This window comes from Vibrio sp. 2304 (assembly GCF_033339475.1).
Taxonomy (GTDB): Bacteria; Pseudomonadota; Gammaproteobacteria; order Enterobacterales; family Vibrionaceae; genus Vibrio; species Vibrio alginolyticus.
The window spans coordinates 1-115,343 of the sequence record NZ_JAWOUQ010000004.1; the positions used below are offsets into that span (position 1 = coordinate 1).

Consider the following 115,343-nt stretch of genomic DNA (forward strand, 5'->3'; position numbering starts at 1 on the left):
GTGAGTTTAAAAGCGAGGGAGTAATCGCGCTGAGTTCTTTTAGTTGTTGATTTCATAACACTCTCCAATTTTGGGGGGTGGAAAGTGTCAACCTTATTTAGGACGGCACAGATGGTTAAAAGAAAGCCCAGCAGTTTGCTGGGCTTTTTGTTTGTAGAAAAACAATAATGTTTAAGCGTTTTCGTTTAAGTAGTTTAATACGACTTCGTGGTGATCTTTGGTTTTGAACTTGTTGAACACATGTTCGATCACGCCTTCTTCATTGATCAGAAAGCTAATGCGGTGAAGACCGTCGTATACTTTGCCCATGAATTTCTTTTCGCCCCAAACGCCGAACTGGTCTGCAACGGCATGATTTTCATCTGAAAGCAGAGTGAAGTTTAAATCATCGCGCTCGATGAACTTGCCTAGGCGCTTTACAGGGTCGATGCTTACGCCGAGTACCACCACGTTATGTGCATCGAGTTCAGCTTTGATGTCACGAAGGCCTTTTGCTTGTGTAGTACAACCCGGCGTCATCGCCTTAGGGTAAAAGTAGAAAAGTACTTTCTTGCCTTTAAAGTCTTCAAGAGAAACGGTATTTCCGTCTTGGTCGAGCAAAGAGAAGGCTGGCGCTGGCGAGCCTGCTGTCAGCGTATTCATTTTGATTTCCTTTACTTTATAGTGTGTTTTTAATGAAATTCAGAGAACCTTGTACGTTGAGCGACTTACAAAGTTCATCGAAGTCTTCTTGTAACTGCATCAAATTAAAATCCGCGCTTACAGATGCAGTAATCGCAATATGAAACTGGTCAGAATCGAGTTGAATTTTCGACTTGCTGATGGTTTGCGCGCTAAGAGAGTCTAAACCAATCTGCTGATCAGCGAAGAACTTAGTAAATTTTTCAGTTAACCCAGGGCGGTCTTCAGACTCAATAAACACTTCCATGGTGTAGCTGTTATCGAGTAGTTCGTGCGCCGCTGTGCGTTTCATGATCGTAATAAGGTCATGTTCTTGGCCAAGCAGGGGCAATTGCGTTTCAACTCGAGTCACGCTGCTGGCGTTCCCAGTCAGGAGCATGATCAGCGTAAATTCGCTGCCAAAGATAGCGATACGGCTATCGACTATGTTACAACCAGCTTGAGTAACGAGCTGTACGACTTGGTTACAAATGCCTGGACGGTCCGTTCCAACTGCTGTAAGTACCAGATGTTGCTTCATAAATGAGCTTCTTGTCCTTTCTTCAATAGAGAGATGTTAGCACAGATATTGCGAAGAAATATCGAGCCAGTTCTTTTTTAGTCCATAAAAAAGCAGTCGGAGCTTGAGGGGAGTGGTGGGAAATAAACAGTAAATGCAGGCTATAGGATAAACAAAACGTTTGCATGATGTGCTTGCCTATTGTCTGGCCGTTTTATTCACTTAGATCTGACTTGGCTAACAAGACCAAAGAGTATATTTTCCTTGCTTGTGCTCTTCAGTATTTTCCAAATCACTGATAGATTCTAAAGTCACTCGAAAGCCCAACACGATTATCAATATTGCCGTTAATCAAACCAAATAGAGCAATTAAGTTGCTAGACCTCTAACAACTGATAATTATTCATTCATTTGTACTTTGTAAGCGAGTTTACGCTCTTGTGTTTTTCAATCGCATTACAGTACCATGCAGAAAGAGTTAAATGAGGGAGATAAACATGTTTTCAGGAAGTATCGTAGCGCTGATTACGCCATTCAAAGCAGATGGCGAAGTAGACTTTGACGGTCTGCAAAAGCTAGTAGAGTACCACGTTGAAGCGGGTACAGACGGTATTGTGGCAGTAGGCACAACAGGTGAGTCAGCGACACTGACCATTGAAGAGCATGTGAAGGTCGTTAATAAAACTGTTGAGTTTGCCGACGGTCGCATCCCTGTGATTGCTGGCACGGGTGCAAATGCAACCCATGAGGCAGTAACATTTAGCAAATTACTGGCTGATTCTGGTATTGCTGGCTTCCTGAGTGTGACACCGTATTACAACAAACCAACTCAAGAGGGTTTGTTTTTACATTACAAGGCAATTGCCGAAGCGAGTGATGTGCCTCTAATTTTGTACAACGTACCAGGCCGTACTGCTGTTGATATGCAGCCAGAAACAGTGGCACGCTTGTCAAAGCTTGATAATATCGTGGCTCTAAAAGATGCAACGGGCGATTTGGAACGAATTGCAATTCATCGTGAACTTTGTGGCGAAGATTTTATCTTACTAAGTGGCGATGATGCGACAGGGCTGGATTTTGTGAAACTTGGCGGCAATGGTGTTATCTCAGTAACGAACAATATTGCAGCTAAAGACATGGCAGACATGTTCCATTTGGCAAGTGAAGGTAAGTACGAAGAAGCAGAAGCGATTAACCAACGCTTGATGACTCTACACAAAAACCTTTTCATCGAAGCAAGCCCTATCCCAGTAAAATGGGCAGCGCAAAAGCTTGGTTTGATTGAAGAAGGTGGTTTGCGTCTTCCTTTAACTACGCTTTCTGAAAAATCGCAGCCGATCGTCGAGCAGGCGCTAACAGACGCCCATATTTATTAAGATTGAGTTACTAGGATTGAAGTTCATACTGGGGGCCAAAGCGCCCTCGGTGTTTTAGGAGTATAGATGAAGCTTTCAAGCCAGTTAGTGTTAAGTTCATTAGCTGTATTCGTATTGACTGCCTGTTCAGGTGGTGCCAATCAACGTCGTCAAGCAAAAGATGACTTCGAGTATTTGAACTCCCCCAATTTGGGTGAGTGGAATGTCCCACAGGGTGCACAGCCTCAGTTTTACCCTAACTACGAGATCCCTCAGGGTAACTACGCTGGTGGTGTCGGTAAAGATGTCGACATTCGTCCACCTCAACAAGTCCTAGAGCTTATTCCCGGTGCACGTCTAGACCGCAGTAGTGATGGTGAAGTGACACTTTGGCTACTTCGTAAAGATGAACTAGATAAAGTTTGGCAAACGGTGCAAAACATGGTCGCGGCTAACGAGATTCCAGTTGAAAGCCAAACAGACTCTCGCATCGAGACAGGATGGGTGACTTGGGATTCGCCAGATGAAGAGCTAGAAATTGGCAGCCGATATGAAATCGTACGCGCTGAAGCAAATGGTCGACACGGCTTTAAGGTTAGCCTTATTGACTGGCGTGAAGGCAATCAAGTGAAAGAAGTAACGGCGACCAACCGTGAGCGCTACAATGTGTTCATGACGAACTTGGTCACCGCTCGCTACGATCAAGAAGTGCGTGAAGAAGCACAGCGTAAAGCGCAAGAGTTGGTTAAACAGATCCCAATCACAATGGGTAAAGACCGCAGCGGACTTCCTGTGATTATCGCGCGTGCGCAATACAACATGCTTTGGCAGCGTCTGCCTAATATTCTACCTAAGATGGGCTTTAAGATTGAAGAGCGTAGCCAGTCTCAGGGCACAATCACTGCGAAATATGCGTCTCCGGATGATGAATTCTGGAACGATATCGGCGTTAAACCAGTGGAGTTAGCCGCTGGTAAGTACACATTCTTACTTGGTGATTTAGGCAACCGTACGTCTATCAATATCACCGACTCCTCTGGCAAGCCAGTAGAAGAAGAGTTTTTGAAATCACTAGCGCCTGTATTGGCTGCAACAGTGAAGCAGTAAACAAAGTGAGCTTAACGCGGCGTGTTTACTTAATGATAGAAAAGGGACCTAGTGGTCCCTTTTTTGATGTTTAGATTAAATGTGTCGAGATGAAGCTGGTGAGTAACTAACGAGGCTCGTTTTTGTTTTTATCTTCTTCAGCGTAGCGCTGTTTATCCAATGTGTTCAGCTTATCTAAATCGTTCTTACGGCTTTTATCCATCTGACCAAACTTCATTTTTGCGGTGTATTTGAGTGCGGCAATATTACCAATGACCACGCTCAACACTACAATAATAATGACCCAAGGATTGGTTAGTATTTCTATCATAGAGCCTCCGGCGGCGTGATATTGTGAATAAATTTGGCAACGACGTTATCCAAATTATTCAGTATGACGTCAATCCCTGCAATGTTGTTGGTCTGATTTTGTTTAATCAACTGGCTGCTGAGTACATCAAGCGTCAACTGCTTGAGACATTGCTGCCCGACAGCGCGGTGACTAATGTGCCAAGGCTCAATCGAAACGCCACCTAAATCGTGCTGATAAGGAAAGAAGAAACCGAACCGACCAAGGTTGGCTTTTAACCATTGGTAGAACGCCTGCTGGTGGCCTTCAAGATACTCCCAAGGTTCCAACTTGAGTTTTGTGTCAGCAGGCAATAAATTGCGCGCATAGACATCAAAATCACACCCCCAATGATGACGACTTCCTCCGGGCAATGCCGACCAGCGCAAAATGGCCATCAATTTCTCTTCGTCATTTAACTCTGCTTTATTCAAAGGGCGTGAGTTGATGTCGAGAATTGGCAACTCACCAGAAAACTTCCCGTTCCAGATGGCTTTTTGGCGATTAAAGTCACGAAAACCACTGGCGATTTCCATTTTGAAACCTGCTTCTGTTGCCGCTTCAATCATCTTTAGCAGATCGTCAGCCACTTCAGGGTGGAGTAGAAACGCTTTTTGCCCCACTAGTGTGGATTGAAGATGAGAATCAGTGATTCCGGTGAGTTGCTCTGGTGTCATTGTGTTCTCGCTGATTACTTCGCCAATAGGTGTTTCAACGTGTTTTCGTACATGTCCGTCAACTTTTCAAGATCGTCGACTTTCACACACTCGTTCACTTTATGAATCGTAGCGTTAACAGGGCCTAACTCTACGACTTGACCTCCCATTCGAGCAATAAAACGACCATCAGACGTACCGCCAGTTGTAAGTAGCGCTGGCTTCGTATCATTGACTTCGGCCACAGCAGCTACAACCGCGTCTAGCAGTGCGCCCGTATCGGTCAGGAATGGGGCTCCGTTGAATGTCCATTTTAGGTCGTAGTCCAGCTCATGCTTGTCCAATGTTTCGGTAACACGCTGAACAATTGCGTCATTGTTAAGCTCAGTACTAAAACGTAGGTTGAACTGAACATGGAACTCGCCAGGAATAACGTTAGACGCACCAGTGCCAGCCGATACATTCGGGATCTGGAAACTAGTCGGTGGGAAGTAATCATTCCCTTTGTCCCATTCTGTCGTCGCGAGTTCATGAATCGCGAGTAGAGACTCGTGCACTGGATTGCTGGCTAGGTGAGGGTAGGCCACGTGACCTTGTGTTCCTTTTACCGTTAAATCACCAGTGATGGATCCACGGCGTCCATTTTTCACTACATCGCCAACCACGTCGGTGCTGGATGGTTCACCAACAATACACATATCGATGTTCTCACCACGTTCCATCAACGTTTCTACAACGCGAACTGTACCGTTGATAAATGGCCCTTCTTCATCCGACGTAATTAAGAAGCCAATTGAGCCTTTGTGGTCTGGGTTTTCTTCAATGAAGCGTTCGACAGCAACGACCATAGCAGCTAGCGACCCTTTCATGTCAGCTGCGCCGCGGCCATGCAAGTAACCATCAATAATGGTCGGTTCAAACGGATGTGTATTCCAGTGTTCCAATTTGCCAGCTGGTACCACATCGGTGTGGCCAGCAAACGCAAATAGCGGTGCTTCTGAACCACGTCGAGCCCAGAAGTTCGTGGTGTCTTCAAATACCATCACTTCAATTTCAAACCCGAGTGCTTTTAAGCGCTCGATCATCAAATCCTGACAACCTGCGTCTTCCGGCGTTACGGACTGTCTACTGATCAGATCTTTAGCAAGTGCCAATACTGGACTGTCTGTCATCCTTGAGTATTCCTTTATTTAAGAGTTGAAAATGCTAGCGTATTGATCAGCTTTAAAACCGATATGAAGTTGATCATTCACTTTTAAAATTGGGCGTTTAATCATCGCAGGGTTTTCTACCAAAAGAGCGATGGCGTTTTCCTCGTTAAGTGTGTCTTTCTGCTCTTGCGCTAATTGGCGGTAGGTTGTGCCACGTTTATTGAGCACCTGTTCCCAACCTAAAGCGCGACAAAATTCACTTACCATTTCTGCATCAATGCCTTGCTTACGGTAGTCATGGAAGTCGTAAGCAATATCCTCGGCTTCTAACCATTTCTTGGCTTTTTTGATCGTATCGCAGTTGGGAATACCAAACATGGTAATCGACATAGTGTTTCCTTTTTCTTTGTTCTATTTTTCACTGGCGCGGTTAAGACGCACTTAAGTGATTTGGGCTGTTAAAGCATCCTATCAAGAAGCAATCAAACTGACAAAATGCGGTGGAAAATATTTTCAGATAGATTGAGATAACTAATGCCACATAACTTATTTACGATGAATGCGCTATAAATCGAATAAAAAATCGTCTAAATCAAATGGAAAAGTCGAGTTATTGATCAAACGCAACACCTCGCTGAGCAAAAACGAAATAATGAATCAGCACAATTTTAGGAGGTGTCAATGGAATTGAGTCCTGTTTTTGCAAGGCGGCTATATTTGGCCTTGTTGGTGGAAAACCTAGAAAGGCCGAATGTGCCAAAGTTGATCGAAAAAACGGGGTGGCCTCGTCGTACTATTCAAGATGTACTCAAGGCGTTACCTGGGATCGGCATTGAACTCATATTCGTTCAAGATGGCCGACGTCATAATGACGGCTATTATCAACTTTCAGATTGGGGGCCTTTTGATAGCCAATGGGTTCTAGAGCGGGAGAGAGATATCGCTAGCAGCCTTGGATTTCGTGCATAAGCCAGCAATTGCTGGCTTTTTTCATATTCAGGCCTCATCCATTGCAGCGGTAGGCGGAACCCAGTACGCTAAATGAAGTGATAAAATCTTGTGGGGAAACCATAAAAACGGTGTCCGCATCGATAGCCGCTGCATTGTTTTTTAAATCGTTCATCGCGCCTTGCATCATCGCGTCATTAGTCATGAAAATGTAGTTATACCAATGGCCTTCACTTCCAGTAACTTCGCCTTTGTATTCGCATCGCTCAGGGTCGAATTGCGCGTCAATGCGAATATGAACATCTTGACTTTGAGCATGAGTAAGATGAGAAGGCATCGTGCAACCCGTTAGAAGCACGACAAAAAGTCCAAGTAACAGGCGTTTCATTAGCTATTTCCCCAATACTATGTAAGCAGCAAAGCCAATCCAGCTCAGGACAAGTAGTGTCCAAGGCAGTTTGCTTGATGAATGGTTTGGCGCATCGTCGGTGATATTGTCTTGTTCGATAATCTCTTCATGCTGACGTTGTTTTTCACGTTGCTGTTTTTTCTTCGCTTTATCGGCTTGGCGGTTGCGCTCTTTTTGTTGTTTCTTATATTGCGCGATGCCTTTTTCGATACCTTGAGCGATGAGCTTGGTTTGCTCTTTGGTTTGGCCGGGCTTTTGCGTGGATTTAGCAATTCTCATCGCTTCGGCTTGAGTTTCTTGAGAAGGCGCTGGGGTAGCTGGAGTTCTTTTTTTCATGTTTCTCATCAACGTCGCTGTAAATCTTTGTTTAGTTTACCTGTGTAAGGTGCTGAAATGAACTTCAGTTCTCATCTTTGTTGGCTTGCAACTCTGAAACGATAGGTTAAAGTGACGTTTTTATCACATAAAGAAGAAGATGTTGTGCGCTATTCGTTTGACCAATATGACGCTCATGGATTTTTAAAGGCGCCGATCATTTTATGGGTGGGATGGATGTTTCTTGTGCGTTCATGGGTGGTGTTTGCCATGGCTGGTGTAAGTCGTGATAGTGGCAGCAAGCTACTCGCTATTGTTTACCCAGATTCAAGTACGTTGTATTTAGGTTTGGCGATGGGCATTCCAAGTTTGCTTCTTATGTGGTTAATGGGGCTTCGTCATCCCGACAGAGGATGGGTAAACAGAATTACTCGCTATGGTCGCGAGATCACTTTGATCTTGTGCGGTATTCAACTTGCTCAGACCATGTATCATGTGTACCTAGAACATGGAGTGTTTAATTGGGCAAACGCCCTTACCATTACCTTATTAGCTTGGTTTATGATCTATCTTCTAAATGGAAGATGGGTAAAAGACTGTTTTCATGTGCCACAATTGGCGCGCGATGAACAGCAGCATTCAAAGAATTAAAAACAATAACTTCCCACTCTGGGGCAAAGTAATAGAGGAAACCTCAATGTCACAAGCTCAAACGGCGATCGTGCCAGAAGCCGGGCCATTTGCACTGTACACTCAACTCAAAGTGAACCAAAACCGTGAAAACGTATTAGAAAAACTGAAAGCACTGCCAAAGTTGGTGGAAGAGTTAAACATTACCCAGCCGGGTGCAGCGCTGACGCTTTCTATCGCATTCACAAAATCGTTTTGGGAACACCTTAATGTAGACGCGCCAGAAGAGCTTATTGATTTTACTCAACTTGGCGAAGGTGACATCGTTGCTCCAGCAACAGACGTAGATGTACTGATTCACTGTCACTCGACTCGTCACGACTTGCATTTTTACGTGTTGCGTAAGTTCCTAGAAGAGACGGCACAAGATGTCACCATTGTGGACGAAACATATGGGTACCGTTACCTTGATGCTCGTGATATGACAGACTTCATTGATGGCACAGAAAACCCGAAAGGGGAGGCTCGCGCTGATGTGGCTCTAGTAAAAGAGGGCCCATTTGCTGGAGGCAGTTATGTTATGGCTCAGCGCTTTGAACATAACCTTGCCGCTTGGAATCGATTGAATGTCAAAGCGCAAGAAAAAGTGATTGGTCGTACCAAGCCAGACTCTATCGAGCTAGAAGACGTTCCTGCTGCATCACACGTTGGTCGAGTTGATATCAAAGAAGAAGGTAAAGGTTTGAAGATTGTTCGCCACAGCTTACCATACGGGACGGTAACAGGGCCTCATGGCCTGCTGTTTATTTCTTACTGCAATACACTTCATAACATTAAAGTGATGCTAGAAAGTATGTACGGCGTGACAGATGGTAAAACAGACCAAATGCTTCGTTTCACAACAGCGGTAACTGGTGCGTACTTCTTCGCTCCTTCACAAGAAATGCTCGCAGAGCTAGCCATCAAGTAAGTTCTCAGACTTTATTTCTTAAGCCCTCCAATTGGAGGGCTTTTGTTTTCTATTTCTATTCCAATCTCTTTTCAAAAAACACTAAACTTTTCTGTTACTTGGTCGATAAGTACTCAAAGCCTTAATTTTAGGACTCTTTATTCGTGGCGATCACCGTTAATACCAATGTTGCAGCACTTGTCGCACAGCGTCATTTGACCAGTGCAACTGACATGCTGAACCAATCCATGGAGCGTTTGTCTTCAGGGAAACGTATTAACAGCGCAAAAGATGACGCGGCGGGTCTGCAAATCTCCAACCGTCTACAATCGCAAATGCGTGGTTTGGATGTCGCGGTACGTAACGCGAATGACGGCATTTCTATAATGCAAACCGCCGAAGGGGCGATGAATGAAGTGACTAACATTATGCAACGTATGCGTGATTTGTCGCTTCAATCAGCTAACGGTTCAAACAGCAAAGCGGAGCGCACTGCACTGCAAGAAGAAGTCTCTGCTTTAAATGATGAGTTAAGTCGTATTGCAGAAACGACCTCCTTTGGCGGACGTAAATTGCTGAATGGCACATTCGGTACATCGTCTTTTCAAATCGGTGCAACGGCTGGTGAAGCGGTACAAATTGGCCTGCGGACCATGCAGCCGGAATCTTTAGGTAGCTTTTCAATGAGCTCATATCAAAGAGTCAGTTCAGATTGGACGGTTCAAAACGGAAATAATGAAATTGTTATCAGCTACCGTGATAACAATTTTGAAGAGCAGGAGATCCGTATTGAAGCTAAAGCTGGCGACGATATAGAAGAACTCGCGACTTACATTAATGGGCAAACCGATAAAGTGAAAGCGTCTGTTAATGAAGAGGGGCAACTGCAGTTACTCATGTCCCACAAGGACGCCATAAAATACCCTGGACCAACCTTCAGTGGTGGCCTGGCTGATGAGTTAGAACTTGGCAAGTATGTCACCGTAAATAGAACGGTAGATAGTATTGATATTAGCACGGTCGGTGGCGCTCAGATGGCGGTCGGCATTTTAGATGATGCTTTGAAAACGGTAGATGGCAGTCGTGCGGAGTTAGGCGCGTATCAAAACCGCTTTAATCACGCGATCAATAATCTCGATAACATCCACGAAAACTTAGCCGCTTCCAACAGTCGTATCCAAGACACTGACTATGCCAAAGAAACTACGCAAATGGTGAAGCAGCAGATTTTACAACAGGTCAGTACTTCTATTCTGGCGCAAGCAAAACAAGCGCCAAACCTAGCATTGACCTTGCTTGGCTGATGAACGGCCTTGCCCGAATTTAACGCAAAACCTGCCTGTATCGACAATTCGAAAAGAAGCTTTAGCGAAAAATGAAAGTTTTTTTGCTTTTTTATCCGCTTTGTCACGATTACCCCTCCAAACGAATTATTTTCAAAAAAATCTAAATTTTCTCTAAAGAAAACAGGGCATGCGCCGTTAATAAAAGTAACTTTGAGAGAACTACTTGGTTTTCCGAGACGTCGGAAACCGCTACACCGGAAAATCAATTGGAGAAATCACCATGGCAGTGAATGTAAACACTAACGTATCAGCGATGACCGCTCAGCGTTACCTAAACAACGCAAACTCAGCTCAACAAACTTCTATGGAGCGTTTGTCTTCGGGTTTCAAAATCAACAGCGCAAAAGATGACGCTGCGGGTCTGCAAATCTCGAACCGTTTGAACGTACAAAGCCGTGGTTTGGATGTAGCGGTTCGCAACGCGAACGACGGTATCTCGATTGCACAAACTGCTGAAGGTGCAATGAATGAGACCACTAATATTCTTCAACGTATGCGTGACTTGTCTCTGCAATCAGCAAACGGTTCAAACTCGAAAGCAGAACGTGTGGCGATTCAAGAAGAAGTGACCGCGCTAAACGACGAACTAAACCGTATCGCAGAAACCACTTCTTTCGGTGGTAACAAGCTACTAAACGGCACACACGGTGCGAAATCGTTCCAAATCGGTGCGGATAACGGTGAAGCAGTGATGCTTGAGCTAAAAGACATGCGCTCAGACAACAAAATGATGGGCGGTGTGAGCTACCAAGCTGAAAGTGGTAAAGGTAAAGACTGGAACGTTGCTGAAGGTAAGAACGACCTAAAAATCAACCTAACGGACAGCTACGGCCAAGAGCAAGAAATCAACATCAGCGCAAAAGCGGGTGACGATATCGAAGAGCTTGCGACTTACATTAACGGTCAAACTGACCTAGTGAAAGCCTCAGTAGACCAAGACGGTAAACTGCAAATCTTTGCTGGCAACAACAAAGTCGAAGGCGAAGTCGAGTTTTCAGGCGGCCTATCTGGTGAGCTAGGTTTGGGCGAAGGTAAAAAAGTAACGGTAGATACTATCGACGTAACCTCAGTTGGTGGCGCACAAGAATCTGTTGCTATCATCGATGCAGCACTGAAATACGTAGACAGCCACCGCGCAGAGCTAGGTGCATTCCAGAACCGTTTCAACCACGCAATCAGCAACTTGGACAACATTAACGAGAACGTGAATGCGTCGAAGAGCCGTATCAAAGATACAGATTTCGCGAAAGAAACGACGGCAATGACCAAGTCACAAATTCTATCGCAAGCGTCAAGCTCAATCCTTGCGCAAGCGAAACAAGCGCCAAACTCAGCGCTAAGTCTGCTAGGTTAATTTCAAACCTAAGACGAGAACCTCATTGGCTCGTGGTGAGAGATGAGCGAGTAAACCCAGCTTCGGCTGGGTTTTTTTCTGTCTTTTGGGGCCCCAGGATTTCTGCGAATCACGACATTAGAGCTTCATCACATTTCAGTAAGCCAAAGAAAATAATCGCAAAAAATTGAAAATTTCTTCTAAAGGATATTCATCGGTCGCCGTTAAAGGGACTGAGAGAAATGAGATGTACCTAAGTGAGGTGAGAGACACGACGGTACATTCACTAAAGCCTTAAGGAGATCAATTATGGCGATTAACGTTAATACTAACGTTTCTGCGATGACTGCACAGCGTTACCTAAACCAGGCAGCTGACGGTCAACAAAAATCAATGGAGCGTTTGTCTTCGGGTTATAAAATCAATAGCGCGAAAGACGATGCTGCAGGTCTACAGATTTCAAACCGCTTGAATGCACAAAGCCGTGGCCTAGACATGGCAGTGAAAAACGCAAACGACGGTATTTCTATTGCACAGGTTGCTGAAGGTGCAATGAATGAATCTACCAACATCCTACAACGTATGCGTGATCTTTCGCTTCAATCTGCGAACGGTTCTAACTCAAAAGCAGAGCGTGTAGCGATCCAAGAAGAAGTAACAGCGCTAAACGACGAGCTAAACCGTATTGCTGAAACTACCTCTTTCGGTGGTAACAAGCTTCTAAACGGTACTTACGGTACTCAATCTTTCCAAATCGGTGCGGACTCAGGTGAAGCAGTGATGCTTTCTATGGGTAACCTACGCTCAGACACTTCAGCAATGGGTGGTAAGAGCTACGCAGCAGAAGAGGGTAAAGACGCATCTTGGACTGTTGGTGAGAAAACAGAGTTCAAAATGAGCTACACCAACAAGCAGGGTGAAGAGAAAGAGCTATCAATCAGCGCTAAGCAAGGCGATGATATTGAGCAGCTAGCGACATACATCAACGGTCAAAACGATGATGTAAAAGCCTCTGTTGGCGAAGATGGCAAACTACAAGTATTTGCTTCTTCTCAAAAAGTTGAAGGTGATGTTGAGTTTTCTGGCAACCTAGCAGACGAGATCGGCTTTGGTGGCCCGAAAGACGTAACAGTGAAAGACATCGATGTAACCACAGTAGCTGGCTCTCAAGAAGCAGTAGCGGTTATCGACGGTGCTCTTAAGTCCGTAGACAGCCAACGAGCTTCACTCGGTGCTTTCCAAAACCGCTTCAACCACGCAATCAGCAACCTAGACAACATTAACGAGAACGTTAACGCGTCTAAAAGCCGTATTAAAGATACTGATTACGCGAAGGAAACCACTGCGATGACTAAGTCGCAAATTCTTCAGCAAGCAAGTACTTCAATCCTGGCTCAAGCGAAGCAGTCTCCATCTGCAGCGCTAAGCTTGTTGGGCTAAGTGGTAAACCCAGCCTGAGGTCAACACCTTAGTGCTGGGGCACCAAAGCGATAGATTCTATCGTTAGCCCATAAGGTGGAAGGGAGATTGTAATGGATATATCCTCCTACGCATCGAACATCCAGCCTTACGGCACGCCAAATGGCACAAAGTTTGCAAGTAAAAATGGCAATGATATAGGCACGTCTAGCCCAGCAAATTCAAATGGTGAGATTTCGCCGCAAAAAGCGAAAAACACCGAATACGACTTCTCTGTTCAAGCTGCGATCGAGATGGCTGAAAGCCGTCAAGAACTGAACAAAGAAGAACGTGAAAAATTGGTCGCACAAATGAATGAATTTGTAACGTCCATAAACAAAGGAGTCGCATTTCGAGTGGATGAAGAATCCGGACGAGATGTGGTGACGATTTATGAAGCCAATACCGGTGACGTGATTCGTCAAATTCCTGATGAAGAAATGCTAGTGGTATTGCGTCGCCTAGCTGAGCACACAGCCAACAGCGGGTTGTTGACTGAAAAAGTGTAAGTCGTTTTTAGAGGTGATTTGATGAGTTTAGGCCCTTTGGGGATGTCTGGCGGCATGGATATTAATTCCATGGTCAGCAAAATTGTGGATGCCGAACGCGTACCAAAGCAGCAACGCATCGACAACGAACGCACGACAATTAATGCCAGTATCAGTGCTTACGGACGACTCAGAGAATCATTGGATACGATGAAAAATCTCATGGCGAACTTTCGTCAGGAGAAAGCATTTGCCGTTCGCACTGTCGAAACGACCGATGACAATATCGTATCTGCCACGGCAACCACAGATGCTATCGCTGGCAAATATGCTATCGATGTGTTGCAGCTTGCTCAGAGCCATAAAGTCGCTTCTGACGTATTGCCAGAAGACGCAAAATTTGGCCCTGGTAAGCTGCAGATTTCGCTTGGTGATGAGCGTTTTAATATCGATGTTCGTTCCCGATCTAAGCTCATCGATGTCGTACGTGGCATCAATGGCGCTAAAGATAACCCTGGCGTTCGTGCATCTCTTATTAACGACGTCGAAGGTCCACGCCTTATCCTTGCTTCTAACCTCTCTGGTAAGGATCATCAAATCAGAGTCAGTGTGGAGGCAGAAAAAGGCAACCCTCTTAAATATTTCGAATACCAAACACTTGAAGACCGCGTCAACGCGCTTGAAGAAGCTCGTTCAGCGGCGGAAGATGTCTTAGGTCCTCTTAAATTTCCGGAACAACCAGCAGAAGAGCTGGATGCAAACGGCAATCCTCTACCTCCAGAAGAGCAAAAAGCGGCAGACGATGTACAAGATGATGCATCGCAAGCGCCAATCTCTGCGGCGGGTGCAGAAGCAGCCAAAGCTGGTCAAGAAGCCATTGATGAAGCCAACCGACGCGCGAGTTTACGCCCTGAAGACAGAATTCCAGGGTGGACAGAAACTGCGTCAGGTACTTTGTTGGACTCTTATGAAGAACCAGAGCTCGAACTCGACGAAAAGGCAATAGAGAAGGCACCAGATGTACCAGGCTGGAATAATGCCGCATCGGGCACCCTAACCGATTCTTACGTTACGACGAAAGAGGCTAAGCAGCTTCTCGAGCAAGAAAAAGCGGAAATCGAGCAAAAAATTGCGAGTGAAAAGCAAGCGTTAGACGAAAAAGTGGCACGTGGTGAACTGTCCGAAGCGCAAGCTAAGCAAATTCATCGCGCTAAACTTGATCCTCAAGAACGTGAGCGTCTGGAAAAAATTGATGAAGCAGAAGCGAAAATCGCAAAGGCACAATCTGCTTTTGAAGAATACCTTGGGATGACAGAAGTACAAGCAGGGCAAGATTCAGAAGTTCTGCTTGATGGCGTGGCAAAGCTATCTAGCCACAACAATGTGATTGAAGATGCGATCGAAGGTGTTGATTTAACACTAAAAGGCAAATCAGAACCGAATAAACCGCCTGCTGAAATTGGTGTCGAGTACGACCGTCAAAGTGTACGCAACGATATCGAAAACTTTGTGGCAGCGTATAACTCGTTTTATCAAACCTCCCAAGCGTTGGCGAGTGTGGATCCGGTAACTGGTCAAAAAGGGCCGTTGTCAGGTGACAGCACCGTACGCAGTGCAGATTCACGATTAAAATCGGTTTTTTCTACTCGAATCGATAAAGCACCTGAAAACCTAAAGTCCTTAACAGAATTTGGCATTACGACCACACGTCAAGGCACACTAGAAATCAACTATGACATGCTAGACCGCCAGTTGAACAATAACTTCAACGAGTTAGAAAAGTTCTTCGGTGGCAACACAGGTTTTGCTAAACGAGTAGAAGATGCGATTCACGGTATCACAGGTATTACAGGCAGTATTCGTACTCGAGAAAAAAGTCTCACAGAACAAAATTACCGTTTGAGTGACGATCAAGCGGCATTAGATCGCCGCATGGAAAGCCTAGAGAAGCGTACTCATGCGAAGTTTACCGCGATGCAAGATGCGACCGGTAAAATGCAGGGCCAGTTGGGCGCTTTGATGAGTGCGTTGGGTTAATAAATGCAAAAAGAACTCATGGAAATTAGTGATATAGATCAACTAATTACGCAAGAATTAGAAAAAATTGATTTTAATGCTGAAGAAATTCTTCGCTTGGTCGATATCAGGGAACGGTTATTGCAAAACCTGTTACCAATTATTCATCAAAATCCTTTGGTTAAGCAGGATGCAGAGTGGCAAGCATTGCTAACTCGTACCAAAAGAATTGTCGAGCTGATGCTATCGGAAACGTCAAAGGTCGGAAAAGAGCTCCATAAGTTTCGTTATGGCCAGCGTTCACTTCAGCAGTACAAAAAATTTATTTAAAAGAGGATTACTATGCGCGGTTCTTTGCAAGCATACAAAAAGGTATCAGTCGACAGCCAGCTTAGCGCGGCTTCTCCGCACAAAGTCATTCAAATGCTTATGGCTGGTGCGATTGAGCGCCTTATTCAAGGTAAAGCAGCCATGCAAGCAGGCAATATTCCAGCAAAAGGTGAGCGCTTAGGTAAAGCGTTAGACATCATTATCGCGCTACGCAGCTGTCTATCTATGGATGACGGTGGTGATATTGCTTCAAACTTAGATTCACTGTATGAGTTTATGATCACGCAAATTTCTGCTGCTAACCATCAAAATGAGCCTCAGCTGATCGACGACGTTATCGATATTATCCGTGAGATCAAGTCCGCTTGGGACCAAATCCCAACAGAGTTTCATAATCTTACCGCTGCTGAAGTTGGTATTTAATAGTCAAAACAATGCGTTAAGATACTAGACGAATATATTTGTCAATTGCGCAACGAGTTGTGTAGCAAAGTTTCTATCAAGCTCACACCTCTCCATTGCTTGGTTGCCTTATTTTTATATTCAAATAAAATAGAAGCCATTAGTAGCCCTAATGGCTTTTTTGTTGCTGATTTTCCTATTTTGTCTATCGTAAATTGAGTGTGGTGGTTCTGCCTTCTTTAGCACCCAATTGCGCAAATCAAGGTTTGGCCGCAACGCACCTAAAATAAAGGCAATCATTCTTACTTATGCATGGTTTGGCAAAGCTGCTTGTAATTGATGATGACGCATCAAGTCGTTTAAATTTAAGCAATATATTGGAATTTGTTGGAGAAAATTGCGAAGCGGTCAGTTCTGATCAGCTCAGCGATGTTGATTGGTCTAGCGTATGGTCGTGCTGTATTGTTGGTAATATTCCAGCAGGTCAAGCGGCGAGTACGGTTATCTCTCATTTAAACAGCGCTTACCACATCCCTCTTCTAGTCATGGGCCGTTTTCCTTTGCCTGTTGATGATCTTCCAAATTTTGTTGGTGAACTAGAGCTGCCGCTTAATTACCCACAGCTTAGTGAAGCGTTACGCCACTGCAAAGATTTTCTGGGGCGAAAAGGAGTGAATGTTGTTGCTAGTGCACGCAAAAACACGCTTTTTCGCAGCTTAGTTGGTCAAAGTAGAGGTATTCAAGAAGTTCGACACCTGATTGAGCAAGTATCAAACACGGAAGCAAACGTGTTGATCTTAGGTGAGTCCGGTACGGGTAAAGAAGTTGTTGCGCGTAACATCCACTATCACTCTTCATACCGCGATGGCGCATTTGTACCTATTAACTGTGGTGCAATACCGCCTGAGCTCCTAGAAAGCGAATTATTTGGTCACGAAAAAGGCGCGTTTACTGGTGCGTTAACTGCCCGTAAAGGTCGATTTGAGCTCGCAGATGGTGGCACTATCTTTCTTGATGAGATTGGCGATATGCCAATGTCGATGCAAGTAAAGTTGCTTCGTGTATTGCAAGAACGCTGCTTTGAACGTGTAGGTGGCAATAGTACCATCAAGGTAAATGTTCGAGTTGTGGCGGCGACACACCGTAATCTAGAAAATATGATTGAAGAAGGCACGTTCCGAGAAGACTTGTTCTATCGTCTGAACGTGTTTCCAATTGAGATGCCAGCGCTGAAAGAGCGCAAACAAGATATACCATTGCTGCTGCAAGAACTGATGACACGTTTAGAGGCGGAAGGCGGACAACCTATCTGCTTTACACCTCGTGCAATCAACTCACTGATGGAGCATAACTGGCCGGGCAACGTACGCGAGTTGGCTAATCTTGTTGAGCGAATGATTATTCTGTATCCAAATAGCTTGGTGGATGTAAACCATCTACCAACCAAATATCGCTACAGTGACATCCCAGAGTTCCAACCAGAGAGCAATCCATTTGTTTCGGTGGAAGAGCAAGAGCGTGATGTATTCCAAGATATCTTCTCTGAAGATTTTAGCTTTGAAGATCAAGACGACCTTGATCACAGCATGAACGCCCCGCAAGCGCTGCCACCGGAAGGGGTTAATTTGAAAGAGCTGCTGGCTGATTTAGAAGTTAATATGATCAGCCAAGCATTAGAAGCGCAGGGTGGCGTTGTTGCAAGAGCGGCCGACATGCTGGGTATGCGACGTACTACGCTGGTGGAAAAAATGCGTAAGTACAACTTACAGCGCTAGGTAAAGTGAAGTTTTAAGACGATATCTGAATAATCACTTGGGCTGGTTAACATCGCTTTTCTGGCATCCAAAACCGTTATCTCTGAGTGTCAACTTATTGTCGATGGCTTAACGTCCTGATAAATATAAAAAAATAGCTTGGTACGCTAATTGCTTACCAAGCTATTTTAGTTTTAGCGGCGATATTTCGACAGGCAGTAATGGATAACAACACCAATCAATCCCATTTAGATTCCGTAGAGAATCAGGTTGAGCGCTACAAACAGGTGCTCGATGTGATGCCTGCTGGAGTGATTTTGCTCGATACGTACGGAGTAGTGCGTGAAGCAAATCCAGAAGCGCACCGAATTCTTGAGATTCCACTGGTTAACGAAAAATGGTTCAACGTTATCCAGGCGGTGTTTGACCCACGTGAAGATGATGGCCATGAAGTTTCCCTGCGGAATGGCCGTAAAGTTCGACTCGCCATCTCGGCGTCCACAACAGGTCAATTGATCCTGATTACCGATTTAACCGAAACCCGTTTACTTCAAGCTCGTGTCAGTGATTTACAGCGCTTATCGTCGTTAGGACGTATGGTTGCGTCGCTTGCTCACCAAGTAAGAACGCCGCTGTCGAGCGCTATGTTATATGCATCCAATTTGGGAGCGCCAAATCTTCCTCCAGCGACAAAAGATCGCTTCCAAACCAAATTAATGGATCGACTGCACGATTTGGAAAAGCAGGTTAATGATATGCTGCTTTTTGCTAAAGGTGGTGATAATAAAGTCATTAAGCCATTCACGATTGCCCAGTTGGTAGCGGAATATCAGCCGATGGTCGAAACCGCGCTAAAAAACAACAGTATTGATTACTGCCTAGAAGTGGAAGAAGAACAAACTGAGCTACTAGGCAATGCGAACGCCATTGCATCCGCATTAAGTAATCTGGTCATGAATGCGATTCAAATGTCTGGTAAAGAATCGCAAGTCGATATTTTTTTCCGCCCGGTAAATGGTGAGTTACGCATTTCTGTGCAAGACAGCGGACCGGGAGTGCCCGAAGAACTGCAAGCCAAAATCATGGAGCCATTTTTTACCACACGTTCTCAAGGAACTGGATTAGGGTTGGCAGTTGTTCAAATGGTTTGCCGTGCCCATGACGGTCGATTGGAACTTATTTCAGAGCAGGGTGATGGAGCCTGCTTCACCATGTGCATTCCGCTAGAGCGAGTGCAAACAGAAGCGCAATAAGCGGCTTTTGGTAATAACAATTTCTGGAGAATCATAATGGCGCAAAGCAAAGTGCTGATCGTAGAAGACGATGAAGGTCTTCGTGAAGCCCTAGTCGATACTCTGGCTCTGGCAGGGTATGAGTGGTTGGAAGCGGACTGTGCTGAAGATGCACTGTTAAAGCTGAAATCGAATACGGTTGATATCGTCGTTTCTGATGTGCAAATGGCGGGTATGGGTGGCTTAGCTCTGCTCAAAAGCATCAAGCAGAATTGGCCTAACTTACCAGTATTGCTAATGACGGCGTACGCCAATATTGAAGATGCCGTGTCGGCAATGAAAGACGGCGCGATTGACTACATGGCGAAACCATTTGCACCAGAAGTGTTGCTAAATATGGTCAGTCGTTATGCACCGATAAAAAGTGATGACAACGGTGACGCTATCGTTGCTGATGAGAAAAGTCTGAGCTTACTCGCGTTGGCCGATAAAGTGGCGCGTACAGATGCGAATGTTATGGTGCTAGGTCCGAGTGGCTCAGGTAAAGAAGTGATGTCGCGTTATATTCACAACGCGTCAAATCGTAAAAATGGTCCTTTTGTCGCAATTAACTGTGCCGCGATTCCTGACAATATGCTCGAAGCAACACTGTTTGGCTATGAAAAGGGCGCATTTACTGGTGCTGTTCAGGCATGCCCAGGAAAGTTTGAACAAGCGCAAGGTGGCACAATCTTGCTTGATGAAATCAGCGAAATGGATTTGAACCTGCAAGCGAAGTTGTTGCGTGTTTTGCAAGAGCGAGAAGTAGAGCGCCTTGGCAGTCGCAAAAGCATCAAGTTAGATGTTCGTGTGTTAGCGACGAGTAACCGTGATCTTAAGCAATACGTGTCAGAAGGAAACTTCAGAGAGGACTTATATTACCGCCTGAATGTATTCCCAATTGCGTGGCCTGCACTTAAAGAACGTAAAGGCGATATTGCACCGCTTGCCAAGCATCTTGCTGAGCGTCATTGCAGCAAAATGGGCATGCCAGTGCCTCAATTCTCGACCGTTGCGTTAGAAAAACTATTGCAATACCCTTGGCCGGGTAATGTTCGTGAATTGGATAACGTGGTTCAACGAGCGCTGATATTAAGTGAAAATGGCGACATCGATGCAGAGCACATTTTGCTTGAGGGCGTAGATTGGCAAGATGCCAATAGCTTGCAACACGTGGTGCAAAATGCAGATATGGTCGTGCCCAATGTTAAGCCAGTTGCTCAAGCTGAGAGTGTCAGCCGCCCAGTAACTGGTGGAGAAGGCTTAGGCAGCGAGCTGCGCGATCAAGAATACGCCATTATTTTGGAGACTTTGGTTGAGTGTAATGGTCGACGCAAAGAAATGGCGGAGAAACTGGGTATAAGCCCTCGAACCTTGCGCTATAAGCTTGCCAAAATGCGTGATGCTGGTATAGATATCCCGAATTAACACAGACAACGGCCATAAGACAAAAAGTGTAAGTAAATTGATTACTAATGTCTTATGGCACGTTAATTGCTGTGTCAATAATCAGTTTTGTTAATAGTCAATCTTTTGGCTTAGAGGTGCTAATGAAAATTGATGGTATTCAGGCAGAAATGCGCGCCATGATGGTAGAAGCAACCAATACGGCTCCTACTGCAAGTGGGGCGAAAGTTGGAGCAGATTTTAACGATCTCCTAACTAAAGCCATCAATAACGTGAACACACTTCAAAAAGCATCTGGTGATTTACAAACCCGTTTTGATCGTGGTGATGCCGATGTATCCCTTTCTGACGTTATGATCGCTCGTAACAAGTCTAGTGTCGCTTTTGATGCGACGGTTCAAATTCGCAATAAACTCGTTGAGGCATATAAAGACCTCATGAACATGCCAGTGTAATTTAGGTAATAAGTGTGGCAGACAAGTCTACAGATTTAACCGTCACTGAAGGCGGCTCAGATGGTGCACTGGTAGCAAGTTCCGATGTGGATGTGGAGAGTCAAAATCCAGATCTAGAGGAGCGCAGTGCGTCAAAATTCGATATGGCAGTGGGCGACCTCGATTTACTTCGTCAGGTTGTGCTTGTGCTGTCGATATCCATCTGTGTTGCATTGATCGTGATGCTGTTCTTTTGGGTCAAAGAACCGGAGATGCGCCCACTTGGTGCGTACGAGACCGAAGAATTGATCCCCGTTCTGGATTATCTGGACCAGCAGAAAATCAATTATAAGCTTGATGGCAATACTGTTTCTGTTGAATCGAGTGAGTACAACTCGATCAAACTTGGCATGGTTCGTTCCGGCGTTAACCAAGCTACAGAAGCAGGCGATGATATTTTGCTGCAAGACATGGGTTTTGGTGTTTCACAACGTCTCGAGCAAGAGCGTCTCAAACTCAGTCGAGAGCGCCAATTGGCTCAAGCGATTGAAGAAATGAAGCAAGTTCGCAAAGCACGAGTGTTATTGGCACTGCCAAAGCACAGCGTGTTTGTGCGTCATAACCAAGAAGCGTCTGCGTCGGTATTTTTGACATTGTCGACAGGCACGAACCTTAAGCAACAAGAAGTCGATTCTATTGTCGACATGGTAGCGAGTGCCGTGCCGGGAATGAAAACTTCTCGAATTACCGTCACAGATCAGCATGGCCGCTTACTCAGCTCAGGCTCCCAAGATCCTGCTTCTGCGGCGCGACGCAAAGAACAAGAATTAGAACGCAGCCAAGAGCAAGCGCTGCGCGAAAAAATTGATTCCGTACTATTACCCATTTTAGGTTATGGCAACTATACGGCGCAGGTTGATATCCAAATGGACTTCAGTGCGGTTGAACAAACCCGCAAACGCTTTGATCCAAATACCCCTGCGACCCGCAGTGAGTACGCACTCGAAGATTACAATAACGGTAACATGGTAGCGGGTATTCCGGGTGCGTTGAGTAATCAGCCTCCAGCGGATGCCTCTATTCCGCAAGATGTGGCTCAAATGAAAGATGGTTCTGTCATGGGGCAGGGGTCAGTTCGTAAAGAGTCCACGCGTAACTTTGAGCTAGATACCACCATCAGCCACGAGCGAAAGCAGACCGGGACGGTGGCTCGTCAGACCGTTTCTGTTGCGATTAAAGACCGTCGTCAAGTTAATCCTGATACGGGTGAAGTGACTTATACCCCAATGTCTGAATCTGAAATCAATGCCATTCGCCAAGTATTAATTGGTACCGTTGGCTTTGATCAAGGCCGTGGCGATTTGCTGAATGTATTGAGTGTAAAGTTTGCTGAGCCAGAGGCTGAGCAGCTAGAAGAACCACCAATTTGGGAGCACCCTAACTTCAGTGATTGGGTTCGTTGGTTCGCAAGTGCATTAGTGATTATTGTGGTTGTGTTGGTTCTGGTTCGCCCAGCAATGAAGAAATTGCTTAACCCTACCAGCGATGATGAAGACGAAATGTACGGACCAGACGGCTTGCCGATTGGTGCGGATGGTGAAACTAGCTTGATTGGCAGTGACATCGAAAGCAGCGAACTGTTCGAGTTTGGCTCAAGTATTGATTTGCCAAACCTTCATAAAGATGAAGATGTATTGAAAGCGGTTCGCGCTCTGGTTGCGAATGAACCTGAACTGGCTGCTCAAGTAGTGAAAAACTGGATGAATGACAATGGCTAACGATATCGTACCTCAAGATGATAACGCTGCGGGAATGCCAGTAGAGCTGGATGTTTCAACCATTACTGGCGAAGAAAAAGCGGCAATTTTGCTACTGAGCCTTAATGAACAAGATGCAGCTGGCATTATCCGTCACCTAGAACCAAAACAGGTTCAGCGTGTTGGTAGTGCGATGGCTCGCGCGAAGGATCTCAGCCAAGACAAGGTATCTGCTGTTCATCGTGCGTTTTTGGAGGATATCCAGAAATACACCAACATTGGTATGGGCAGCGAAGACTTTATGCGTAATGCACTGGTTGCCGCTCTTGGTGAAGACAAAGCCAACAACTTAGTTGACCAGATCCTACTTGGTACGGGCTCAAAAGGCTTGGATTCTTTGAAATGGATGGACCCACGCCAAGTGGCGAGCATTATTGTCAATGAACACCCACAGATTCAAACTATCGTATTGTCTTATTTAGAAGCAGACCAATCTGCAGAGATTTTGTCTCAGTTCCCTGAGCGCGTGCGTTTGGATCTGATGATGCGTATTGCCAACCTTGAAGAAGTTCAGCCATCAGCATTGGCAGAGCTGAACGAAATCATGGAGAAACAGTTCGCGGGTCAAGCGGGTGCACAAGCAGCCAAAATTGGCGGCCTGAAAGCAGCAGCGGAGATCATGAACTACCTAGACAACAACGTCGAAGGTTTGTTGATGGAACAAATTCGCGATCAGGACGAAGACATGGCGACGCAAATCCAAGACCTAATGTTTGTCTTCGAAAACTTAGTCGAGGTGGACGACCAAGGTATTCAGAAGTTGCTGCGTGACGTACCACAAGACGTGTTGCAAAAAGCACTCAAAGGTGCAGATGACTCGTTACGTGAGAAAGTCTTTAAGAACATGTCTAAACGTGCTGCTGATATGATGCGTGATGACATAGAAGCGATGCCGCCAGTACGAGTGGCAGATGTAGAAGCCGCTCAGAAAGAAATCTTAGCAATTGCTCGTCGAATGGCGGATGCTGGTGAGCTCATGTTGTCTGGCGGTGCTGACGAATTCTTATAATTTCTATTGCTTCGCAATTATCCTATTGCGGAGCACCCTCACTTCTTAATCGAACACACAATAGGTAACCCATGGCTGGCGATAGAAAACGTGGATTTATCCGTCCTGATGAAGATGATTCGATGATCGAACCTCAACGTTGGGGGCTGCCTGATTATGGCGAGCCTAAAGCCAAACAAGCAAAACAAACCGCGTTCAACTATGACCCGGGATGGGTGCCGAATTTTGATGAGCCTGAAGAAGAGCAGCCACTTGCGCTAACCGAAGAACAAATTGAACTGATTAAGCAAGGTGCTTATCAAGAAGGCTTACATCAAGGTCAGGAAGCTGGCTTTAAGCAAGGTTACGACAAAGGTAAAGAAGAAGGGTTGCAAGCCGGCCATGCTGAAGGTCTCGAGCTCGGAAAAGCTGAAGGGGTAACTGCAGGGCAAGAATACATTCAGCAGCAAGTTGAAACTTTTATGAACTTGGCCAATCAGTTTGCTCAACCTTTGGAGTTGATGAATGCTCAGGTTGAAAAGCAGCTGGTGGATATGGTGCTCTGTTTAGTTAAAGAAGTGGTGCACGTTGAAGTACAAACCAACCCTCAAATTATTTTAGATACAGTGAAACAGTCGGTTGAAGCGCTACCAATATCAGGCCACCCTATTACCTTGCACCTGAATCCAGAAGATGTCGCGATTATTCGTTCAGCTTATGGTGAAGAAGACCTTAATTGTCGCAACTGGACGTTAGTTGCTGAGCCATCGCTAAATCGAGGTGACGTCCAGATTGAAGCCGGTGAATCAAGCATTAATTATCGCATGGAAGAACGCGTCAAAAGCGTATTGCACAGCTTTTGTGGCGCAAACCGTCATCAAGAGGGTGAGTAATCCATGCAAGCACTCGCTGACCGCTTAAAAAGCTACAAAGTTGAAGGCCTTACGACGCGCCCTGTCGCCTCTGGCAAACTGGTGCGTGTGGTTGGGTTAACGTTGGAAGCAACCGGCTGTCGCGCACCAATTGGCAGTTTATGCTTAGTGGAAACCATGTCAGGTCAGATGGAAGCCGAGGTTGTCGGCTTTTCAGGTGACAACCTATTTTTAATGCCAAGCGAACAAATTACGGGCATTTTACCTGGCGCGAGAGTCACCCCTTTAACCAGTGACGCTGGTTTGCCTGTCGGCATGGAGTTACTTGGGCGCGTTATAGACGGGGTTGGGAATCCACTTGATGGACTTGGCCCTTTGTATACCGATCACCGTGCCTCTTTTAATGCCGAACCAATCAACCCATTGGCTCGAAAGCCAATTTCTGAACCGCTCGATGTTGGCCTAAAAGCTATCAATGGTTTGTTGACGGTCGGTAAAGGTCAGCGTATCGGTCTGTTTGCAGGTTCTGGTGTGGGTAAATCGGTCACGCTTGGCATGATGACGCGAGGTACCACCGCACAGGTTGTGGTCGTCGGCCTGATAGGTGAGCGTGGACGTGAAGTTAAAGAATTCATCGAAGAGATCTTGGGTGAGGACGGTCGTCGCCGCTCAGTGGTGGTCGCGGCGCCTGCCGATGCTTCACCTCTAATGCGCTTAAAGGGGTGCCAAACGGCATTAACGATTGCTGAATACTTCCGGGACCAAGGGTTAGATGTTCTGCTATTGATGGACTCGTTGACTCGTTTTGCACAAGCACAGCGTGAAATCGCACTTTCTGTTGGTGAGCCGCCAGCGACGAAAGGCTACCCGCCTTCTGTATTTGCCAAGCTGCCAGCGCTGGTTGAGCGAGCGGGTAATGGAAGTGCCGAACAAGGCTCGATTACGGCGTTCTTTACCGTGTTGACCGAAGGGGATGATTTGCAAGATCCGATAGCGGACGCATCGCGAGCCATTCTTGATGGCCATATTGTACTTTCTCGTGAAATGGCGGATGCAGGCCATTATCCGGCGATTGATGTCGAGAAGTCGGTGAGCCGTGTTATGCCGCAAATCACGACCGAAGAGCACGTTCTGATGTCAAAAGCGGTGCGACAGGTCTTGTCTATTTGTCGCAAGAATCAAGATTTGGTCTCGATTGGAGCGTACAAACCGGGTACCGATCCTGCTATTGATGGCGCATTTACTTTGAAACCGAAGTTAGACGAATACTTGCAGCAGAGCATGAAAGAATCGGTGCCATACGATATGTGCGTCAATATGCTTAGAAACATTTTGGGTGGGTGATAGCGCGTGAATAATGCGATGGAGTTTCTACTTGAGCAAACTAAGGATCGTGAAGACCAAGCTGTGCTTGCACTGAACAAAGCGCGTTCTGAACTCGAAGATTATTACCGTCAGGTTGAACAAATTGAAAAGTATCGGCTTGATTATTGCCAGCAGCTCGTCGACCGTGGTCAGGCGGGCCTAACGGCAAGTCAATATGGACACTTAAATCGATTCCTTACCCAGCTAGATGAAACTTTATCTAAGCAAAAGCAAGCAGAAAGTCATTTCAAAGAGCAGGTTGAAAACTGTAAAGAATATTGGTTAACCGTGCGTAAAGAACGCAAATCCTATGAGTGGATGATAGACAAACGCGAAAAAGAGAAACAACTTGCTGAAGCTAAGCGCGAACAAAAGCAAATGGACGAGTTTTCCACCTTACTTTACAGTCGAAAACCACATCGTTTCTAAAGGTTATCGGTTCGATATTGCATTACGGTGTTGCAGCTGACTACATCTCTACCGATTCAAGTAAGGTAACTTTGATTGAGTCTTGTTCAATTAACTCAAACACCTTCGGTCGAATCTCGCGAACCCACCACTCGTTGTATGTTTTTTCGTAGAGAGCCTGGCGTGCTTGTTCATTGTCGAACTCTCTAAGCCAAACAAAATAGTCATGTCCATCATCACCAGTGTGGACGTAAGTATTCAGTACACGCATGCCTTGTGAGCGTTGATAGGGCAACAGTTCTTCCTTCATCCAACTTAGCCACTGTTCTGTTTTGCCTGCTCTGATTCTATATTGGCGTAATTCTGTGATCTTCAAAGTGATTCCTTAATTGTTAAGCCAAGTGTCTGTTTACGCTTATCGTTTTTCAAAGTCAATCAAGTAGCTGTACATCATGTTAGGAACCAGGTTATCGGATAGTACTGTTGATGTTTGTTCCATAAACATGCCATCTATTAGCTTGCCGAGAATTGGCTCAATATTGTGGTGTGATTTTTGCATTTTAGCTGTCAGTATCGGGTCTTTTTGACCTTTGTTTGCCGCCAGTATTGCTGCCTGTCAGCGATACGCTCAGAGCCACGAGAACGAGAGTTTCTAAATGAGTGTGAATTTGTCCCATGTATCTGCGACTACCAAGACGCCAGTTTCTGATGTGTCCGCTAAAGCGTCCGCAGAGAGCACTGAAAGCAAGGGATTTTTAGAAACGTTAACCGATGCGTTTGCTGGTAAACAAAAGCCCGAAAAAGTAGCAACAGAATCGACAGTGGTTGAAGAAAAAGAAAGAGCGGATGTAGGCAGTACTTCTTCTGCTAACGTCTCGGACGAATGGTTGGCGCAAGAAAGCCAAGAATCCGTCAGTGACAGGACCCATGATTTTGATGAAATATCAGCAAACAAACCGAATGCAACCTTAAGTGAAGAAGTAAGTTTACAAAAGGCGAGTAACAGCACACCTTTGGAGCATGATGTTGAAGCTACTGAAAAAGTGAAATCAACATCAATTGATACGAGTAACCCATCAAATACAATGGACGTAAAAAGCACGATGGGCGAAGGACAGCAGCTTCTTGGTCGAATTGAACAAGCGAATCAAACCCTGAATGCGAGTAATGCATCCATCGATAGTGGCAAAGTTTTGCCTCAGAGAGCGAATTTAGTGCACTCGTTCCACGAGCAAGCAACCGTTTCGACACACCGTGATGAGCTGGCTTTGAATGAAACGCCATCAGTTCATTCGCTTGAACAAGCACAGATGATCCCAGGACAAGACTTAGAGCCAATTTTAGATAAGAATGGTCAACCTATCGATGTCGACAAACTCTCGTCTGAGTTTGCTGCTTGGCAAGAGCTAGCGAAACAAGCCAGCCATCCGACGACTAAGAGCGCAGTCAGTGGTGAAGTAGCTAATGAGCTGTCGCCGTTGTTAACAGACGTTGATGGTTCCAACATCGACGCGCTTCCACGAGTCTCCTTGGATGAACTTGAAGTTATAGATACCAAGTTGGCGCAAGGAAAACCACTGACTCAGCAAGAAGCTCAGATCATTGAAGGGTTGAAACAAGGAAGGATCACGGCGGATATTCCTGAGCAAGACCTTGCCCAATTTGTTGCGCTCCCTAATGACATTAAACAGATTCTCGCAGAGCAACAAGTACAACATAATTTAACTCGCCAGGCTGGAGCTATGGCAGTGTCTCAGCAAATCCAGCATGCAGCGGCTCAAGCCCTCCAGTCTCAAGCTGCTCATAGTGGAGATAAAGTCGCATTATCTCCAACGCCCGATATGTTGATAGCCGCCCAAGTGCCGACGTCGCTTCAAGGTGTGAAAGACGGAGAGATTAGCCAGAAAGTGATGAACGCAGCATTGGCGACTGGTGCGCTAAAGGCGACTGCGGATAGACAAGATAAGCCGGACCTCCAACACGGCTTCGCTGGACAGCTTCAGGCTATGGCAGGTCAGCAAGGAATTAATGTGCAGCAACAAGCGCGTATTGATGCTGCACAACAAGCTCAGCTTCCGTTGCAACTAACTAAAGAGCTAGCCAACGAGCAAGTTGCGGAAAAAGTGCAAATGATGATGTCGAAGAATCTGAAAAATCTCGATATTCGTCTTGATCCACCAGAGTTAGGTCGTATGCAAATTCGTATGACCATGAATAATGACGTTGCCAATGTACATTTTACAGTGAACAACCCGCAAGCTCGTGACATTATTGAACAGACGCTCCCTCGTTTGAGAGAAATGCTAGCACAACAAGGTATGCAGCTGGCTGATTCTTCCGTCCAGCAACAAAACAGCGGGCAACAGCAAGGTAGGTATACTGCTGAACAACATGGTCAAAGCGCGCAAAGTGGCGGTTTTTCTGGACAGTCCGAAGAGGGTTTTGAATCTGATGTCAATCTGGATTTGAATGTCGCTTCAAAGCGTGATGGAATTAGTTTTTACGCATAAAAGGCCGTTTAACGGCAATGGAATATGGTTACCAAGCAACTCACTAAAACGTCTTGGTAACTCAAAAGAACAATAAGAGACAAGAATGGCAGAAGAACAGTTACAAGGGGCCGATGCGCCGAAAGGAAAAAGCAAGTTACTTATCATCATCATCGCTGTTGTAGTATTACTACTTGGTGGCGGGGCAGCGGCATTTTTTCTAATGGGCTCTGATGAACCTGCTCAGGCTGAATCGTCTCAACAGGCTCAAGTGAAGGCATCGGATGCTGCGCCCATCGCGTATGTGAATCTTCCTCAGGCATTTGTATTTAACGTTACTGGGGATAGCCGCGATAGGTTGGTTCAAATTAAAGCGCAGTTAATGGTTCGCGGTGCAGAAAATGAAGAGTTGGCGCGGTATCATTCGCCACTGATTGAAAGCTCTATGCTATCAACGTTTGCTTCCGCGACGGTTGATCAATTGCGCTCTCCTACAGGACGAGTGGAATTGCGCGATCGTGCTTCCGAAGATATCAAAGCAGCGCTGAATGCTGCGGTCGGTAAGCCAGTGATTGAAAAAGTACTGTTTACAGATTTTGTTATTCAATAGGTAAAACGTGACCGATCTATTAAGCCAAGACGAAATTGATGCGCTATTGCATGGGGTTGACGATGTTGATGACGTCGATGAACCGATAGAAAACGACACTGAGGGTGCCGTCAATTTTGATTTCTCGTCGCAAGACAGAATCGTACGTGGTCGAATGCCGACGCTCGAACTTATCAACGAGCGCTTTGCACGGCACATGCGTATTAGTCTGTTTAATATGCTGCGTAAAACGGCAGAGGTGTCGATCAATGGCGTGCAGATGATGAAGTTTGGTGAATACCAGAACACATTGTACGTGCCAACCAGTTTGAACATGGTGCGTTTTCGTCCGTTAAAAGGCACTGCGTTGATCACCATGGAGGCTCGTTTAGTCTTTATTCTGGTAGAAAACTTCTTTGGCGGTGATGGTCGATTCCACGCCAAAATCGAAGGCCGCGAATTTACCCCAACGGAACGCCGCATCATTCAGTTGTTACTGAAAATTGTATTTGAAGATTATAAAGAAGCGTGGTCGCCAGTGATGGGGGTAGAGTTCGAATATCTCGACTCTGAAGTAAACCCAAGCATGGCAAACATTGTCAGCCCGACAGAAGTGATTGTCGTGAGTTCATTCCATATAGAAGTTGACGGCGGTGGCGGCGATTTTCATGTCGTTATGCCTTACTCCATGGTTGAGCCTATCCGTGAACTATTGGATGCAGGTGTTCAGTCCGACAAGATGGAAACGGACGTTCGCTGGAGCTCAGCACTACGTGAAGAGATCATGGATTGTCCGGTTAACTTCCGTGTGAACTTGCTCGAAAAAGACATTTCTTTGCGTGATCTCATGGAGCTGCAACCGGGCGATATCATCCCGATTGAAATGCCAGAACATGCGACGATGTTTGTAGAAGACCTACCGACCTATCGCGTAAAAATGGGTCGTTCGGAAGATAAATTAGCGGTGCAAATTTCTGAGGAAATTGAGCGCCCACATGTCGTCAAAACAGATTTAGCTTTCTTAGGTAAAGACATCATGTCCGAGCTTGAGAGTGAAGACGATATAGACCATTAAGATACCTTATTAAACAGACATGCTATGGCATGAGTAAGGCGTAACACAGGATAGAAAAATGGAACCAAGTGACGATCAAAAGCTAGCAGACGAATGGGCAGCCGCTCTTGGCGAAGACCCGTCTGCCCCTTCTGTAGACGTAGATGAAGTATTGGCTGCGCCACTGGAAGAGCTAAAAGACACTTCAAGCCCAATTAGCGAAGATGAGCGTCGTAAACTCGACACTATTATGGATATCCCGGTGACGATTTCGATGGAAGTCGGTCGTTCTCAAATTAGCATTCGGAACCTGTTGCAGCTTAACCAAGGTTCGGTTGTTGAATTGGATCGTCTAGCCGGTGAGTCGCTCGACGTATTGGTTAACGGTACTTTGATTGCTCACGGCGAAGTCGTGGTCGTCAACGATAAGTTTGGTATCCGTTTGACGGATGTGATCAGCCAAACTGAACGAATTAAGAAGCTGCGTTAAGATGAGTCGTTCAATCAAAATGCGATTGAAGCAAATCACTGGAGCACTGAGCTTAATGCTAAGTGCTCCTTATGCATTTGCTGCCGCACCAAATAATCTGGATCTTGCGACGACACTTGGCTCGCTTGTGCTTGTAATCGGCGTGATTCTTTTGCTGGCTTGGTTGCTGAAACGTATGCAAGTTCCAGCGATGGGACAACAAAAGGGCTTGCGTATAGTGAGTCAGTTGCCAGTGGGTACAAAAGAAAGAATCGCAGTAGTTCAAGTGGGTGAAGAACAGTTTTTGGTTGGGATTACTAGCCAATCGATCCAAACTTTAGCCAAGTTAGATAAGCCACTGAAAGAGGAAGAGTTGGCGACCAATGCTTTTGCGACTCAATTTAGCCAGCTGATCAAAAAACATGACAAAGGGTAATCCAATTCGTTTGCTCCTGAGTACGTTGTTACTTTTTGTCGGCGTGCTGTTTTCTTCATTTACCTTTGCTGAAGCAGAGGGGTCAGCGCTGCCAGATAACTTAGCCGATGGAAGTGGTGTTACAGTTCAGGCTATGCAAAGTGATACTGGTGCTAGCCGTGCTATGTCCGTTTCTAGTGGCGGTGGTATTCCAGCATTCACCATGACCACGAACCCTGATGGCAGTGAAGACTACTCGGTTACACTACAAATTTTAGCGTTAATGACCATGCTTGGCTTCTTGCCTGCCATGGTGATTCTGATGACCTCGTTCACTCGAATTGTGGTGGTGATGTCGATATTGCGTCAGGCAATGGGTTTGCAACAAACGCCTTCTAATCAGGTTATTATTGGTATTGCGCTGTTTTTGACCTTTTTTGTTATGTCTCCTGTCCTGAACGAAATCAACGACAAAGCTGTTCAGCCTTATTTGAACGAGCAAGTTACGGCGCGAGAAGCGTTTGATGCAGCACAAGCGCCAATGAAAGCATTTATGCTTAAGCAGACCCGAATCAAAGATTTGGAGACGTTCGTAACCATGTCAGGAGAGCAAGTCGAGAATCCAGAAGATGTGTCGATGGCGGTGTTGATTCCGGCTTTTATCACCTCAGAGCTAAAAACTGCATTCCAAATTGGCTTTATGCTCTTCTTACCGTTTTTGATTATTGACCTTGTAGTCGCTTCGGTACTGATGGCAATGGGTATGATGATGTTGTCACCAATGATTGTTTCGTTGCCGTTCAAGTTGATGTTGTTCGTATTGGTCGATGGTTGGAACTTGATACTCTCGACACTTGCGGGCAGCTTTGCCCTTTAGATAAGCGCAGATAGAGGATAAGACATGACACCAGAAATGTTTGTCGAGCTTTTCCGTGAAGCACTTTGGATGGTGCTTATCATGGTCTGCGCTATTATCATCCCAAGCTTGCTTATCGGCCTTGTAGTCGCGATCTTTCAAGCTGCGACATCCATCAACGAACAAACATTGAGCTTCTTACCGCGTTTGATTGTCACGCTTTTGGCCCTGATGCTGTTTGGGCATTGGATGACGCAAATGTTGATGGAATATTTCTATGGCTTGATTGAACGCTTACCTCAGGTGCTTTATTAGAGGCGCCTATGGAGTACCCCACTAGCGTTGTCTTAGATTGGATCGCAAACTACTTCTGGCCCTATGTTCGTATCTCATCCATGTTGATGGTGATGACAGTAACCGGGGCCCGATTTGTTTCGCCAAGAATCCGCCTTTACCTCGGTTTAGCCATCACTTTCGCTGTCATGCCAGCCATCCCCGCCGTACCTCAGGACATTGAGCTACTCTCGTTTCGTGGCTTCATGACCATTGCCGAGCAAATGATCATCGGCATAGCGATGGGTATGGTTACTCAATTTATGATTCAAACCTTTGTCCTGCTGGGTCAAATATTGGGTATGCAATCAAGTTTGGGCTTTGCTTCTATGGTTGATCCTGCAAATGGTCAGAACACGCCATTGCTTGGTCAGTTATTCATGTTCTTAACGACAATGTTTTTTCTTGCCACCGATGGACACTTAAAAATGCTGCAATTGGTGGTGTTCAGTTTTAAAACTTTGCCGATTGGCTCCGGCTCGCTCAACGCGGTTGATTTCCGTGAAATGGCAGGCTGGCTTGGTATTATGTTCCAAACGGCATTGAGTATGTCTCTATCCGGCATTATTGCACTACTGACCATTAACTTGTCGTTTGGTGTAATGACCCGTGCCGCACCACAGCTGAATATCTTCTCGCTTGGTTTTGCTTTTGCTTTGATGGTGGGTCTATTACTTTGTTGGTACATACTGGCTGGTCTATACAGTCATTATGAAATGTTCTGGACAGTGGGTGAGGCGCAGATTTGTCGGCTTATTCGCTTGGAGTGCTAAGATTTGGCAGAATCAGACGGTCAGGAACGCACCGAAGAAGCCACGCCCCGACGGTTACAACAAGCCAGAGAAAAGGGGCAGGTCGCTCGATCTAAAGAGCTCGCATCAGCATCTGTGCTGATCGTTGGCGCCATTTCATTGATGTGGTTTGGCGAGGCGTTAGCACGTTCATTGTTTTCCATCATGAGCCGTTTATTTGATCTTCAACGAGAAGAGATTTTCGATACTGCAAAACTGTTTGATATCGCTTTGGGCGCGATGAGTGATTTGTTGTTCCCACTATTTTTGGTGTTAGCGACATTGTTTACCGCCGCCATGATTGGAGCAGCAGGTGTGGGAGGAATCAGTTTTTCTGCCCAAGCGGCCATGCCCAAGCTGTCGAAAATGAATCCGCTTAGCGGTTTAAAGCGAATGGTTGGCATGCAAAGCTGGGTAGAGTTGATCAAATCAATCCTTAAAGTGGTTCTGGTCACTGGTGTCGCCATCTATTTGATCCAAGCATCGCAGGCCGATCTGATTCAATTGAGTATGGATGTGTATCCGCAAAACATCTTCCATGCTTTAGATATTTTGCTGAACTTTATTTTGCTGATCAGTTGCTCGCTATTGATTGTGGTTGCCATCGATATTCCATTTCAAATTTGGCAGCACGCCGATCAGTTAAAAATGACCAAGCAAGAAGTCAAAGACGAATACAAAGAGACTGAAGGTAAGCCGGAAGTGAAAGGCCGTATTCGTATGTTGCAAAGGGAAGCGGCTCAACGTCGAATGATGGCGGATGTTCCTCAAGCTGATGTTATTGTTACTAACCCAGAGCACTTCTCGGTAGCGCTTCGTTATAAACAGAAGACAGACCGTGCGCCAGTCGTGATCGCTAAAGGTACTGACCACATGGCGATGAAGATTCGAGAAGTCGCCCGCGAACACGACATTACGATTGTGCCCGCACCACCTTTGGCTCGTGCGTTGTACCACACGACAGAGCTCGAGCAAGAGATCCCCGATGGGTTATTTACTGCCGTCGCTCAGGTTTTGGCATTTGTATTCCAATTGAAGCAATACCGAAAACGAGGTGGACAGCGTCCCAAAATTCAAGATTATGATTTGCCAATCCCACCCGAACACCGCCATTGATACGAAAAGCGGTAAAGCCTTAAAAAAGCTCGTTTGATCAAAAGCTAAGCTCTATTTGAGTGTTTAGTCATTATTTTGGCGCTAATTATGGTACATAGATTGCTTAAAACGCTTTAATTATCAACCCTACCTAAACTTTTAGGCTAAAGCGGTCGCGTATTAATAGTAAGAGCTTACGTGACGCTTCAATCGATTGAGATCTCTCGCAGTATGAAGTTAAGCCTGCCGTTTGCAGATAAATTGCCACGAATCCCTCAACGTGAAATGCCAGCTATTGGTGCTCCGGTGATGGTTTTGGCCACCCTAGCGATGGTGGTACTGCCGATTCCAGCATTTTTGCTGGATATGTTCTTCACCTTTAACATCGCGCTGTCGATGGTGGTGTTGTTAGTGACCGTTTACACACGTCGCCCTTTGGACTTCGCTGCTTTTCCAACGGTATTGCTGATCGCCACGTTGCTCCGCTTGGCTTTGAACGTTGCCTCGACTCGTGTCGTCTTACTGCATGGTCATGAAGGCGGTAATGCGGCAGGTAACGTAATTGAGGCGTTCGGTAACGTCGTTATTGGTGGTAACTACGCGGTCGGCCTAGTGGTTTTCCTCATCTTAATGATCATCAACTTTATGGTGGTGACCAAAGGTGCGGGTCGTATCTCTGAGGTAAGTGCTCGCTTTACGCTTGATGCGTTGCCGGGTAAGCAAATGGCGATTGATGCGGACTTGAATGCCGGATTGATAGACCAAGAGCAGGCAAGAGTTCGTCGTTTTGAAGTGACCAAAGAAGCGGATTTCTATGGCTCGATGGATGGTGCCTCGAAGTTCGTAAAAGGGGACGCGATTGCCGGTATTTTGATTCTGTTTATCAACATCGTCGGCGGTCTGTCGATCGGTATGGCGCAGTATGGATTGGGTTTCGGTGAAGCGATTGAAATCTATACCTTACTGACAATCGGTGATGGTTTGGTCGCACAAATCCCATCGCTATTGCTGTCGATTGCAGCGGCAATGATGGTGACGCGCCAAAACACCGATGAAGACATGGGTGAACAGCTGGTCTTCCAGATGTTCGACAACCCAAAAGCGCTGATGATTACTGCGGCTATTCTTGGTGTGATGGGCATCGTACCGGGCATGCCACACTTTGCGTTTTTGAGCCTTGCAGTCGCGGCCGGTGCAGCGGCATATTTCATCGACAAACGGCAGAAGCAGAAAGCGAAAGAGCCCGCTTTACCAGCAACAGCAGACGAAGGTGCAGAACCTTCCTCACAGCGCGAACTGTCTTGGGATGACGTCCAGCCAGTCGATATTATTGGCTTGGAAGTCGGTTATCGCTTAATCCCTTTGGTGGACAGAGACCAAGGTGGGGAACTGTTAGAGCGCGTAAAAGGCGTGCGTAAAAAGTTATCGCAAGATTTTGGGTTCCTAATTCCAGCGGTTCATATTCGTGACAATCTTGAGCTGACCCCAAACAGTTACCGAATTACATTGATGGGAGTTGCGGTGGGCGAAGCAGAGATTCGTCCGGATCAAGAGCTAGCGATTAACCCAGGTCAGGTGTATGGCATGATTGATGGTGAGCCAACCATTGACCCTGCTTTTGGACTGGAAGCCGTATGGATCCGAGAAGATCAGCGAGAGCACGCGCAGGCTCTGGGTTATACGGTTGTTGATTCATCAACGGTATTAGCGACGCACCTAAGCCAGCTATTGACCAACAACGCATCACAGCTAATTGGCCATGAAGAAGTAGAGAATTTATTAGAAATGTTGGGACGCAGCGCGCCTAAGTTGGTCGAGAACTTTGTTCCTGACCAATTACCATTAGGTGTGGTGGTGAAAGTCCTACAAAACTTGTTAAACGAGGCCATTCCAATCCGCGATATTCGCACGATTGTTCAAACTTTGGCTGAGTACTCAAGTAAGAGTCAAGAAGCTGACATATTGACGGCAGCAGTTCGAATTAGTCTTAAACGCCTAATTGTTCAAGAAATCAATGGTATAGAGCCTGAGCTACCAGTGATTACTTTGATACCCGAACTGGAACAAATATTGCATCAAACTATGCAAGCATCAGGAGGCGAATCCGCGGGGATTGAACCGGGACTCGCTGAGCGATTGCAGTCTTCACTAAGCCAAGCGACACAGGAACAAGAACTGAAAGGCGAACCTGCCGTTCTGCTTACTTCCGGTGTATTACGCTCGACATTGGCAAAATTTGTGAAGAACACAATACCTAATCTCCGGGTACTGTCTTACCAAGAAATACCGGATGAAAAACAGATCAGAATTGTGCAAGCCGTGGGTAACTGATCTCACGCATCATTAATGGATTCATAGTTTGAAAATAAAGCGATTTTTTGCCAAAGACATGAGAACGGCGCTGCTCCAAGTGAAAGAGGAGTTAGGCGCGGAAGCGGTGATCATGTCAAACAAGAAAGTGGCTGGTGGAGTAGCGATTGTTGCGGCGATAGATAGTGAATCTAATCCGTCTCAAGCAAGCGCAGCGTCACAGCAAAATCGCGGTGCTTCTCAATCGAATCGCTATAACGAACATCGTCAAATGTCATCGTCTTCTGCTGATCGTTACCAAGATCGTCATTTAGATGAAGATAAAATTAGCCTGAACAGTAATAACAGTAACAATGAAAAAACAGGCTCAATGACGCAGCGATTCGCTAATATGCTTAAGCAATATAGCGGTGGTGCAGCAGATGCTGACGATCACGTAGCGGAAAATGAAGATTCGCTCTCTGCTTTGCTGCAACGCCAAAATAAGCATCGCGACGGCTACAACCAAGAAAAGCCAGCGCCATATCAACCAGATTCACCTTTGGCGAAGCTAATCGCACAGGACAATCGATTTGAACGTCCGACGCCCAAGCTGGACCCGACGCGCTATGACCGACGTCGCCCAAGTGATGAGCGTGACGAATCGGCCGATGAGCTAGAAAGCATGCGCGAAGAGATGACGTCAATTCGTCGTCTGTTGGAGCACCAAGTTTCTGGCCTGATGTGGCAAGAAGTAGAACGCCGTGAGCCGCTAAGAGCAATGCTGATTAAGCGCTTAGAGCGAATGGGCGTTTCTCCGGAGTTAGCAGACCAGATGGCCTGTTATATTCCGGAAGATACAAAGCCAGCGCGAGCGTGGAAAGCGTTATTGTCGCTGGTGGCGGATCAAATCAATATTCCTAAACAGGACATTTTAAAACGTGGTGGCGTAGTCGCATTGTTGGGTCCGACGGGGGTTGGGAAAACAACAACCGTAGCGAAACTCGCAGCACGCGCAGCCATGGAATACGGTGCCGACAATGTGGCCCTTGTGACAACAGATACATATCGCATAGGTGCACATGAGCAGCTCTCAATTTATGGAAGAATCATGGGTTGTCCCGTAAGAGTTGCTAAAGATTCTAACGAGTTAGCCGATGTTATATATCAGCTAAGAAACAGAAGACTGATTTTGGTCGATACGGCAGGGATGGGGCAACGAGATGTGAGGCTTTCCGAGCAGCTCGACACTCTAATGCAAGAGAGCGGAGAAGTGATTCACAGCTACCTTGTTTTGCCGGCTACCGCACAACGTCGTGTTCTACAAGAAACGCTGGATCACTTCCGACGTATACCACTTTCGGGTTGTATTATGACGAAGCTTGATGAGTCATTAAGCCTAGGCGAATTCATCAGTGTAGTGATTCAAAACGCAATGCCAGTAGCTTACATCGCTAATGGTCAGCGCGTACCAGAAGACATTGTGATAGCGCAACCAAAATATATGCTTGCGAAAGCAAATGAACTGTTAGAGAAGTCGACAGAGAACGAACCTCACTTTTGGAACAGTGACAGTGAAGGACTCTAAGGCGGCGGACTACTATGACTGAGAATATGATACACGATCAAGCAAGCGGCCTCCGTCGCTTAACACAACCATCGTTGACCAAAGTGATTGCTGTTACTGGCGGCAAAGGTGGTGTGGGGAAATCAAACGTAACACTGGGTCTGGCGATTTGTATGGCTCGCCAAGGCAAGAAGGTGATGGTTCTCGACGCTGATTTAGGTCTGGCCAATGTGGACGTGATGCTCGGAATTCGTGCAAAACGTAATCTAGGACATGTCTTAGCGGGTGAATGTGAGCTAAAAGATGCGATTGTCGAAGGGCCTTATGGTATAAAGATAATTCCTGCAACTTCTGGCACACAGAGCATGACAGAGCTTTCTCACGCTCAGCATGCCGGACTCATCCGAGCATTTGGTAGTCTTGAAGACGAAATGGATGTCCTGCTGATTGATACCGCTGCTGGTATCTCTGACATGGTAATCAGTTTTTCGCGAGCAGCTCAAGATGTGGTTGTAGTTGTGTGTGATGAACCGACGTCAATCACAGATGCCTATGCATTAATCAAGCTGTTGAGTAAAGAACACCAAGTTCAACGCTTTAAAGTTGTAGCAAATATGGTCAGAAGCTACCGTGAAGGGCGAGAATTGTTTGCAAAGTTGACACTAGTCACAGAGCGATTCTTGAATGTTAGCCTTGAACTCGTAGCATGTATTCCATTAGATGATAAAGTACGACAGGCTGTAAAAAGACAAAAAATTGTCGTTGATGCGTTCCCACGCTCGCCTGCCGCTTTAGCTATCAGCTCACTAGCAAACAAAGCGTTGACGTGGCCACTACCGAAAACACCAAGTGGACACTTGGAATTTTTTGTGGAAAGGTTGCTAAATCGTACCGAATTCGCAGAGGACCCTTTTGGTGAATAAAGCGATAACCTATGACCAACATGGCAAATTTAATAGCCAGCAGGCGTTCATTGAACGTTATTCAGTGTTGGTTAAGCGCATTGCTCACCACCTACTAGGCCGTTTACCGCCGAGTGTTCAGGTAGAGGATTTAATTCAGGCCGGCATGATCGGTCTTATCGAAGCTCAGCAGAATTATGATGGTTCTAAAGGTGCGAGCTTTGAAACTTATGCAGGTATCCGTATTCGTGGCGCAATGTTAGATGACATGCGTAAAGGCGATTGGGTACCGCGTTCTGTTCATAAAAATAATCGAGAGATTAACCAAGCGATTGCGGAGCTGGAAGGCGAATTAAATCGAGATCCTACTGATTCTGAAGTAGCCACGCATCTCGGTATGACACTGGATCAATATCATAGTGCTCTTACCGATATCAACTGCTCAAAATTAGTCGGTATTGAAGATTTAGGCGTTTCTGATGATGTGATTTCACCGGCGGATGAAACCGATGACAGCAACCCATTCAAAGGGGTAGTTGATGAATCATTTCGAAAAGCACTGGTTGAATCAATAAAACAGCTTCCAGAGCGTGAAGCTTTGGTTCTTTCGCTTTATTATGATGAAGAACTCAATTTGAAAGAAATTGGCGATGTGTTAGGCGTAAGCGAATCTCGCGTAAGTCAAATACTGAGTCAAGCGATGCAACGTTTACGTACCAAGCTCAGTGCGTGGACACAAAATGACTAAAAACACTGATTTTACGATTCAGTGGAGGCAATTTTGAATAAAAACATGAAGATCCTTATTGTTGATGATTTCTCAACAATGCGCCGTATTGTTAAAAACCTGCTTCGTGACTTGGGTTTCAATAACACTCAAGAAGCGGACGATGGTTTAACCGCATTACCAATGCTGAAAAAAGGTGACTTCGATTTTGTTGTAACTGACTGGAACATGCCAGGTATGCAAGGCATCGATTTGCTTAAACACATCCGCGCGGATGCAGAACTTAAGCATCTGCCAGTTCTAATGATCACGGCTGAAGCGAAGCGTGAGCAGATCATTGAAGCTGCTCAAGCAGGTGTAAACGGCTACATTGTTAAGCCATTTACTGCTGCAACATTAAAAGAAAAATTAGATAAAATTTTCGAGCGTTTATAACTCTCTCTTTCTCTTTGTTATTCGAGTCATTCATACCAATTATTAAATACCTATTAAATGACTCGTTTAGCGTTTTCAAAGTGATAAGAAGAACTAAACGTAAAAGGGTCTATTCAGAATGATCTCACTAGAGCAGGCGAAGTCACTCGTTCAAATGCTAGAAAACGGGGAACAAGACCAAGCCAATATGCTTGTTGCCTCGATCTACGAAGGTGCCGATAACCCAATGCTGCAAGAAATTGGAGCGTTAACTCGAGACCTTCACGAATCACTCAAGCAGTTCAGTCTCGATCAGCGCATGACCGAAATTGCGAAAGACGAAATCCCTAACGCTAGGGATCGTCTCAATTATGTGATCGAGAAGACAGAGCTTGCAGCCAACAAAACAATGGATGCGGTCGACTGCTGCCTTCCTATCGCTGATAACCTGCATGATTGCCTTCTAAAAGTTCGTCCTCAATGGAATGAACTCATGCACGGGCGCATAGAATTAAGCGAATTTAAAGCACTGTGTCACCGAATCGACGGGCTATTAGTGCAAGTCGAAGGTGACAGCACTGAATTGCGCGGCCAATTGACCGAAATTCTCATGGCGCAAGACTTCCAAGACCTAACTGGCCAAATCATTCGCCGCGTAATTACGTTGGTTAATGAAGTTGAAGGCCGCTTAGTGGAAATCCTAACCGTATTCTCTGGAAATAAACTTGAAGAACATATTCAAGTTTTGTCAGAACCGGCAGATAAAAAGAATACACAAACAAGCGAAGCCGAAGGCCCGATTCTTCATCCAGAACTGAGAGAAGATGCGGTTTCATCGCAGGACGAAGTCGATGACTTGTTGTCCAGTCTTGGATTTTAAAGGTAACGTATGAGCTACGATTTAGACGAAGATATTCTTCAGGACTTTCTCATTGAGGCTGGGGAAATTCTCGAGCTGCTTTCTGAGCAGTTGGTTGAATTGGAAAATAACCCAGAAGACAAAGACTTACTTAATGCTATTTTCCGCGGGTTTCATACCGTAAAAGGCGGTGCCGGCTTCCTTTCATTGGCAGAGCTAGTCGATACTTGTCATGGTGCGGAGAACGTGTTCGACGTTTTACGAAACGGTCAACGCACGGTAACGCAAAACTTAATGGATACGATGCTAAAAGCTTTGGATACGGTTAATACCCAGTTCCAGGCTGTTCAAGATCGTGAGCCGTTAGAAGCTGCGGACCCTGAGCTTCTTGAAGAACTTCATCGTCTATGCAAACCTGAGTCAGAAGATGAAGTAGCGGCAACCGTAGTTGAAGAACCAGTGGCTACTCCAGAACCTATTATTCCCGAGCCTATCATCGAAGAACCGGCTGCACCGTCAGCACCATCAAGTGTCGGCTCTGTTGATGAAATTACCCAAGACGAATTCGAAAAGCTACTGGATGAGCTTCATGGTAAAGGTTCAGCGCCAGGCGCCTCAATGTCTGCGACATCTACAACGCCATCTGAACCGCCTCAATCGAGTGCACCATCAGTTGAAAGTGGTGATATCACTGATGATGAGTTTGAACGTTTACTCGATGAACTGCACGGTGTAGGAAAAAGTCCTTCTACGGCAGAGGCTGCTGCATCTGCATCCGTACCAGTAGAGCCACCTAAAGCGGCAGAGCCTTCCGCTCCAGTGTCATCTTCATCAAATCAAGACAGTGACTTAATGACGGACGAAGAGTTCGAAAAGTTACTCGATGAGCTACATGGTTCAGGTAAAGGTCCAACGCTAGAAGAATTGGACATGGCAACGAAGCCAGCGTCAGCAAACGTAGAGCAAAGCCCTGCGAAACCTGAGCCTGTTGCTAAGCCAGCACCCGTTCAAGCAGCGCCAGCACCAAAGCCAGAATCTAAACCAGTCGCGGTAAAAGAAGAAGCCAAAGCACCAGCGGTTAAAAAACCTCAGGCTGAAGCAACCGTTCGTGTTGACACCTCGACGCTTGATACCATCATGAACATGGTGGGTGAGCTCGTATTGGTGCGTAACCGTCTACTAAGCCTTGGTTTGAATAGCGACAACGAAGAGATGTCCAAAGCGGTCGCTAACCTTGATGTGGTAACTGCGGATCTACAAGGCGCGGTAATGAAAACGCGTATGCAGCCAATTAAGAAAGTGTTTGGCCGTTTCCCGCGCGTTGTCCGTGACTTGGCTCGTAACCTAAATAAAGACATCGTGCTAGAAATGCGCGGTGAAGAAACCGATCTCGATAAAAACCTTGTAGAAGCATTGGCCGATCCGTTGATTCACTTGGTGCGTAACTCGGTTGATCACGGTATTGAAATGCCAGACGCACGCGCGAAGGCCGGCAAATCACGTACAGGTAAAGTGATTTTGTCAGCATCGCAAGAAGGGGACCATATTGAACTATCCATCGTAGATGATGGTGGCGGTATGGACCCGAACAAACTGCGTGGCATCGCGGTGAAGCGTGGCATGATGGATGAAGATGCGGCGGCACGTTTAACAGATAAAGAGTGCTTCAACCTTATCTTCGCACCTGGCTTCTCAAGTAAAGATAAAATTTCTGACATCTCTGGTCGTGGTGTGGGTATGGACGTGGTTAAGACGGCGATCAATACCTTAAACGGTTCAATCGATATCGATTCTGAGCTAGGCAAGGGCACTAAGATTACGATCAAAGTACCACTAACGTTAGCGATTTTACCGACTCTGATGGTTGGTGTTGGCGGTCATCCTTTTGCTCTACCACTGGCTTCGGTGAGTGAAATTTTCCACTTGGATCTTAGTCGTACAAACGTGGTAGATGGTCAGCTGACGATTATTGTGCGTGAGAAATCTATCCCACTATTTTACTTACAAAACTGGTTGGCATCCAAATCGCAAAACGTCCAAGAGCGTACTGGTCACGGTCACGTGGTGATTGTACAGATTGGTAACCAGCGCGTTGGTTTTGTTGTGGATACGCTTATTGGTCAAGAAGAAGTGGTTATTAAGCCACTCGATAATCTATTACAGGGCACTCCAGGTATGGCTGGTGCGACAATTACTAGCGATGGCCATATTGCATTAATTCTAGATGTGCCTGATTTACTTAAGCGATATGCTGCGGCTTCACGCCTTTAAGCAAAGCTGACGTTATTAAAAGGAATAAGATGGCGATTAAAGTACTAGTCGTTGATGATTCGAGTTTTTTCCGACGTCGCGTGAGCGAAATCATCAACTCAGAATCGCGCCTAGAAGTGATTGACGTTGCGGTAAATGGTAGAGAGGCGGTTGAGAAAGCCAAATCTCTCAAACCTGACGTCATCACGATGGATATTGAAATGCCAGTGATGGATGGCATTACAGCTGTACGTGAAATTATGGCCGCTGCTCCAACGCCAATTCTAATGTTTTCGTCCCTGACCCACGACGGGGCGAAAGCTACGCTTGATGCGCTAGATGCGGGCGCATTGGACTTCTTACCGAAAAAGTTTGAGGACATTGCGCGTAACCGTGAAGAAGCGGTGTCATTACTTCAACAGCGTGTGATTCAGATTGCCTCGAAGCGCGCTTTCATGCGTCGACCTATCGCTCGCCCAACAGCGAGTACCAGCACGACTACTCGATCATTAGGTTCAAGAACGGCTTCACCTGTGACTCCAACACCAACTCGACCTGCTGCGACAAAGTACCGTGCTTCTGGTAAGAAGTATCAACTGACGGCAATTGGCACATCAACAGGTGGCCCCGTTGCTCTACAAAAAATTCTGACGCGTTTGCCGATGAACTATCCGCATCCGATTGTATTGATTCAACACATGCCAGCAACGTTTACTGCTGCGTTTGCCAGCCGTTTGAACACCTTGTGTAAGATTCAAGTGAAAGAAGCACAAGATGGCGATGTGTTACAGCCCGGTGTGGCATACCTTGCACCAGGTGGGAAACAAATGATGGTGGATGGACGAGCGGGCGCTGCTCGTCTTCGCATTATTGATGGCGGCGACCGCATGAACTACAAACCATGTGTGGATGTGACTTTTGGTTCTGCCGCAAAAGTATATGGCGACAAAGTGCTCTCTTTAGTGTTGACAGGCATGGGTGCAGACGGTCGTGAGGGCGCTCGCATGTTGAAGTCTGCAGGCTCAACAATTTGGGCACAAGATGAAGAAAGTTGTGTTGTTTATGGCATGCCCCAAGCGGTTGCTAAAGCAGGCATTTCTTCAGAAGATTTACCGCTTGACCGCATTGCTGAACGCATGTTGGTGGAAGTTGGCCTAGCTTAGGATTCATCATGATTGTTTGGAGTGTAGCTAACCAGAAAGGAGGCGTGGGTAAAACCACCTCAACAGTGACATTGGCGGGCTTATTGAGCCAGAAAGGCCATCGAGTATTGATGGTTGATACTGATCCTCACGCCTCACTGACTACTTATCTCGGTTATGATCCTGATGCAGTAACTTCGAGCCTATTTGATTTATTCCAGTTGAAGACGTTTTCTCGTGAGACGGTTAAACCGTTGATTTTAGAAACAGAGCTGGAAGGAATGGATATCATTCCCGCGCATATGTCCCTTGCCACGCTTGATCGCGTAATGGGTAATCGCAGTGGTATGGGATTAATCTTAAAACGGGCGCTGCAAACTGTCTCACAAGACTATGACTATGTGTTGATTGATTGTCCGCCAATCCTTGGCGTGATGATGGTGAACGCGTTGGCAGCCAGTGACCGAATTTTGATTCCTGTTCAAACAGAGTTTTTGGCGATGAAAGGTCTAGAGCGCATGATGCGTACGCTAACCATTATGCAAAAATCTCGCCCGGGCGGTTTCAAAGTGACTATCGTCCCAACCATGTACGATAAGCGCACGAAAGCGTCATTGCAGACATTGATGCAACTGAAAAAAGATTACCCAAATCAAGTGTGGACCTCAGCGGTGCCTATTGATACCAAGTTCCGCGATGCCAGTTTAAAGCACTTGCCAGCGTCGCATTTTGCATCTGGTAGTCGTGGTGTGTTTGCCTATAAACAGCTACTGATTTATCTGGAGAGGTTGGCGTTCGATGAGCAGTAATGATGTGCTGTCCAGTGAACAAGCACTTGATGACTACTTTAATGCATTACTGGATGATGAAACTGAAATAACGACTCTTGAGGAAGACCTTGACCTGTTGGCTCAAGAGGTATCATCTGCAGAGCCAGAGCCAGAGCCAGAGCCAGAGCCAGAGCCAGAGCCAGAGCCAGAGCCAGAGCCAGAGCCAGAGCCAGAGCTAGAATTACAGCTACAATACTCGGAGCCAGAAACGTACCAGTTTCAAGAAACATATCCGCCAGAGTTGGAAGCTCCAAACCTGGAAGATGTTCAAAGGCTATTAAGTCAGCTTGAAGCAAGCAACCCAGTGGCTGAGTTGGATATTGATAGTATTCTTGAACAAAATACGATTGATATTGCAGCAGAGATAAAAGCGGCTGAGCCTGAGGTACAAACCTTTAGTGAGGTGCCTGAGCTTCAGGGTGTTGAGGAAATACAGGACTGGGTGATTGATGAGCCAGTTTTTGAGGAAGCGCAACCAGAGGTGGATGAACCTCACGCAGTGATCGAACAAAGTATCAATATAGAATCGAACGTCGATACTGAACTCGAAACACAAGCAGATTCCGATATACCAACGGTCTGGGAAAGCACGAAGCGAAGTGAGGACTTCCAAGTTCTTTACTTTGATGTGAATGGTGTCACGTTTGCTGTACCTCTTGATGAGTTAGGTGGTATTCATCGCATTAGCGAGCTTAACCATTTGATAGGAAAACCCGCCTGGTATTTGGGGCTACAAACAAATCGCGAGCAGCAGTTTGATGTCGTCGATACCGCGAAATGGGTGATGGCAGATAAGCTTCGTGATGATAGCTATAAAGATAACTACCAATATGTCGTCATGCTTGGTGAGAGCATGTGGGGGTTGGCCAGTAACCAATTAATGGGGACTGAAACGCTTAATATCGACAAGGTTCGCTGGCGTGAGCAGGCGGGTAAACGCCCTTGGCTAGCGGGCATGGTAAAAGAAAAAATGTGTGCCTTAATTCATGTCCAGGCGCTCATTGACATGCTAAACGCCGGTTTAGATGTCAAATCACTGAATTAGATTTAAGTCGGGAACGACATTAACGAGGATTAACTATGTCTCAAGCTTTTGAAGTAGAAGTGAAGAAAGATGCATCGAATGACGAAGTTCTTCAGTGGGTGACGTTCCAGCTAGAAGAAGAAACGTACGGCATCAACGTAATGCAAGTTCGTGAAGTACTTCGTTATACTGAAATTGCCCCTGTTCCAGGTGCACCAGATTATGTACTTGGTATCATCAACCTACGCGGTAATGTAGTTACTGTTATCGATACACGTTCACGTTTTGGCCTGATGGAAGGCGAAGTCACTGACAACACTCGTATTATTGTGATCGAGTCTGAGCGTCAAGTGATTGGTATCTTAGTAGATAGCGTGGCAGAAGTCGTTTATCTGCGTTCTTCTGAAATTGATACGACGCCTTCTGTTGGTACCGACGAGAGTGCGAAGTTCATCCAGGGTGTGAGCAACCGTGACGGCAAGCTTCTTATCCTTGTGGATTTGAACAAGCTGCTAACAGATGACGAGTGGGACGAGATGGCTCACCTTTAATGGCTGAATGATGATGGCTGAAGAGACTCTTTTATCTGCTCCATTCCTTGCGGGTGGCGTCGCTTTTATTGTGTTAGTTTTGGTTGTTTTGCAACTGCGGATTCGCTCTGGGTTACAAAAGCAGTTAGACCAACAACGAGCTCAATCTCGACACGCAGATAAAGAAGTGCAAAAGTTGAGTAAGCAGTTACTCGAAGTGCGCTCGGTTGTCGTTGGTCTTGGGCAAAAAGTGACGGAGCAACAGGACATTATTCAGCACTTAAACGAGAGAATTCGCGAACTCGAACACGCTGATACTGATGGTCGCTTGTACAGTCGCGCTTCTAAAATGGTACAGCTTGGCGCTGATATCAACGAGCTGATTGAAGAGTGCGAACTACCAAAAGCCGAAGCTGAGTTGATGCTTTCACTGCAGAAGAAACTGGCGGGGAAAGAGAAGATTCCACCATTAAGTGGTCAGCCATCAGATGACGCAGAATATCCAGCGCGTGGACGTCGTCGACGCTAAAGGTTTTAAAGCGATAAAAAGAGGCGATAAGCCTCTTTTTTTGTGTTCGGTTACTAATTATCTTTTTGCAATACAGCCCTAGGTTACCTTGAGCTCTCTTCATTCTTAGCACTCGCTCCCCAAGTTAAAATGAGAGCTTATAACTACTTATAGTTAATTTTATTAAAGTGTGACGATTAATTAACAAAAATACATGAACTTACATACATCCCAGCCCTCTTATCCTGTTTTGTCATAACTAAGCTGTGCTAATATAGCGCTTCGTTCATTTTTTAGTTGAAGCTCTATGTTAGAAGTATCTAACCTGACAGCGATCCGTGATGAAAGGGTTCTGTTTGAAAACCTGCAGTTTGAAATTAAGCCTGGTGAATTGGTCCAGATCGAAGGGCGTAATGGTACTGGTAAAACTACATTGCTACGGATTGTGACAGGGTTAGGTGATAGAGAAGAAGGTGTCATTAAATGGAAAGGCGAAGAGGTTGAAAAATCTCGTGATGTTTTCCATCAAGATCTGCTTTTCTTAGGACATCAAACAGGAGTGAAACGAGAGCTTACCGCATTAGAAAACTTACGTTTTTATCAATCTATTCAAAATAATCGCTCTTCAGACGAAGAAATCTTCATCGCTTTGACTCAAGTAGGATTAGCTGGCCGAGAAGATGTGCCTGTAGCACAACTTTCCGCAGGTCAGCAACGACGAGTCGCATTGGCAAGGTTATGGCTCAGTAAGCAAATTTTATGGATTTTAGATGAGCCGTTGACTGCCATTGATAAGCAAGGTGTCAAGGTGCTTGAATCTTTGTTCGCAAGCCATGCTGATAATGGTGGTATTGTTGTGTTGACGACGCATCAAGATATGTTTGCGGACAGCCCGAAACTTAGAAAAATAAAGCTGGGTGACTGATATGATTTCCTCGATGACCACCATCATTCGTCGTGAGCTCCTAATCGCATTTCGCCGTCAGGCAGACATTCTGAACCCGCTGTGGTTCTTTATTATTGTCATTACTCTCTTTCCTCTGAGTATTGGACCAGAACCTAATTTGTTAGCACGTATTGCAGCGGGCATCGTTTGGGTTGCCGCATTGCTGTCCGCCTTATTATCATTAGAGCGTCTATTTCGTGATGATTTTCAAGACGGTGCACTAGAACAAATGATGCTAATGCCGATTCCATTGCAACTTGTAGTGGTTTCAAAGGTCATAGCACATTGGTTGTTAACAGGGTTACCTCTGATTTTAATTAGCCCATTATTGGCGGTTTTACTTTCGCTCGACTTCAATACTTGGCTATCGGTTGTATTAACCTTGATGATCGGTACACCAACACTAAGTTTTATTGGCGCCATTGGTGTGGCGTTGACTGTTGGGTTGCAAAAGGGTGGCGTTCTTTTGAGTTTGCTTATTCTTCCGCTCTACATCCCAATTTTGATTTTCGCAACATCGGCAATTGATGCTGCCGCACTCGGTATGGCGTATAACGGTCAACTAGCGATTTTAGGTGCGATGCTAATGGGGGCGATGACATTAACGCCTTTTGCCATCAGTGCCGCATTACGAGTTAGTGTTAACTAACTCAATAAAGTGCCAATGAAGCGGCGCTTGATCAAAGAATTATTATTAAAGCACTGCTACGGTCTCAACCCTTTAGACAGTGTCCCTGAAGTAAGAGTGAGAACAAAACATGTGGAAATGGCTACATCCTTATGCCAAGCCAGAAGCAGCTTATCGTTTGAGTGGTAAGTTTCTGCCTTGGTTTTCTGTATTGGCCCTCGTATGCTTATCGGTTGGTACGGTTTGGGGGCTTGCATTTGCGCCTTCAGATTACCAACAAGGTGACAGTTTCCGAATTATCTACATTCATGTCCCATCAGCTATTTGGTCTATGGGCGTTTATATGTCGATGGCGATTGCTGCATTTATTGGCCTAGTATGGCAAGTTCGCCTATCTGATATGGCGGCACTTGCGATGGCTCCGATTGGTGCAGTATTTACTTTTATTGCTCTACTTACAGGTGCTGTTTGGGGCAAGCCTATGTGGGGCACTTGGTGGGTATGGGATGCCCGTCTTACATCTGAATTGATTCTTCTATTTCTCTACCTTGGTGTGATTGCGCTTTACCATGCGTTTGACGATCAAAAAACCGCCGCAAAAGCTGCTGGTATTTTAGCGATCGTAGGCGTAGTAAACCTACCTATCATTCACTTTTCCGTGGAATGGTGGAACACGCTTCATCAAGGTGCGACGATCACGAAATTTGAACAACCTTCTATTTCATCCGACATGCTTTGGCCGTTATTGCTGAACATCTTTGGCTTTGCGTTTTTCTTTGGTGCCGTGACGATGGTCCGTTTTCGTAACGAAATCATCAGTAAAGAAAGTCACCGCCCTTGGGTGCGCAAACTCGCAACAGAACAAACTCAGTGAGGTAACTGATTATGCATTTTGAATCTCTGAGCGACTTTTTTGCCATGGGTGGCTACGCATCATACGTATGGAGTGCGTTTGGTATTACTTTCTTATCCATGCTGATTCTTCTGATCACTAGCCTTCGCCGCGGTGATGCATTATTGAAAGAAGTGAAAGCAAAAATTGACCGTCAAGCTCGTATCGACGCAGCGAAGAACATGGAGAACACCTTATGAACCCGAGACGTAAAAAGAGGCTAGGTATTGTACTAGCGATCTTTATCGGTATTAGTGCCACCATTGGTTTGATACTTTATGCGCTTAACCAAAATATGGACCTTTTCTACACTCCAACGGAATTGGTTAATGGTAAGCCAGATGGCACCAAGCCAGAAGTAGGCCAGCGTCTGCGTATCGGTGGAATGGTGGTTGTGGGCTCAGTTCGTCGAGATCCTAATTCTTTGAAAGTGAGTTTTGACCTGCACGATGTCGGTCCGAAAGTGACGATTACCTATGACGGTATTCTTCCTGACTTGTTCCGTGAAGGGCAGGGTATTGTTGCTCAAGGTGTACTGAAAGATGCCACGACAGTTGAGGCATTTGAGGTCCTAGCGAAGCACGATGAAGAATACATGCCACCAGAAATTGCAGAAGCGATGAAGAAAACGCATGAACCGCTTCAATACAGCACCGAACAGAAACAAGGAAGCGGCCAATGATTGCTGAAATCGGTCACTTTGCTCTCATTCTTTCGCTTGCAATGGCAGTGTTGTTGAGCGTATTGCCATTGTGGGGAGCATCGAATAATAACACCATGCTCATGAACACAGCGCGACCGCTATCTTGGTCTATGTTCCTGATGCTGTTGTTCTCTTTCGCCATTTTATGTTGGGGATTTTATACCAACGACTTCACGTTACAGTATGTAGCGAGCAACTCGAATAGTCAGCTTCCTTGGTACTACCGTTTAACCGCAGTATGGGGTGCGCACGAAGGTTCACTTTTGCTATGGGTTTTAATCCAAGCTGCTTGGACTGTCGCTGTAGCGACGTTTAGTCGTGGTATGCCGCAAGAGTCGGTTGCACGTGTACTTGCTGTTATGGGCATGATCTCAGTGGGTTTCCTACTGTTTATCATCCTGACGTCGAACCCATTCCTACGTACGTTACCGTTCTTCCCGGTTGACGGACGTGACTTGAACCCTCTGCTTCAAGACCCTGGTTTGATTGTTCACCCGCCAATGCTTTACATGGGCTATGTTGGTTTCTCGGTTGCATTCTCTTTTGCGATCGCATCCCTAATGACCGGACGCCTTGATACGGCTTGGGCTCGTTGGTCTCGTCCTTGGACAACCGCAGCATGGGTATTTTTAACACTTGGTATCGCACTAGGTTCTTGGTGGGCTTACTACGAACTTGGCTGGGGTGGCTGGTGGTTCTGGGACCCAGTAGAAAACGCATCATTCATGCCTTGGTTAGCGGGTACCGCATTAATGCACTCTCTTGCCGTGACAGAAAAACGCGGCACATTTAAAGCGTGGACGGTACTATTGGCAATCTCTGCATTTTCGTTGAGTTTGTTGGGCACCTTCTTAGTCCGTTCCGGTATTTTAGTATCGGTGCACGCGTTCGCGTCTGACCCGTCGCGCGGTATGTTTATTCTAGGCTTCCTCGTTTTCGTTATCGGCGGCTCTTTATTGCTGTTTGCCGTAAAAGGGGCAGCAGTGCGTGTACGAGGTAACTTCGACTTAGTCTCACGTGAAAATGCGCTCTTAGCCAACAACGTATTACTTATCGCCGCTCTTGTTGTGGTGTTAGTGGGGACACTGTTGCCGCTCGTACACAAGCAGCTTGGTTTGGGGTCGGTCTCTATCGGTGCGCCATTCTTTGACATGCTATTTGCGTGGTTAATGATGCCATTTGCTTTTCTGCTTGGTATTGGTCCTCTTATTCGCTGGAAGCGAGACAATTTATCTAAACTTGTGAAACCAATGCTCGTTTCAGGTGTGCTTGCTTTCGCCTTGGCCGCGCTATGCGTGTACCTGTTTGCCGATTTCTTCTCAACCATGGCTTACATTGGTTGGGTGATGGCGATTTGGATTATTGCGATGCATGGCTTTGAACTGTACGAGCGCGCAACGCACCGTCATAGCTTTAGTGAAGGTGTTCGCAAGCTGCAACGTAGCCACTGGGCAATGATGTTGGGTCATGTTGGTCTGGCGGTATCTGTTATCGGTATTGCGATGGTACAGAACTACAGCATCGAGCGTGATGTACGTTTAGCACCTGGCGAACACTTCCAAATTCAAGGCTATGATTTCTACTTCTCAGGCTTGCGTGATAAAGATGGTCCAAACTACGATGGCTACATCGCAGACTTTGAGATCACACACGATGGCAAATACGTGAATACGCTTCACGCAGAGAAGCGCTTCTACCGTACGGCTAAGTCTATGATGACTGAAGCAGCCATTGACCGCGGTATTAGCCGCGACCTATACATTGCAATGGGTGAACGTTTAGACGACAACCGATCTTGGGCTGTTCGTATTTACTATAAACCGTTCGTTCGTTGGATTTGGGCTGGCTCTTTGATTATGGCATTAGGCGGCGCACTAGCGATTTCTGATAAACGCTACCGCTTCCGTAAATCGCCGAAGAAAAACGCGAAGTCAAAAGAGCAGGAGGCATAACATGAATAAGAAAATCTTATTTATTCCGCTTGTCGCTTTCATGATTCTAGCGGGCATTTTCGCAACCCAATTAATGCGTAACCAAGAGGGCGATGATCCAACTAAATTGGAGTCGGTTTTGGTTGGCAAGCCAGTTCCTGAATTTCATTTAGAAGACCTGGCTGAGCCTGGAAAACAGTACGACCAATCAATTTTTAAAGGTGAACCGTTGCTCTTGAACGTTTGGGCAACGTGGTGCCCAACGTGTTATGCAGAGCATAAATACCTAAACGAATTGGCGGGTAAGGGCGTTAAGATCATCGGTATGAATTACAAAGATGATCGTAATAAAGCAATAGGTTGGCTGAATGATCTCGGCAACCCGTACTTGATCAGCCTATTTGATGGCAGTGGTATGCTTGGCCTTGACCTTGGCGTTTATGGTGCTCCAGAAACATTCATTATTGATGCAAATGGTGTGATTCGCTATCGCCATGTAGGGGATGTAAACCCACGTAATTGGTCAGAAACACTGGAGCCGCTTTACAACAAATTGGTTGAGGAGGCGAAGCAATGAGAAAGCTAATTCTTGCCGTTTTTGCTGCGATGACATTATCTCTTGCTGCTCATGCGGCCATTGAAGTGTACGAGTTTGATAATTTGGAACAAGAACAGCAGTTCAAAGAGTTAAGCCATACGCTCCGTTGCCCTAAATGTCAGAACAACACGATCTCGGATTCTAACGCTGAACTTGCTCAGGACTTACGCCATAAGGTGTACGAAATGACCAAAGAAGGTAAGTCCAAAGATGAGATTGTTGATTACATGATCGCCCGTTACGGTAACTTCGTGACTTACAACCCACCATTTACGGTCGCGACTGCGATTTTGTGGCTAGGGCCACTCGCTGTAGTACTGGGTGGTTTTGGTTTGATTGTGCTGCGTAGCCGTAAATCTAAAGTTAAGGCAAAAGCGAGCAGTGACGAGCAATGGGATGAGCAAAAAGAAGCTCGTTTAAAAGCATTGCTTGAAGAAGAGAACAACGGAGATAAGAAGTAATGACACTATTTTGGATTTCCACCGTTGTTCTCACGCTTATTGCTTGTGCGCTGGTGGCTTTGCCGCTGCTTAAACAAAAAGCGAACAATGATGATGTGTTACGCGATGAGCTTAACAAGGCATTTTATAAAGACCGACTATCTGAGCTTGCAGAAGAAACTGACGAAGGTCTAGTTGAAAGTGAAGACGAACTGATTTCTGATCTAAAGCAATCACTGCTTGACGATATCCCTGGTGATAAAGCGCAAAAAGAAACCAAGGTTTCTCCAATCGCGGTTTTAGTTCCATCGGTAATTCTGACGGTGGTGCTGAGCTATGGTTTGTATTATAAATTTGGCGCGTCAGACGATATTGTTCAATGGCAAGAAGTGTCTGCAAATCTACCTGAGTTATCGAAAAAGCTGATGTCGGCTTCTTCTGAGCCGCTGAGTGACGATGAAATGGCGGATTTGACCCTTGCCCTTCGAACTCGCTTACATTACCAGCCGGAAGACTCGACAGGTTGGTTACTGCTAGGTCGTATTGCGTTAGCAAATCGTGATGTCACCACAGCTATCGATGCGATGGAAAAATCGTACCGCCTAGAGCCAAAAGACCCAGATGTGATGTTGGGTTATGCACAAGCTCTGATGCTGTCTCAAGAGGAAATGGATCAAGCGACGGCTCGCTCATTACTCGGCAAGCTGATGCAGCAAGACTATGTCGATCTGCGTGTGTTTTCTTTGTTAGCGTTCGATGCGTTTGAGCGTCAAGACTTCCCGGCTGCCATCAAGTACTGGGGAGTCATGCAGCAAATGATTGGTCCAGAAGATAGTCGCTACGAGATGTTGTCACGCAGTATTGAGAGTGCTCGTAAGCAAATGGGCGAAGCGGTTTCACCGGATAAGAGTGTAGCTGTGACAATTAATGTGGCACCAAATGCTCAGTTGGATCCAAACGCAGTTCTGATTGTGTCAGTACATCGTTCAGATGGCTCCCCAATGCCTGTGGCTGCTGCTCGTTATCCGCTAGGTACTTTCCCTCGCACAGTCGTATTAGATGATGGCAATGCCATGATGCAAGGGCAAAAGTTATCTACACTCGATAAGCTCATCGTCCGTGTGCGTGTAGATTCTGACGGTAACGTAGCAACGCGTGATCAAGATTGGCACGGAGAAAGTGACGTCGTTGAATTTGGCGCACCAGTAGAAGTGACCATTGATCAGCAGTATTAATTGTTAACATCTGTCTCTGAAACATGACAACGAGGTAGAGTCAGTTGCCTTTAGTGGTATGACTCTAAACGATCGAGTAGAATACCGAAGGCCAGCGATTGCTGGCCTTTATTTATTCCCATATCTGAGTCATCTTTACTATGTATCCTGCTCAACATACGTACTATGGTTAATCGGGGTGACTTAGGTACATTAATAGTCGTTATGGAAAATAAAATGTATAACAAGGGTAAATCTACCTTCTTGTTGCTGTTAGCCGTTGGACTGGTTGGCTGTTCAAGTGCGCCGGATGAAGCAGTAACAGGACAAGAAACAAATCAAACGACTTCTGATGTGTATGACCCGTTGGAAGGCTTTAACCGAACCATGTGGGAACTCAACTACGAATATTTAGATCCGTATTTGGTTCGTCCTGTATCACTTGCGTATGTAGAATACACGCCAGTTCCTATTCGTTCTGGTATTGCTAACTTCTTATCGAACTTAGATGAGCCAGCAAGCATGGTTAATAACTTAATCATGGGTAATGGTACGAAAGCCGTGGACCACTTTAACCGTTTTTGGATTAACTCGACGTTCGGTATTTTCGGTTTATTCGATATTGCAAGTGCCGCGGGTATTACGAAGTACGACGAGAAAGCGTTCAGTGATGTAGTAGGCCACTATGGTGTTGGAAATGGTCCTTACTTCATGGTTCCAGGTTATGGTCCGTATACCTTACGTGAAGTGACAGATACCGTAGATAGTACGTATTTACCCCTCTCTTATCTCAACTTCTGGGCGAGTTTGGGTAAGTGGGCGTTTGAAGGAATGGAGAAGCGTGCTTTATTAGTACCGCAAGAAGCGCAGCTAGACTCGTCGCCGGATCCATATATTCTAACTCGCGATGTTTATATCCAGCGTCAAAACTTTAAAGCAGAAGTTGAAACGGTAGAAGAAGTTAACATCGAAGAAGAAGAGTATTTAGATGAATATCTAGAAGAGTTTTAAGCGTTGTTCTTCACAATAGAGAAATGAAAAAAGGCTTAGCTGATGCTAAGCCTTTTTTGTATTTTGCAGCTTGGTTAGAAACGGTAGTTTGCTTGAACACCGATTAGCCAAACATTACCCGTAGTTTCGCCTACGAATTGGCCACCGACTTGTTCTGCAGTGTCGTCTGACTTGTAACCACGAGACTCAACGATTGGTGCGTCTTTCGCAAAAATATAGGTGAAGCCAGCGTCTAGGCTGAAGTCTTTCGTCCAATCGTACGTTGCGCCAATACTTAGCCAAGTGCGGTCAGTTTCTGGAATAGTGATCGTACGGTTTTTGTCGCTTACCGCTGAAGTATCGTATGCAATACCAGTGCGTAGCGCTAGCTTAGGATCAAGCTGGTAAGTAGCACCAACAGCAAAGCGATAGTTGTCTTCCCAGTTTTCTACTTTAACCATATGCGTGCCAGCAGTATCTAGACGTGCTTCCAATTTCTCGAAAGAGCTCCAATCCGTCCAGTTAACGCTTGCGTGTAATGCAAGTTGGTCTGTTACTTGGTGGAAGCTTGCCAACTCAGCCGTTGCAGGCAGGTTTAGATACATGTAGCCGTTGTCGCGTTCAGAAGTGCCGAAGCCAAAACCAAGACCTTCAGCATGGCCTTCAAGCTTCAGTTCAACTTCAGATTTGTACGCGAAGCCGATACGGTTATTTTCATTGATCTGCCATGCTGTACCAACTTGCCAGCCCCAAGCGGTATCGTCACCTTCCATGTATTTTAGAGCGGTACCTTGAGGAACACTGATTGGTTGATTAGTTTCAGGATTTAACCCTACAACGTTATTCTTAGGAGCTGCTGCGCCAAAGCTGCCTTCGCCGATGATGTAACGGATACCACCACCAACGCTGATTGATTCATTGACTTTGTAAGCTGCGTTTAAGTTCGCTTCCATTGTCGTTACGCTTGCTTCGTTACCGAAGTGCGATGCACCAAAGCCTTTACCTAAATCGGTTTCCATGCCGTAGTTGGTGCCAAATGCCAAACCAATCGCGAATTTCTCATTATATTGGTGTGATAGGTAGAAGTTTGGAATGATTGCATCATGTGCGAAGTCATCTGAAGATGCAGAAGAAGTGCTACCGTGGAAGTTTACATCACCTTCAATATCAATATTTGGGTTCACATAGATTGCACCAACGGACACTTGAGTGCCTTCCAAATAAGTTAGCATTGCTGGGTTACGCCATTGTGCACTTGCGTTGTCAGCCATTGCAGCTTCACCAGCATATGCTCGACCTAGGCCTGTTGCAGAATATTCAGCAAGTTGGAAACCTGCTGCGTTAGCCATGCCCGTTGTGCCAAGTAGGCTTAATGCCACTGCTGTTGATAGAAGAGTCTTGTTGGTTTTCATTCGAATGTTCGCTGATTTGTTTATAACGTGGGACGAAAGTTTAAAGGTAGAGTTTTTACTTTAGAAATGAAAATCCAGCGTAAGTGGTCTTTTGAAATATTATCCTTTCAAATGTTATTTTTGCGGTTTAATAATCTAACTGTGAAAGGCTTGTAAACGGAATTCAGCGAACAGCTGTGCGTCCTAATTGTGAGATTTAGATACACGTGTTCACTCAAATTGAGTGAGCAATAAATCGCAGATATGAAAAAAGGCTGGAAATCCAGCCTTTTATATAAAGTATTTTTCTACTAACTAACAGCGAAGCGTTTAGAAGCTACGGCTGTATTGTAAGCCGAATAGAATTGCATCAGCATGAGTTGTTGCTGTTACACCGGTAGAAAGACCAGGAGCTAATTGAGTATTCTCATTAACTTTTACATCTTCACCTAACAAGTACGTGAAGCCAAAATCGATGTTTGAGCTATTATCAATATGGTAAGAGAAACCTGTGGAGAACCACTGGCGATCTGAGTCTGGTACCGAGATAGACGTTACTTTATCTTGAGCGCTTGTGTCGTACATGTAACCAGCACGAAGTGTCCAGTTGTTGTTTAGGTAGTAAGTACCACCAATTGCGTAGTGCCAGCCATCTTGCCATTGATAGTCTTTCGAGTAACCACCTTTAAGTAAACCCTGATTTAGGTTCTCAAAATCAATTTGGTCGAAATCTTTCCAACCGATGTATTGGATGCTGTAGTGTACAGCAAACTTAGTGTCTTGGATTTTGTGGAAACCAGAAAACTCGGCCATATCTGGTAGAGGTAGCGTGATTTCCTGACCTTTGTCGTCTTTTGCCGTAAATTCAGGGCTGTAACGATACGCTAGACCAAAACGGTTGTTTTCATCTAGTTCGTACACAGTACCTACGTTAAAACCAACAGCCCAACCATCAGCTTTATCTACGTCCAGAATTTTTTGACCGCCAACCCTTGGGACTGAAGAGCTAGTTGTACGCTTCATTGTGCCTTGGCCGTAGATTAAATCTAAACCAGCACCAAAGCTCCATTGTTCGTTTAAACGGTAAGAACCCGCCAATCCAAAGTTGAAGCTTTTTACATCCGTAAGACCACCGTACTCTGTTGCGGTGTAGTTATCTGAAAATTCAGTTTTAGTGCCGAAATTAGAGTATGCGTTTACGCCCCATGCAAACTTGTCATTTACTGGAACGATTAGGTGAATGTTTGGAGCTATTGACGTATCACCCACATCATCAGTATCAGCAACACTTACAGTATTGGAGCCCAAAGGAGTATTAACGTTATATTTCGCATCTTTCACTTCAATCATTGAAGTAATGCTTTCGAAACCTAGCGACAGTTCCATTTTATCAAACAGAGCCATTGCTGCTGGGTTACGAGCCATTACTGCTGCATTATCTGCGATTACTGCATCACCAGCAAATGCACGGCCGATGCCAGTTGCTGATTGAGCGTTGATTTGGAAACCCGCTGCCATCGATTGACCTGAGGCAAAAGCTACCGTTACTGCTAGGAGAGTCTTTTTAAACAGACGCGTGTTCTGAGTCATTTGTTTTTCCTTATTAGATTCGTCTCTTTGGACGATAAATTGAGCTTTTGCTCAGTGGCGCAGATAGTAGTATCAATAATTGCTTGGACAAATCCGACCATTGGATAAAATTGAATAAAAATTGCAGAAATGATGTCTAAAAGACGGGAAATTGCACTTAAAATGCATAATTTAGAGTTTAAGCTCTAAATGGTATAGCGATGGTGAATGTTTTGCGTTCTATTTATACAAAAATGCCGCTAAATAAGATCATTTAGCGGCATTTAACCTTTTGAAGGCTGGAAATCGTCGAAGTTGTTACATCGGCTTAATCATTGATGCAAGAGTCGTAGCGATAGCATCAATATTTTCACCTTCTTCCCCGACTAAAATCAGGCTTGAACTCCCGACGGGCTGAACGATTCCGGTCATGCCATCCTTATTAAAGTCGGTACTTTGTTCGCTTGGAATACCAGTAATAAATAACGTTACTTTACCTTTTGGACCTTGGAACACCATATGCACCGCATTGGATTCACCAAAACCGCAGTGGTTTAGGTAGTAAACGTGATATGGAAAGTTTTCACTAAACTGGTAATGAAATGGCGACATTTTCGCATTAATTTGCGAGCTCGGTACATCCTCATCAAGATGACGAACAAACGGTTCTTCATGAATAACGTGTTTCATCGCGGTATCTGCTAAACTGGCTTGTGCTGGAGACACCAAAACATTTCCCCAGTTTACTTGACCAACTAATAACCCTGCGGTGAACGCAATAGAAGCAGCAAGTGCCATTGCTTTGCGGACAAAGTTTGGTCTTACGACCTTCTCTTCATCAAGTGCACTCGACGTCTGGCTAAATAAAATCTTATCTGCGAGATCTTCGGGTACATCCACATTCATGGCTTGTTTAATTTTTACATCGAGATCCAAAACGTCATCAACAAACTTATTGTTGGCGTCGCTACCAGCTAAAGCTTGCAGAATCTCTTCATCCTTTTGTTTTGGATCCGACAAAATACGACGACGAAATTCTAAATCATCCATTCTTTTGTCCTCTCTTGGTATCTTGAGAATCCAACATCTCTTTAAGTTGATTACGAGCGCGAAATAGTCGAGTCATCACTGTGTTTTTATTTAAATCAAGAATGTCGCCAATTTCTTCTCCACTGAAACCACCGACAACTTGGAGAAATAAAGGCTCACGATATTCAACATCGAGCTTCATGATCTGTGCCTGCAGCCATTCTTGCTGATGATGTGAGTCATCGCTGACTTTAGCATCATTGCCGTAATCATCGATATCAACTAAATCAAATTGTTTACGTTCGAAGCGGCGCGCATTTTCTCGTCTCAATATTGTGATGAGCCAAGACTTGGCAGCTTTTTCGTCTTGGAGGCTATCGAGTGACTTCCAAGCTCTAAGACAGGTTTCCTGAACTAGATCTTCCGCGACCGCTTTATCTTTGCACAACCAATATGCGTAGCGGTACAAGTCACGATGATACCCTCGGACGAGCGCTTCGTATTTTCTTTGCTTGTCCATATCAGAGTTGACCGGACTGTTGGAATTTTTCTTTCCAAACATTTTTAATATGGCCACAGGAGCCTCCATCCTCGCTCTGTGAGTTTCTTATTTGTTCTGAGCATGACTTTACTTGCTTCATCGCTTAGCGGTTTTGGTTGCAGGATTTGTCATGCAACCCCTTTGACACAATAAGCCATGTGGTTACCTAAAAGTGTATACGCAAATGTCAGATATCATCGAACACGAATTGATATATATTGTTAACAATATCATCATTAGTAATCAATGGCTTGGATAAGTTCACTCGATGGAGCATTAAAAGGGACTTCTGATGGTGGATTCTTGAATTGTTTTGAATCAATAATCGCTCTAGGTGAGCTTAAAACTCGTAAAATCACTATAAAATTGATCTATTTCAAAATATCAAGCAGTGAAGGGGTTATAGTACACCTTGTCATCTCGTTAGTCATTGCGACTAACATGTTGAGCAAGATGACACTTCCTTTTGAAGGCTGACTTTACTTTCTCCTAATCAGGAAACTGATTACTTTTCAATTGGCGTAAGTTAATTGTTTTATAGATATTCCGACCACACAGTTATGTGTGGTTTTTTTTTTGCTTCGATTTTACTTTCCGTATACCTCTTACCGTTTTAACTCTCTATAGTTAACCATTAGTAATCGCATAAGAATCAAAGAAGTAGAGTAATTGAACTACTTGCTTCACGTTTATTTAAACGCACGTTTGATAAATTTAACAAATTCATTACAATGCATCAGGTCAGACCTCTTGTATTTAAGGAGAAACAATGGGCAAGCAGGAAGTAAAAACACGCAATGGTGAGCGTGTCGCTATTGTCGCGGGGCTTCGAACTCCCTTTGCTCGTCAAAGCACGGAATTTAGCCAAGTGCCAGCGGTCGATTTAGGGAAAATGGTAGTAAGCGAAATGCTTGCTCGAACAGATATTGATCCGAAGTTAATCGAACAAGTGGTATTTGGACAAGTAGTACAAATGCCTGAAGCGCCAAACATCGCACGAGAAATCGTGTTAGGCACCGGTATGAACATCCATACTGATGCTTATAGTGTGACTCGAGCGTGTGCGACGAGTTTTCAAGCGGCGGTTAATGTCGCAGAAAGCATCATGGCGGGAACCATCGATATTGGTATTGCTGGCGGTGCAGACTCTTCTTCCGTCCTGCCTATTGGCGTATCAAAGAAATTGGCCGCTAATCTGCTTGCTCTTAGTAAGACAAAAACAATGGGTCAGAAGCTTAGTATCCTCAAAAACTTGAGCTTTAAAGACCTGATGCCAGTGCCACCAGCAGTAGCAGAGTACTCTACGGGTTTATCCATGGGACAAACTGCAGAGCAAATGGCTAAAACACATGGTATTTCTCGCGCAGAACAGGATGCGCTTGCACATCGTTCTCATACGCTGGCTTCTCAGGCTTGGAAAGAAGGAAAAATCCAAGATGAAGTGATGACGGCTTTCCCTGAACCATACAAAAAATGGATTTCGGAAGACAACAATATCCGTCATGACTCAACGGTTGAGGGATACGCGAAATTGCGACCTGCGTTTGATCGTCAGTATGGCAGTGTTACGGCAGCGAACAGTACGCCATTGACTGATGGTGGTGCGGCAGTGATGTTGATGCGAGAAGGTAAAGCGAAAGAGCTCGGAATGGAGATCCTTGGTTACATCCGAGGTTATGCATTCTCTGCTATCGGCGTGGAAAAGGACATGCTGATGGGGCCGACTTATGCCACAGCGAAAGTGCTTGAAAATACAGGCTTGGAACTGTCAGACCTGACGTTGATCGACATGCACGAGGCCTTTGCTGCTCAAGCATTGGCGAATGTGAAGATGTTTGCTTCCGATAAGTTTGCTCAAGAAAACCTTGGTCGCTCAAAAGCGATTGGTGAAATTGACATGGATAAGTTCAACGTGCTTGGCGGATCAATTGCTTATGGTCACCCATTTGCTGCGACTGGTGCGCGTATGATGACGCAAACCCTACGAGAACTAAAACGCCGTGGCGGTGGTATTGCATTGAATACCGCATGTGCTGCTGGTGGTCTTGGTGCGGCAATGATTCTGGAGGTTGAGTAATGAGCGAGCAAAAAGCATTTAGTCTAAAGGTTGATGAGCAAAATATTGCTTGGTTAGCAATTGATGTTCCTAATGAAAAAATGAATACGCTGCAGGCGGCTTTTGCTGACGAAATGAAAGAAATTTTTGCTCAGCTAAAAGACTCCAGTGGTATTAAAGGGATGATCATCCACTCCCTAAAACCGGACAATTTTGTTGCGGGCGCAGATGTTCGAATGCTAGAAGCATGCACCACAGCAAGTGAAGCGGAAGACTTAGCAAGGCAAGGTCAGGATTTATTCCAGCAGCTATCGGACTTACCGTATCCTGTCGTTGCGGCTATTCATGGCCCATGTTTGGGCGGTGGTTTAGAACTGGCTCTTGCATGTGATTATCGTGTTTGTACGGATTCTGACAAAACGCGTTTAGGTCTGCCAGAAGTACAACTTGGTTTATTGCCAGGTTCTGGTGGTACTCAGCGTCTGCCACGTTTGATTGGCCTGTTACCATCTTTGGACTTGATCCTGACGGGTAAACAACTTCGTGCGAAGAAAGCTAAAAAACTGGGCGTTGTGGACGCCTGTGTGCCGGACACCATTTTGCTCGACGTAGCAAAACAGTTTATCGACAAAGGTAAAAACAAGGGTACGAAAAAGCTATCGACGAAAGAAAAGGTGATGTCTGGTAGCGGGCTAGGGCGCAAGTTTGTATTTGAGCAAGCTGCGAAGAAAACGAATCAAAAAACCCGTGGTAACTATCCAGCAACGGTTGCAATTCTAGAAGTTATTCAACATGGCTTAGAGAAAGGCTTCGCTAAAGGCCAAGAACTTGAAGCGAAGCGCTTCGGTGAGCTTGTAATGAGCTCAGAGTCAAAAGCGCTCCGTTCGATCTTCTTTGCCACAACAGAAATGAAGAAAGAAAATGGCACGGATGCGAAACCAGCACCAGTTCATAAAGTTGGTGTGCTTGGTGGTGGTCTGATGGGCGCCGGAATCAGCCATGTGTCTGTTGCAAAAGCAAAAGTACCTGTTCGCATCAAAGACGTTAGCAACGATGGCGTTTTAAACGCGCTCAACTACAACTACAAGTTATTTGAGAAACAGCGCAAACGTCGCATTCTATCCAAGGCCGACCTGCAAGCGAAAATGCTGCAACTGTCTGGTGGTGTCGACTTTACCAGTTTTAATCATATTGATGTCGTAATTGAAGCCGTTTTTGAAGACCTAGATCTTAAGCAAAAAATGGTGGCGGACATTGAAGCGAACGCTAAGACAGAAACTATCTTTGCGACCAATACTTCTTCGTTGCCTATCCACAAAATTGCAGAAAAAGCAGAGCGTCCAGAAAACGTAGTTGGTTTGCATTACTTCAGCCCAGTAGAAAAAATGCCTTTGGTGGAAGTGATTCCGCATGAAACGACGTCAGATGAAACCGTTTCAACAGTTGTTGCACTTGCTAAGAAGCAAGGTAAAACCCCGATCGTAGTGAAAGACAAAGCGGGCTTTTACGTGAACCGCATTCTTGCGCCATACATGAACGAAGCGGCGCATATTCTGCTGGCTAACGAACCGATCGAAAAGATTGATACGGCGTTGCTTGACTTTGGTTTCCCTGTCGGCCCGATTACCTTACTGGATGAAGTCGGTGTCGACATTGGCGCGAAAATTATGCCGATTCTGGTTAATGAGTTAGGTGACCGATTCAAAGGCCCGGATGTGTTTGATATCTTGTTAAATGATGGACGTAAAGGACGCAAGAGTGGTAAGGGCTTTTACACTTACAAGGGCAAGAAGAAAGATGTCGACAAATCAGTTTACAAACTGCTTAAGCTCGACCCTGAATCTAAGCTAAGCGATAACGATATTGCGTTGCGCTGTGTGCTGCCAATGTTGAATGAAGCGGTACGTTGTTTGGATGATGGCATCATTCGCTCGCCACGTGACGGTGATATTGGCGCGATATTTGGTATTGGTTTCCCACCGTTCTTGGGTGGTCCGTTCCGTTACATGGACCAATTTGGCATTAAAGAGCTCGTAGAGAAAATGAATGAGTTTGCATCGAAGTATGGCGATCGTTACGCGCCATGTGATGGTTTGCTTACTCGAGCTGGTGAAGGGACAACGTTCTATTAAACGTTGCTTCGGTAGAGAAAAAGGCTTGCCAGTGGCAAGCCTTTTTCATAAAGAAGAAATGGTTACTTCTTCTTGTCTTTCTTATCTTTATTGTGGCCTTTACCAGGGTTGTCGTCCCCATGAACGCTGCTATTACCTTTTTTGTCTTTATCATTCCACTGTTTTGAAGAGCAATCATCTGATTTGATGGATACATTGTCTCCGCTAAGGCGCACACAGTCGTCACTTAGTTCGAAACCATCGCCTTTGACTGAGATTTCAGCGTGAGCAGATGCCAATGGCAGTATAAGAGCCACAAGTAAAAGTGCTTTTTTCATGATTACCTCATTAAGTTATTTTTAGTGCGGTAATTAGAGCATAAGCCGCAATGGCGCAATTTCAATTTTCTGCCAATTATGGTGCCGATTCAATCTATGAGACCGACAACCTCATGGGTTTGTAGGTTCATTCTAGTAATCGACAATTTTATTTCTGCGCAACTAGCTCACCCCAAGCCGCAATCTTTTGGCCGAAGTTGGAACTCTTCAATCGATCCTATTTCTTGTCCTAGATGGATGCGCGGAGCCTCCGAATGCGCTTGACCTTGAGAGTGCATGATCAAACGATTTGCAGTACGAGGTTTCAATTCGTTCACAACGAAGCGAATCATGTCTGCGCGCGTCAGCTTCTTCAACTCCGCCAGTACCTTGTCACGTTGGTTAAACTCAGTGTCTTTATTTCCTATCGCAACCCAAAGACGTTGAGCCCGACCTCGAAGTGTGGTGTCCGGCGTTGCTATTTGGTTCCACAAGCCGCGCTTACTGCTGTGCCATTGGTAATCGTTTAACTCTAACAACACCATATAAAAGGCATTTAAAAACTCATCGATTGAGGTAACCAGCTCGGCAGGTGCTGCATTAGGTGACTGCACATACAGTACAATACCAGGGTGACGATTTAGCGGCATATTGCCAGTGCCTACCATGTAACCTAATTGCTGCTTGGTACGGATTTCGTGGAAAAACGTTGCCGACATAAGGTGATTGGCCAATGAGTATAGCGCGATACTACGAGGCTCAATATCCTCGCACTGGTGGTAAATAACGACCGCGGAATCTTGCTGGTTACAATGCACCTCACGTTGAAAACTGCCATTTTTACCTAGCATAATGAGCGGACGAAGTGCCTCTTCATAACGTTGCTCGTTAACTCTTAGAGCATCCTTCAAGGTCGTAGCCATGTCATGGGCTTGCTGGCGTTGCCAGTCTCCGTAAACAAACATTTCAACGTGCAGTTCTGCAAGAATGGATTCTACGAATACCGAGAGTTCATCGACTTCGATTTCTTCTAGCGCTTCGACTAAGGTTGCGAAAGGCGGGTTATTGGGTTGAAGTAACCCAGTAAGTGCGTTAAACAGCTGCGAAATAGGGCGATCTTGTGAAGCATTTCTCCAGTTTCGTAACAGTTGTTGTTTGATGGTTTCAAAGCGAGCAGGGCTGAAATCTCGAGAAGCAAAACGGTGCAGAATCATTTCTAGCAACTGAGGCAGCTTTTGACTGAACCCTGAGAGGGTTAAGGTCACGCCACCTTGGTGAGCGTACATGTTGTAACCCATCCCTGCGATTTCTGCTTGATAGGTTTCTTTTGCTAGCGAATCGAGGAACATCTCTACACATAAGCGCGTTTTGACGATGTTCTTTGGTGATGCAACGGCATGAGAGCTGTCGATAGCGACATAAACGACACCTTTTGGCACGCGAAATTCGTCATCTTGCAAATGCCACAGCCGAAACCCTTCGAGATCCTCAATCAACTCTGGCAGTGAATCACCCTTTTCGAGTGGCATGGGGTCGAGGTCGTAGCAAATATAAGGGTTCTTTTCCGGTAAGACGAATTGCCAGCTTGGGTCGATTTGTTGATAGAAACGACGTTGGTCTTCACTAAAAGGTGTGACGGAGTACGGGGTAAAGTACCATTCGGCAGTACGGTTGTATTCCAGGCCTTTAGCAATCAAAGTGACGCGTACATTATCGATGGTTAAGTATCGCAGCAATGAACGCTGTAACTCCTCATCGTAGCCCGCCATTTTGTAGTCACCATAAACCGTGTCTTCCGGTTGATAGTGCTGCATGTTGATCACCAGATGGCTGACGAGATCCATTGGGCGCGATGGCTCTTGGAAGCGAAAAGCCGATTCTAATACCGCTTGTTTTTCGAGATAGCGCCATTCATCTAACCCGTCTTGTTTGATCATCGAGAGGTATTGAAAAACTGCTTGAACGATATCATCAACATGATCTAAGCCGTTTGGCGTCAGGGTGCAGCTTACGGTAAAGTCTCGGTAGTTACTGCCACTCGCGCCGCCGCCCGCTGAGAGAGAAGTAATCCAGCCTTTTTCTTTGAGTTGAAGCATCAAACTGCCTTCTCCTTCATAACCCAACAGGTGAGCAAAGTAGGAGAGTGGCTTCACGCTATAATGCGCATCCATTCCCGGCATGGGGAATGTGAGAATCAGTTTACGGAACTCTTTGAGCGGCTCGACTTGAACCAAAATGCCCGTGCTTTCCTCAGTGCCTATCGGTACATCAATCGATTTTCCACGAAGGTGGTGATTTGGGATGTCGGCAAACATGGTTTCTACCCAAGCTTGCTGTTCATCGAGCGACTGTGGCCCAAAGAGCGTCAACGTCATGAGATCGGCAGAGTATTGAGAGTGGTGAAACTCGACAATTTCGTCGCGGATGGACTTACCCTCTCGGTCACCTAATGTATCTAGGTTGCCGACTGAGAACTTAGAGAAAGGGTGCTCTGGATTGATGACTTCTTTATTGACTTGATACAGGCGGCGAGAATCGTCATTAAGTTTGAGTTTGTATTCGGAGTCGACAGCCTGGCGCTCTTTGTCTAAAGCTTCTTCGTTAAACAATGGTGCGGTAAAGAATTGGCTAAATCGATCTAAGGCATTTTCAAAGGCATTCGGAGTAACATCAAAAAAGAAACAAGTGTGCTCAGTACCCGTCCAAGCGTTATTTGTTCCTCCATGCTGGCTAATATAACTTTGAAACTCGCCCACTTTAGGGTATTTTTCCGTACCCAAAAAAAGCATGTGTTCTAAATAGTGTGCCAGACCTTGGCGATCGTTTGGGTCGTCGAAGTGTCCAACGTTCACTGCCAGAGCAGCTGCCGACTGTTGAGCTGTATCGGAATGAATCAGCAGTACACGCAGATCATTGCTCAAGGTAATGTAGCGGTATTGATTTGAATCGTTAGGACTTAGATGCACGATGCGTCTCCAGATTTCGCATTACAGTAATTTAGGCTCCCCTCGCGGGGGGCGCAAAGTTTGCGTTTCGACAAATACTGCTTGCCGTATTTTTGTTATTCGTAGACTTCTGCACAGGCCCATCGCGTTTGCGTATGGGGAAGAACTGTTTGAGTGAATGCTCTGAACTCATTGCACAGTTAAATAGTGTGATGAACTGAGTACATTCTTTTAATAGATTGTTAAGAAAGTCGCTATCTTTAACAAGCGAATTGGTATAATGAACAGATAATTATATCAGTATTTTTGTTTCGTCATTGTTAAAGTTAGCCCCGTCTATCTAATAAAGATAGCAGTCAACCTTTTGGTAGCGTTAGCTATCCCTAGGAAATAACATGAAAATATTCATCATGCGTCACGGTGAAGCCGAGCATTTTGCAGATTCAGACGCAGCACGACAATTGACCCCAAGAGGCAGAGTCGAATCAGAAGCGGTTGCGAGAGCCTGTAAAGAACAGGGTTTTGCGCAATTCGATAAAGTGTTGGTGAGTCCGTACATTAGAGCTCAACAAACTTGGCAAGAGATCAGTGCGTATTTCTCTGCAAAAAGCATTGAAACTTGTGAAGATATTACACCTTATGGCCAGTCCGAGCATGTTTTCGATTTCGCAAGTGCGTTAATCGAAGTCGAACAATTGGACTCGCTTTTGTTCGTATCGCATTTGCCTTTGGTCGGTTATCTGACTTCAGAGTTTGTAAAAGACATGACACCACCGATGTTTCCTACATCAGGCCTAGTGTGCATTGAATATGATTTACAAACACAAAATGGTGAAGTGCTATGGCATATTACGCCATAAGTGTCTAAACCAAAATAAGCGTTTGCAAATTAGAGACCGAATAAGAAAGGCAGGATATCCCTGCCTTTTCGTTTCATCGTGTCTACGGTAAGCCTGTTACTTTTCAGGAATTGAAAGCAACACTAACAACGCACCATCACCACCAAATTCTAGTGGCGCTTGGTGAAAAGCCATTACGTCAGGATGCTGTGCTAACCAAAGTGGGGCTTTCTGTTTCAGGATGTGTTTCCCAATACCATGTTGCACACACGCACAATGAATCTCGTTTTTGATGCAATAGGCTATCATCGCACCAAGCTCGCGTTTTGCTTCTTGCTGTGTCATGCCGTGCATATCGAGGAACACGTCCGGTACATACACGCCACGACGTAGACGTTTGACTTCATAAGTGGAGACGTCGTCACGTGCATAACGAGTTGGACCTTCATCGTTTAATAGAGGGACAAACTCGTCTGAAAAGTAAAATTCAGAGTCACTCGCTTCACGGTTGGAGCGCTTGATTTCTTTTTGCTTAGTATTTTTTTTTGGTTGCTGGATTATGGTATCCTGTCGCAACTTTTTTACGCCCTGTACTGCTTCCTGAAACAAGGCGAAATCGTCATCGTTCTCGGTGTCTTTTTTGCTCATTAGGTAAACAATTTCATTAATAAACTTTATTGGCAGTATTGTAGCGCTTTTCGGAGGCAATTTTGGATAAGATTTTTGTAGAAGAAGCGGTATCGGAGCTGCATACCCTTCAAGATATGATTCGTTGGACAGTAAGCCGCTTTAATGCAGCGAACCTGTTTTACGGTCATGGTACTGATAATGCGTGGGATGAAGCAGTTCAGCTTATCCTGCCAACCTTATACTTGCCGATTGATGTGCCTCCGCACGTATTGAACTCTCGCCTAACGACAAGCGAGCGTCTGCGTATTGTTGAGCGCGTAGTAAAACGCATCAACGAGCGTACGCCAACAGCATACCTAACAAACAAAGCATGGTTCTGCGGTCTTGAGTTCTTCGTTGATGAGCGTGTACTTGTACCACGTTCTCCTATCGGCGAATTGATTCAAGCGGAATTCCAACCTTGGTTGGTGGAAGAGCCTACGCGCATCATGGACCTATGTACGGGTTCTGGTTGTATCGCGATTGCTTGTGCGCACGCTTTCCCTGAAGCAGAAGTGGATGCGATCGACATCTCTACAGATGCTCTACAAGTGGCTGAGCAAAACGTACAAGATCACGGTATGGAGCAGCAAGTGTTCCCAATTCGCTCTGATTTGTTCCGTGATCTTCCAAAAGAGAAATACAATCTAATCGTGTCCAACCCACCATATGTGGATGAAGAAGACATGAACAGCCTGCCAGATGAGTTCACGCATGAGCCTGAGCTTGGTTTAGCTGCGGGTACGGATGGTCTAAAACTTGTGCGTCGTATTCTTGCTAACGCGCCAGATTATCTAACAGATAACGGCATTCTTATTTGTGAAGTCGGCAACTCAATGATTCATATGATGGAACAGTACCCAGAGATTCCATTTACTTGGATTGAGTTCGAGAACGGCGGTCATGGCGTATTTATGCTAACGCGTGACCAGCTGGTTGAGTGTGCAGAAGAGTTTAAATTGTACAAAGACTAATAGAGTCTTGCACTAAACATCAAAACACCGAGCTTTATGCTCGGTGTTTTTTTTATGCATACCTCGCCGATATTAACTCTTTACATCAAAACGTAATAAAGCCACTATGAATCCACGAAGAATTGGAAAGCAGCTATGCTCTGTTTTGAGAGAGCGTGGCGATAAAAACTTGAGGAAGTAATGGCAGGAAACAGTATCGGACAACATTTCCGAGTGACGACATTCGGGGAAAGTCACGGTATCGCACTGGGATGTATCGTAGACGGATGTCCTCCGGGGTTGGAAATTACAGAAGCAGATCTACAAATCGATCTCGACCGCCGTCGTCCAGGCACATCACGTTACACCACACAACGTCGTGAACCGGATGAAGTTAAAATTCTTTCTGGCGTTTTTGAAGGCAAAACCACGGGCACATCGATCGGTTTGCTAATTGAAAACACCGATCAGCGCTCAAAAGACTACTCTGACATCAAAGATAAGTTCAGACCGGGTCATGCTGATTACACTTACCACCAAAAATATGGCATCCGCGACTATCGCGGTGGCGGCCGTTCTTCAGCTCGTGAAACCGCAATGCGTGTGGCGGCTGGTGCAATCGCGAAGAAATACTTAAAAGATGAGTTTGGTGTTGAGATTCGTGCTTACTTGTCACAAATGGGTGATGTATCTATCGACAAGGTAGATTGGAGCGAAATCGAGAACAATGCATTCTTCTGCCCTGATGCTGACAAAGTAGAAGCATTTGACCAACTTATCCGTGACCTGAAAAAAGAAGGCGACTCTATTGGCGCAAAAATCCAGGTTGTGGCAACTAACGTGCCTGTTGGTCTCGGGGAACCCGTATTTGACCGTCTGGATGCAGACATCGCGCACGCACTAATGAGCATAAACGCGGTGAAAGGCGTGGAAATCGGAGACGGTTTCGACGTGGTAAACCAAAAAGGCAGTCAGCACCGTGATACGCTTGCTCCTGAAGGTTTTGGTAGTAATCATGCGGGTGGCATTCTTGGCGGTATCTCGACTGGTCAAGACATTGTCGCTAACATTGCGCTTAAGCCAACATCAAGTATCACTGTGCCGGGTGAGACCATCACAAAAGAAGGTGAACCAACTCAGTTGATCACCAAAGGTCGTCATGACCCATGTGTGGGTATTCGTGCTGTGCCTATCGCAGAAGCGATGCTGGCAATTGTGGTGATGGATCATTTACTACGCCACCGTGGTCAAAACCATGGCGTACAAACCGAGACTCCAAAGATTTAAGAGCTTTGTGTCATTCCAGCGAGCTATAGCGAGACTAGGAATCTAATTTCAGCACGATGAAAAGAGAAAGAAACATCTCTGACAACAGAGTGCTCGGATAATAGATCCTGAATCATGCTCCTTCGTCGCTGTTCAGGATGACTGAATATAAAATTATGCCACTCACTGAATCGCGGGTGGCACAATTTTATCAGGTAACCTTTTTTGTTTAAGTAGTTTTTGCTTAATGAATCGAGCCTTCGGTTTCCAAATGGAAAGAAGGCAGACGCCACTTAAAGCGCACTGCAGCCATACGCAGCATGTAACCAGTAACCAGTGTAATGATCGTGGCAGTGACATCGGGAACATTAAATTCTAATAGCGCTAAGTACATTCCTGATGCGATAAGAGCGACAGAAGCGTAAAGCTCTTCATGCAGTACCAATGGTGTTTGGCGACAGATTAAGTCACGAAGTAGCCCACCGAATACACCAGTTACTAACGCTGAAACCATACAAATACCAGGGTGCAAGCCCATGCCCATCGCAATTTTTGTTCCGATGATACTAAACACGATTAAACCTAGTGCATCGAGGCGAATGAACAGACCTTTCAGCTTAATAACCCATTTCGCTAAACCTGTTGTTAGCACACCTGCAACACACGTAATTGCAAGGAACTCTGGGTTTTTTACCCAACCAAGAGGGTAGTGGCCTAATAGAATGTCACGTACGGTGCCACCACCAATGGCCGTTGCGCTGGCCACCAACATAACACCAAACCAGTCCATCTTTCTTCTACCAGCACTTAACGCACCTGTCATGGCTTCAGCCGTGATACCAATGATATACAACACACTTAGCAACATAGGGAAACACTCAACGTAAAAAGTCACTACGTTCTACGAGAATCAGCGTAGGCGAAGTAACAACACTTACAAACGGTTCTATCTCTCTTAAAAAGTGATTAAAACCAGCAACATGCTTGTAATCAAACGGCTTAAAAATAGCGGTTTGAACGGCATCAAAATAAGGCGAGAGTGTAGTGGTAAATAAGTACGCTGACGAATGAGAAATTGTATGGAGAAAGCGACCTTCAGATAAATTCAACTAATAACCAAAAATGTGGGGGTGCCTTTACCTCATAACTAAAAACAGCGACAATATGCAGCGCATGTCAAACTGAAGTACAAACTCGACGATGACCCACGAATACCAAGACTTAATCACCATTTTTAATGACACCTTTTTAGAACAATTTAATACGAAATTAGAGTTAGGTGGTGATGAGCCTATTTATCTTCCTGCTGATGATGAACACCCTCATCATCGGATTATTTTTGCTCGGGGTTTTTACGCCTCTGCTTTACACGAGATCTCGCATTGGTGTGTGGCTGGTCCAGAGCGTCGTTTGCTGGAAGATTTTGGTTATTGGTATGAACCTGATGGGCGAACAGCAGAAGTTCAAGCGGAGTTTGAGAAAGTTGAAGTGCGACCTCAAGCTTATGAATGGATTCTGGCACAAAGCGCTGGCTTCCCTTTTACGGTGAGTTGTGACAATCTACACGGCGATTTTGAACCAGATAGGCTCGGCTTTATGAAAAAAGTGCATAAAGAAGTGCTAGGTATTTTGGACGTTGGCTTGCCTTTGCGAGTGAAAATGCTTTCTGATGCCCTGCGCGCATTTTATCAAACTAAGCCACTGGAAGCGTCGGACTTTTGCGTTAAATAACCACTAATAACCTCAGAGATACACCATGATTATTGAATTTGAAGAAAAACTACTGGAACTGATTGATGCTCGAATTGAAACAGCATCTGACGATGAATTGTTTGCTGGTGGTTATTTACGTGGTCACATCTCTTTATCCGCGGCGTCTTGTGAAGAAGAAGGGATTAGCGATATTGCTGAGCTGAAGTCACGCATTGAGAGCAGCTTAGAAGATTCGCGTACCGAGTTAAGCCCGGCCGATCGCGTGATTGTCAGTGATTTGTGGCAAGAGCTCCAGGCTCAGGCTTAATCCCTAAGCAGCGTTCTCCCTTTATTTAATCCTAGTCATTTACTACTTCGAAAAATTCGAACCTCTCAATAAAATTTTTGTGGTTGTAGCGAAACTGTTCAACTTTTATTCTGATCAGCATAAAACGTGAACAAAGGATTACAACCATGAAAATTGTCGCATTTGGTGCATCTACCAGCTCTACCTCAATCAACAAACTACTTGCTACATACGCAGCAAATCAAGTCGAAGGCGCTCAAGTGAATGTTCTAGACTTAAACGATTATCAAGCGCCAATGTTTAGCGAGGACAAAGAGAAAGAAATAGGTCAAGCTGAAGGGGCTGTCGCGTTTTTACGTGACTTGGCGGAGGCTGACGCTCTCGTTGTTTCCTTCGCAGAGCATAACGGTTCGTACCCAGCGGCCTATAAAAACTTGTTCGATTGGGCGACGCGCATTGAGCGTAATGTATTTCAAAACAAACCTGTCGTTTATTTAGCAACTTCCCCAGGTCCCGGTGGTGCACAAAGTGTTCTTGAGGCGGCGACAGGTTCTGCTCAATTTTTTGGCGCGGATGTAAAGGCATCGTTATCTGTGCCGAGCTTCTACGAAAATTTTGACGTGGAATCGGGTAAGGTTGTAAACCCAGAAGTGGCAGAGCAAGTGAAACAGGCAGTTGCTCTGCTGAAGTAATCTCAGTACGAGCAACTTAGTGAGTTAGCGATTCCCGACACGTATCTGTGTCGGGAATTAAAACGAGAGAATACTCTTACAGCTCGGTAATGGCTTTGCCTTTTCTTAGTTTACGAACCCACATTCGACTTGGGTGAAGTTCGGTCAATACATCAACCGGTAATGGCAGTGGGTCCCCACAGATCTGGGAGGCCAACACTTCAGCTAATAATGGTGCAGAGCTCAGTCCACGAGATCCTAAACCTAAGAAGCAGAATAGGTTAGGGTACTGATGAATGGTTTCTACCTCTTCTGCTTTTTGATTTTGTAAGTTGGCGTATTGCGTTTTGATCGTCTCAAAGTCACCCACATTCCCGACAAATGGTAAGTGATCTCGGCTAACACAACGAATACCTTGGCGAGATTGATTATCAGTGATATCTACCTCTTTTGCCCATGTTTGATTCGGTACACATTTCACTAGCTTTTCCGCATTATCTTTTTGGGCGTTTTCATCAAATTCGTAGTCAAGGTGACTGCGGTCGTAGCTTGCACCGATACACAAGTGTTGATTACTTGGGTTAACAGGAGTCATGTAACCGTCGTAACACAACACCGTTTTCAGCTGACTCAGCGTTTCGGTTGCTGGCGCATGACTGACTTGTCCTTTCACCTGCCCCATTGGGAGGGAAGCGGTTTGACTCAATGTCTGGAACTCATGGCCGTTCGCAATCACAACCGTTGAGTGCTCAAATGTTTGACCACTCGCCGTTAGTAGCCAGAGCAGACGCTTTTCATCCCAATCTAATGCCTCAACATGGTGTTCAAACTTTGTTGAGAGTAACGACGTCTGCTCCAATTGTTTAATTAACCCACGAGTTAACTCGGCAGGGCACAGCCACCCTCCCATTGGGTAGTGCACAGATGCCATATCAATAGGTAACCCGATAGTGTTCGCAGTCTCCTCGGCGGACAGCTTGTGAATGAGCTCTGGTGTGAAGTTACCCGCAAGTATTTTCTCCAGTTTGTCTGTGGATTTGTCATCCCACATCAACTGAGTCACGCCACACCAGTCATGATCAAAATCGATCTCTTGTGCTGCTTGTTCAACAAACTGACGTGCGAACAAAAATGCAGGAGCAAACACTCGTGAAACACCCGTGTGCGGGCCATTAAGCAGTGGATAAACGGCTCCTTGTCGATTGCCTGAAGCTCCTTTGGCTGGTTGTTTGTCTTTACAGTAAAGGGTGACGTTTTGGCCACGACGAACTAACGTTTTCGCTAACGCCGCGCTAGCTATACCACCACCAATGATGGCAATCGAATCAAGATTGCTAGATGCTGAGCGATTGAACCAAGGGAGATGGTTCGACTGCTTTTCACGTTGCTCCATAGAGCCGGCGATCATTTCTCGCTTAGTGCCGAAACCTTTCACCTTTTTCATTGTAAAGCCAGCTTCGTTCAAACCACGACGTACAAAGCCTGCTGCGGTAAACGTGGCAACTGTACAATCTTGCTTGGCTAGCTTTGCCATGTTGTTGAACAGGCCTTGGTTCCACATTTCTGGGTTTTTGCTTGGCGCGAATCCATCTAAGAACCAAGCATCAATCAAACCTTGTTCGTTGTATGGGACTTGCGGCATGCAGTCTTTAATGTCACCAAACCAAAGGTCGAGTGTGATTGCGCCGTCTTCTAAAACAATGCGATGACACTCCGGCACAGCGGCAGGGTAGTGCTTTTGTAACTTTTCCGCGTATTCAGCTAGCTCAGGCCAAGCTTCATGCGCCTTCTTTAAATCGGCTTTGCTTAATGGGTATTTTTCAAAGCTAATAAAATGCAGCTCTTTCAATGTTGCGTCCGGATGCTGACGACGAAACTCACTAAACCACTGGCATACTGCTAAGAAGTTTAATCCCGTGCCAAATCCTGTTTCACCAATGACAAAACGTCTTTGGTCAAATTCCTGCCATCTTTCTGGGAGATGATTTTGTTTTAAGAAAACGTAGCGTGTCTCTTCAAGACCGTTTACGTTAGAGAAGTAAACATCATCAAATTGGTCTGAAACCGGAGTACCAGCTTCGTTCCAACCAAGTTCTGCGTTTTTTATTGAAGTCATAATGGTGCAAATTTGTGATTTGGCGCGGTAAGAATGGGGCGATTGTACGAATTTATGGGAAAGCTGACCACTTTTGTTGACTATCTTAGTTATCATCTAGCGGATTTTTGAATTATAGGAATGTCATAATGAAACGAGTCGTAATCACCGGTATGGGTATTGTTTCAAGTATCGGTAACAACGTCGAAGAAGTTCTAGCGTCTCTTAAAGCGGGCAAATCTGGCATCACTGCATCTGAGCAGTTCAAAGAACACGGTCTTCGTTCGCAAGTATGGGGTGACCTAAAAATCAACCCGGCGGAACACATCGACCGTAAGCAGATGCGCTTTATGGGTGATGCGGCTGCTTATGCATACCTATCAATGGAGCAGGCAATCGCAGACGCTGGTCTTACAGAAGAGCAGGTTTCAAACGATCGTACCGGTATCGTTGCAGGTTCTGGCGGTGCTTCTGCATACAATCAAACGGTAGCGACAGACACGATGCGCGCCAAAGGCGTAAAGCGAGTTGGTCCTTACATGGTTCCTCGTACTATGTCTTCTACTGTTTCTGCCTGTCTTGCTACGCCATTTAAGATTCGTGGCGTGAACTACTCAATGAGCTCTGCATGTGCAACATCTGCACACTGTATCGGCCATGCTATGGAGCTTATTCAACTAGGCAAACAAGATATTGTTTTTGCTGGTGGCGGCGAAGAGCTAGATTGGTCTCAAACTATGATGTTTGATGCGATGGGCGCACTGTCAACCAAATACAATGACACGCCAGACAAAGCATCTCGTACATACGATGCAGACCGTGACGGTTTTGTTATCTCGGGCGGCGGCGGCATGCTGGTTATTGAAGAACTAGAGCACGCACTGGCACGTGGTGCGAAAATCTACGGTGAAATCGTAGGTTACGGTGCGACATCAGATGGCTACGACATGGTAGCGCCATCAGGTGAAGGCGCAATTCGTTGTATGAAGATGGCGATGCAAGACGTTGATGGTGTGGATTACATCAACACGCACGGCACATCGACACCAGTTGGTGACGTGAAAGAGCTTGGTGCTATCCAACAATTGTTTGGTGAGAACAGCCCTGCAATCTCTGCAACAAAAGCAATGACTGGCCACGCACTCGGCGCAGCGGGCGTGCACGAAGCAATTTACTCAACACTTATGCTAGACAAAAACTTCATTGCTCCAAGCATCAATATTTCAAACTTGGACGAAGCAGCACAAGGTCTGGACATCGTGACAGAAGCACGTGATGCAGAGCTAACGACCGTAATGTCAAACAGCTTTGGCTTTGGCGGCACAAACGCAACTTTGGTTATTAAAAAGTACCAAGGTTAACTGAATTTGTTGGCGCCTTGCGAGAGTACTGTAAACGCCAACAATCCAGTTTCCAGAGCTTGATCAGTCACACTGATCGAACAGACGCAGACTCTATCCCATGGAGAGCGGGATAGGATCCTTTTGTTCTGGAACTTTGCCCGGCTATTTAGCCGGGCTTTTTCTTTTCTCTGTTTCTGCTTTTCTCTAGGCTTCCCGTCAATCGATTCTATAGGAGTTACCTCCTTGAGGTTTATTGGTGTTATATCTTGAGATTTTTCGGGAAAAGGGCACAATCGCTTTAGTTTCGCATCTTGCGAATAAACGAACTCTTACAAATGGATGTTAGAACGCTGGCGTTATGAAAATTATTGTTGATGAAAATATGCCGTATGCTGAAGAGCTATTCAGCCAACTCGGTAACGTAATTCTAAAACCAGGTCGTACACTGACCGCCGATGATTTAGTGGATGTTGATGCCCTAATGATTCGCTCAGTCACCAAAGTGAATGCTGACCTGATCAGCAAAGCAAACAAGCTGAAGTTTGTTGGTACGGCCACGGCAGGCATGGATCATGTTGACCAAGCACTTTTAAAAGAGAAAGGTATTTTCTTCACTGCGGCGCCAGGGTGTAACAAAGTGGGTGTGGCGGAATACGCGTTCAGCGTGATGATGGTGCTCGCTCAGCAACAAGGTTTCTCGGTATTTGACAAGACAGTAGGTATTATTGGTGCAGGCCAAGTAGGTAGCTACCTAGAGAAATGTTTGAAAGGCATGGGTATGAAAGTTCTCATCAATGACCCATTCAAACAAGAGGCTGGTGATCCTCGTAGCTTTACTCCGTTGACAGAACTGATTGAAAGCTCAGACATCATTACACTACATACGCCAATCACCAAAGATGGCCCATACCCAACGCATCATTTGATTGATGAGAAGGTATTAAATGGTCTCCGCAGCGATCAAATTTTGATTAACGCGGCTCGAGGTCCCATCGTTGACAACGCTGCTTTGAAGCAACGTCTTTTGAAAAACGATGGCTTTACAGCGGCACTTGACGTATTTGAATTTGAACCAGAGGTTGATATGGGGCTTCTGCCTCTGCTAGCATTCGCAACCCCTCACGTTGCAGGCTATGGTCTGGAAGGGAAAGCTCGCGGTACGACGATGATTTTCAACAGCTATTGTGAGTTCTTAAATAACGAATTACGTGCGCATGCCAGCGATTTACTGCCAACCGCGCCTGTTCCTACTATGGTATTGGACAGAGCTTGGGACGAAGCAACACTGCATAACATCACGCAGTTAATCTATGATGTGCGTAGAGATGACGCCCTTTTCCGCCGTGAAATCAGTAAGCCAGGTGCTTTTGACCTGATGCGTAAAAACTACTGGGATCGCCGTGAATACAGCGCTGTCACGCTAGTGGGTAACAAAACATGTAACCTTGCTCCATTAGCAGAACTAGGTTTTCAGATTGAGGTAAGTCAATGAGCCAGCAATATAATGTTGCCATTTTAGGTGCGACCGGTGCGGTCGGTGAAACAATTTTGGATGTGCTTCAAGAGCGCAAATTCCCAGTAGGCGAAATCTTCCTACTCGCGAGTGAGCGCAGCGAAGGCAAGACTTACCGCTTCAATGGTAAAACGGTACGCGTTCAAAACGTAGAAGAGTTCGATTGGTCTCAAGCGCATATCGCACTGTTTTCTGCTGGTGGTGAGCTATCAGCCAAGTGGGCTCCAATTGCCGCTGATGAGGGCGTGATTGTTATCGACAATACATCACACTTCCGTTACGAGTACGACATTCCTCTTGTTGTGCCAGAAGTAAACCCAGAAGCGATTGCAGAGTTTCGTAACCGTAACATCATCGCGAACCCGAACTGTTCAACCATCCAAATGCTGGTGGCACTAAAACCAATTCACGATGCGGTGGGCATTGAGCGTATTAACGTATCAACTTACCAATCGGTGTCTGGTGCAGGCAAAGCGGGTATCGATGAGCTAGCAGGTCAAACGGCGAAGCTGCTAAACGGTCTGCCCGCAGACAAGAAGCAGTTCTCTCAACAGATCGCGTTTAACTGTATTCCACAAATCGATCAGATGATGGAAAACGGCTACACCAAAGAAGAAATGAAAATGGTGTGGGAAACACAGAAGATCTTTAACGATCCATCAATCACAGTCAATCCAACGTGTGTACGTGTTCCTGTATTCTACGGTCACGCAGAAGCACTTCACATTGAGACTCGTTCACCTATCGATGCACAAGAAGTCGTTAACTTGCTTGAACAAACTGACGGTATCGAAGTGTTCCACGGTGAAGACTTCCCTACACAAGTTCGCGATGCGGGCGGTAAAGACCATGTAATGGTTGGCCGTATCCGTAACGATATCAGCCATCATAGTGGCGTAAATCTGTGGGTTGTTGCTGATAATGTGCGTAAAGGCGCGGCAACTAACGCGGTGCAAATCGCAGAAGTTCTGATCCGCGATTACTACTAAGTCGCTTACAGTTCATTTCAAAGCCTCGCACAGTGCGAGGCTTTTTTGTACGAACGAAACAAAATAGTGTGAGATTAGTACGAATATGGCGAGAGCCACACATTTTTTATTCTCAACGCTATAGTTTTGCATGTGATATCCGATATATTTAACCGATCACCATTTCAAATTGTATTTAGCACAAAACTGAGCCTTCTATGCGTCAAAATTATAAGCGTTTGTTAGCAGCCCTTGTGTTGATGAGCGCGACTCAGACATTATCAGTGGTTCAAGCCGAAGGAATTCGTCTTGTTGGACCGTCTGGTGAAGTGCAATCATCTCCGAGCTATGCTGAAGATATTGAGCGAGCATTACCTGCTCCTCCTGCAAATACTCAGCCGTCACGTTTCTTTGGTCCGACTGGTGAAAATCAAACACTATGGTCGATCGCTTCAGAGTTACGACCTTCACGCGGTGTTACCGTTCAACAAACGCTTCTTGCCATTTATCGAATTAACCCTCAAGCGTTTGAGAACCAAAACATTCATGAGTTGATCCCAGGGAGTCGACTACGAGTACCGTCTCTAGAGCAAGTGCAAAGCGCGACTACAGAGCAAGCTGTTGCGATTATGAAGGCGCACGAGGCTAAGTTAAAACAGCCGAAGCCGACAAATAGAGCCACGCCAGCGCAACGCGTCACCGAGCAACCAAAGCCACAAATAAAAGTAGAACCCAAGCCTGTTGCTCCTAAGCCAGAAACTACTGTAGCTGCGGAACCAAAACCGGTTCAAAAAACAATACCAGTTATTCCTGCGCCACCTGTGAACACCTCTCCGCAGGGTGAAAAGCAGGTCAGTGCGTTAAAAGACAAACTTCAAGGCTCACAAAGTGAATTAGAGTCATTGGAAGAGAAGAACCATCGTCTTCGCTTAATGTTGTCAGAAGTGCAAAGCGAAGTTGAAACCTTGAAAAATGAGCTGAATGACGAAGAACGCATTCGCTCGGAAGTCGAGAAACTGCTTGCTGAAGAGCGCCAGCGCCTTGCTGAGCAACAACGCATGCAGCCAAGTACGATTGACAAGATTTTGTCTAATGGTTGGCTTGTCGGCTTAGCGGCGCTTATTCCAGGTGCATTGCTGGCACTGTTGGTTGTGATGTTGCTTGGTCGCCGTTCTAAAAACAAAGAGGAAGAGCCTGCTGAGCAATCGCCGCAGGAAACCGATCCATTAGCTGCGCCAATTGGTTTAGCGGCGACGGACGAGCTGGATGAAGAACTCACACTTGATGATGAGTTGTTTGCAGATGAAGATATCAACGCACAGTCTTTAGAAGAAGAGAAGTCAGATTTAGAAGAAGACGTCTTTGCTAACCTCGACGATGAAGAACTGGATTTCAATCTGGAAGGGGACGATGACCCATTTGCAGATATTGGCGATGACGGCGACCTAGATGTTGGTCTGGATGAGTTTGAGTCATCGAACAATGGTATCCAAGTCAACGGCGAAGAAAAAGCGCTTGGTTTAGAAGAAATGGAGCGAGCCTTAGATGAGGTTGCTCCAGAACTAGAAGTGCTCGATGACGATGAGTCTGGCTTCGATCTTTCGGATGATACGAATGAGAAATCAGACTCACTTTCAGACGACGCATTTGCCGAGTTACTTGCAGCCGATGAGCCGTCAGAAGAGTTACCAAGTGACACTGTCGACCAGGATATGCTTGATGACTTGTTTGCTGAACTCGGCAACGATGACTTCGATTTAGATACTGATGAGCCTGAGTTAAAACAGCCCGTTTCGGATGATGACTTTAGTGTTGGAGAGGCATCTGACGACGATATCGATAAGCTATTGGCCCAGTATGAACAACCGGCTAGTGAATCGGAAGTTCGAGAAGCTGACGCCAATGAAGGTCCTGTTCTAGATGAAAACAGTACAGAGCTACTCGATGAACTCATTGATTTTGATGAAGATGACACAGACGAGTTTGATCCACTAAACGAGCTAGAAGCAATCTCTGGTTTTGAAGGTGATGACTCGATCGAAGAGTTAGACGCAGATAGCACAGACTTACTGGATGAACTCATTGATGATGTTACCTCTGAACTTGATGAAGAGACTGAAGCTGATTTAGATCCGTTTGATGATCTGATTCGAGAGGACGAGAGCCCAGAGCAGAATAAATCGGAAGAGGAAGAGTTACTGAAATCACTTGGTTTTGGTGAATCAGACGCCGACGAAAAGCCATCTCCCGTAGTTGAGTCAGAACAAACTCATGAAGATCAGGACATTGAGTCTGGGTTGGACATCGACGCTTTATTAAGTGAAAGCCAGCCAGACACGCAACAAGCTGTAGAAGATCAACCATTAACCGAGCCAGAAGCTACTTCAGAGCCATTTAGCAGCGATGAATTTCTTGGTGATTTAGAGGACCTCTCACCAGAGAATGATCCTTTAATGAGCGAGCTAGACGACCTATTTGAGTCAGACAGTGAAGAGCTTCTGCCAACAGAACAAGAAAAAGCGGATTTTTCTGCTGAACTTGACGCTCTATTTGATAGTGAAGACGATTTACCGCAGCAAGTTGAAAAAACACAAGCTGAGATAGAGGAAGCTTCATCACTACAGCAAGAGGCTACCGATACTGATTCAACACAAGAACCATCCGTGGAGTCCGATGCTGAGGTACAGCCTCACGTTGAGCAAGAGGAAGACATTCCAGCCTTCACGCCGACACCAAATACAATAGAAAATGAATTCGGTGTTCCACAAGAAGAAGATTGGCTACTGGATGAGCCTGAATTGGAGCCGGAAACTGAGTCGACCAACGATTCAGAAGAAGAATTCAATTTTGATGAGCTAGATTTGCCAGAATTCAGTGAAGAAGATGCTCTAGCATCTATGGCTGGCGAACCTGCGTTAGAAACGTCCGAGTCCGTTGAGTCAGAACAAGTTGAAGCAGGCTTACCAACTGAATCAGAAGATGAATTCAATTTTGACGAGCTGGATCTTCCTGAGTTTAGTGAAGAAGACGCATTGGCGTCTATGGCGGATGAGCCGGAGTTAGAAACGTCCGAGTCCGTTAAACCAGAGCAAGTCGAAGCTGACTTACCAACCGAGTCCGAAGAAGAGTTCAATTTTGATGAGCTGGATCTTCCTGAGTTTAGTGAAGAAGACGCATTGGCGTCTATGACGGATGAGCCGGAGTTAGAAACGTCCGAGTCCGTTGAGCCAGAACAGGTTGAAGCAGACTTGCCAGCTGAATCAGAAGATGAAGTCAATTTTGATGAGATCGATTTGCCAGAGTTCAGTGAAGAAGATGCACTGGCGTCTATGGCTGGCGAACCTACGTTAGAAACGTCCGAGTCCGTTAAGCCAGAACAAGTTGAAGCGGACTTGTCAGCTGAGTCCGAAGAAGAGTTCAATTTTGACGAGCTGGATCTTCCTGAGTTTAGTGAAGACGACGCATTGGCGTCTATGGCTGGCGAACCTGCGTTAGAAACGTCCGAGTCCGTTAAGCCAGAACAAGTTGAAGCCGACTTGCCAACTGAGTCCGAAGAAGAGTTCAATTTTGATGAGCTCGATTTGCCAGAGTTCAGTGAAGAAGATGCACTGGCGTCTATGGCTGGCGGACCTGCGTTAGAAACGTCCGAGTCCGTTGAGCCAGAACAGGTTGAAGCCGACTTGCCAGCTGAGTCCGAAGAAGAGTTCAATTTTGATGAGCTCGATTTGCCAGAGTTCAGCGAAGAAGATGCCTTGGCGTCGATGGAAGAAGAGCCAGAATTACCGAGCTCTGAGACTGCAGATATAGAACCAATCTCCGGTGAGGATGAAGAGTTAAGTTTTGACGACCAAGATCTTCCAGAGTTCAATGAGGAAGATGTTCTCGCGTCAATGAACGAGGGTGCGCCAGAGAGCCCTAAGGTTGAAGCAGAGACATCGAGACCAGCTATTCAAGCCGATAACGATCATGATGCTTTGTTTGAAGTATTTGCGCAGCAAAACGGCTTTGATACTGACCCAGAAGTGCAGTCAACAGCGACAGAGGGTGAGCCGCTCAGTAATTTGGATGATGAATCATCAATGGCTAACCTTCTTGCGGAAGACGCAAACTCAGAAGTATTTGAAGGTAAACTAGACAGTGACACCATCGCAAGTGCAGGTATGGATTTTGAAACCATGCTTGATGTTGGAGATGATTGGGATGGCTTTAAACCCGCTGCTGATAACGTAAGTTCTACTGAAGAAGTGCCTGAGGACCAGCGTGATGTTTGGAATTCGAGTGATGCACTAAGTCAGCCAGAGATCGCGCAAGAAAACTGGGCAGAGCAAAGCGACTTGGATGACTTCGACCCGAAGAAAAATCAATTTATGACGATTGATGAATTGATGGCTCAGGTCGACAGAGAAGGTGGTGAGTTCGAAGAAGAAGACCTTAAGCTCGATGTCGGATTGAACGAGTTTCCAGATGTTATCGGCGAGATCGGCGATATTGACGTAGATAACAATGCTGAAGCGGCTGGGAAACTGGATTTGGCTAAAATCTATCTCGAGATGAACGATTCTCAAGGGGCGATTAAACTACTAGAAGAGGCGATTGTTTACGGTGAAGATGATATTCGCCGCGAAGCAAAAAGCCTGATTGACGCCATTAATGGCCGATAAACCGAAACAAAAGGGTAGCGTTTGCTACCCTTTTTGTGTCCCGTTAGTAGGATGCTACCTTTATGTCACCCTTGGTGAAACTGGCAACTTGAGGTGACTTGAGTATATACTTCCCGCCCCATTTTAGAGTTCGAAGGTTAAGATGAGAATCGCATTAGGTATCGAGTACAACGGTACAAACTACTTTGGTTGGCAGCGCCAAAGAGAAGTGAAAAGTGTCCAAGAAGAGCTAGAGAAAGCATTGTCCGTCGTCGCTAATCACCCAGTTGAAGTTCAGTGTGCTGGTCGGACAGACGCAGGCGTGCATGGCACGGGACAAGTTGTGCACTTTGATACCAACGTTACTCGAAAAATGGTAGCTTGGACCATGGGCGCAAACGCGAACATGCCAAGCGATATAGCGGTTCGTTGGGCTAAGGAAGTTTCAGATGATTTCCATGCAAGATTCTCAGCGACAGCTCGCCGTTATCGTTACATTATTTTCAATCATGCTTTACGTCCAGGCATCCTAAACTCGGGGGTTAGTCACTATCATGGTGAGCTCGACGAGAAAAAAATGCATGAAGCAGGGCAGTTCCTACTTGGCGAAAATGATTTTACGTCGTTTCGCGCGGCGCATTGTCAGTCTCGCAGCCCATTTCGAAACTTGATGCATCTGAACGTTACGCGCCATGGGAACTATGTGGTTATTGATATTAAAGCTAATGCGTTCGTGCATCATATGGTTCGTAATATCACGGGTAGCTTGATAAAAGTTGGACGTGGCGAAGAGAGTCCTGAATGGATCAAGTGGTTATTAGAAGCCAAAGATCGCAAACTAGCGGGTGCGACAGCGAAAGCGGAAGGTCTGTACCTGGTAGATGTAGACTACCCAGAAGAGTTTGGGTTACCTGAAGTGCCGATCGGTCCACTGTTTTTACCAGATAATTTGAACTAATTTTACAAACTTATTTCAAAATATCGGTAGTGTTTACATTGAATGTGAACGGAAAACATACGCTATTTACGATATCAAAAATAGGTACAACCAGTTTTTTATCTACAGTAGCTGCAAGATATGGTTTAATCCGTCGGTATTATGTCGAATTTATATCTTTCGCAATGAAGCGGAAGAGTTGAGAGAAAAGGTCTTCCATGAGTTGGCTTGAAAAGATTTTAGAGAAAAGCAATCTAGTAAGTTCACGCAAAGCTTCTATCCCAGAAGGTGTGTGGACTAAATGTACCTCTTGCGAACAGGTTTTATACCATGCTGAACTAGAGCGTAACTTAGAAGTTTGTCCAAAGTGTAACCATCACATGCGTATGAAAGCGCGTCGTCGTTTGGAAACATTTTTAGATGAAGGTAATCGAGTTGAATTAGGTTCTGAACTTGAGCCACAGGATAAACTGAAATTTAAAGATTCTAAACGATACAAAGAGCGTATCTCTGCTGCACAAAAAAATAGCGGTGAGAAAGATGCGCTAGTTGTGATGCAGGGTGAATTGCTTGGTCTGCCGCTTGTGGCGTGTGCGTTTGAATTCTCCTTTATGGGTGGTTCAATGGGTTCAGTCGTTGGTGCTCGCTTTGTGAAAGCAGTGGATGCAGCCATTGAAAATAACTGTGCGCTTGTTTGTTTCTCAGCAAGTGGTGGTGCTCGTATGCAAGAGGCTTTAATGTCTCTTATGCAAATGGCAAAAACCAGTGCTGCGCTTGAGCGTTTATCAGAAAAAGGTCTGCCGTTTATTTCTGTTCTAACTGACCCTACAATGGGTGGTGTATCAGCAAGTTTGGCTATGTTGGGTGATATCAACATCGGTGAACCTAAGGCCCTCATTGGCTTTGCTGGTCGTCGTGTAATCGAGCAAACTGTACGTGAAGATCTTCCTGAAGGTTTCCAGCGTAGTGAGTTCCTACTTGATCACGGTGCTATTGATATGATCGTTGACCGTCGTGAAATGCGTCAGCGTGTGGGTGGTCTTATCGCTAAGATGACTAACCACAAGTCTCCTTTGGTGGTTTCGGTTAACGAATCTCCAAATGAAGAGCCATATTCTGTACCAGAAGCGGACGAAAAAGGGTAAAGTATCAACTAACATAAAAACCAAAGAATTTAATGGTTAAAGTTAGATGACCCAAAACCCAACTCCTCAAGCCACATCTTCATTAGAGATGTGGCTTGATTATTTAGCAAATATTCATTCCTCAGCAATTGATCTAGGCTTAGACCGTGTCCAAGCGGTAGCAAACAAAGCCAATCTTACCAAACCAGCTCCAACCGTAATCACCGTTGCCGGAACCAATGGCAAAGGCTCAACGTGTGCGTTAATGGAAGCCATTTTACTTGATGCTGGCTATTCAGTCGGTGTTTACAGTTCTCCGCACCTGATTCGTTACAACGAGCGTGTACGCATTAATGGCGTCGATGTTGTAGATGCAAAGCACTGTGAAGCATTCGATTATGTAGAAAAGCAGCGTGGTGATGTTAGCCTTAGCCTCTTTGAATTCGGTACACTTGCTGCGCTACGTATTTTCCAAGTAGAGAAAGTTGACGTTGTCTTACTTGAAGTAGGACTTGGCGGTCGTCTAGACGCCACTAACGTTGTTGACCATGATGTTTCTGTTATTACGAGCTTAGCGATCGATCATGTGGATTGGCTTGGTGATGACATCAATGTTATTGGCTTTGAAAAAGCGGGCATTTACCGTTCAGGGAAGCCAGCAATTTGTGGTCAACCAACGCCACCAGCGACCGTGGCGGCTCATGCTGACGATATTGGTTCTGAGTTCTTCCAAGTAGGTATTCAGTACGATTACCAACTAACTGATAATGGTTGGAAATGGAGCAGTGGGGCATTTGAGTTAGAGGATTTACCAATCCCATCGCTACCATTACAAAATGCAGCCACTGCACTGATGGCACTAGGGGCTTCGGAATTGCAAATCACTGACATAAATATTGTCAATGGCTTGAATAATGCTCGTTTGGCGGGGCGTATGCAGGTACTGCATCACGAACCTGAAATAGTCCTTGATGTCGCTCATAACCCGCACTCTGCTGAGTATTTGGTAGAGAGAGTGAAGCAACAATATCTGGGTAAGAATATCCATATTGTGGTTGCAATGCTGCATGACAAGGACATTAAAGCAACCATTGAAGCTCTAACTCCAGTTGCAACACAATGGTATCCAGCGTCGCTTACTGGACCGAGAGCGGCGACCGCTGATGAATTGTGCCAATACTTACCTGATGGGCAAGTTCATTTTGAAAACCCTGTTGACGCCTTCGAGAGTGCGAGAAGCCACGCAAAGACAGGAGACGTTATTCTGGTGGTTGGCTCATTCCATACCGTCGGAGAGGTATTGGAACATTGGCAATCAAATAATAAATAAGTAAAGGTATTTTGATGGCAAGTAAATTCCAAAGTCGTTTAGTCGGCACCATCATTCTAGTCGCAGTCGGAGTCATTGTTCTTCCCGATGTGCTAGATGGTAAGAAACTGCACTACAAAGAAGAATTTGCCAGTATTCCTATCAAACCAGAACTTGATAGTGATGTGGAAAACTTCGAAATATTAGAGCCAGTGGAAGACGACATTACGTTACCGGATTCTCCGGTTGAAGCTGTAGTGCAAGAACGTGAGGATGCTCAAGTAGCCGTTTCTGAGCCCGAGCCAGCGCCAACATCTAAACCTGAGGTCATCAAACAACCAGAGCAAGTTGAGGTCGTCACTCGTCCTGTTCAAGAGAAAAATCAATATGAAGATTCAGCTTGGATCATTCAGTTGATGGCACTTAAGAATCACGAAAATGCTGTCGCGCTTGTCGCGGATTTGCAAAAGCGTGGTTATCAAGCTCACACAAAGAAAGAAAACGAGTTTACGAGAGTGATTGTTGGCCCTGATGTGTCAAAAAGTAAACTTGAACGACAAGTTCAAGAATTACAAAAAATTACAGGTTCAAAAGGTCAATTGCTTAAATTTAAGCCATTAAATCCATAAGAAAACGTTTGCGTCAGCATTTTTTCTGTTAAAATGCGCGCCAACTTAAGATGAAGAAAAGATGAATTGGATAGATTTTATCATTTTAGGTGTGATCGGATTTTCAGCTCTGATCAGTTTAGTTCGCGGTTTTGCTAAAGAAGCTTTGTCTTTGGTGATTTGGTTTGGAGCGTTTTTTATCTCCAGTAATTACTATGCCAAATTGGCGGTGTACTTCACCAACATCGAAGATGATATGTTTCGTAACGGAGCGGCGATTGCGGCGTTATTTGTCGCAACCTTGGTAGTTGGTGCAGTGGTGAATTACGTCATTGGTCAACTGGTACAAAAAACAGGGCTATCAGGTACGGACCGAATTCTCGGGATTGTATTTGGTGGTCTACGCGGAGTCTTAATTGTTTCTGCGGTGCTGTTTTTTATGGATGCGTTTACTGCATTCCCAAGCTCGGATTGGTGGAAAGATTCACAGTTGATCCCTGAGTTCAGCCGTATCATCGCCCCATTCTTCGAGCATTTACAAGCAACATCAAGTTTTCTGTCTGGCACTATCTAGTAGTGCCAGCTACTGTCGCAAATCGAGGATTAGGACATGTGTGGTATTGTTGGAATCGTGGGCACAACGCCTGTAAACCAGTCTATTTATGACGCGTTAACGGTGTTACAGCATCGTGGCCAAGATGCCGCTGGTATTTGTACCATAGAAAGCAATCGTTTTCGTCTACGTAAGGCGAACGGTTTAGTCAAGGATGTATTTGAAGCAAGACACATGCAACGCCTGCAAGGCGAGGTCGGAATTGGTCATGTTCGTTACCCTACAGCAGGCAGTTCAAGCGCTTCAGAAGCTCAACCTTTCTACGTAAACTCTCCTTTCGGTATTACACTTGCCCACAACGGTAACTTGACTAACGCTAACGAAGTTCGTCAGAAGCTGTTTGAAAAAGATCGCCGTCATATCAATACCACTTCAGACTCTGAAGTATTACTAAATGTACTGGCGCACGAAATTGACTCAGTAAAAGGAAATGTCACGACCGAAGACGTATTCCGCGCAGTCACCAATGTTCATCGCACAATTCGCGGTGCTTATGCTGTGACCGCCATGATTATCGGTCATGGTATGATTGCGTTTCGTGACCCACACGGTATTCGCCCTCTATGTTTAGGTAAGCGTGAAGTTAATGGCAGAGCGGAGTACATGGTTGCGTCTGAATCGGTAGCATTGGATGCCGTCGGTTTTGATTTTGTCCGTGATGTTGCACCTGGTGAGGCAATCTACGCAACGTTTGACGGTGAACTGTACACGAAGCAGTGTGCAGACAATCCTAAGCTGAACCCTTGTATTTTCGAGTTCGTGTACTTTGCTCGTCCAGACTCGTTCATCGATAAAATTTCGGTATACAGTGCTCGCGTTGAAATGGGTAAAAAGCTAGGCGAACGTATTCGTGAAGACTACGCAAATCTTGATATTGATGTCGTTATTCCTATCCCTGAAACATCGTGCGACATCGCACTTCAAATCGCTCAAGCGATCGATATCCCTTACCGCCAAGGCTTCGTGAAAAACCGTTACGTGGGACGTACGTTTATCATGCCTGGTCAGCAACAACGTAAGAAATCTGTACGTCGCAAGTTGAATGCAATTCGTTCGGAGTTCAAAGATAAGAATGTGTTGCTGGTGGACGACTCTATCGTTCGCGGTACTACGTCAGAACAAATCATCGAAATGGCACGTGATTCTGGTGCGAAGAAAGTGTACATGGTATCAGCAGCACCAGAAGTTCGATTCCCGAACGTGTACGGCATTGATATGCCAAGTGCTACCGAGCTTATTGCTCATGGCCGCGACAACGATACAATTTGTAAGCAGATTGGTGCTGATGCATTGATTTATCAACGTCTAGAAGACTTGGTTGAGGCTGTCGGCCTTGGAAACCAAGATATTACTCAGTTCGATACATCCGTGTTTAACGGCGAATACGTAACGGGTGATATTGACCAACAATACCTAGACTTCTTAGATGGTCTTCGTAACGATGATGCGAAAACACAACTTGAAATCCAACAGGATTTAGCAAACTTAGAGCTGCATAACGAAGGCGCATAATAGGCGTTTTCTTGAGGTGTAAAAAAACCAGAGCTTCGGCTCTGGTTTTTTGTATTTGCTATCGAATTAGTGAATGTTATAAGCGATCACAAAGTCGATAAAGAGACGAACTTTCTCTGGCAGGTGATCTTTGTGGTTGTAAAGCATATAAATGTCGCGCGGGTTTGCACTCCAATCTGGCAGTATGCGTACCAAATCGCCGCTTTCGATGTATTCTTTGATCATGACATCTGGCATTAGCGTGATGCCTAAACCTTCGGAACAAGCACTGCGTACTACATTTAGTGCATTCGCCTGAAAGCGACCACGATCAACGTTTACGACAGACTCGCCTTTGCTATTAATTAAGGTCCACTTGATAAGAGGGTAGCCTTTTAGCAATGAATGGTTAGAGAGCTCTTCTGCGTGGTTTGGTGCCGGATTCGAGGCAAGGTAGTCAGGACTTGCGACAAGAATATCCTTCACTTCGCCAATCTTGCGTGCGATCAGGCTAGAATCACGTTGGGGCCCCACTCGAAAAATGACATCCCATTCAGTAGGGTCAAGCTTGTCTGCATTATTTTCTGTCGTTAGTTCGATATTGATGTCCGGATACTGCTTCATAAAGCTGTTGAACATCGGCATCATCATGCGCTTAGTTAAGTTATAAGGCGCCGATATCTTAATCTTGCCTGATGCTCCTCGGCAGTCGTCAGTGATTTCCTCTGCTGCCGTGGTTAGCCTTTGTAGCAAAGGGGAGCACTCATGGTAAAAACGTTCCCCGGCTTCTGTAAGCGAGAGTTTGCGAGCGTGACGGTTCAATAGTCGAAGATTGACAGAGTCTTCTAGCGCTTGAATGCGTCGGGTGATGGTCGCAACCGGGATCATGGTTTTTCGCGAAGTTGCGGTGTAGCTCCCATTTTCGACAACCAGTCGAAACAGGTTTAAGTCATCTAATTTCATATTTCCAGACACATTAAATTACCGATTACGGCTAATTTATAATTAACTTTGTGATCAAAGCTTGCTTTAAGTCAACATGTTGCATCATTTGAACACAGCAACCCTGTTTGAGTAAATACTGTTATACCCCGTAATATTTGTATAAACGCCGTTTTCAAGCTACGTTTTATAACAAGGCGGAACGGCCTCAAGTCTTGCTGCGCAACGTTTCGCCGGATGTAAACACAACAAAAATAATGACTTAATAATAAATCTGTTTTTTGACTTAGCTTTGTGAGGTGTAAAGGTATGTTTAAGACTCACAGTCAAACGGCAATGGTCTCGGCACAGGAAGTGGTTAATCAAAAACTAATTATGTTGGTGGATGATGATCCAATATTTCGTAAAGTAACCAATGCTTATTTAGAAAGTCAGGGTTTTAAAGTAGTAGAAGCTGAAAACGGCCTAGAGGCGCTTCAACAACTCAGGGAATGCCAACCCGATCTTATCTTGTGTGATTTATCGATGCCGGTATTAGATGGCATTGAATTCGTCGAAGAAGTCAGTCTTGAATATCCATACTTGCCGCTTATCGTGGTGTCCGGCACGGATGAAATGTCCGATGTCGCGAAAGCGTTGCGATTTGGTATTAAAGACTTTCTTCCTAAACCGATAGGTAATTATGAGCACTTATCTCAGGCGATAGACAATACGCTCGAAGATACCGATAGCCATTTCTCAGAACAGCGAGACTTTTCAAGTCAGTGGTTCCGAGTCGATGACGGTGGCGAAATCCCAGATGAGCAAGAGCTTCACTGGCATCTAGAGTATTTGCAGCAGAACCCGAGTGCTGCAAGAGATTTACTGCATGCTCTATTGCCAGAGAAAGATGCTTCTCAAGGTGATTGGCGCTGCTCATACCGTTTATTGCAATCGACGGACGTTATGCCACTGGTGTTTGATTATCGTTGGTTAATGAACGGGCAATTTGCGTTCTATCTCGTTGACTCTGCTTCCCAGAGTAATGATGGTGTCGCGACGACATTGCTTGTTAGGGCTTTGTTTGACGATTACCTGCGTAATTTGAAGAGTTTCAGTGCTGATCTGAAGGATATGGTAGGGATCATTGAAAAAGGAATCGAGTGTTCAGAGTGCGCTGGTGCGGTTAATGCTGTATTTGGTGTCGCTGATCTGGCTTCGTCCTCCGTTTCTATCCTGCCTGCGGGTTTAGATAGTCATTGGTCTGACGGAAATACTAATCAACATATCGCGGCAGGTAACTGTTTAGGGGCAGGAAGTATGAAAAACTTCATAACCCGAGATTTACCGCTAGGTGTTGCTGGTCAGCTATCCATTGGTTGTTTAGGTTCTTCAAGTTTTAGCTTAAATATTGCCCGGAAATCACGACTGGTATAATTCTGACTTCATAACACAATAAGCAGCGTCTTGGCGCTGCTTATTGTCTTTTTAGAACCACAAAAAACAACAAATGCTCGAACAATAACCTTACTTTTTGCTGGTGTTTAGATTTGGCTGTTTAAGGTATAGTCAACGCCTAAAACAATAATGACCCATTTGTGCAACGATAATTTAACGCTGTGCCTTGGGAGAAGCAAAGTCAACTAGTGAGAAGATACATCATGGCAGACAAAGATTTTAAAGAGCCTTATAATATTTTTTACTTTTTAGGTTTCATTGCAGTACTTTTAATTCCAACACTACCTGCAACGCTAACCTGGCTTCGTGTAATGAATGGTTACGCAGGCTTTTAATCTAGCTATTTTGTACCGGAGTTCACCATTCGTATTAAGCGTTACTTTTTCAATACCGTTGGTGGACTCTGTATTGTGCTCGGCATTGCCGGCATAGCCCTTCCGCTTTTACCCACCACTCCTTTCATTCTACTTGCTAGTGCATGTTTTATGCGTGGTAGCCCCGCATTTCATCATTGGCTACATAACCACAAAACGTTTGGACCGATTCTCGATAATTGGCATAAGCACCGGGCTGTTACTTCAAAAGTAAAACAGCGTGGCGCCATTTTTATTGCACTTAGTTTCATGGTTTCAATCGTTGTTGTTCCCCTTGTTTGGGTGAAAATTGGTCTTTTAGTGATGCTAATCGTTTTACTCGGCTGGTTTATGCGTCTGCCTGTGATTGAGTTGGTTGCTGACAGAGAAGAAAATCACTAAGATTGTAGAGAATAGTGTGCCCGCTCTTCGAGTGGGCGTTTGTATTTTCAGCGCCTGTGACTCTTACGAAAATAAGCACATAGTGGTGAAAACCTATTGTTCGTTGCCCTCGTGATACTGCGATTAGAGAGGGCGATGAGCCAATCTAAGTAAATCGGTATTATGACTACAGAAACAATTTCACTGATCAAATCTAGCATCAAAAGCATCCAAGACTACCCAAAGCCAGGCATTCTATTTCGTGATGTGACGAGCCTTCTTGAAGACGCAAAAGCATACCAAGCGACGATCAACTTACTTGTTGAACGTTACAAAGATATGGGCTTTACCAAGGTTGTGGGTACGGAAGCTCGTGGCTTTTTATTTGGTGCGCCTTTAGCGCTTGAGCTAGGTGTTGGTTTTGTACCAGTACGTAAACCAGGCAAGCTACCACGTCCTACTGTTGCTCAATCTTATGAGCTTGAATACGGCGTTGATACACTAGAAATCCATACAGATGCCATCGTTGAAGGCGACAAAGTACTGGTTGTCGACGATTTATTGGCAACGGGCGGCACTATTGAAGCGACGACTAAGCTGATTCGCCAACTGGGCGGTGAAGTTGAGCACGCTGCGTTCGTTATCAACCTACCAGAAATCGGTGGTGATAAACGTTTAGAAGCACTAGGTCTAAACGTATACAGCATTTGCGATTTTGAAGGACATTAATACATTCAATGAGTTATTTAGCTTTAGCGCGAAAATGGCGTCCTAATCAGTTTGACCAAGTTGTCGGACAAAAACATGTCCTGACGGCGTTGGAAAACGCACTGGCGCAAAACCGTTTACACCATGCTTATCTGTTCAGCGGGACTCGTGGTGTGGGTAAAACGAGTATCGGTAGGTTGTTTGCCAAAGGCTTGAACTGCGAAACCGGTATTACCGCGACACCTTGTGGTAAGTGCGATACTTGTCGTGAAATTGATGAAGGTCGCTTTGTCGATCTTCTTGAAATCGATGCGGCATCACGTACTAAAGTTGAAGACACTCGCGAACTGTTAGACAACGTTCAATACAAACCTGCTCGTGGACGTTTTAAAGTGTACCTCATCGATGAGGTACACATGCTATCGCGTCACTCTTTCAATGCGTTGTTGAAAACCCTGGAAGAGCCGCCAGAGTATGTGAAGTTCTTACTCGCGACAACCGATCCACAAAAGCTGCCAGTTACTATATTGTCGCGTTGTCTACAGTTCCATCTCAAACCGATCAGCGTTGATGATATTCATCAGCAACTTGACTACATTTTGGGTCAAGAGCAAGTATCGGCAGAACCAAAAGCACTAGGTATGATTTCACATGCTGCAGATGGCAGTATGCGTGATGCTCTCAGCTTGACCGATCAAGCAATTGCTTTAGGTAACGGTGCGGTGCAAACTGATATTGTCAGCCACATGTTGGGGACGATTGATACCGACCAAGCGATTCACTTACTAGAGTCAATCAGCAGCAAGCAACCTCAACAAGCCATGGATAAAATCCAGCAATTAGCAGCAAATGGTGTTGAGTGGGATGGTTTGTTGCAGCAAGTCGCAACACAGCTTCATCGAATTGCGATGTATCAAGCGCTGCCAGCGTCGCTAGACCGAGCGCAGCCAGATGCAGAAAAAATCGAGTTGTTGAGTAAAGCACTAAGTCCGCAAGACGTTCAGCTTTACTACCAAATTGCATTGAAAGGTCGTGAAGATTTGACTCTCTCGCCAAATGGGCGAGTCGGTCTGGAAATGATTGTGCTGCGTATGATGGCGTTCCGCCCATCAAATAACAGTGGGGCAAATGTTGTTTCTAGTAACTGCGAACCAGCTTCAGCCCCAGTTCAAAGTGCCAGTCAACCAAAGACTGCACCAGCTCAGACAGTAGCTGCTCCTCGAGCTCAGCAGCCGAGTCCAGCGCAAAGCACACCACAAGTGGCGCCTCAACCTTCATCTAATTCACAACCTGAGTATCACGCGAGTGGATATGAGACGGTTCCGCCACAGTATGATATGGCGCCGCCGATGAGCGAAAACCCAGCGCCGCAGCATGAAACGCCACCTCAACAAGTGCAAGAGAGCGTTTCAACACCGGCGCGCGGTGGTCTAAGCGGTTTACGTCACCAATTACGTTCTCAGCGTCAAGGCCTACAACAGAACACTCCTCAAAATGGTGGCTCAAAAAAGCCTAAAGCGGCATCTGCACAACCAGAATCGGTTATCGACCGAGTAGCGCAATTGCATGGCAATTCCGCGCAGGTGTCGCCAAACTCAGCTCCGAAGTCGACGGAGCCGCAAGTTGAGGAAGCGTATCGCTGGCGTCCAAGTAAGCCTGTTGAGACAAAAGTGAATACAAAACTGACACCTACGCAGCTCAAGCAGGCACTTGAGCATGAGAAAACGCCTGAAATGGCACAAAAGCTCATCGATGAATCGTTAGAACATAATGAATGGGCGAAGCTAATCAGCTTAATGGAGATCCCTAAGCTGGTAGAGCAACTTGCGCTAAACTCTCATTATAGTAAGGAAGGAACAACCGTTTCGTTGCTATTGAGAAGCAGCCAAGCTCATTTGAATACAGATAGAGCTCAAGCCGAATTGCTTAAAGCACTTAATACCGTGTTAGGTGAAGAGTGCCACATGAGCATCGAAATAGGGGAGAGTGGAGAAACACCACTTGAACTTAGAGATAGGCTCTATCAAGAGAAATTACAGCAAGCGCTGAACAGTTTAGAAAACGATCCAAATGTTCAATTTATTGAACGTCGTTTTGCTGCAGAGCTTGATAAAGATAGTGTGCGCCCTATCTAATAATCGAATGGAATGGGGTTGAAAACCTAAGGTTATAACCCCATTAATTGATGCAACACCTCATTAAACCAGAGAGATAAACATGTTTGGTAAAGGCGGTATGGGCAACCTAATGAAGCAAGCCCAGCAAATGCAAGATCGCATGCAAAAGCTTCAAGAAGAAATCGCGAATATGGAAGTAACTGGCGAGTCTGGTGCTGGCCTAGTAAAAGTTACTATCACTGGTAGTCACAGCGTACGTCGTGTTGACATCGATGAAAGTTTGATGGAAGACGACAAAGAAATGCTTGAAGATCTGATCGCTGCGGCGTTCAATGATGCGGCCCGTCGTGTTGAAGAAACTCAAAAAGAGAAAATGGCTTCTGTAACTGGCGGTATGCAACTACCACCAGGTATGAAAATGCCATTCTAATCTGCTGATATTTAATTAAGCGGACTTTTAATGCGTACCAGTCATATGCTGGAGCAATTGATGGAGGCCTTACGTTGTCTACCTGGGGTTGGCCCCAAGTCGGCGCAGCGTATGGCCTTTCATTTGTTACAGCGCGATAGAAAAGGCGGTTTGCAACTTGCAGATGCGCTTAGCCAGGCAATGACAGAAATCGGTCATTGTACTGAGTGTCGAACCTTCACCGAAGAAGAAGTCTGTCATATTTGTACTAACCCAAAACGCCAAGAAAATGGTCAAATTTGTGTGGTAGAAAGCCCGGCAGACATTGCTGCAGTCGAAGCAACGGGCCAGTATTCTGGTCGATACTTTGTTCTTATGGGACATTTGTCACCACTAGACGGTATTGGTCCAAGTGATATTGGACTGGATGTGCTTGATTACCGCTTACGTCGCGGTGATATAGCCGAAGTGATTTTAGCAACAAACCCGACGGTTGAAGGCGAAGCCACTGCACATTACATCGCAGAGCTATGTAAAGAACACCAAGTTGATGCCAGCCGCATCGCGCATGGTGTGCCTGTCGGTGGAGAACTTGAGCTTGTTGATGGCACGACGTTGTCACACTCGCTGTTAGGTCGACACAGAATTTAATAAAAAGCCGCTGAATTCAGCGGCTTTTTTGATCTTGTGAGTTGGGAACGATTAATCGTTCGATTCTTTACCAAGAAGGTTTTTGTAGATAACTGCACCAAGTACGCCACCCAAAATAGGCGCAACCCAGAACAGCCATAATTGAGAAACTGCCCAGTCGCCCACATATATCGCGACTGCTGTACTACGAGCCGGGTTTACTGAGGTATTTGTGACAGGAATGCTGATCAGGTGAATGAGAGTCAAACACAGGCCAATTGCGATAGGTGCAAAGCCTTGTGGCGCACGTTTGTCTGTTGCACCCATAATGACAATCAGGAACATCATCGTCATGACAACTTCAGTCACAAGTGCAGCGATCATCGAGTATTGGCCTGGAGAGTGTTCACCATAACCATTGGCGGCAAAGCCAGAACCCACAACATCAAATCCTGCTTGTCCAGATGCAATAACGTAAAGCACGCCACCTGCGATAAGCCCGCCGATCACCTGTGAGATGATGTAGGGAGCAACGTCTTTTGTCTCAAAACGACCGCCTGCCCAAAGGCCAACTGTCACTGCAGGGTTCAAGTGACAACCTGAAATATGACCGATAGCAAATGCCATCGTCAGAACGGTTAAACCGAATGCCAAAGAAACGCCCAACAGACCAATACCCACTTCAGGGAAACCCGCAGCCAACACCGCGCTACCACAGCCGCCTAACACTAGCCAGAACGTGCCAACAGCCTCAGCCAAATACTTATTCATGTTCTTTCCTGATCTTTAATTAAATGACCCGCTGAACATAGTCGAGAATTGTCAATAAATTGTGAGGGAGATCGCGCGAAAACCGCAAATGGAACGCTATGTGGCAAGAGTTCTCAAGGGTGAGATAAAAAGCAGAGGGGGAAAGTGCTAAATCTTGAGTTTCCTTTGATTACTGCCGCGGAGAGAAACAACCGAGGTACTAACTTTAAACGTGTGGTCTAGAGTCGCATTACGTCAATTGTTCTAATTCAGTGATGTTGTCGAGTGCTTCTTGATTGGTCTTGCCGCATACAATCGGACACGGTTTAAAATCGTGACAGACTTTTGGGCGTTCAGGCTTACCAAATAGCTTGCACAAATTGTCGTCGTTGAGTTGTACACAACGAACACCTGCAGGTTTGCCCTTGGGCATTCCAGGTATTGGTGAAGAGATACTTGGCGCAATACAACACGCTCCACATCCTAATCGACAATCCATAATGTAAACCTCTTAAAAATTAAGGGGGCAATTATGGTCATTTTGACGTGGATTGGAAGAGTGAAGAAAGAAAAAAATAAAAGGGTGCGCTTAACATTACGCTCCCTTTTTGGTTTTTTGCTTTTAAATCATCGTGATTATTTTAAGAAACGGTTATAAACAAACAACAGAATAAATGCGCCTAGTGTTGCGGTAATGATACTACCAATGTTGACTCCAGTTGCTCCGCCGAAACCGAGAATGCCGCCAAGGAAGCCACCTACAAATGCCCCTGCAATACCAAGTAACATTGTTGCAATCCAACCGCCCCCATCTTTTCCTGGCATGAGCCATTTAGCAAGTGCGCCGGCGATTAAGCCCAAAATAATCCAAGAAATAATACCCATGAAAACTCCTTAATGCCTTCTTGATCAATTGAGTAATGGAAACTTGTTTAAGGATAGAACAGTAAAACGAAAGTAGTTGAATATCTCCACCGTTATGTGGGAAGGATGCAAGATCTTCTCAAAACTTGAACTTTTGCGTTGAGAAGAGTATAAATCGCCCCCTAAATTCCCTTGGTGAGACCTGAAATATGAGCACTCCATTTTGGCAAAGTAAATCGTTAGAGCAGATGACAGAAGAGGAATGGGAATCTCTCTGTGATGGTTGTGGCAAATGTTGTTTGCATAAGCTGATGGATGAAGATACCGATGAAATCTACTATACCAATGTGGCTTGTAGCTGGCTGAACAGTAAAACGTGTTCATGTAAGGATTACCCAAACCGTTTCACTTCGGGTGAAGAGTGCACCAAGCTGACCCGAGAAGACATCGACGATTTTACTTGGCTGCCACACACGTGCGCTTACCGTCTGTTGGCTGAAAAGCAGCCTTTACCAGAATGGCATCCGTTGATTACAGGCTCTAAGTCCGCAATGCATGCGGCAGGGGAAAGTGTCCGTAACAAAGTTGTTTACGAGATTGATGTGGTGGATTGGGAAGACCATATTTTAAATCATCCCAACCGTCCTTAGTCGAATACAAACAAGCCTTTCATTGATTAAATGAAAGGCTTGTTTGCTATTGGGGCTCCCAACTTTGACGTCTCGCTAACGAAATGCTGCTCAGTTTATTATTTAGTGTTGTAAACTTAGGAGTATGATTTCAACGCTTTACACTTCTATTCCTGATTGTTTTGATCAGGATTGTTCCCTATGAGGTAAACATGACGTTTCATTTCCCCCAGAAACTGCGCCTGACATCTTGGGTGACATTATTCGCACTTGCCGTCATTATGTTCTCCCCAATGGCTGTTCATGCGACTGCTACTGACGATATCCAAGAGCCTTCTGCTGCCGAAATCTCGATTGACAACTTGAACCGAGAGATTGTGGATTTATCCCAAAGCCTCTCGCAAGCGAGTGGCGACGAGCGTGATGCCCTTCAACTGCAACTATTCCAAAAGAATGAAGAATTAAGAAGCCAGTTAGCGTCAGCGATTGAACGTGAAACTATCTCTCGCGACAAGCTGATCTTGCTAGTTAAAAAACAAGAACAATACTCTGAGGACGCGACGAACTATCTATCGGAAAAAATAAAGAAAGTCGTCGAGGATTTAAATAAGGCTAAGGATGAAGAGAAGCTTGCTCTTGTTAATGATTATCGAGAGCTACAGCGTTATCTTGATGTTAGCTTCGATTCGAGCTGGCAAAATCTCGCTTGGTTGAAGGAGCTAGGGGCCCAAAACGAGCGCGCAGAAGCGGAACTAAAAGATAAAATTGATAAACGTATGCGCTTACTGTCTGCTTCTATTGAGTACTTGAGTCAGCAAAGTGAGATCATTGGCTCCCAACTTTCGTCTAGCCCAGAGTCGGAAAAAGCGTCGTTGCAACTTAGTCAGCTCATTACTAAACAAAGGCTAAATATTGCGACAGAAAGCTTACGCAACCTGATTTCAATTGGTGATAAAGTCGGTTTAGAAACGTCTGAATACAAACGCCAAATTTTTGAAGTGACGGGTAATATCACCCATGATTTACTAAATACCAAAGTTGTGTGGTCAATACTGAGTCACTGGTCCAACTCGGCACTGGATTGGTTTGCCGAGAATGCACCGCAGCATATCTTCCAGTTGTTTGTTTTTGCGCTGATTTTATTGATCGCTCGCGGACTGGCTAAGTTAACGCGCAAAGTCGTCCGTAAAGCAGTTGCATCGAAAAACTTAAAACTTTCCCACTTGATGCAGGACTTCTTTATCTCGATGTCCGGCAAATTCGTGTGGGTGATCGGTATCATGGTGGGCTTATCTCAGCTTGGTTTGAACCTAGCGCCGATCCTAACCGGTTTCGGTATTGCTGGTGTGATTATTGGTTTCGCGTTGCAAGACACGTTATCCAACTTCGCGGCGGGTATGATGCTGCTTATTTATCGCCCATTTGATGTTGGTGATTTTGTGTATGCTGGCGGTGTGGATGGCAAGGTAAGCCATATGAGTTTGGTGAACACCACAATCCGTACGTTTGATAACCAAATTATTATTGTGCCTAACAGCAAAATCTGGGGAGATGTTATTAAGAACGTCACGCATGAACGCATTCGCCGCGTGGATATGGTGTTTGGCATTGGCTATGCGGATGACCTCTTAAAAGCGGAGTCAGTATTGTCTGATATCATTACCGCTCACCCTTCGGTACTTCGCACTCCAGAGCCAATGATCAAAGTTCATACATTAAATACGTCTTCTGTAGATTTTATTGTGCGCCCTTGGGTAAAAACGGATGATTACTGGGATGTATACTGGGATGTGACTAAAGAAGTGAAACTACGCTTCGACCGAGAAGGTATTTCGATTCCTTTCCCACAACAAGATGTGCATTTGCATATGGTGGAGAAGCAAGACGCTTAATCACAGGTCCTAACAAGTGAAAGGCACTCTAGGTAGAGTGCCTTTTTTGATCTTCGGTTGGCGTTATTGTTACAGTTCGTTAAAGAACACCAGTTTCGGCTCGCATTCTAACAAGTTGTCGATCTGGCTAATCAAAAGAGCAAAGTGTTCTGTTTTACCGTGAAACTCAAATGCTTGTTGGTCTTTAAATTGCTCCTGAAAAACGAAGTGGCATGCATTGTCTTTATCTTGGAACAATTGATAACGAACACAACCTTCTTCATTGCGAGTAGGTTCAAGCGCTTGGGTAAGTACCTCTTTCAACTCTTGTTCTTTTCCCGGTTGTGCATGAAAGGTAGCCGTCAAGTGAATCATAATGTTTACTCTTTTTGTTATAGGTAACGCCCTTGGCGTTGCAGGAACTCAATTTTGTAACCATCAGGGTCGGTTACAAAAAAGAACGTTGCTAAATGCTTTTGTTGATGGTCAAAGGCTTTGATGTCACCAGTTTCAATGCCGAGAGATTTAATGCGTTTGTGGGCTTGTTCAATGTCCTCCACGCTGACGGCAAGGTGGCCGTAGCCTGAGCCGTGAGTGTAGGGCTCACTTTGGTCGTGATTGTGCGTCAGTTCCAATTCAAAGCCAGTTTCTTGGTTGGCTAGATAGGTTAGAGAAAAGCCATCAAAGATGTATTGATCAGCGACTTCTAGTTCAAGTACGTCACAGTAAAATTGTAGAGAGCGGTCCAGATCACTTACTCGGATCATGGTGTGAATCATTTTTGTCATGGGTACTCCTTGATAGTCCGCATAGGTTAGCGATTTCAAAAGGAGTCTGGGTAGTACTCTAGTACGACAAATTAGATGATGTTCAAGGGTTTATAATACGGATGCATAGCCTAGGATGGTCATTGGTCGGTTGGTTGCTATTAACTGTTAAGTTGCGCAAGTGCTTGACGAGTGGTCTCTTGAGGTTGGCGGGCGTAAGTGAGGCAAGCGCATCGAAGTAAGGAGGCAAAGTTGTTCACTTCACCATTGTATTCGAGTGCTTCTTGATAAACAGTGCTTATGAATTTAGGAACCGTCATGTTTTGAGCACTAGCGATTTCCTCAAGAATTGTCCAAAAGCTCGCTTCAAGTTTTACACTGGTCGCGTGACCATCAATACGGATAGAGCGGGTGATGAACTGATAGTTGTCTTGGGGTTGCTTAGCAAAGATTTCGCACATTTTCTTTATTCATATAATTAAAGACCCATAATTATTGTGGTGTGCGATTTAAAACGTCAACTGTTTTCATGAATAAAAAAAACGCTCCCTTGCGAGAGCGTTGAAACATCACGAGTTGTGAAGTAAGTGCAAGTTGATTATTTAATTTGTTGCTTCAAGTACTCGCCTAGTTGCGAGTGGTGCATGATTTTTGATACCGGAAGGATAGTTTCTGCAGGTCCCCAAGCAAATACGTTGACAGGAGTATGCGTATGAGTACCCGTCCCCCATACTGTGTTTTGCTTTGTTGCATGCTCACGCGCTAGCAAGTTGCCACGGTCGTTGTAAGGAAAGAAAGCATCAAAGTCATTGATTGTCGGTACGTTCTCTTCGCTTAAGTATTTGTGTCCAGCGAGTCGGTATGGATTTGGTTTACTTGCTAATACGCGTTCTGCTTGCTCAGGCGTAATCGAAAAATCGCTATTTGCGTTCACGACTTCCGCAAACTTCTCTGGAGTTTGCTCTTTCTTATCAAGCGCTTGGAATTCACTGATCATGCCGTAGTAACTTTTCTTTTGGTTGTATAAACCATCGAGGATCTCGAACTGACCAAAGTTGAAGTTTGGCGCGTAATCCTGATTTTTGAATGCTTCGCCGTCGCGTTTTTGTGGTTTAGGCAAGTTTGCTGATGAGTAGCTAAAGCCAAAAGAGCCGGTTTCGTGGTCAGCAGTAACAATGATCAGGGTGTCATCACGGCCTTTTGCCCACTCATAAACTGAGTTTACCGCTTCATCGAATTTAAGCATTTCATGCAGCATCGTACCTGCATCGTTACTGTGGCCAGCCCAGTCAATTTGGCCGCCTTCAACCATCAAGAAAAAACCGTCTTTGTCTTTTGAAAGAATGTCGATTGCTTTGGTGGTCATTTCTTTCAGCGATGGCTGCGTGCGTTTTGGATCGTTTTTGCTTTGACTGTAGGCAATACCATCGTTCATGCCCGAGTAAGCAAAAAGTCCAAGTAATTTGTCACCTTTAGCTTGTGTGAGCATATCGCGGCTGAAAGCCAGGTTGTAACCTTGGTCTTGCGCCTCAGTAAGCAAGTTGCGCTCATCTTTACGTTTCGACTTTAGGTAGACATTACCTTCAGTGAGCTTTTCAAGTTGCTCGTATGTCTTTCCCTTGTCGTTTGTCGACTTTGGAATCCAATGACGAAGTCCACCAGACATCATCACGTCTACGCCTGTTTCGAGCATATCCGCCGCAATATTGTTTTCTAGGGAGCGATGTGGTTGATGAGCGGCAAATGCTGCTGGCGTTGCGTGGGTCATACGCGTATCAGAGACGAGCCCTGTCGCTTTACCTTTACTTTTGGCTTTTTCCAAAATAGTTTCGACATGGTTGCCTTGGCTATCAATGCCAATGACTTCAGAAGCGGTAGGGATTCCTGTCGCTAGCATCGTAGCTGAGCACGCAGAGTCGACGACAATTGCGTCTTCTGGATTGGTCAGTGATGATCCAATCACACCTTCTTGAGCGAGTTTGTATAACGCTGTGCTTTCGCCTTTGTAAACCGAGTTAGGTGCGTGTTTTGCGTAGGTCTCGAGTAAACCAACTTGTTGAGGACCCATGCCGTCGCCGATCATCAAAATGACGTTTTTGATTTCAGCTGAGAGTGCGTTGAAAGAGAGGGTAGATGCAGCCACTGCCGTAACGATTGGAGATACTAAGCGCTTCATTATATTTTCCTTGTTTATTGAAAGCGCAGGCATTAAAGCAATGATTTATGAAGGTTTTGTGTCGGTAATAAAAGTTTAACCAAATTGTCGTTTTTGTTTGGTTTTGCAGAAAAAATGAGTCGCTCTGTAACGTTCGTTAGTTTGGAAAGAAGAAAGCCCACAAACGTGGGCTTGGATTACGCTTAGGAGTTGAAAGCATGGACTAAAGTTATCCATTCAGTGCCTTCACAAGAAACCTAGTTTAGGGAGCAATAAACGAGCATGTATTATCGGGCCACAAGAGCGGTCGAATTCACTTACGTTTGCATCATATCGTTCTTTGGCTTATTAAATTATGGGCTGCAGTAAGTGTTTGGTTCAAATAGGATTTGTTGTCGTGACGATTATCAGACTGGTTATCAGACTAATGCCAGTATGATGCCACCAACGGTAAGTGCCGCAGAAAGGTATTGACCCGCAGAATATGAGCCATCCTCTTCTTTCTCGATTTTATCGGGGTGATCCATGCCAAGCGCACCATGCGTGAAAGATTCGACCTTTTCACCAACAGATTTATCTTCTGCTTCTATTTTCTTGCTGTCGTGCTCGATTTGTTGCAGAGCGGCAAGTAGCGCTTTGCCTTCGGTCGAAAGCGTCACCTTATTGTGTTCGACTTTCAGCGGCGAAGCACTAGTTTCTTCTTGTGCAATACTTGCTTGTTTAGAGGCGACAGATTGTTTGGCATAGCTATTAACAGAAGTGCTTCCTACTGGATTCATCGAATACTCCTTGGAACATCGACACTCGGTCACTGAGTGCGGGTAAAAAGCAGTTATATTTTTATCGGCGGCAAAGTTTATTTCTGAAGCTATTTGGATAAAAACAGGTCTGCTTTTGCCGCTTCTAGTTTCTATTGGTGATCATTAGCAAAAAATAGACCAGCAGGAAGCAGACCCTTGTCACTCGATGAACTCGGAGCGGTGTGATGATGCAACGCAACGACAAGGTAGTAACTTAAATTGAAGACCAGCTACTTACATTGAAGATCGTTATTGCGTTTAGTTAGATGTTGATATGCCGCCATGCGGTGAGCATCTTGTACATACCGTACTGGTGGTGCGAGAACCTCTAACTGATAGTCTGTATTATCAGAAAGCACGTTATCTGTTGGGCTAATTACAATCACTTTTAAGCTCGGGTTGCGGCTTAAGATTGATGCTGCCGTACCCAACCCTTGCTCGGTGTGAAACTTGCCCGCAACATGGACAATCTGAACGCCTGGGTTGTCGTCTAGATAGCTAACGATAGATTCCGCCATAGTTTCATCCCAAGTAACTTGAGCTGCAAACTGTTTTTCCGTCTGCTCTGGCTTACCGTGATGCATGGATGCCATGAACTTTTCTTTGTACGGACTACTACCAGTGTTGATGGCTTGTGCAATGAACATCCGCTGATCATCATCGAGCTTGTTAATGTAATCTAGCCCTTGTCGACCAATGCATCGAACAATGCTCTTTGGTGCATTTGCTGCAATGACCGGGAGATTTTTCTGCTTAGCAAACTCCACGAGAGGGCGATAGTCGCTTTCATAATTGGGCCAAGCGTTGGCTTGTTTCATTAAGTACTGTTCGCCGATCTCCCCACGTAGGTAAGCGTCAACAACAGGTTGTTTGTCGCGGGTAAATTGTTCCATAGATAACGCGAGTGAGCGGTCGTAGGACGTAAGTTGTTTGAGCATATCGGTTTGAAAGCGATGAACGCCGGCGTGTGTGTGCCATTCACCAATAAGAATGACATCTGCTTGTTGCAGCTCAATTGGCAGTTTGCTTAGAGCGATGTGCTCGCCAGAAGGGGTGTATAGTTGGTAGTCGTAAAAACTAGTGACTTCCGCTGAGGTTGCGTGAGAGTCGGTGTGCGTATATGAAGAGCAACCAGTAAGTAAGCCTGCAAAGAGCAAGCTCAAAGTAGAAAAGCGCATTGAAAAGCCTCCAAAAATGTCCGGATGATATTAATGGAGGCTGAGCAATGAATCAATATAAATGATAACTATTTGCGTTTGTTGTTTTTTTGACTTATTAATTGAGTGTTTTTTTGCGATATACACGCAACATAAAATCAGCCTCACATTGGAAAAGTGTAGCGGATTTCAACTCTTCACGAAGAGCATCGGTTGCTTTCCATGCGAATGGCGTCATTTGCAATAAATCGATTGCGGCTCCGTTTTTCAAGTCCATAACATAGTTAAGATGCTGCTGGTGCTCTAATTCAAACCCTTCAATATGTTCTGGTTCTTCATTGTGAAGACGAACTTCTTGATAAATGCGCTCACGCAGTTGGTATAAGTGGCGGCTAGCAGGAGTAACCGTGACAACAACGCCGTCGTTTTTTACAACGCGCTGCAGCTCCTCAGCTTTACACGGGGCATAAATGCGCAAAATGGCATCTAAGGATTCATTTGCGAAGGGAAGTCGGTGACTAGAAGCCACACTAAAGTTGCAGTGCGTGTAACGCTTCGCCGCGTAACGAATGGCAACTTTGGAAATGTCTAAGCCATAAATCGTGGCATGGTTCGCTTGTGTTTCTATCGTCTTTTGTACTTGATCTGTGTAGTAACCTTCACCACAACCAATATCTAATAATTGATGAGTGCTCCCCTCAGTGTATGTTGCACACAGCTGCGCCACTTCTTGGCGCATTGGGTTGTAGTAATCTCCTTCGAGGAACCGACGACGAGCTTGCATCATCTCTTTGTTGTCACCAGGATCTTTAGAACGTTTGTGGTGCGCTGGCATCAAGTTAACGTAGCCTTCTTTTGCTAAGTCAAACTGATGATTGTTTTCGCACTTAAACGTTTTTTCATTTAACGCTAGAGCTTGGTGGCATAGAGGGCATTGATAGTTCATGACGATCTCGAACAGAAAGTAGGGCGGCAAATTCTATCAAAAAGCATGGTCTCAAGTGAAACAAAAAGAGCCGACTGGGTCGGCTCTTATTAAGTATTAGTGGAAGAAGTCGACTTGCTCTTTCAAGTTTCGTGCTTGTTGTTGAAGTTCAATGGCACTTTGCGAGGTTTTTGCGCTCGTGTTGCGGCTTTCTCGGTTAAGTTCACTGATAGAATGGGCATTTGCTGCAATTTCTTGTGAAACTTGAGCTTGTTCTTCTGAAGTCGCTGCAATGGCGTCGGCTTGAGAGGCTATCGACTGCACTTGTACTGCTATGGCTTCTAATGCTGTGCCCGCGTCTTGTGCTTTGTCCAAGACCTGGTTTGCACTGCGTTGGCTGTCTGTCATCATATTAACTGCATTATGAGTCGACCCTTTTAGTTTCTCGATAATTTCCACGACATCTTGAACTGAGCTTTGGGTTCGGTGCGCAAGTGTGCGCACTTCATCTGCTACAACTGCGAAGCCACGGCCTTGCTCACCTGCTCGTGCTGCTTCAATGGCGGCATTCAAGGCAAGTAAATTGGTTTGCTCAGCAATTTCATCAATCATTTTAGTGACGGTTTGAATACTCTCGCTATCGCGATTTACTTGCTCGATAGCCGTTGCTGATTGATCCAATTGATCGTTAAGTTGAGCAACGTCGATACATACGCCTTCAACAATCGCGAGACCAGATTGACTATCAGTATTTGCTGAGCGTACGTTTTCCGCAATGCTTTCGACTTGTTGTGCGACAGATTGAGCGGAAGAGGCCATTTCTTCAATCGCTGTCACAACTTGCTCGACTTCTTGTTGTTGTCGGTCGGCTTGGGTCAAATTGCTATGTGCATCGTTGGCAACGCTGGTGGAGTTGCTCTCCACTAAGTCGCTTGTTGAACGGATCTTACCAACGAGTTCATTGAGCTGACTTGCCATACTGGCGACACCCGAGCTCAGGTTCGTAATTTCATTCTTTGATGCTTTACGAGACGCTGGAATGTTCAAGCTGACTTCGCCGCCCGCTAAGCGAGTCATGTATGAGTTTAGAGTTGTGAGAGGTTGTAAGCTGCGATTCAAGAAAAGTGTCAGTACAACAAAAGTAATGATTGCCGCTACCGAAGAAATGATGGCAATGAGTGTGAGAAGCGTGTCGCTACCTTTTGTCACTTCTTTGATAAACGTACCACCTAGCAGTTTCCAGTTCCAACCTGGAACCTCTGTGTAGACAAGATACTTTTCGCCTACGTTACCTTGGTACTCGAAAGGGTAGCGAATTAATCCACTAGATTGTTCGAAAATCTGGCCAAAAGGCTTGTGACCATTGTAGTCGGCGACTTCTAGTATTGACGAATCTGAGCCGCTTTTTGCTGGATGAAGTAGGTATTTACCAAGATTGTTTTCGTCGTCATCAACGATAATGGTGTAACCAGTGTCGCCCCATTTTATCTCTTCGAGTGCATCGAATAAGGTTTGTGTCGCTTGGTCTACTGGTAAGCCGATAAACGATAGGCCTGCTACCTTTCCTGTCGCATCTTTGATTGGGGCATAGTAGGTAATGTAGCGCTCGCCATACAATTTAATTTGAGCGTAATACGGTTGTCCTGCTTTAAGTTGCTGATAACCAGGATGGTTGATGCCTAACGTGGTTCCGACCGCTCGTTGACCTTGTGGATCTTTTAGGGAGGTGGACACCCGAATAAAGTCGTCACCCAATGGTGCGAATAGCGTTGCTATAGCGCCGGTATCACGTGTGAAACTGTCGACCAACTTGGTGTCATTAATTAAGCTTTCACTGTATTGAGTGATGTTTGGTACTTCATGTCCCATGAAGTCAACCGTGTAATTTTCGACATAGACACCGGCAAGGTAGCCATTGCGAAAAGTAGATTCGAGGACTTTAGCTGTGTGCAGGTAAGCATCGAATTGGCCAGCAATGGTTTTTGCCATTGATTCTACTTTAGATTGGTGTTCTTTCAGTGTGCTTTCCAATAGAACATCGGAAGCGTTGCGGTAAACAAGCGCTGCAATACTGCTGAAAGCAATGAATAGACACAAAGTGATCACCAGTTTCAACTGGAATCCGACACTTTGATTTCGGTATCTCTCTAACATAGACTAATTCCTGATATTTTTATTATTTATGAGTTTTGTATCGGTATGCTATCGGTTTATATGATCAATTTTTTTGATATTTATTAATGAAACCGTCAAAAGTGACCAGTAACCAATAAGTTAGTAAAGATAGGACCATCTAAGCAGAGCTTTTATTACAAAAAAAAGCCGGGTATCCCCGGCCTTTATATGGTGATTCTTACTGCGCTGAAATGACAGTGACAAGTTCATGTGTCTCACCTGGTTGGAGCGTTTGACCTTGCTCAATACTTGGTGCATGAACAGCAGACTCCACACACAACATGGTTTGATAACCATCGTCAGCCATGTCACCCATGCTTTGCGCACCTTCTGCCCAAGGGTTCCATAATACTGCTGAGTTGTGGCCTTGGTTGTGTACGCTTAGCGTACGATCCAATACCGGGTCTTTTACCAAAATTTTCGCTTCTGGTTGCGTGTAAACGCGATCAATCGTGTCAGTTAGTTGTAGAACATTACCACCTTGGCATACCGCATCAGCTTTCAAGCTATCAATGTACTCGGCACCCATGCCTGTCGTTTGTGCTTGCTTAATGTCTCCAACGTTTAGGTAAGTATGTAATGCGCCAGAGAAGGTCCAAGCCTCGTCATCAATGTTCATGACTTTGAGCGTCACTTTTAGCTCATCGCCCACTTCAATCACCAAACGAGCGTCAAACATGTGGGGCCAAATATCGTGGATTTCTTCTGTCGGGAACAGAGCAAGTTCAACAATCACACCGTTATGGTTCTCACGATGTTCAACCAACTCCCATTCTGCGGTGCGGGCAAAGCCGTGAGCTGGAGCAGCGATACGCCCAAACCAAGGCCAACAAACCGGAATACCACCGCGAAGAGCAGCTTTACCATCGAAGACAGCTTTTTCGCTCATCCAGATCAGATCTTCTTGACCTTCAGGCGTGAACGACACGACATGACCACCGTGTAGCGAGATGCCTGCCGTTGCTTTGTCATGAATCACGCGGACGATTTTTATCTGATCAACTTCAACGATAGTGACGTTATCAGATAGCACCGTTAGGGCTGGGAGAGTTTTTAAATCCATGTGTAGTTTCCTATCGCTGGGGGAGAGCTTTTAGACGCGCTTCGCACATTAAATGCAACATCGAGCCTGCATTCTCTCAAATTCCAGATACAAAAAAGGCGACCCTAGAGCCGCCTTTTCTTTAACGAAGTTATTCGCTAATTGCTAACTTTCTAATTACTTAGAGATGTGAGCGATTAGGTCTAGAACTTTGTTTGAGTAACCGATTTCGTTGTCGTACCAAGATACAACTTTAACGAATTTGTCAGTTAGTGCGATACCAGCTTTAGCATCGAATACTGAAGTGCAAACTTCGCCGATGAAGTCTTGAGATACAACTGCATCTTCAGTGTAGCCTAGAACGCCTTTTAGTTCGCCTTCAGAAGCTTCTTTCATCGCTTTACAGATGTCTTCGTAAGAAGCACCGTTAACTAGGTTAACAGTTAGGTCAACTACAGAAACGTTAGCAGTTGGTACGCGGAAAGCCATACCAGTTAGTTTGCCGTTTACTTCTGGAAGTACAACGCCTACAGCTTTAGCAGCACCAGTTGAAGATGGGATGATGTTTTGAGAAGCACCACGACCACCGCGCCAGTCTTTAGCAGAAGGACCATCTACAGTTTTTTGAGTTGCTGTAGTTGCGTGAACTGTAGTCATAAGACCAGATTCGATACCGAACTTGTCGTTAAGAACTTTAGCGATAGGCGCTAGACAGTTAGTAGTACAAGAAGCGTTAGAAACGATGTCTTGACCAGCGTAAGTGTCGAAGTTTACGCCGTTAACGAACATTGGAGTAGCGTCTTTAGAAGGACCAGTTAGTACAACTTTTTTCGCGCCAGCAGTGATGTGCTTACGTGCAGTCTCGTCAGTTAGGAAAAGACCAGTTGCTTCAGCTACAACGTCAACACCGATTTCGTCCCATTTTAGGTCTTCAGGGTTGCGCTCTGCAGTAACACGTACAGTTTTACCGTTAACGATTAGGTTACCGCCTTCAACTTCAACAGTACCGTTGAAACGGCCGTGAGTTGAGTCATACTTAAGCATGTATGCCATGTAATCTACATCGATAAGGTCGTTAATACCTACTACTTCGATGTCGTTGCGCTCTTGCGCTGCACGGAATACGAAACGACCGATACGGCCAAAACCGTTAATACCTACTTTGATAGTCATTATAGTTGCTCCACAACTTAATTTCTGATTAAAGATAACTGGTAGTAAAATTACAGAATCCAGTAAACATCTGCAAGTGATAATCGGACTTAACTTGTTTAAAGTCAAAAAAAAGCGACGCTTTTTTTAACAATTCTTTGCAAATGTACGTTTTTTAAACTTTTAACTGATTCTTCTGTAGCCCAGTTGGCGTAATATAACTGGTGAGATAAGTGCTCTTATCAAATTAATTACGCATGGTGTCCTGGTGAGAAAGTATGTGCTACAACTGTTAAGAGAAGCAAGTTTTTTGCTAAAAAAGTCAATACCAAGAACAGTAAATAAGGAGCCGAAAGTCGTGGAACAAAGCGGGAAAAAAGTGACGAAGTCAGATGAACAGTGGCGTGAGCAACTGTCTGATGAAGAGTTCCGTGTTTGCCGAGAGCAAGGTACAGAGCCTCCTTTCAGCGGTAAGCTACTGCATAATAAGGAAACTGGTGTTTACGCTTGTACTTGTTGTAATGCCCCTCTCTTTGTCTCTGATAACAAGTATGACTCTGGCTGCGGATGGCCAAGTTTTGATGCGCCTATCAACGATCAAGCGGTGCGCTATTTAGAAGATCTAAGTCACGGAATGGTACGTACAGAGATTCGTTGTGCAACGTGTGATAGCCATCTAGGGCACGTTTTTGAAGATGGCCCACAGACCACAGGAGAGCGTTTTTGTGTTAATTCTGTGTCGTTAATTTTCAACAAATCAGAATAATAACGACAAAATTGTGCTCGAGATGTTTTATCCTTTCAGGATGATTCATGCTCAACGGTGATCTGAGTGTCGCTCGACTTAAATAAAAACTCCCGCTCATTGCGGGAGTTTTTCGTTTATATCTCACTGGGTATCATTGCTGGGGAATAGATACCTTTCTCTATGGCTTTCGCCACCGATTCGGCTAATTCATCCAACTGCTTATATCGCTCTGGATGACTGAAATTGAACATACGTTGGAGCTGCTTTTCATCAGCAAGCGGTACGTCGAATCTCTTCGCGACCATTGCCCATAGATACGCTTGCTCTTTGTCTCCAAGCCCTTGATGAATACTTGCCATTGACTTGAGAATGACCGGATTGATGTTGTCTTCATCAGATAAAGACAACGCGTTATTAAGAAGCTCCAGGGTTTTCTTGGTATCTCGGTTGGTATAAAAAGTGGCTAATGCATATTGCATCTCAGCATTATTTAATTGGGGAGACCCTTCCATTTGTAAAAATGCGCGCCGAGCTTGAGTATCTCCCGTTTGAGACCATAAGAAATACAAAGTAGCCGGGTCTTCTGAGCCTTTTAACTCGTTTACAATGCGCTCTAGCTCATCAATACTGTGTACCAATGCATTAAAGCGTTGTCTTTTGAGAGCACTTTGATCAATAGGGGTGATCTGGGAGGCGAGTTCTAAGCATTTCCTATATCCAGCGACCAGACCGTATTCGATGATTTGGTTGGCCTCTGATGGGTTTTTCAATTGCTCAAACCGATGCCAAACCAAATTTGTTCTTGGAATTCGACATTGGCCGTCATCCATATTGAGCTGCTCGCAACGCAGCTCTGGTGTTTTTTGGCACAACTCTTCGGTTGTCACGTTACCTTCAAAACAGCCCGATAGCGCAAAACATGCGAGGCTGAGAAGCAACCAGTTTGTTCTTTTCATGGCTTTGCTTGTGATCCGTTACACCAATTCATTTTCGTATTCTTGACTCAGTTTCTTAACCCGTTATGTTCTGTAAATAGAATGTAATAAGAAGGTACACTATGGACGCAGAACAACTATTACAAGCGATGACTCCAGAAGTTTATGATCGCTTAGTGTATGCAGTAGAAACGGGAAGATGGCCTGAGGGTACAACACTTTCTAAAGAGCAGCGAGATTCGTGTATGCAAGCTGTGATGTTGTATCAATCAAAACATAATACTGATGCGCAGCATATGACGGTTGCAGCCGGTGGTGAAATCAGTTTTAAATCAAAACAAGAGCTTAAAAAACAATTCAGCGGAGAAGAGAGCGATATTGTTCGTGTCAATCCGAACATTGATTAATCCTTACGCCTTATTTCTCAAAATTTTATTATTTTGATTTTGAAAGAAAAAAGCCCAAATTGTATTGGGCTTTTTAGATCGTAGAAAGCTTGAACTTACAGGCTCATTTCACCACGCAGTACTTGTTGCATTCTCTCTTTTACTTCTTCGTAAGAAAGGTTTTGGCTTAGAAGGTAGTGTAGTTTTGCCAGCGCCGCTTCGGGCGTCATGTCAAAGCCACTGATAACACCAGAGTCTGCGAGCGCACAACCTGTGGCATATCCGCCCATATTCACTTTACCTGCCAAACACTGAGTTAGGTTTACGACAATAACGCCGCGCTCAGAGGCTTCTTTCAGGTGACCAAGTAGCTCAGGGTTCTGAGGAGCATTACCGACACCAAAAGTCAGAAGAATCATCGCATTCACGGGCTGACGAAGCGTGTTGCGGATAACTTCGTGTGAAATACCAGGGTACATGGTGATCACACCGATTGGTTGTGGCGTGATGTTGTGAACCTTAAACTCGCCTTCTGGTTGTGCACCAACGGTTATGCTGTTGCTAACTTGAATATTGATCCCAGCTTCCAATAGTGGAGGAAGGTTTGGTGAAGTAAAGGCATTAAAACCGTCTGCATGAGATTTTGTGCTGCGGTTACCACGCATCAATTGATTATTGAAGAACAAAGTTACTTCGTTGATCGGGTAGTTTGCCGCAATATGTAGCGCGTTTAATAGGTTTGCTTGGCCGTCAGAACGCAGCTCTGCGAGAGGGATTTGTGAACCCGTTACAATCACTGGCTTACCAAGGTTTTCAAGCAT

Annotated in this window: 116 protein-coding genes (1 of these 116 running past the window's edge); 81 read left to right on the forward strand and 35 right to left on the reverse strand. The window is 45.3% G+C overall.

Annotated features, from left to right (window positions below):
* Positions 1–171 precede the first annotated feature (171 nt).
* On the reverse strand, positions 172–642 hold the full coding sequence (bcp, locus tag R7P64_RS09410; protein WP_258515195.1) for a thioredoxin-dependent thiol peroxidase: 471 nt from the start codon (positions 640–642) through the stop codon (positions 172–174).
* A gap of 16 nt (positions 643–658) precedes the next feature.
* Positions 659–1,201 carry a glycine cleavage system protein R gene (locus R7P64_RS09415; protein WP_005380420.1) on the reverse strand — a complete coding sequence of 181 codons (543 nt, stop codon included), beginning with the start codon at positions 1,199–1,201 and terminating at the stop codon, positions 659–661.
* A gap of 476 nt (positions 1,202–1,677) precedes the next feature.
* On the opposite strand from R7P64_RS09415, the gene dapA reads away from it, so the two are divergent.
* Both dapA and bamC read left to right on the forward strand, forming a co-directional pair.
* Positions 1,678–2,556: a 4-hydroxy-tetrahydrodipicolinate synthase gene (gene dapA / locus R7P64_RS09420; protein WP_005380422.1), complete on the forward strand. Its 879-nt coding sequence runs from the start codon at positions 1,678–1,680 to the stop codon at positions 2,554–2,556.
* A gap of 66 nt (positions 2,557–2,622) precedes the next feature.
* Positions 2,623–3,642 carry an outer membrane protein assembly factor BamC gene (gene bamC / locus R7P64_RS09425; RefSeq protein WP_005380424.1) on the forward strand — a complete coding sequence of 340 codons (1,020 nt, stop codon included), beginning with the start codon at positions 2,623–2,625 and terminating at the stop codon, positions 3,640–3,642.
* 106 nt (positions 3,643–3,748) lie between these two features.
* On the opposite strand, the gene R7P64_RS09430 is transcribed toward bamC, so the two are convergent.
* From R7P64_RS09430 to R7P64_RS09445, 4 genes are read right to left on the reverse strand one after another with little or no spacing between them, the layout of a single operon-like run.
* Positions 3,749–3,952, reverse strand: coding sequence for a DUF2897 family protein (locus R7P64_RS09430; RefSeq protein WP_005380425.1), 204 nt, complete (start codon positions 3,950–3,952; stop codon positions 3,749–3,751).
* Positions 3,949–4,647, reverse strand: a complete 699-nt coding sequence (locus tag R7P64_RS09435; RefSeq protein WP_167415382.1) for a M15 family metallopeptidase — start codon at positions 4,645–4,647, stop codon at positions 3,949–3,951. The genes R7P64_RS09430 and R7P64_RS09435 overlap by 4 nt, the downstream gene beginning before the upstream one ends.
* Before the next feature lie 14 nt (positions 4,648–4,661).
* Positions 4,662–5,798 carry a succinyl-diaminopimelate desuccinylase gene (gene dapE, locus R7P64_RS09440; protein WP_213973573.1) on the reverse strand — a complete coding sequence of 379 codons (1,137 nt, stop codon included), beginning with the start codon at positions 5,796–5,798 and terminating at the stop codon, positions 4,662–4,664.
* Positions 5,799–5,816: 18 nt separating this feature from the next.
* The gene (locus tag R7P64_RS09445) at positions 5,817–6,167 is read right to left on the reverse strand and encodes an ArsC family reductase (protein WP_005380431.1); all 351 of its coding nucleotides are present in this window, start codon (positions 6,165–6,167) and stop codon (positions 5,817–5,819) included.
* Positions 6,168–6,458: 291 nt separating this feature from the next.
* Here R7P64_RS09445 and R7P64_RS09450 point away from each other — a divergent pair, with 291 nt between their 5' ends.
* Positions 6,459–6,746 carry a winged helix-turn-helix domain-containing protein gene (locus R7P64_RS09450; RefSeq protein ID WP_005380433.1) on the forward strand — a complete coding sequence of 96 codons (288 nt, stop codon included), beginning with the start codon at positions 6,459–6,461 and terminating at the stop codon, positions 6,744–6,746.
* A gap of 34 nt (positions 6,747–6,780) precedes the next feature.
* On the opposite strand, the gene R7P64_RS09455 is transcribed toward R7P64_RS09450, so the two are convergent.
* Entirely contained in the window at positions 6,781–7,113 is a 333-nt protein-coding gene (locus R7P64_RS09455; protein ID WP_005380435.1) for a DUF4156 domain-containing protein, read from the reverse strand.
* Between the two features lie 3 nt (positions 7,114–7,116).
* Positions 7,117–7,470, reverse strand: a complete 354-nt coding sequence (locus tag R7P64_RS09460) for a DUF2956 domain-containing protein (RefSeq protein WP_169630860.1) — start codon at positions 7,468–7,470, stop codon at positions 7,117–7,119.
* Between the two features lie 144 nt (positions 7,471–7,614).
* Here R7P64_RS09460 and R7P64_RS09465 point away from each other — a divergent pair, with 144 nt between their 5' ends.
* The 18 genes from R7P64_RS09465 (at position 7,615) to fliJ (ending at position 26,738) form a co-directional block, all read left to right on the forward strand.
* Positions 7,615–8,100 carry a DUF2919 domain-containing protein gene (locus R7P64_RS09465; protein WP_258474199.1) on the forward strand — a complete coding sequence of 162 codons (486 nt, stop codon included), beginning with the start codon at positions 7,615–7,617 and terminating at the stop codon, positions 8,098–8,100.
* 46 nt (positions 8,101–8,146) lie between these two features.
* Positions 8,147–9,049, forward strand: a complete 903-nt coding sequence (locus tag R7P64_RS09470) for a Dyp-type peroxidase (protein WP_005387715.1) — start codon at positions 8,147–8,149, stop codon at positions 9,047–9,049.
* Between the two features lie 143 nt (positions 9,050–9,192).
* Positions 9,193–10,332, forward strand: coding sequence for a flagellin (locus R7P64_RS09475; protein ID WP_005380443.1), 1,140 nt, complete (start codon positions 9,193–9,195; stop codon positions 10,330–10,332).
* 262 nt (positions 10,333–10,594) lie between these two features.
* Positions 10,595–11,728, forward strand: coding sequence for a flagellin (locus R7P64_RS09480; protein WP_005380447.1), 1,134 nt, complete (start codon positions 10,595–10,597; stop codon positions 11,726–11,728).
* A gap of 288 nt (positions 11,729–12,016) precedes the next feature.
* Positions 12,017–13,147 (forward strand): flagellin, encoded by a 1,131-nt coding sequence (locus tag R7P64_RS09485; RefSeq protein ID WP_005380449.1) that lies wholly within the window; start codon positions 12,017–12,019, stop codon positions 13,145–13,147.
* A gap of 92 nt (positions 13,148–13,239) precedes the next feature.
* On the forward strand, positions 13,240–13,674 hold the full coding sequence (gene flaG, locus R7P64_RS09490) for a flagellar protein FlaG (protein WP_213880839.1): 435 nt from the start codon (positions 13,240–13,242) through the stop codon (positions 13,672–13,674).
* A gap of 21 nt (positions 13,675–13,695) precedes the next feature.
* Positions 13,696–15,690 carry a flagellar filament capping protein FliD gene (fliD, locus tag R7P64_RS09495; RefSeq protein WP_154205107.1) on the forward strand — a complete coding sequence of 665 codons (1,995 nt, stop codon included), beginning with the start codon at positions 13,696–13,698 and terminating at the stop codon, positions 15,688–15,690.
* A gap of 3 nt (positions 15,691–15,693) precedes the next feature.
* A complete protein-coding gene (locus R7P64_RS09500; RefSeq protein ID WP_258481782.1) occupies positions 15,694–15,999 on the forward strand; it encodes a flagellar protein FliT in 306 nt (101 codons plus the stop codon).
* Positions 16,000–16,011: 12 nt separating this feature from the next.
* Positions 16,012–16,422, forward strand: a complete 411-nt coding sequence (gene fliS, locus R7P64_RS09505) for a flagellar export chaperone FliS (RefSeq protein WP_005380457.1) — start codon at positions 16,012–16,014, stop codon at positions 16,420–16,422.
* Positions 16,423–16,709: 287 nt separating this feature from the next.
* Complete coding sequence (locus R7P64_RS09510; RefSeq protein WP_005384490.1) at positions 16,710–18,176, forward strand: sigma-54 dependent transcriptional regulator; 1,467 nt, start codon at positions 16,710–16,712, stop codon at positions 18,174–18,176.
* Between the two features lie 200 nt (positions 18,177–18,376).
* The gene (locus tag R7P64_RS09515) at positions 18,377–19,408 is read left to right on the forward strand and encodes a sensor histidine kinase (protein ID WP_005380459.1); all 1,032 of its coding nucleotides are present in this window, start codon (positions 18,377–18,379) and stop codon (positions 19,406–19,408) included.
* 36 nt (positions 19,409–19,444) lie between these two features.
* Positions 19,445–20,854, forward strand: coding sequence for a sigma-54-dependent transcriptional regulator (locus tag R7P64_RS09520; RefSeq protein WP_005380460.1), 1,410 nt, complete (start codon positions 19,445–19,447; stop codon positions 20,852–20,854).
* Between the two features lie 122 nt (positions 20,855–20,976).
* Positions 20,977–21,288 (forward strand): flagellar hook-basal body complex protein FliE, encoded by a 312-nt coding sequence (fliE, locus tag R7P64_RS09525; protein WP_005384482.1) that lies wholly within the window; start codon positions 20,977–20,979, stop codon positions 21,286–21,288.
* A 14-nt stretch (positions 21,289–21,302) separates the two neighbouring features.
* Positions 21,303–23,045: a flagellar basal-body MS-ring/collar protein FliF gene (gene fliF / locus R7P64_RS09530; protein WP_005380462.1), complete on the forward strand. Its 1,743-nt coding sequence runs from the start codon at positions 21,303–21,305 to the stop codon at positions 23,043–23,045.
* Positions 23,038–24,093 (forward strand): flagellar motor switch protein FliG, encoded by a 1,056-nt coding sequence (gene fliG / locus R7P64_RS09535; RefSeq protein ID WP_005380470.1) that lies wholly within the window; start codon positions 23,038–23,040, stop codon positions 24,091–24,093. The genes fliF and fliG overlap by 8 nt, the downstream gene beginning before the upstream one ends.
* A 71-nt stretch (positions 24,094–24,164) precedes the next feature.
* Positions 24,165–24,965 (forward strand): flagellar assembly protein FliH, encoded by an 801-nt coding sequence (gene fliH / locus R7P64_RS09540; RefSeq protein WP_005394317.1) that lies wholly within the window; start codon positions 24,165–24,167, stop codon positions 24,963–24,965.
* Positions 24,966–24,968: 3 nt separating this feature from the next.
* On the forward strand, positions 24,969–26,288 hold the full coding sequence (fliI, locus tag R7P64_RS09545; protein ID WP_005384474.1) for a flagellar protein export ATPase FliI: 1,320 nt from the start codon (positions 24,969–24,971) through the stop codon (positions 26,286–26,288).
* Positions 26,289–26,294: 6 nt separating this feature from the next.
* Positions 26,295–26,738 carry a flagellar export protein FliJ gene (fliJ, locus tag R7P64_RS09550; RefSeq protein WP_005380474.1) on the forward strand — a complete coding sequence of 148 codons (444 nt, stop codon included), beginning with the start codon at positions 26,295–26,297 and terminating at the stop codon, positions 26,736–26,738.
* 40 nt (positions 26,739–26,778) lie between these two features.
* Here fliJ and R7P64_RS09555 read toward each other — a convergent pair whose 3' ends face one another.
* Entirely contained in the window at positions 26,779–27,093 is a 315-nt protein-coding gene (locus R7P64_RS09555) for an NIPSNAP family protein (protein ID WP_005380475.1), read from the reverse strand.
* A 39-nt stretch (positions 27,094–27,132) separates the two neighbouring features.
* Positions 27,133–27,276: a hypothetical protein gene (locus tag R7P64_RS09560; RefSeq protein WP_170897464.1), complete on the reverse strand. Its 144-nt coding sequence runs from the start codon at positions 27,274–27,276 to the stop codon at positions 27,133–27,135.
* Positions 27,277–27,373: 97 nt separating this feature from the next.
* On the opposite strand from R7P64_RS09560, the gene R7P64_RS09565 reads away from it, so the two are divergent.
* The 31 genes from R7P64_RS09565 (at position 27,374) to R7P64_RS09715 (ending at position 56,213) form a co-directional block, all read left to right on the forward strand.
* Positions 27,374–29,227 carry a flagellar hook-length control protein FliK gene (locus R7P64_RS09565; protein ID WP_318123429.1) on the forward strand — a complete coding sequence of 618 codons (1,854 nt, stop codon included), beginning with the start codon at positions 27,374–27,376 and terminating at the stop codon, positions 29,225–29,227.
* Between the two features lie 85 nt (positions 29,228–29,312).
* Positions 29,313–29,816 carry a flagellar basal body-associated protein FliL gene (gene fliL, locus R7P64_RS09570; RefSeq protein ID WP_005380477.1) on the forward strand — a complete coding sequence of 168 codons (504 nt, stop codon included), beginning with the start codon at positions 29,313–29,315 and terminating at the stop codon, positions 29,814–29,816.
* 7 nt (positions 29,817–29,823) lie between these two features.
* Entirely contained in the window at positions 29,824–30,870 is a 1,047-nt protein-coding gene (gene fliM / locus R7P64_RS09575; RefSeq protein ID WP_005380478.1) for a flagellar motor switch protein FliM, read from the forward strand.
* A gap of 58 nt (positions 30,871–30,928) precedes the next feature.
* The gene (gene fliN / locus R7P64_RS09580; protein ID WP_005380479.1) at positions 30,929–31,339 is read left to right on the forward strand and encodes a flagellar motor switch protein FliN; all 411 of its coding nucleotides are present in this window, start codon (positions 30,929–30,931) and stop codon (positions 31,337–31,339) included.
* A 1-nt stretch (position 31,340) separates the two neighbouring features.
* Complete coding sequence (gene fliO, locus R7P64_RS09585; protein WP_005380480.1) at positions 31,341–31,754, forward strand: flagellar biosynthetic protein FliO; 414 nt, start codon at positions 31,341–31,343, stop codon at positions 31,752–31,754.
* Positions 31,741–32,610, forward strand: a complete 870-nt coding sequence (gene fliP / locus R7P64_RS09590; protein ID WP_054577610.1) for a flagellar type III secretion system pore protein FliP — start codon at positions 31,741–31,743, stop codon at positions 32,608–32,610. The genes fliO and fliP overlap by 14 nt, the downstream gene beginning before the upstream one ends.
* Positions 32,611–32,634: 24 nt before the next feature.
* Positions 32,635–32,904: a flagellar biosynthesis protein FliQ gene (gene fliQ, locus R7P64_RS09595; protein WP_005380488.1), complete on the forward strand. Its 270-nt coding sequence runs from the start codon at positions 32,635–32,637 to the stop codon at positions 32,902–32,904.
* A gap of 8 nt (positions 32,905–32,912) precedes the next feature.
* Positions 32,913–33,695 (forward strand): flagellar biosynthetic protein FliR, encoded by a 783-nt coding sequence (fliR, locus tag R7P64_RS09600; protein WP_005384463.1) that lies wholly within the window; start codon positions 32,913–32,915, stop codon positions 33,693–33,695.
* Positions 33,696–33,698: 3 nt separating this feature from the next.
* Positions 33,699–34,829, forward strand: coding sequence for a flagellar biosynthesis protein FlhB (gene flhB / locus R7P64_RS09605; protein WP_005380490.1), 1,131 nt, complete (start codon positions 33,699–33,701; stop codon positions 34,827–34,829).
* Between the two features lie 210 nt (positions 34,830–35,039).
* Positions 35,040–37,139, forward strand: a complete 2,100-nt coding sequence (gene flhA, locus R7P64_RS09610; RefSeq protein ID WP_054576339.1) for a flagellar biosynthesis protein FlhA — start codon at positions 35,040–35,042, stop codon at positions 37,137–37,139.
* Between the two features lie 28 nt (positions 37,140–37,167).
* Entirely contained in the window at positions 37,168–38,685 is a 1,518-nt protein-coding gene (gene flhF, locus R7P64_RS09615) for a flagellar biosynthesis protein FlhF (RefSeq protein ID WP_033907111.1), read from the forward strand.
* A gap of 14 nt (positions 38,686–38,699) precedes the next feature.
* Entirely contained in the window at positions 38,700–39,587 is an 888-nt protein-coding gene (locus R7P64_RS09620) for a MinD/ParA family protein (RefSeq protein WP_005380498.1), read from the forward strand.
* Positions 39,580–40,314 carry an RNA polymerase sigma factor FliA gene (locus R7P64_RS09625; RefSeq protein WP_005380499.1) on the forward strand — a complete coding sequence of 245 codons (735 nt, stop codon included), beginning with the start codon at positions 39,580–39,582 and terminating at the stop codon, positions 40,312–40,314. The genes R7P64_RS09620 and R7P64_RS09625 overlap by 8 nt, the downstream gene beginning before the upstream one ends.
* Before the next feature lie 45 nt (positions 40,315–40,359).
* Complete coding sequence (cheY, locus tag R7P64_RS09630; protein ID WP_017635949.1) at positions 40,360–40,728, forward strand: chemotaxis response regulator CheY; 369 nt, start codon at positions 40,360–40,362, stop codon at positions 40,726–40,728.
* A gap of 118 nt (positions 40,729–40,846) precedes the next feature.
* Complete coding sequence (locus R7P64_RS09635) at positions 40,847–41,587, forward strand: protein phosphatase CheZ (protein WP_005380502.1); 741 nt, start codon at positions 40,847–40,849, stop codon at positions 41,585–41,587.
* 9 nt (positions 41,588–41,596) lie between these two features.
* Entirely contained in the window at positions 41,597–43,837 is a 2,241-nt protein-coding gene (locus R7P64_RS09640; RefSeq protein ID WP_167415376.1) for a chemotaxis protein CheA, read from the forward strand.
* Between the two features lie 29 nt (positions 43,838–43,866).
* Complete coding sequence (locus R7P64_RS09645) at positions 43,867–44,979, forward strand: protein-glutamate methylesterase/protein-glutamine glutaminase (protein WP_025767174.1); 1,113 nt, start codon at positions 43,867–43,869, stop codon at positions 44,977–44,979.
* Positions 44,980–44,987: 8 nt separating this feature from the next.
* Positions 44,988–45,767, forward strand: coding sequence for a ParA family protein (locus R7P64_RS09650; protein WP_005380505.1), 780 nt, complete (start codon positions 44,988–44,990; stop codon positions 45,765–45,767).
* Positions 45,757–46,833: a chemotaxis protein CheW gene (locus tag R7P64_RS09655; RefSeq protein WP_318123431.1), complete on the forward strand. Its 1,077-nt coding sequence runs from the start codon at positions 45,757–45,759 to the stop codon at positions 46,831–46,833. Before R7P64_RS09650 ends, R7P64_RS09655 begins: the two co-directional genes overlap by 11 nt.
* A 35-nt stretch (positions 46,834–46,868) precedes the next feature.
* Positions 46,869–47,363 carry a chemotaxis protein CheW gene (locus R7P64_RS09660; RefSeq protein ID WP_005380507.1) on the forward strand — a complete coding sequence of 165 codons (495 nt, stop codon included), beginning with the start codon at positions 46,869–46,871 and terminating at the stop codon, positions 47,361–47,363.
* Positions 47,364–47,376: 13 nt separating this feature from the next.
* On the forward strand, positions 47,377–47,871 hold the full coding sequence (locus R7P64_RS09665; protein ID WP_025998721.1) for a DUF2802 domain-containing protein: 495 nt from the start codon (positions 47,377–47,379) through the stop codon (positions 47,869–47,871).
* 286 nt (positions 47,872–48,157) lie between these two features.
* Positions 48,158–48,775, forward strand: a complete 618-nt coding sequence (gene ccmA / locus R7P64_RS09670) for a cytochrome c biogenesis heme-transporting ATPase CcmA (protein ID WP_005380511.1) — start codon at positions 48,158–48,160, stop codon at positions 48,773–48,775.
* A gap of 1 nt (position 48,776) precedes the next feature.
* Positions 48,777–49,445, forward strand: coding sequence for a heme exporter protein CcmB (gene ccmB, locus R7P64_RS09675; protein ID WP_005380512.1), 669 nt, complete (start codon positions 48,777–48,779; stop codon positions 49,443–49,445).
* Positions 49,446–49,554: 109 nt separating this feature from the next.
* Positions 49,555–50,298: a heme ABC transporter permease gene (locus tag R7P64_RS09680; RefSeq protein ID WP_005380513.1), complete on the forward strand. Its 744-nt coding sequence runs from the start codon at positions 49,555–49,557 to the stop codon at positions 50,296–50,298.
* A gap of 11 nt (positions 50,299–50,309) precedes the next feature.
* Complete coding sequence (ccmD, locus tag R7P64_RS09685; protein ID WP_005380515.1) at positions 50,310–50,516, forward strand: heme exporter protein CcmD; 207 nt, start codon at positions 50,310–50,312, stop codon at positions 50,514–50,516.
* Positions 50,513–50,998: a cytochrome c maturation protein CcmE gene (ccmE, locus tag R7P64_RS09690; RefSeq protein ID WP_005380516.1), complete on the forward strand. Its 486-nt coding sequence runs from the start codon at positions 50,513–50,515 to the stop codon at positions 50,996–50,998. The genes ccmD and ccmE overlap by 4 nt, the downstream gene beginning before the upstream one ends.
* The gene (locus tag R7P64_RS09695) at positions 50,995–52,971 is read left to right on the forward strand and encodes a heme lyase CcmF/NrfE family subunit (protein ID WP_017635943.1); all 1,977 of its coding nucleotides are present in this window, start codon (positions 50,995–50,997) and stop codon (positions 52,969–52,971) included. The genes ccmE and R7P64_RS09695 overlap by 4 nt, the downstream gene beginning before the upstream one ends.
* Position 52,972: 1 nt before the next feature.
* Complete coding sequence (locus tag R7P64_RS09700; RefSeq protein ID WP_005380518.1) at positions 52,973–53,527, forward strand: DsbE family thiol:disulfide interchange protein; 555 nt, start codon at positions 52,973–52,975, stop codon at positions 53,525–53,527.
* A complete protein-coding gene (locus R7P64_RS09705; protein ID WP_005380519.1) occupies positions 53,524–54,009 on the forward strand; it encodes a cytochrome c-type biogenesis protein in 486 nt (161 codons plus the stop codon). The genes R7P64_RS09700 and R7P64_RS09705 overlap by 4 nt, the downstream gene beginning before the upstream one ends.
* On the forward strand, positions 54,009–55,223 hold the full coding sequence (gene ccmI, locus R7P64_RS09710) for a c-type cytochrome biogenesis protein CcmI (RefSeq protein WP_213973462.1): 1,215 nt from the start codon (positions 54,009–54,011) through the stop codon (positions 55,221–55,223). Before R7P64_RS09705 ends, ccmI begins: the two co-directional genes overlap by 1 nt.
* 216 nt (positions 55,224–55,439) lie before the next feature.
* The gene (locus tag R7P64_RS09715) at positions 55,440–56,213 is read left to right on the forward strand and encodes a VacJ family lipoprotein (RefSeq protein ID WP_213973461.1); all 774 of its coding nucleotides are present in this window, start codon (positions 55,440–55,442) and stop codon (positions 56,211–56,213) included.
* 74 nt (positions 56,214–56,287) lie between these two features.
* Here R7P64_RS09715 and R7P64_RS09720 read toward each other — a convergent pair whose 3' ends face one another.
* The 4 genes from R7P64_RS09720 to R7P64_RS09735 all read right to left on the reverse strand — a co-directional run bounded on the left by R7P64_RS09720 (position 56,288) and on the right by R7P64_RS09735 (position 60,770).
* The gene (locus tag R7P64_RS09720; protein ID WP_047104363.1) at positions 56,288–57,604 is read right to left on the reverse strand and encodes an outer membrane protein transport protein; all 1,317 of its coding nucleotides are present in this window, start codon (positions 57,602–57,604) and stop codon (positions 56,288–56,290) included.
* Positions 57,605–57,913: 309 nt separating this feature from the next.
* Complete coding sequence (locus R7P64_RS09725; protein ID WP_005384451.1) at positions 57,914–59,173, reverse strand: outer membrane protein transport protein; 1,260 nt, start codon at positions 59,171–59,173, stop codon at positions 57,914–57,916.
* Between the two features lie 297 nt (positions 59,174–59,470).
* Complete coding sequence (locus tag R7P64_RS09730; protein ID WP_005380527.1) at positions 59,471–60,202, reverse strand: DUF3379 domain-containing protein; 732 nt, start codon at positions 60,200–60,202, stop codon at positions 59,471–59,473.
* Positions 60,195–60,770 carry a sigma-70 family RNA polymerase sigma factor gene (locus R7P64_RS09735; protein ID WP_005380528.1) on the reverse strand — a complete coding sequence of 192 codons (576 nt, stop codon included), beginning with the start codon at positions 60,768–60,770 and terminating at the stop codon, positions 60,195–60,197. The genes R7P64_RS09730 and R7P64_RS09735 overlap by 8 nt, the downstream gene beginning before the upstream one ends.
* 721 nt (positions 60,771–61,491) lie before the next feature.
* Here R7P64_RS09735 and fadI point away from each other — a divergent pair.
* Together fadI and fadJ are read left to right on the forward strand one after the other, a co-directional pair.
* On the forward strand, positions 61,492–62,799 hold the full coding sequence (gene fadI / locus R7P64_RS09740) for an acetyl-CoA C-acyltransferase FadI (RefSeq protein ID WP_005384447.1): 1,308 nt from the start codon (positions 61,492–61,494) through the stop codon (positions 62,797–62,799).
* Positions 62,799–64,910, forward strand: a complete 2,112-nt coding sequence (gene fadJ, locus R7P64_RS09745) for a fatty acid oxidation complex subunit alpha FadJ (RefSeq protein WP_005380532.1) — start codon at positions 62,799–62,801, stop codon at positions 64,908–64,910. Before fadI ends, fadJ begins: the two co-directional genes overlap by 1 nt.
* A 62-nt stretch (positions 64,911–64,972) precedes the next feature.
* On the opposite strand, the gene R7P64_RS09750 is transcribed toward fadJ, so the two are convergent.
* A complete protein-coding gene (locus tag R7P64_RS09750) occupies positions 64,973–65,227 on the reverse strand; it encodes a hypothetical protein (protein WP_005384444.1) in 255 nt (84 codons plus the stop codon).
* A 167-nt stretch (positions 65,228–65,394) separates the two neighbouring features.
* Entirely contained in the window at positions 65,395–68,172 is a 2,778-nt protein-coding gene (locus R7P64_RS09755) for an insulinase family protein (protein ID WP_318119220.1), read from the reverse strand.
* Between the two features lie 374 nt (positions 68,173–68,546).
* Between R7P64_RS09755 and sixA the strand changes: the two genes are divergently transcribed.
* Entirely contained in the window at positions 68,547–69,011 is a 465-nt protein-coding gene (sixA, locus tag R7P64_RS09760; RefSeq protein ID WP_005380537.1) for a phosphohistidine phosphatase SixA, read from the forward strand.
* A gap of 96 nt (positions 69,012–69,107) precedes the next feature.
* Here the strand turns inward: sixA and smrB are convergent, their stop codons facing one another.
* Positions 69,108–69,638 carry an endonuclease SmrB gene (smrB, locus tag R7P64_RS09765; RefSeq protein WP_005380539.1) on the reverse strand — a complete coding sequence of 177 codons (531 nt, stop codon included), beginning with the start codon at positions 69,636–69,638 and terminating at the stop codon, positions 69,108–69,110.
* A gap of 62 nt (positions 69,639–69,700) precedes the next feature.
* Between smrB and prmB the strand changes: the two genes are divergently transcribed.
* Positions 69,701–70,633 carry a 50S ribosomal protein L3 N(5)-glutamine methyltransferase gene (gene prmB, locus R7P64_RS09770; RefSeq protein ID WP_005380541.1) on the forward strand — a complete coding sequence of 311 codons (933 nt, stop codon included), beginning with the start codon at positions 69,701–69,703 and terminating at the stop codon, positions 70,631–70,633.
* A 180-nt stretch (positions 70,634–70,813) separates the two neighbouring features.
* Positions 70,814–71,899 carry a chorismate synthase gene (gene aroC / locus R7P64_RS09775; RefSeq protein ID WP_064368696.1) on the forward strand — a complete coding sequence of 362 codons (1,086 nt, stop codon included), beginning with the start codon at positions 70,814–70,816 and terminating at the stop codon, positions 71,897–71,899.
* A 223-nt stretch (positions 71,900–72,122) separates the two neighbouring features.
* Here the strand turns inward: aroC and R7P64_RS09780 are convergent, their stop codons facing one another.
* Positions 72,123–72,746, reverse strand: a complete 624-nt coding sequence (locus R7P64_RS09780) for a trimeric intracellular cation channel family protein (RefSeq protein ID WP_005380544.1) — start codon at positions 72,744–72,746, stop codon at positions 72,123–72,125.
* Positions 72,747–73,078: 332 nt separating this feature from the next.
* Here R7P64_RS09780 and R7P64_RS09785 point away from each other — a divergent pair, with 332 nt between their 5' ends.
* The 3 genes from R7P64_RS09785 (at position 73,079) to R7P64_RS09795 (ending at position 74,569) form a co-directional block, all read left to right on the forward strand.
* Complete coding sequence (locus tag R7P64_RS09785) at positions 73,079–73,609, forward strand: elongation factor P hydroxylase (RefSeq protein ID WP_005380546.1); 531 nt, start codon at positions 73,079–73,081, stop codon at positions 73,607–73,609.
* A 25-nt stretch (positions 73,610–73,634) separates the two neighbouring features.
* Positions 73,635–73,898, forward strand: a complete 264-nt coding sequence (locus tag R7P64_RS09790; RefSeq protein ID WP_033907374.1) for a YfcL family protein — start codon at positions 73,635–73,637, stop codon at positions 73,896–73,898.
* Positions 73,899–74,044: 146 nt separating this feature from the next.
* Positions 74,045–74,569, forward strand: coding sequence for an NADPH-dependent FMN reductase (locus R7P64_RS09795; RefSeq protein WP_318119219.1), 525 nt, complete (start codon positions 74,045–74,047; stop codon positions 74,567–74,569).
* 76 nt (positions 74,570–74,645) lie between these two features.
* On the opposite strand, the gene mnmC is transcribed toward R7P64_RS09795, so the two are convergent.
* Positions 74,646–76,664: a bifunctional tRNA (5-methylaminomethyl-2-thiouridine)(34)-methyltransferase MnmD/FAD-dependent 5-carboxymethylaminomethyl-2-thiouridine(34) oxidoreductase MnmC gene (gene mnmC, locus R7P64_RS09800; RefSeq protein WP_053306684.1), complete on the reverse strand. Its 2,019-nt coding sequence runs from the start codon at positions 76,662–76,664 to the stop codon at positions 74,646–74,648.
* A 128-nt stretch (positions 76,665–76,792) separates the two neighbouring features.
* Between mnmC and fabB the strand changes: the two genes are divergently transcribed.
* From fabB to purF, 10 genes are all read left to right on the forward strand, one after another.
* Positions 76,793–78,004, forward strand: coding sequence for a beta-ketoacyl-ACP synthase I (fabB, locus tag R7P64_RS09805; protein WP_005380557.1), 1,212 nt, complete (start codon positions 76,793–76,795; stop codon positions 78,002–78,004).
* Positions 78,005–78,344: 340 nt separating this feature from the next.
* Positions 78,345–79,478 carry a 4-phosphoerythronate dehydrogenase gene (locus tag R7P64_RS09810; RefSeq protein ID WP_017635930.1) on the forward strand — a complete coding sequence of 378 codons (1,134 nt, stop codon included), beginning with the start codon at positions 78,345–78,347 and terminating at the stop codon, positions 79,476–79,478.
* On the forward strand, positions 79,475–80,488 hold the full coding sequence (locus tag R7P64_RS09815) for an aspartate-semialdehyde dehydrogenase (protein ID WP_005380562.1): 1,014 nt from the start codon (positions 79,475–79,477) through the stop codon (positions 80,486–80,488). The genes R7P64_RS09810 and R7P64_RS09815 overlap by 4 nt, the downstream gene beginning before the upstream one ends.
* 197 nt (positions 80,489–80,685) lie before the next feature.
* Positions 80,686–85,128, forward strand: coding sequence for a FimV/HubP family polar landmark protein (locus R7P64_RS09820; RefSeq protein ID WP_318119218.1), 4,443 nt, complete (start codon positions 80,686–80,688; stop codon positions 85,126–85,128).
* A gap of 142 nt (positions 85,129–85,270) precedes the next feature.
* Positions 85,271–86,065 carry a tRNA pseudouridine(38-40) synthase TruA gene (gene truA, locus R7P64_RS09825; RefSeq protein ID WP_005380566.1) on the forward strand — a complete coding sequence of 265 codons (795 nt, stop codon included), beginning with the start codon at positions 85,271–85,273 and terminating at the stop codon, positions 86,063–86,065.
* 197 nt (positions 86,066–86,262) lie between these two features.
* Positions 86,263–87,189 (forward strand): acetyl-CoA carboxylase, carboxyltransferase subunit beta, encoded by a 927-nt coding sequence (accD, locus tag R7P64_RS09830; protein WP_005380583.1) that lies wholly within the window; start codon positions 86,263–86,265, stop codon positions 87,187–87,189.
* 46 nt (positions 87,190–87,235) lie between these two features.
* Positions 87,236–88,498 (forward strand): bifunctional tetrahydrofolate synthase/dihydrofolate synthase, encoded by a 1,263-nt coding sequence (gene folC, locus R7P64_RS09835; protein ID WP_256901262.1) that lies wholly within the window; start codon positions 87,236–87,238, stop codon positions 88,496–88,498.
* A gap of 14 nt (positions 88,499–88,512) precedes the next feature.
* A complete protein-coding gene (locus R7P64_RS09840; protein ID WP_017820797.1) occupies positions 88,513–89,106 on the forward strand; it encodes an SPOR domain-containing protein in 594 nt (197 codons plus the stop codon).
* A 61-nt stretch (positions 89,107–89,167) separates the two neighbouring features.
* Positions 89,168–89,659, forward strand: coding sequence for a CvpA family protein (locus tag R7P64_RS09845; protein ID WP_005380590.1), 492 nt, complete (start codon positions 89,168–89,170; stop codon positions 89,657–89,659).
* A gap of 36 nt (positions 89,660–89,695) precedes the next feature.
* Positions 89,696–91,210, forward strand: a complete 1,515-nt coding sequence (purF, locus tag R7P64_RS09850; RefSeq protein WP_005397209.1) for an amidophosphoribosyltransferase — start codon at positions 89,696–89,698, stop codon at positions 91,208–91,210.
* 66 nt (positions 91,211–91,276) lie between these two features.
* Here the strand turns inward: purF and R7P64_RS09855 are convergent, their stop codons facing one another.
* Positions 91,277–92,152, reverse strand: a complete 876-nt coding sequence (locus R7P64_RS09855; protein WP_005397211.1) for a LysR family transcriptional regulator — start codon at positions 92,150–92,152, stop codon at positions 91,277–91,279.
* 288 nt (positions 92,153–92,440) lie between these two features.
* Between R7P64_RS09855 and R7P64_RS09860 the strand changes: the two genes are divergently transcribed.
* From R7P64_RS09860 to recR, 7 genes are all read left to right on the forward strand, one after another.
* Positions 92,441–93,547 (forward strand): response regulator, encoded by a 1,107-nt coding sequence (locus tag R7P64_RS09860; protein WP_005397213.1) that lies wholly within the window; start codon positions 92,441–92,443, stop codon positions 93,545–93,547.
* 224 nt (positions 93,548–93,771) lie between these two features.
* Positions 93,772–93,903 (forward strand): hypothetical protein, encoded by a 132-nt coding sequence (locus R7P64_RS09865; protein ID WP_005380608.1) that lies wholly within the window; start codon positions 93,772–93,774, stop codon positions 93,901–93,903.
* A 33-nt stretch (positions 93,904–93,936) separates the two neighbouring features.
* Positions 93,937–94,323 (forward strand): YbaN family protein, encoded by a 387-nt coding sequence (locus R7P64_RS09870; RefSeq protein WP_371131105.1) that lies wholly within the window; start codon positions 93,937–93,939, stop codon positions 94,321–94,323.
* Positions 94,324–94,485: 162 nt separating this feature from the next.
* Positions 94,486–95,031 (forward strand): adenine phosphoribosyltransferase, encoded by a 546-nt coding sequence (apt, locus tag R7P64_RS09875; RefSeq protein ID WP_005380615.1) that lies wholly within the window; start codon positions 94,486–94,488, stop codon positions 95,029–95,031.
* Between the two features lie 8 nt (positions 95,032–95,039).
* Positions 95,040–97,145, forward strand: coding sequence for a DNA polymerase III subunit gamma/tau (dnaX, locus tag R7P64_RS09880; RefSeq protein ID WP_150919182.1), 2,106 nt, complete (start codon positions 95,040–95,042; stop codon positions 97,143–97,145).
* A gap of 82 nt (positions 97,146–97,227) precedes the next feature.
* The gene (locus tag R7P64_RS09885) at positions 97,228–97,557 is read left to right on the forward strand and encodes a YbaB/EbfC family nucleoid-associated protein (RefSeq protein ID WP_005380618.1); all 330 of its coding nucleotides are present in this window, start codon (positions 97,228–97,230) and stop codon (positions 97,555–97,557) included.
* Positions 97,558–97,587: 30 nt separating this feature from the next.
* Entirely contained in the window at positions 97,588–98,187 is a 600-nt protein-coding gene (gene recR / locus R7P64_RS09890; RefSeq protein WP_031780610.1) for a recombination mediator RecR, read from the forward strand.
* Positions 98,188–98,238: 51 nt separating this feature from the next.
* Here recR and aqpZ read toward each other — a convergent pair whose 3' ends face one another.
* The 3 genes from aqpZ to R7P64_RS09905 all read right to left on the reverse strand — a co-directional run bounded on the left by aqpZ (position 98,239) and on the right by R7P64_RS09905 (position 99,801).
* Positions 98,239–98,937, reverse strand: coding sequence for an aquaporin Z (aqpZ, locus tag R7P64_RS09895; protein ID WP_318123438.1), 699 nt, complete (start codon positions 98,935–98,937; stop codon positions 98,239–98,241).
* 229 nt (positions 98,938–99,166) lie between these two features.
* Positions 99,167–99,415, reverse strand: a complete 249-nt coding sequence (locus R7P64_RS09900; protein ID WP_065767476.1) for a YkgJ family cysteine cluster protein — start codon at positions 99,413–99,415, stop codon at positions 99,167–99,169.
* A 137-nt stretch (positions 99,416–99,552) separates the two neighbouring features.
* Positions 99,553–99,801: a GlsB/YeaQ/YmgE family stress response membrane protein gene (locus R7P64_RS09905; RefSeq protein WP_005380625.1), complete on the reverse strand. Its 249-nt coding sequence runs from the start codon at positions 99,799–99,801 to the stop codon at positions 99,553–99,555.
* A 188-nt stretch (positions 99,802–99,989) separates the two neighbouring features.
* Here R7P64_RS09905 and R7P64_RS09910 point away from each other — a divergent pair, with 188 nt between their 5' ends.
* Entirely contained in the window at positions 99,990–100,430 is a 441-nt protein-coding gene (locus R7P64_RS09910) for a YcgN family cysteine cluster protein (protein WP_005384948.1), read from the forward strand.
* A 191-nt stretch (positions 100,431–100,621) separates the two neighbouring features.
* Positions 100,622–102,301, forward strand: coding sequence for a mechanosensitive ion channel family protein (locus R7P64_RS09915; RefSeq protein ID WP_047104397.1), 1,680 nt, complete (start codon positions 100,622–100,624; stop codon positions 102,299–102,301).
* Positions 102,302–102,370: 69 nt separating this feature from the next.
* On the opposite strand, the gene R7P64_RS09920 is transcribed toward R7P64_RS09915, so the two are convergent.
* The 10 genes from R7P64_RS09920 to gap form a co-directional block, all read right to left on the reverse strand.
* Positions 102,371–102,655, reverse strand: a complete 285-nt coding sequence (locus R7P64_RS09920; RefSeq protein ID WP_047104400.1) for a putative quinol monooxygenase — start codon at positions 102,653–102,655, stop codon at positions 102,371–102,373.
* Positions 102,656–102,672: 17 nt separating this feature from the next.
* The gene (locus tag R7P64_RS09925; RefSeq protein ID WP_005380685.1) at positions 102,673–103,068 is read right to left on the reverse strand and encodes a VOC family protein; all 396 of its coding nucleotides are present in this window, start codon (positions 103,066–103,068) and stop codon (positions 102,673–102,675) included.
* Positions 103,069–103,208: 140 nt separating this feature from the next.
* Positions 103,209–103,508 (reverse strand): ribbon-helix-helix domain-containing protein, encoded by a 300-nt coding sequence (locus tag R7P64_RS09930; protein WP_005384938.1) that lies wholly within the window; start codon positions 103,506–103,508, stop codon positions 103,209–103,211.
* Between the two features lie 137 nt (positions 103,509–103,645).
* A complete protein-coding gene (locus R7P64_RS09935) occupies positions 103,646–105,223 on the reverse strand; it encodes an alkaline phosphatase (RefSeq protein WP_053349597.1) in 1,578 nt (525 codons plus the stop codon).
* Positions 105,224–105,621: 398 nt separating this feature from the next.
* Positions 105,622–105,981: a hypothetical protein gene (locus tag R7P64_RS09940; RefSeq protein ID WP_005380688.1), complete on the reverse strand. Its 360-nt coding sequence runs from the start codon at positions 105,979–105,981 to the stop codon at positions 105,622–105,624.
* A gap of 251 nt (positions 105,982–106,232) precedes the next feature.
* Positions 106,233–107,180 (reverse strand): ChaN family lipoprotein, encoded by a 948-nt coding sequence (locus R7P64_RS09945; RefSeq protein ID WP_318123443.1) that lies wholly within the window; start codon positions 107,178–107,180, stop codon positions 106,233–106,235.
* A 97-nt stretch (positions 107,181–107,277) separates the two neighbouring features.
* Complete coding sequence (rlmA, locus tag R7P64_RS09950; RefSeq protein ID WP_005380691.1) at positions 107,278–108,105, reverse strand: 23S rRNA (guanine(745)-N(1))-methyltransferase; 828 nt, start codon at positions 108,103–108,105, stop codon at positions 107,278–107,280.
* A gap of 96 nt (positions 108,106–108,201) precedes the next feature.
* Positions 108,202–110,238: a methyl-accepting chemotaxis protein gene (locus tag R7P64_RS09955; RefSeq protein ID WP_318123445.1), complete on the reverse strand. Its 2,037-nt coding sequence runs from the start codon at positions 110,236–110,238 to the stop codon at positions 108,202–108,204.
* A gap of 199 nt (positions 110,239–110,437) precedes the next feature.
* Positions 110,438–111,322, reverse strand: a complete 885-nt coding sequence (locus tag R7P64_RS09960) for a D-hexose-6-phosphate mutarotase (protein WP_033907352.1) — start codon at positions 111,320–111,322, stop codon at positions 110,438–110,440.
* A gap of 156 nt (positions 111,323–111,478) precedes the next feature.
* The gene (gene gap / locus R7P64_RS09965; protein ID WP_005380697.1) at positions 111,479–112,474 is read right to left on the reverse strand and encodes a type I glyceraldehyde-3-phosphate dehydrogenase; all 996 of its coding nucleotides are present in this window, start codon (positions 112,472–112,474) and stop codon (positions 111,479–111,481) included.
* Between the two features lie 337 nt (positions 112,475–112,811).
* Here gap and msrB point away from each other — a divergent pair, with 337 nt between their 5' ends.
* Complete coding sequence (gene msrB, locus R7P64_RS09970) at positions 112,812–113,219, forward strand: peptide-methionine (R)-S-oxide reductase MsrB (protein WP_005380698.1); 408 nt, start codon at positions 112,812–112,814, stop codon at positions 113,217–113,219.
* 116 nt (positions 113,220–113,335) lie between these two features.
* On the opposite strand, the gene R7P64_RS09975 is transcribed toward msrB, so the two are convergent.
* Positions 113,336–114,157, reverse strand: coding sequence for a DUF2989 domain-containing protein (locus R7P64_RS09975; RefSeq protein ID WP_047104411.1), 822 nt, complete (start codon positions 114,155–114,157; stop codon positions 113,336–113,338).
* A 101-nt stretch (positions 114,158–114,258) separates the two neighbouring features.
* On the opposite strand from R7P64_RS09975, the gene R7P64_RS09980 reads away from it, so the two are divergent.
* Complete coding sequence (locus R7P64_RS09980) at positions 114,259–114,543, forward strand: YeaC family protein (RefSeq protein WP_005380700.1); 285 nt, start codon at positions 114,259–114,261, stop codon at positions 114,541–114,543.
* A gap of 95 nt (positions 114,544–114,638) precedes the next feature.
* Here the strand turns inward: R7P64_RS09980 and ansA are convergent, their stop codons facing one another.
* On the reverse strand, positions 114,639–115,343 hold the 3' portion of the coding sequence (ansA, locus tag R7P64_RS09985) for an asparaginase (protein WP_005384922.1). 309 nt of this gene lie beyond the right edge of the window; 705 of the gene's 1,014 nt are visible here — the last part of the coding sequence; its start codon lies beyond the right edge, outside the window — the gene reads right to left on this strand; the stop codon is at positions 114,639–114,641.

Bases quoted from the DNA above. Each gene is read 5' to 3' on its own strand.
- R7P64_RS09815 (WP_005380562.1), top strand. From the start codon at position 79,475: ATGAGCCAGCAATATAATGTTGCCATTTTAGGTGCGACCGGTGCGGTC.
- ccmI (WP_213973462.1), top strand. From the start codon at position 54,009: ATGACACTATTTTGGATTTCCACCGTTGTTCTCACGCTTATTGCTTGT.
- R7P64_RS09860 (WP_005397213.1), top strand. From the start codon at position 92,441: ATGTTTAAGACTCACAGTCAAACGGCAATGGTCTCGGCACAGGAAGTG.
- R7P64_RS09840 (WP_017820797.1), top strand. From the start codon at position 88,513: ATGGCAAGTAAATTCCAAAGTCGTTTAGTCGGCACCATCATTCTAGTC.
- R7P64_RS09845 (WP_005380590.1), top strand. From the start codon at position 89,168: ATGAATTGGATAGATTTTATCATTTTAGGTGTGATCGGATTTTCAGCT.
- fliI (WP_005384474.1), top strand. From the start codon at position 24,969: ATGCAAGCACTCGCTGACCGCTTAAAAAGCTACAAAGTTGAAGGCCTT.
- purF (WP_005397209.1), top strand. From the start codon at position 89,696: ATGTGTGGTATTGTTGGAATCGTGGGCACAACGCCTGTAAACCAGTCT.
- R7P64_RS09645 (WP_025767174.1), top strand. From the start codon at position 43,867: ATGGCGATTAAAGTACTAGTCGTTGATGATTCGAGTTTTTTCCGACGT.
- R7P64_RS09665 (WP_025998721.1), top strand. From the start codon at position 47,377: ATGGCTGAAGAGACTCTTTTATCTGCTCCATTCCTTGCGGGTGGCGTC.
- R7P64_RS09715 (WP_213973461.1), top strand. From the start codon at position 55,440: ATGTATAACAAGGGTAAATCTACCTTCTTGTTGCTGTTAGCCGTTGGA.
- fliQ (WP_005380488.1), top strand. From the start codon at position 32,635: ATGACACCAGAAATGTTTGTCGAGCTTTTCCGTGAAGCACTTTGGATG.
- R7P64_RS09720 (WP_047104363.1), bottom strand. From the start codon at position 57,604: ATGAAAACCAACAAGACTCTTCTATCAACAGCAGTGGCATTAAGCCTA.
- R7P64_RS09695 (WP_017635943.1), top strand. From the start codon at position 50,995: ATGATTGCTGAAATCGGTCACTTTGCTCTCATTCTTTCGCTTGCAATG.
- fliL (WP_005380477.1), top strand. From the start codon at position 29,313: ATGGCAGAAGAACAGTTACAAGGGGCCGATGCGCCGAAAGGAAAAAGC.
- R7P64_RS09455 (WP_005380435.1), bottom strand. From the start codon at position 7,113: ATGAAACGCCTGTTACTTGGACTTTTTGTCGTGCTTCTAACGGGTTGC.
- R7P64_RS09415 (WP_005380420.1), bottom strand. From the start codon at position 1,201: ATGAAGCAACATCTGGTACTTACAGCAGTTGGAACGGACCGTCCAGGC.
- R7P64_RS09470 (WP_005387715.1), top strand. From the start codon at position 8,147: ATGTCACAAGCTCAAACGGCGATCGTGCCAGAAGCCGGGCCATTTGCA.
- fliG (WP_005380470.1), top strand. From the start codon at position 23,038: ATGGCTAACGATATCGTACCTCAAGATGATAACGCTGCGGGAATGCCA.
- R7P64_RS09705 (WP_005380519.1), top strand. From the start codon at position 53,524: ATGAGAAAGCTAATTCTTGCCGTTTTTGCTGCGATGACATTATCTCTT.
- R7P64_RS09635 (WP_005380502.1), top strand. From the start codon at position 40,847: ATGATCTCACTAGAGCAGGCGAAGTCACTCGTTCAAATGCTAGAAAAC.
- apt (WP_005380615.1), top strand. From the start codon at position 94,486: ATGACTACAGAAACAATTTCACTGATCAAATCTAGCATCAAAAGCATC.
- ccmB (WP_005380512.1), top strand. From the start codon at position 48,777: ATGATTTCCTCGATGACCACCATCATTCGTCGTGAGCTCCTAATCGCA.
- R7P64_RS09735 (WP_005380528.1), bottom strand. From the start codon at position 60,770: ATGGAGGCTCCTGTGGCCATATTAAAAATGTTTGGAAAGAAAAATTCC.
- fabB (WP_005380557.1), top strand. From the start codon at position 76,793: ATGAAACGAGTCGTAATCACCGGTATGGGTATTGTTTCAAGTATCGGT.
- R7P64_RS09980 (WP_005380700.1), top strand. From the start codon at position 114,259: ATGGACGCAGAACAACTATTACAAGCGATGACTCCAGAAGTTTATGAT.
- R7P64_RS09900 (WP_065767476.1), bottom strand. From the start codon at position 99,415: ATGGATTGTCGATTAGGATGTGGAGCGTGTTGTATTGCGCCAAGTATC.
- R7P64_RS09660 (WP_005380507.1), top strand. From the start codon at position 46,869: ATGTCTCAAGCTTTTGAAGTAGAAGTGAAGAAAGATGCATCGAATGAC.
- R7P64_RS09935 (WP_053349597.1), bottom strand. From the start codon at position 105,223: ATGAAGCGCTTAGTATCTCCAATCGTTACGGCAGTGGCTGCATCTACC.
- fadJ (WP_005380532.1), top strand. From the start codon at position 62,799: ATGAGCGAGCAAAAAGCATTTAGTCTAAAGGTTGATGAGCAAAATATT.
- rlmA (WP_005380691.1), bottom strand. From the start codon at position 108,105: ATGAACTATCAATGCCCTCTATGCCACCAAGCTCTAGCGTTAAATGAA.
- fliE (WP_005384482.1), top strand. From the start codon at position 20,977: ATGAAAATTGATGGTATTCAGGCAGAAATGCGCGCCATGATGGTAGAA.
- dnaX (WP_150919182.1), top strand. From the start codon at position 95,040: ATGAGTTATTTAGCTTTAGCGCGAAAATGGCGTCCTAATCAGTTTGAC.
- ccmD (WP_005380515.1), top strand. From the start codon at position 50,310: ATGCATTTTGAATCTCTGAGCGACTTTTTTGCCATGGGTGGCTACGCA.
- R7P64_RS09920 (WP_047104400.1), bottom strand. From the start codon at position 102,655: ATGATTCACTTGACGGCTACCTTTCATGCACAACCGGGAAAAGAACAA.
- R7P64_RS09930 (WP_005384938.1), bottom strand. From the start codon at position 103,508: ATGTGCGAAATCTTTGCTAAGCAACCCCAAGACAACTATCAGTTCATC.
- fliS (WP_005380457.1), top strand. From the start codon at position 16,012: ATGCGCGGTTCTTTGCAAGCATACAAAAAGGTATCAGTCGACAGCCAG.
- fliO (WP_005380480.1), top strand. From the start codon at position 31,341: ATGAGTCGTTCAATCAAAATGCGATTGAAGCAAATCACTGGAGCACTG.
- R7P64_RS09565 (WP_318123429.1), top strand. From the start codon at position 27,374: ATGAGTGTGAATTTGTCCCATGTATCTGCGACTACCAAGACGCCAGTT.
- R7P64_RS09560 (WP_170897464.1), bottom strand. From the start codon at position 27,276: ATGCAAAAATCACACCACAATATTGAGCCAATTCTCGGCAAGCTAATA.
- dapE (WP_213973573.1), bottom strand. From the start codon at position 5,798: ATGACAGACAGTCCAGTATTGGCACTTGCTAAAGATCTGATCAGTAGA.
- R7P64_RS09865 (WP_005380608.1), top strand. From the start codon at position 93,772: ATGGCAGACAAAGATTTTAAAGAGCCTTATAATATTTTTTACTTTTTA.
- R7P64_RS09945 (WP_318123443.1), bottom strand. From the start codon at position 107,180: ATGCGCTTTTCTACTTTGAGCTTGCTCTTTGCAGGCTTACTTACTGGT.
- R7P64_RS09925 (WP_005380685.1), bottom strand. From the start codon at position 103,068: ATGACAAAAATGATTCACACCATGATCCGAGTAAGTGATCTGGACCGC.
- sixA (WP_005380537.1), top strand. From the start codon at position 68,547: ATGAAAATATTCATCATGCGTCACGGTGAAGCCGAGCATTTTGCAGAT.
- R7P64_RS09810 (WP_017635930.1), top strand. From the start codon at position 78,345: ATGAAAATTATTGTTGATGAAAATATGCCGTATGCTGAAGAGCTATTC.
- R7P64_RS09515 (WP_005380459.1), top strand. From the start codon at position 18,377: ATGGATAACAACACCAATCAATCCCATTTAGATTCCGTAGAGAATCAG.
- R7P64_RS09730 (WP_005380527.1), bottom strand. From the start codon at position 60,202: ATGGATGATTTAGAATTTCGTCGTCGTATTTTGTCGGATCCAAAACAA.
- fliN (WP_005380479.1), top strand. From the start codon at position 30,929: ATGGAACCAAGTGACGATCAAAAGCTAGCAGACGAATGGGCAGCCGCT.
- bamC (WP_005380424.1), top strand. From the start codon at position 2,623: ATGAAGCTTTCAAGCCAGTTAGTGTTAAGTTCATTAGCTGTATTCGTA.
- R7P64_RS09655 (WP_318123431.1), top strand. From the start codon at position 45,757: ATGAGCAGTAATGATGTGCTGTCCAGTGAACAAGCACTTGATGACTAC.
- flhA (WP_054576339.1), top strand. From the start codon at position 35,040: ATGAAGTTAAGCCTGCCGTTTGCAGATAAATTGCCACGAATCCCTCAA.
- fliD (WP_154205107.1), top strand. From the start codon at position 13,696: ATGAGTTTAGGCCCTTTGGGGATGTCTGGCGGCATGGATATTAATTCC.
- R7P64_RS09885 (WP_005380618.1), top strand. From the start codon at position 97,228: ATGTTTGGTAAAGGCGGTATGGGCAACCTAATGAAGCAAGCCCAGCAA.
- R7P64_RS09510 (WP_005384490.1), top strand. From the start codon at position 16,710: ATGCATGGTTTGGCAAAGCTGCTTGTAATTGATGATGACGCATCAAGT.
- R7P64_RS09450 (WP_005380433.1), top strand. From the start codon at position 6,459: ATGGAATTGAGTCCTGTTTTTGCAAGGCGGCTATATTTGGCCTTGTTG.
- flaG (WP_213880839.1), top strand. From the start codon at position 13,240: ATGGATATATCCTCCTACGCATCGAACATCCAGCCTTACGGCACGCCA.
- aroC (WP_064368696.1), top strand. From the start codon at position 70,814: ATGGCAGGAAACAGTATCGGACAACATTTCCGAGTGACGACATTCGGG.
- fliR (WP_005384463.1), top strand. From the start codon at position 32,913: ATGGAGTACCCCACTAGCGTTGTCTTAGATTGGATCGCAAACTACTTC.
- R7P64_RS09905 (WP_005380625.1), bottom strand. From the start codon at position 99,801: ATGGGTATTATTTCTTGGATTATTTTGGGCTTAATCGCCGGCGCACTT.
- R7P64_RS09700 (WP_005380518.1), top strand. From the start codon at position 52,973: ATGAATAAGAAAATCTTATTTATTCCGCTTGTCGCTTTCATGATTCTA.
- R7P64_RS09485 (WP_005380449.1), top strand. From the start codon at position 12,017: ATGGCGATTAACGTTAATACTAACGTTTCTGCGATGACTGCACAGCGT.
- R7P64_RS09910 (WP_005384948.1), top strand. From the start codon at position 99,990: ATGAGCACTCCATTTTGGCAAAGTAAATCGTTAGAGCAGATGACAGAA.
- R7P64_RS09650 (WP_005380505.1), top strand. From the start codon at position 44,988: ATGATTGTTTGGAGTGTAGCTAACCAGAAAGGAGGCGTGGGTAAAACC.
- fliP (WP_054577610.1), top strand. From the start codon at position 31,741: ATGACAAAGGGTAATCCAATTCGTTTGCTCCTGAGTACGTTGTTACTT.
- R7P64_RS09780 (WP_005380544.1), bottom strand. From the start codon at position 72,746: ATGTTGCTAAGTGTGTTGTATATCATTGGTATCACGGCTGAAGCCATG.
- recR (WP_031780610.1), top strand. From the start codon at position 97,588: ATGCGTACCAGTCATATGCTGGAGCAATTGATGGAGGCCTTACGTTGT.
- cheY (WP_017635949.1), top strand. From the start codon at position 40,360: ATGAAGATCCTTATTGTTGATGATTTCTCAACAATGCGCCGTATTGTT.
- R7P64_RS09790 (WP_033907374.1), top strand. From the start codon at position 73,635: ATGATTATTGAATTTGAAGAAAAACTACTGGAACTGATTGATGCTCGA.
- bcp (WP_258515195.1), bottom strand. From the start codon at position 642: ATGAATACGCTGACAGCAGGCTCGCCAGCGCCAGCCTTCTCTTTGCTC.
- R7P64_RS09620 (WP_005380498.1), top strand. From the start codon at position 38,700: ATGACTGAGAATATGATACACGATCAAGCAAGCGGCCTCCGTCGCTTA.
- aqpZ (WP_318123438.1), bottom strand. From the start codon at position 98,937: ATGAATAAGTATTTGGCTGAGGCTGTTGGCACGTTCTGGCTAGTGTTA.
- folC (WP_256901262.1), top strand. From the start codon at position 87,236: ATGACCCAAAACCCAACTCCTCAAGCCACATCTTCATTAGAGATGTGG.
- fliH (WP_005394317.1), top strand. From the start codon at position 24,165: ATGGCTGGCGATAGAAAACGTGGATTTATCCGTCCTGATGAAGATGAT.
- R7P64_RS09795 (WP_318119219.1), top strand. From the start codon at position 74,045: ATGAAAATTGTCGCATTTGGTGCATCTACCAGCTCTACCTCAATCAAC.
- R7P64_RS09430 (WP_005380425.1), bottom strand. From the start codon at position 3,952: ATGATAGAAATACTAACCAATCCTTGGGTCATTATTATTGTAGTGTTG.
- R7P64_RS09820 (WP_318119218.1), top strand. From the start codon at position 80,686: ATGCGTCAAAATTATAAGCGTTTGTTAGCAGCCCTTGTGTTGATGAGC.
- R7P64_RS09955 (WP_318123445.1), bottom strand. From the start codon at position 110,238: ATGTTAGAGAGATACCGAAATCAAAGTGTCGGATTCCAGTTGAAACTG.
- gap (WP_005380697.1), bottom strand. From the start codon at position 112,474: ATGACTATCAAAGTAGGTATTAACGGTTTTGGCCGTATCGGTCGTTTC.
- R7P64_RS09480 (WP_005380447.1), top strand. From the start codon at position 10,595: ATGGCAGTGAATGTAAACACTAACGTATCAGCGATGACCGCTCAGCGT.
- R7P64_RS09750 (WP_005384444.1), bottom strand. From the start codon at position 65,227: ATGAAAAAAGCACTTTTACTTGTGGCTCTTATACTGCCATTGGCATCT.
- R7P64_RS09975 (WP_047104411.1), bottom strand. From the start codon at position 114,157: ATGAAAAGAACAAACTGGTTGCTTCTCAGCCTCGCATGTTTTGCGCTA.
- R7P64_RS09435 (WP_167415382.1), bottom strand. From the start codon at position 4,647: ATGACACCAGAGCAACTCACCGGAATCACTGATTCTCATCTTCAATCC.
- R7P64_RS09960 (WP_033907352.1), bottom strand. From the start codon at position 111,322: ATGGATTTAAAAACTCTCCCAGCCCTAACGGTGCTATCTGATAACGTC.
- ccmE (WP_005380516.1), top strand. From the start codon at position 50,513: ATGAACCCGAGACGTAAAAAGAGGCTAGGTATTGTACTAGCGATCTTT.
- R7P64_RS09915 (WP_047104397.1), top strand. From the start codon at position 100,622: ATGACGTTTCATTTCCCCCAGAAACTGCGCCTGACATCTTGGGTGACA.
- R7P64_RS09725 (WP_005384451.1), bottom strand. From the start codon at position 59,173: ATGACTCAGAACACGCGTCTGTTTAAAAAGACTCTCCTAGCAGTAACG.
- R7P64_RS09640 (WP_167415376.1), top strand. From the start codon at position 41,597: ATGAGCTACGATTTAGACGAAGATATTCTTCAGGACTTTCTCATTGAG.
- R7P64_RS09520 (WP_005380460.1), top strand. From the start codon at position 19,445: ATGGCGCAAAGCAAAGTGCTGATCGTAGAAGACGATGAAGGTCTTCGT.
- R7P64_RS09680 (WP_005380513.1), top strand. From the start codon at position 49,555: ATGTGGAAATGGCTACATCCTTATGCCAAGCCAGAAGCAGCTTATCGT.
- mnmC (WP_053306684.1), bottom strand. From the start codon at position 76,664: ATGACTTCAATAAAAAACGCAGAACTTGGTTGGAACGAAGCTGGTACT.
- R7P64_RS09940 (WP_005380688.1), bottom strand. From the start codon at position 105,981: ATGAATCCAGTAGGAAGCACTTCTGTTAATAGCTATGCCAAACAATCT.
- accD (WP_005380583.1), top strand. From the start codon at position 86,263: ATGAGTTGGCTTGAAAAGATTTTAGAGAAAAGCAATCTAGTAAGTTCA.
- truA (WP_005380566.1), top strand. From the start codon at position 85,271: ATGAGAATCGCATTAGGTATCGAGTACAACGGTACAAACTACTTTGGT.
- smrB (WP_005380539.1), bottom strand. From the start codon at position 69,638: ATGAGCAAAAAAGACACCGAGAACGATGACGATTTCGCCTTGTTTCAG.
- R7P64_RS09460 (WP_169630860.1), bottom strand. From the start codon at position 7,470: ATGAAAAAAAGAACTCCAGCTACCCCAGCGCCTTCTCAAGAAACTCAA.
- R7P64_RS09855 (WP_005397211.1), bottom strand. From the start codon at position 92,152: ATGAAATTAGATGACTTAAACCTGTTTCGACTGGTTGTCGAAAATGGG.
- dapA (WP_005380422.1), top strand. From the start codon at position 1,678: ATGTTTTCAGGAAGTATCGTAGCGCTGATTACGCCATTCAAAGCAGAT.
- fadI (WP_005384447.1), top strand. From the start codon at position 61,492: ATGGGCAAGCAGGAAGTAAAAACACGCAATGGTGAGCGTGTCGCTATT.
- ccmA (WP_005380511.1), top strand. From the start codon at position 48,158: ATGTTAGAAGTATCTAACCTGACAGCGATCCGTGATGAAAGGGTTCTG.
- R7P64_RS09785 (WP_005380546.1), top strand. From the start codon at position 73,079: ATGACCCACGAATACCAAGACTTAATCACCATTTTTAATGACACCTTT.
- R7P64_RS09445 (WP_005380431.1), bottom strand. From the start codon at position 6,167: ATGTCGATTACCATGTTTGGTATTCCCAACTGCGATACGATCAAAAAA.
- R7P64_RS09500 (WP_258481782.1), top strand. From the start codon at position 15,694: ATGCAAAAAGAACTCATGGAAATTAGTGATATAGATCAACTAATTACG.